The sequence below is a fragment of the Rhodoferax sp. XS2R6 genome (genome assembly GCF_056521365.1).
Map to the genome: position 1 here is coordinate 114468 of NZ_JBWMAY010000005.1, position 112002 is coordinate 226469.

Sequence of the window (112002 nt, forward strand, 5' to 3'; positions counted from 1 at the left end):
AACAGCTGCCACTTGTAGGTGCCTTTTTCAGGCACTTGAATCGTGTCTCGGTGCATAGTTGCCGCGCTAAGAGGATGAAATAGACGCCGGTGCGGCCCCTGTATGTCCAACGTGGGCTGCGGTTTGGCGTCCGCATGAGCCTTTCACGCACCAAGGGGGGGATTGGTTGACAGCAGGTTCAAATAATTACAAATGGGTTACCAAAACCGTGCATTTGCACCCTGGCACGCGGCTGGGCGGGCCCGCCCGCGCTTGTTTTAGTGCACAAACCCCATGGACCGGCGCTCGCGCACCTCGGGTTTGATTCGGTGTTCCGCCTCCAGCTGCTCCAAAAACTCTTCGGGCCCCAGCACGGTGCCCAGAATGTCGGCCTGGCGCCGCACCGCGGCCACATCGCCCAGGCACAACTGGTCCAACGCCGCCAAACGGCTGGCCCAAGCCGGCGGCAAGCTGTCTTGCCCCGGGCAGGCTTCGGCCAAAAACACCGACTCGCGCTGGGCCGGGCTTAGCGGCAAAAACTCGATCTTGAAGGTGAATCGGCGCAGCGCGGCCGGGTCCAGCCGGTCCATCAGGTTGGTGGTGCAGATAAAAACACCCCGGTAACGCTCCATGCCCTGCAGCATCTCGTTGACCTCGCTCACCTCGTAATTGCGCTGGGCGCCGCGGCGATCCTGCAAAAAGCTATCGGCTTCGTCCAGCAGCAACACCGCCCCTTCGGACTCGGCCTCGCGGAACATGGCGGCCATGGCCTGCTCGGTTTCACCAATGTATTTGCTCAGCAGGTCGCTGGCCTGGCGCACCAGCAGCGGGCGACCCAGCGCCAGGGCCATGTGTTCGGCCAGCGCAGTTTTGCCGCTGCCGGGCGGGCCATAAAAACACAGGGTGCCGTGGCCACGGGTTTTCAGGGCCTGCACCACACGGGCAATGTCGTAGCGACTTTGCAGGTGCAGCAGCTCCAGCCGGTAGGCGCTGAGGGCAGTGGGCGTGGCCAGCACCGGGGCGGCATTGCCCAGTGCCAAATCGGCGTTTTTTAGTTGCCGCTCAATCAGGGCCTCCAGGGCCGGGCCGGCCGTTAAGGTGTCCGCAGTGTCGGTGGCCAGCGTCGCAAAACGGGCGGCGGTGCGAATTTGCGCCGGTGTCAGGCCCTTGCGGCTGCTCAGGCGGGCCACAAAACCTTCGGACACCGGTACTTCTGCCAGGGTCTTGCGCACCAGACTTTCGCGGGCGCCCGGGGGCGGTGACTTGAGCTCCAAGTGGTAGGCAAACCGGCGGCGAAACGCGGGGTCGATCTGCTCGATGCGGTTGGTCACCCACAGCGTGGGCACGGCGTTGGACTCCAGAATTTGGTTCACCCAAGCCTTGCCACTTACGCTGCCGCTGGCGGGTGTGGGCGACGCGTCGGCACGTGCAATCAGGTGCGCCGCCTCGCTGGACAGGGGCGGGAACACATCCTCCACCTCGTCAAACAGCAGTGCCGCCTGGGCACTGCCCTTGAGAAAGACTTGGGCGATTTGCAGCGAACGGTAGCGGTCGCGTCCGCTGAGCGAGTTGCCGTCGCGGTCGGCGTACTCCACCTCAAACAGCTCTAGCCCCGCCTGCTGGGCCACCACCTTGGCGAGTTCGGTCTTGCCGGTGCCGGGCGGGCCGTAAAGCAACACGTTAATCCCAGCTTCCTTGCGGGCCACCGCATTGGCCAGCAGGCTGCACAACACGGCGGCGTCCTCCGCCACAAAACTGAAATCCTGCAGGCCCAGCTGGCTTTTGGTGGACAGGCGGGTGAACACCGCCATCAGCTCGGCCTGGTCGCGGTACTGGCGCATCAGCACTGGGGGCAGCTTCTCGCTGACCTTCATCAGGTCCGCCAGGTCGGTGATGTTGTGTTCGGAGATCAGGTTTTCCACCAGGCCAATACGCTCCAGGCGCGAACCCGCACGCAGCGCCTCGCCCAGCTCCTGCGGGCTCACACCGGCCACTTCGGCAATCGCGGCATACGCCTCGGGGGCGTTGTTGACCTTGAATTCCACCAGAATGCTGCGCATGTCGCGCTGGTACCGGGCCAGCGTGCCGTAAAGCAGCAGCGCGCGTTCGGCCTTGTTGAGCTGCAACAGGCCGGCCAGGGCGTTGATGTTTTTTTCTACCAGCGTGGACTGCTTTTTGAGTGCATGGCGCAACCACTCGCCGGTGACCGAGAGCACCGAAATCAGGTCTTTGGGCTGGTCTTTGGCGTATTCGTCCAGAAAGAAGAACAGGGTGGCTTCGTCGTAGGGGCCACACCACACACCGTAACGTGCCAAAAACTCGGTCGCCTCCAGCGCCTCATGGCCCCGCCAAAGCTCGTTGCCTTGGCAGCGGCGCGCCAGAAACTCGCGCAAGCGGCCCAGCACCGACACGGGCCAGACCAGATGCCGCCCGGCCAGGCCCACCACGCCATTGAAATCGCGGCGCACATTGAAGTTGGCCCCCTGGCGCGCAGCCAGGGTGAGCACAAAGTGGGAGCACATCAGGTCCAGCACCGGCGCCTCTTGCAGGCCCGGTGAGGGAATGAGATGCCCACCCAGAGGATGGAACAGCGTACGCTTGACCATTCAAACGCCTCCAGCACAGTGACGTGCTGAAATGACGATAGCGCAGTCTGGGCCAAGATGGAAGACATGGGCCCAGATTTCCATACCGGCGCGCCCAAGTGATCAAGTGACGGCCCAATCGCGGGTGGTGTGGGTAAAATTCGCGTTTTCCAATCGAAGAACCCAAGGATTCCGCCATGTCCGCACCTGACAACCACACCGACCACCATGCCGCAGACCCCGTGGACGACGTGGTGCCTTTGATGCCCATCGTGTTGCCTATCGTGGGCGGCGTGCTGATGTTCCTGCTGGCATTTATTGCAGTGTCCATGGCCTAAACCCCACCCGTCCGCACGCCCAGCCCTGCACCGGGGCGAGCATCCATTGCGGACGTGGTCGCGTCTGGCGCCACGGCGCGTCGGACGTCTGTATCTGGCCCCTGCCGCGCTGCAGGCTGCCGCTTTCTCCCCCTCTCCTATTTTTTGTCATGGCCCGGCCCATGTGCTGCGGCCCTGCGACGCACACAGCCCCATCATTCCGCATTACAACAAACAATGGTGTTTTGAGCATTTAGTGATGTTATTTATGCATAGTTATTCGATGTAATCGCTTCGTAACTTCGGTACCAGTTCTTAGAATTCGGGAGAAGCGCTTCAGTGGGCGTGCGCATCGCACTCCTTCCTGAGCCGTCTTCTCAAAGCTGCAGGCTGCTGGCCCCGTCGACCCTGGTTTTGAAAAGACGATTTTCAAACTTAGGAGCTTTTCATGAACTCACCGGTAATGCAGGGGTTGAACCTCAACACCCCCAGCTACGTTAAGAACGCCCGCCTAATCGCATGGGTCGCCGACATGGTGGCCCTGTGCAAACCCAATGATGTGGTCTGGTGCGATGGCTCCGAAGAGGAATACCAGCGTCTCTGCCAGCAACTGGTGGACGCCGGCACCTTCAAAAAGCTCAATCCTGCCAAGCGCCCCAACAGCTTTTTGGCCTGCTCCGACCCCAGCGATGTGGCCCGTGTGGAAGACCGCACCTACATCTGCTCCGAGAAAAAAGAAAACGCCGGCCCCACCAACAACTGGATGGCCCCCGCCGAGATGCGCACGCTGCTGCAAACCGGCAAAGCGGGCGAAAAAGCCCTGTTCGACGGCTGCATGAAAGGCCGCACCATGTACGTGGTGCCCTTCTCCATGGGCCCGCTGGGTTCGCACATTGCGCACATTGGCATCGAGCTGTCGGACAGTGCGTACGTGGCGGTGAACCAGCGCATCATGACGCGTATGGGCAAAGCCGTGTACGACGTGTTGGGTGTGGACGGCGCCTTTGTGCCCTGCGTGCACACCGTCGGGGCGCCGTTAGAGGCGGGCCAGGCCGATGTGAAATGGCCGTGCAGCAAAACCAAATACATCGTGCATTACCCCGAGACGCGCGAAATCTGGAGCTACGGCTCGGGTTACGGCGGCAACGCGCTGCTGGGCAAGAAGTGTTTTGCGCTGCGTATCGCCTCCAACATGGGCCGCGACCAAGGCTGGCTGGCCGAACACATGCTCATCTTGGGCGTGACAAATCCCGAAGGCAAGAAGTACCACGTGGCAGCCGCTTTCCCCAGCGCCTGTGGCAAGACCAACTTCTCCATGCTGGTGCCACCCACCGGTTTTGAAGGCTGGAAAGTCACCACGATTGGTGACGACATCGCCTGGATCAAGCCCGGCACCGACGGCAAGCTTTACGCCATCAACCCCGAAGCGGGTTATTTTGGCGTGGCGCCCGGCACCAACTTCCACACCAACCCCAACTGCATGGCCAGCCTGGACAAAAACGTGATCTTCACGAACGTCGCGCTGACCGATGATGGCGACGTGTGGTGGGAAGGCATGGAAAAAGACACCGGCGGCCTGCCCGCGCACCTGATTGACTGGCAAGGCAAGGACTGGACGCCCGCGATTGCCAAGGAAACCGGCGCCAAGGCCGCCCACCCCAACGCCCGCTTCACCGTGGCCGCCGGCAACAACCCCGCACTGGACGCCCAGTGGGACGACGCGAATGGCGTGCCGATTGACGCGTTCATCTTCGGCGGCCGCCGTTCCACCACCGTGCCGCTGGTGACCGAGGCGCGCAACTGGACCGAAGGCGTCTACATGGCCGCCACGATGGGCTCGGAGACGACTGCCGCTGCGACCGGCCAGGCTGGTGTGGTGCGCCGAGACCCCTTCGCCATGCTGCCCTTCATGGGCTACAACATGAGCGACTACTTCCAGCACTGGCTCAACATCGGAGCCAAGCTGGCCACGTCCGACGCCAAACAACCCAAGATTTTCACCACCAACTGGTTCCGCAAAGGTGAAGACGGCAAGTTCGTCTGGCCCGGCTACGGCGAAAACATGCGTGTGTTGAAGTGGATGATTGACCGCCTGGAAGGCAAGGCCACCGGCACCGAGACCGGTTTTGGCGTGGCACCGCAGTATTCCGAGATCAACTGGACCGGCCTGGACTTCAGCCAAGCCCAGTTTGATTCCGTAACCAGCCTGAACAAGGACGACTGGAAGGCAGAATTTGCCTTGCACACCGAGCTGTTCACCCAGCTGGCCTACCATTTGCCGAAGGAACTCGAAGAGACCCAAGCCCAACTGGCGCAGCGTTTGGCGGCCTGAGGGCATTCCAAGATCTGGCCCGGCGCATCCCGCCGAGGCTGGGCGTCGGATGGCACACCACCGATATGCCGCCGACACAATGCAAAAAGCCACCGAACCGGTGGCTTTTTTTTGCCCGTCTGAGGGGCTAACCTGCGCGATCCGCGGTTTAGGCTTCGTTGCGGCTGCGCATCACAGCGTGTTGCAGTTCGGCCATGATGCGGGGGTCGCGGTGGGCGTATTCCCACATTTTTTCTTCCATGCGGCGCTCTTGGGCAGCGTGCACCCAACCCATGATCACGGCAGATGCGGCAGCCGACATTTTGCGCAGGGGAGGTGCCAACAAGGCCAGGGCAGCAAAGGCCACGGTCCACAAAGCAACCCAACCCACCAACAAGTGGCCGTCCACCCAGGTATCGATCACCTGGTCTGCCACCACCAACAGGGCGGACAACACAGCAGCGAGCAACATGCCCGCCAGGGTGCGCGAACCCTCCGCCTTGGGGGCCGACAACACGGCGGGGGCAGAGGCGAAATACGAGGAAGAGAGTACTGTGGTCATGGTCAACTCCTTAAAAAGGTTGAAGCTCACTGGGTTAAATCTTTGAAGTGAGTGAATCATAGGGTTTTCCCTTATGCGATTCAACTTTTGGTTGGTGATGTTTGGTATTCACCATAGTTATGATTCACCATGGCCACCCCAGCACTCAACCTGCGCACCTTTGACCTGAACCTGCTCAAGGTGTTTGACACCGTGATGGCCGAGCGCAGCCTGACCAAGGCCGCCGAACAGCTGGCGCTGACCCAGCCTGCGGTCAGCAACGCCCTGCGCCGCCTGCGCGATGCGCTGGGTGACGAGCTGCTGGTGCGCAAGGGCCGCAGCCTGGAGCCCACGCCGCGTGGCCAGGAACTCTGGCCCGCCGTGCGCGAAACCCTGCAAAAACTGCAGGCCTCGCTGGCGCCCAGCGTGTTTGACCCTGCCACCGCCACCAACACCTTTGTGCTGACCATGGCCGACGCCACAGCGGCCGAACTCATGCCGCCGCTGGTGGAGGTGCTGGCGCGTGACGCACCCGGTGTCTCGCTGCGTGTGGTGCCTCTCACCACGCGCGACCCGCGCCGCGTGCTCGACGAGGGTGCGGCCGACCTGGCCATTGGCCACTTCCCGGCCGTGCTGACCGATCTGACCGCACGCGCCCAAGCTGGCGCGGGCGAGTCGTTTCGCCACCACCGGCTGTTTGTGGGTGACTATGTGTGTGTGATGCGCAAGGACCACGCGATGACCAAGGGCAAGTTCACACTGGACCGCTTTTGCGAGGCCAGCCACATGCTGGTCAGTTTTTCCGGCCGCGCCTTTGGCTTTATTGACGAGTCGCTGGTCAGCCTCAAGCGCACGCGGCGCGTGGTGTTGACCGTGAACCAGTTCTTCACTGCCGGGCGTGTGGTGGTGCACTCGGACCTGCTGACCGTCTTGCCACGCCACTTTGTGCACGTAACCGGTTACGCCGACCAGTTGGTAATACGCGAGTTGCCTTTTAGCGTGCCCCCCATCCAGGTGGACGCGCTGTGGCACCAGCGCCTGGACGCTGCAGCCCCGCACGCCTGGCTGCGCCAGCAAATTGCCCTGCTGGGTGACCGCCTGTTTTCCGCATGAAAATCCAGCTGTTGTCCGACCTCCACCTGGAGGCCCACCCGCACTTTGCCCCCACGCCCACGCCGGCCGCCGACCTGCTGGTGCTGGCCGGCGATGTGGGCTCGTACCAAACCGGCTCGCAGCTGACGGACGAGGACTTTGGCCTGGGCCGCTTTTCTCCGCTGCAGGGCTGGCCCACACCGGTGGTGTTTGTGCCCGGCAACCATGAGTACGACACGTTTGACTTTGACACCGCCCACGCCCGGCTGCGCGCCACCTGCGAGCGGCTGGGCATTGTCTGGCTGGAACGCGAAACGCTGGTGATACACGGCGTGCGCCTGGTGGGCACCACGCTGTGGACGGACTTTGACGCGCTGGCCATGCATGCCCCTGAAGCCCAGCAGCTCAATGCGCGCGACAAGGCCTACCGTGCCGCCAACTACTACCTGAAGAAGACGCTGACCACGCGCCATGGCGAACCCTGGTTGGCCGAGGGCCTGCGCGCCCAGGCGCTGGAATGCCAAGCCTGGCTGCGTGCCGCGCTGGCCACCCCGTTTGACGGACCGACGGTGGTCATCACCCACTTTGCGCCCAGCCTGCACAGCGCCGACCCGCGGTACGGCCTGGTACCCGGCACGGCAGGCTTTTGCAATGGCCTGGACGAACTGCTGCCCTACGCCCAGCTCTGGCTGCACGGCCACCTGCACGCGCCCAGCGACTACCGCGTGGGCCACTGCCGCGTGGTGGCCAACCCGCTGGGGTATGCGCGCAAAAACGAACAGCTGGGTTATCGGCCCGACTTTTTGATAGAAATAAGCCCCTAGCCCCCGTGGATATTGCGCAAGCAGCTATCTATTTAATAGCAGATCTCCGCCAACCGCCGGTTGTTGCCGCTTGTCAGAGGCCCGGCTCGGGCGCGACGCGCACAAAACTGGCAAAACGGGGCACACCTTTGTCGGTCAACCCGCGGTAGCGGTAAGTCACCCAGCTGCCCACGGGCGGCGGGGCCGCACGCTCAGCATCGCTGAACCCCGTGCCGAGCTTGAAGCGCTGCGCGGGCTGACCCACCTGCGCGGGTAGCTCCAACCACAACGCCCCCATGCGCCCGGCGTGTTTGCCCTGCCCCGGCACATGGGCCAGCACACGGGCTTCGGCGTCGGCATGGGGTTTGAGTTTGCGCAGCGCCTCACTGCGCTGCGGCGTGTAACGCGCGCTGCCTTGGTGCAGCATCAGGCCTTCACCACCGGCGCGCACGGTGTCGTCGAGCAAACGCTGCAGGGCCCGAGCGTCAGGGGCCGGAATTTGCGCCACCGCGTGCACCCAGGGCTGGGCAATCTGCTGCACGGTGGCTTGCAGGGCGGGCAGGCGTTCGTCAAAGGTACCTCCATGGGCCGGCAGGTCAAACACCATGTACCGCACGGCGCGCCAGGCCGCATCGTCGGGGCGCTGGTCGCGCACCGTGGCCACGGCCTGGGCAAACTGCCCGCGCCCGGCCCACAGCTCGCCGTCCATCGGCTGCGCGGGCCAGCCTGCGGTAAACCAGGGCGGCGCGGCAATGGCATGGCCGCCACGTGTGCGCAGTTGTTGGCCATCCCAGTAGCCGCGCACACCGTCATATTTTTCGCTCACCCACACACCGGCCAGTGGCTGGCCGGCGTCGTGCAGCCGGGCCAGCATCAGCGCAGGCGGCAGGGTTTGCGCGTCGCTGCGCCGCGAGGCGGCTCCCAGCGCCAGGCACACCACGCTGACTTTGAGCAGCACCCGGCGCGTGACATTTTTCTGCATGGGCATGCGTGTCTCCTCCCTGTTGTGCGCGGAGTTTGATATACCGCACGCACTTGCGCAATAGCACCACTACACTGGCGTTTTTACCGAGGAGCTCTCCATGAAAATTCTGTTGGCCGTTGACGGCAGTGCGTACAGCAAAAAAATGCTCGCTTACCTGAGCACCCACCCAGCCCTGCTGTCGGCCGACCACGACTACACCGTGTTCACCGCCCAGCCCGATTTGCCGCCACGCGCCAAAGCGGCGGTGGGCAAAGAGGTGGTCAAGAGTTACCAGTCGGAAGAGGCAGAAAAAGTGCTGGCCCCCGTCAGCAAGTTCCTGCTGCGCCACGGCATCAACGCCAAGACCGATTGGAAAATCGGCCATGCCGGCGCCCTGATTGCCAAGACCGCTGACAGCGGCAAGTTCGACCTGCTGGTGATGGGCAGCCACGGCCATGGCGCGCTGGCCAAACTGGTGATGGGCTCCGTCACCACGCAGGTGTTGGCACACTGCGGGGTGCCCGTACTGCTAGTCCGCTAAGGCTACGCGGCCCCCCCTGCGTTGGGTTTACCAGCGCTGGTGCACCAGCGGCTTGGCGTAACGGGCGTACACGTCGGCCAGGGCCTGCATGGTGGCGTCGCTCAGCGGCGGCAAGTCTGCCGCAGCCACGTTGTCGGCCACCTGGGCGGGGTTCTTGCCGCCGGGGATGGTGCAAGTCACGGCCGGGTGCATCTGGATCCAGCGCAGCGCCATTTGCGCCATGCTCTGGCCAGCCGGCACTAGGGGGCGCATGGCCTCCACCGCCCGCAGACCCACGTGGTAGTCCAGCCCCGAAAACGTCTCGCCCTTGTCAAACGCCGCACCTTCGCGGTTGAAACCACGGTGGTCGTCGGCGCCAAAGGTGCTCTGCGCGGTCATCTTGCCGCTGAGCAGCCCGCTGGACAGCGGCAGGCGCGCCAGAATGCCCACGCCGCGTTTTTGCGTTTGTTCAAACAGCAGCTCAGCCGGGCGCTGGCGGAACAGGTTGTAGATGATCTGCACGCTTTGCACGCCGGGGTACTCGATGGCCTTGAGCGCCTCTTCCACCTTCTCCACGCTCACCCCGTAGTGGCGCAGCTTGCCGGCTTGCACCAGGTCGTCCAGCACGCCAAACACCTCCGGCATGTAGAACACCTCGGTGGGTGGGCAGTGCAGCTGCAGCAGGTCGATGGCTTCGGTGTTGAGGTTCTGCAGGCTGCGCTCCACAAACGCGGTCAGGTTGGCGCGCGTGAAGCCTGCGGCCACATGCGGGTCGAGGCGGCGGCCGGCCTTGGTGGCCACGTAAAACGGTTCGCTGCGCTGCTTGCGCAGGCGAGCCAGCAGGCGCTCGCTGCGGCCGTCGCCATACACATCGGCCGTGTCAAAGAAGTTGACGCCCAGGTCCAGCGCGCGGTGCAGCGCGGCCATGGAGTCGGCATCGTCCACGGCGCCCCAGGTGCCGCCAATAGCCCAGGCGCCGAAGCTCACGGTCGAAATGTTCCAGCCAGTGCGGCCGAGGGGACGGTATTGCATGTGTTGCCTTCGTTTAAATTGCTATGGTTTCAGGAGCTGCTTGCGCAACATCCACGGGCGCTAGAGGCCTATTTGATCCCAAACTCTAAGCCCCTGGCTTGCGCCCGGCTTCAAACACCCGCTGCAACACGCAGAACACGAACAGCAGCGCGCCAATCACGATGCGTGTCCACCAGGAGCTTAAGGATCCGTCGAACATGATGAGCGTCTGGATCACGCCCAAGGTCAGTACCCCGAACAAGGTGCCTGCCACGTAACCCACACCACCACTGAGCAGGGTGCCGCCAATCACCACCGCGGCGATGGCGTCCAGCTCCAGCCCCACGGCATGCAGGCCATAACCCGACAGCATGTAGAAGGTGAACACCACGCCGCCCAGCGCCGCGCAGAACCCGCTCAGCGCATACACCGCCACATTGGTGCGCGCCACCGGCAAGCCCATCAGCACGGCCGAATGCTCGGACCCGCCAATGGCATACACCGTGCGGCCAAACTGGGTGCAGTGCGCAAGAAACACCGCAGCCGCCAGGACCAACAAAGCCAGCACCGCACTGATGGACACCATGGGGCCTTCGGGCCACAAATGGATGCGCGTCTGCGCCAGCACGGTATAGGCCTCGTCGGTGATGCTGATGGAGTCGATGCTGATGAGGTAACACAGGCCACGCGCCAGAAACATGCCTGCCAGCGTGACGATGAACGGCTGCAAGCGGAAGCGCTGAATCAGCCAGCCCATGAAGGCGCCAAACAGCGTGCCCATACACAGCACCAGCGGAATCGCCACCATCAGGTCCCAGTGCCAATGCTGCACCAGCTTGGCCAGCACAATCGTGCTGAGCGCCACCACCGAGCCCACCGACAGGTCAATGCCGCCAGACAGGATGACAAAGGTCATGCCCACCGCCACGATGACCAGGAAGGCGTTGTCGATCAGCAGGTTCAGAAACACCTGGGCCGAGAAAAACCCGGTGTACGACACCGAACCAAATACCGACATGGCGGCGAACAACGACACCGTGGCCGCCAAGGGAATAAATTTGCGTTGCAGCTTCATGCGTGGCTCCCTGCGTGGGGGCGCACCACCCAGCCGCGCACAGCGCGGCGGAATTCAGCTGACTGCATCAGCATCACCACGAACACCACCGCAGCCTTGACCACGAGGTTGATTTCCGGCGGCACACCAATGGAATAGATGGTGGAGGTCAGCGTCTGGATGATCAACGCACCAATCATGCTGCCGGCCAGGCTGAAACGCCCACCCGTCAGCAAGGTGCCGCCCAACGTGACCGCCAGAATCGCGTCCAGCTCCAGCAGGTTGCCGGCGTTGTTGCCGTCCGCACTCTTGACGTTGGAGCTGATGATCAGCCCCGCAATGCCCGCCGTGAGGCCGCAAAACGCGTAGACACAAATGCTGATCAGCCGCTCCCGCACACCGGCCACACGGGCCGCAGCGGGGTTGATACCAATGGCCTGGATAAACAGGCCCAGCGCCGTGCGGGTAACGGCCAGGTGCATCAGCAGGTAGACAAAGGCCGCAATAAACAGCGCAAACGGCAGACCCCACAGGTAACCGCTGCCAATGTAGAAATACGGCGGGTAATACACCGTGACGATTTGCCCGTCGGTGAGCAGCTGCGCCACACCCCGGCCCGCCACCATGAGGATCAGCGTGGCGATGATGGGCTGCAAACCGATTTTGGCGACCAGCACGCCGTTCCACAACCCACACGCCAGCGCGGTGAGCAGTGCGCACACAATCGCCAGCCACATGGGAAAACGGCTGATGTGTTGTGCCACACCGTCGGTGATGACCAGTTTGCCGCCCACCATCAGGGCCGCCACGGCCGCGCTGATGGCCACGGTGGCGCCGACCGAGATGTCAATGCCGCGGGTGGCAATCACCAGCGTCATGCCCAGCGACACCAGCATCAGCGGTGCCGCACGGTTCAGGATATCGATGACGCTGCCGTACAGGTGGCCATCGCGCCACTGCAGCATCCAGAAGCCGGGGTTCAGGCTGGCATTGACCATCAGGATCAGCACCAGCGTGACCACGGGCCACAACAAATGGTGCGTTTGCACCCGCGTCAGCAAAGAGGGCGTGTTGGGTGTGCTCATGCCTGCCCCGCAATCATGGCGTAGACCGCATGGTCATTCGTGCCGCCCGGCAGCTCGCCCACTTTGGCGCGGTCGCGCAGCACCACGATGCGGTCGGAGACACGCACCACTTCTTCCATTTCGGAGGAGATGAACAGCACCGCCATCCCCTGTTTGGCCAGAGCCAGTATCTCGTTCATGATTTCCTGCTTGGCGGCAATGTCGATGCCGCGGGTCGGTTCGTCCAATATCAGGAGGCTGGGCTGCGTGGCCAGCCAGCGCGCCAGCACGGCTTTCTGCTGGTTGCCGCCAGACAGTTGACCAATGGGAGTGTCCACATCGGCGGTCTTGATGCCCAAGGCTTTCACATAACCCTCGGCCAGCGTGGTTTGCTGCACCCGGCCAATGGCGGGCCACAGGCCTTGGCGGGCCTGCAGGGCCAGCACAATGTTTTCGCGCACCGAAAGCTCGGCAATGATGCCCTCGGCCTTGCGGTCCTCGGGGCACAGGGCCAGCCCCAGCTGGATGGCAGTGGCCGGAGAATCCATGCGCACGGTTTTGCCACCCAACACAATCTCGCCCGCATCGCTGCGGTCCAGGCCAAACAGCAGGCGCGCCAGCTCGGTACGGCCCGAGCCCAGCAGGCCGCCCAGCCCCACCACTTCGCCGCGGCGGATGCCGAGGTCTACCGCTTTCACATGGCCGCGGCGGTTTAGCGCCTTGGTTTGCAGCCATTCCGGTTCCGCCGCACGGGCCTCGCCATCGGCGGCCTGTGCACTGTGAGCGGCCACCAGCTCGCGGCCCACCATGGCGGCGATCAGGGCGTTATGACCCAGCTCGGCCGCGGGGTACTCACCCACCAGCTCGCCATTGCGCAGCACGGTGATGCGGTCGCACAAGGCATACACCTGGTCCAGAAAGTGGGTGACAAACAAAATCGCCATGCCCTGGTCACGCAGCTGGCGCAACACACCATAGAGGCGCTCCACCTCTTCGTCGTCCAGACTCGATGTGGGCTCGTCCAATATGAGCACCTGGGCCGAGATGCTCAGGCCGCGCGCAATCGCCACCATCTGCTGCACCGCCACCGAGTAGCTGGAGAGCGTCTGGGTGACGTCAATGTCCAGGTTCAGGCGCGCCAGCAGCTCGCGCGCCTCGCGGTGCATCCGGGTCCAGTCGATGGACCACAGGCCTGCCGCTCCTTTGCGCGGGTAGCGGCCGGCAAAAATGTTCTCGGCCACCGACAGGTTGGGGCAGAGATTGACCTCTTGGTAGACAGTGCTGATACCCAGGCGCTGCGCATCCAGCGTGGACGTGGCGCGGATGGACTGGCCGTTCAGGCGCATATCACCCTGGTCGGCTGGGTAGACGCCGGTCAGGACCTTGATGAGCGTGGACTTGCCCGCGCCGTTCTGGCCCATGAGGGCGTGGACTTCGCCAGCAAACAAGCGCAAGTTCACGCCCGAGAGGGCCCGCACGGCGCCGAACTGCTTGGCCACGCCGGAAAGCTCCAGCACGGGCGCAGCGGCATCGCGGGCCGGTGGTGTGTGTGTCATGGTGTCGTGTAAAAAAGGCCTGCAGCGCGAGCCGCAGGCCAAGACCTGGTAACTAAATGGAGAAGTCGTCGCGATCAGTACTGGCGGCTGGGGAACTCTTTGGCCGCAGTTTCCATGGGGTACACACCGTCTTTGCCGATGATGCGGCGAGGCACGGTTTTACCCGCGGCGATGTCTTTGGCGGTGGCCATGACCAGGGGTCCCAGCAGGGGGCTGCATTCCACGCTGACGTTCAGTTTGCCGGCGATCATGGCTTCAAACGCGCCCTTCACACCGTCCACCGAAATGACCAAGATGTCTTTAGCGGGCTTGAGACCGGCTTCCTCGATGGCCTGGATGGCACCAATCGCCATGTCGTCGTTGTGTGCGTAGAGCACATTGATCTTCTTGCCTTCCGCCTTCAGGAAGGCCTCCATGACTTCCTTGCCCTTGGCACGGGTGAAGTCACCAGTTTGCGAACGGATGATCTTGATGTTGGCATTGCCCTTGATGGCAGTTTCGAAACCCTTCTTGCGGTCGATGGCCGGTGCGGAGCCCACGGTGCCTTGCAACTCGACAACGTTGATGTCGCCCTTCATGGTCTTGGCTTTTTCCACCAACCACTGACCCGCCATTTCACCTTGTTTGACAAAGTCAAAACCGATGTGGGTGGCATACAAAGACGTGTCTTTGGAGTCCACCGAACGGTCCATCAGGATCAAAGGAATCTTGGCATCCTTGATTTCCTTCAGCACGGTGTCCCAGCCGGACTCGACCACGGGCGTCAGGGCAATCACGTCCACCTTTTGGGCGATGAAGGAACGCAGGGCCTTGATCTGGTTTTCCTGCTTTTGTTGCGCGTCAGAAAACTTCAGCTCAATGCCAGCTGCGGCAGCAGCAGACTTCATGGAGTTGGTGTTGGCCGTGCGCCATTCACTCTCGGCACCAATCTGGCTGAAGCCGACCACAATTTTCTTTTGTGCGAATGCGCTCAGGGGCATGGCCATGGCCAGGGATGCGGCGGCCGCAGTGGCCAGCAGGGTACGTCGGTTGTTTTTCATGTCTGTGTCTCCTCGTTTTGTAAGTGGATGCGGGCCCACGGATGTCAGAAGGGCCACCCGCGTCCGGCCTGCTTCTGTGCCTCTTGTGCCTCACCAGAAATTCCCTGAAATCGGTACCAAGAAGTGAGCGGATAGTAAGCAGCGAATTGATATTGATCTAATAGAGATTTGCGTATCTCACATACAGAACTTCGGATTCAGGTTAACCCTAGGCCCTTGTAATTCAACGTTTGTTTAGTCTGATTATGTGATTTAGTCTGCGCAGTGTCGTAAGCATCCATTGCAAAAGAGATAAGTCAGATGGCGAACTTTCTATTTCTCAAGCGCCTGCCACGTCCTTAGCATGCGAGACCTGCCGCCCTTTGTGGCTGCGTTTTTGACCTCCTGCACCGGACCCCCATGACACCCACTGCCCCCCCCACCATCCATTGGCTGCAACACGCCGGCCAACGCCTGGGCTTGCTGCCCACCCTGGGCGGCAGCGTCGCCAGCTGGCAACGCGACACGGCGCACGGCGCACTGGACCTGTGGCGCCCCTGGGGCGGCGTGGCCGACCTCTACACCACGGCCTCCTTCCCGCTGGTGCCCTGGTCCAACCGCATTGGCCACGGTGGCTTTACCCACCAGGGCGTGACGCACCCCATGCGCCCCAACCGCGAGGGCGAGCCTTATCCCATCCATGGCGACGGCTGGCTGCAGCCCTGGGCGATCCGCCAGCCGCGGCTGGACACGCTGGAGATGGCGCTCGAATCCAAAGGCTTTGACGGCAACCCCTACCACTACCGCGCGTTGCAGCGTTTTGTGCTGCGCGAAGACGGCATGGACCAGCTGCTGGAAGTCACCCACCTGGGCGCGGACAGCCTGCCCTACGGCCTGGGCCAGCACCCGGCGTTTTTGCGTACGCCGAATGCGCGTTTGCATGCGGCGGTACAGGGCGTGTGGCTCAGCGGGGCCGACCCCATGCCCACGGTCCACACCAGCGACTTTCCGCCCAGCTGGGACCCACGCCAAGGCATGGGCGTGAGTGGCAGCCTGATCGACAACGCCTACACGGGTTGGAGCGGCGAGTCCCACATCGACTGGCCTGAGCACGGCCTGCGCCTGCACATGCGCGACCCCGCCGTGGTGGCGCGCGGCAAGAACGATGGGTTTTGCCTGCTGTACCGCCCGCCGCAAGGCCAGCACTTTTGTTTTGAACCGGTGACCCACCCGATCGACGCCTTCCACGCCGAAGGTCAGCCGGGCTTGCAGGTACTGCAGACCGGGCAGACATTGGCACTGCAGGTGGAATGGCGGTTTGAAGTATTGACTTAAAACGCTATTAATTCAGGAGCTGCTTGCGCATCACCTATAAGATCTAGCGGGCGTTTAGACCATCAAAGCAGGTGGACAATACGAGCTCGATAATTTCATCGTCCGTCTGCAGTTCACCCATCTTGAGGAATTCCAGCACCGGGTCGCACGCGCGTGCGTACAAGGTGTAGAGCACCGCAATGGCCGGCAGCTTGGGGTTGATCAGGCCCTGCGCCTGCGCCGCCACAATCCAGGCGCCCAGGCGGTCGCTCACGTCCATCAGCCCATCCATATAGGCCTTGTGGCCCATGAGGGTGGCGCGCAGGGTGGAGTTTTGGCTCGGCAGCGACGGCATCTCGCCGCCCAGCTTCAGGCCCATGGTCCAGCGCACCACGGCGCGCAGCTTGTCCAGCGGCGGCTGTGTCTCTGGCAGGGTGTCCAGAAAGGCCTGGGCCTGGCCCATCAGGTGGGCCATGGCCGCGGCGGCCAAATCCTCTTTGCTGGGAAAGTGCTTGTACAGGCTGGCCTTGGCAATGCCCACGTTGGCGGCCACCTCGTCCACCGTCATCGCCTCAAAGCCCTTCTCGGCCAGCAGCAGGTTCACGGCGCGGATGATGGCGTCCTCCCGCGCCTGCAGCATCTGCTGTTTGAAAGAGATTTTGGCGGGGGCGGCGGTGTTCATGCGGCCATTCTATTCGGCGGCGTCAAATTGCAGAGAGGCCGCCCAGTTTGTGACTAAGCAGTCTTCTCCACCAGAATGCGCCCCGCCGCTTGCGACAACGCGGCCGTCAGCCGGTCGATCACCTCGGAATTCAGGTTCCAGCAGTGCCAGTACAGGTTCACCGGCAGCGTGACCGTGGGTACCAGGTTCACCAGTTGCCCGTTGTCGATCAGGCCGCGCACCAGCAGCTCAGGCACCACGCTGGCCCCCCAGCCGGCCAGCACGGCACGCACCATGCCTTCGGAACTGGGCACAAAACGTTGGCTCACCGACACGCGGCGCAGGTTGAGCGCCCGGCCCACAAATTCGGACGGCAAATCGTCCTTGCGGTTGAAGGCCACAAACGGGATGCTGCGGAAGTTGTGCGGCGTGAGGCCCTGCGGGCAATGTGCCTGCGCATAGGTCTGGCTCACCACCGCCACGTAGTGCATGGCGCCCAGCGGCAGCACCTTGCAGCCGCGCAGCGCCTGCTTGAGCGTGGTCACGCAGCCCAGCACCTGGCCCTCGCGCAGCCATTCGTGGGTGAAGTCCTGGTCGTCGGTGATGATTTCCAGCGGCAACCCGGCGTGCACCAGCGGGTCCAGCGCAGACAACGCCCAGGTGGCAATGCTGTCGGCGTTCACCGCAATCGAGATACGTTCGTCCTCGCGCGTGGCGCCGGTGTTGGGCGCCAGCTCCTGCAGGTCGCCTTCCAGGTCGGCTCGCAGCAGGCGCATCTGCATGGCGTGTTTGATCAGCAGGCGCCCTGCTGTGGTGGGCTTGACCGGGCGGCTGCGCACCAGCAGCACGGTGCCCACCTGCGCCTCCAGCGCACGCAGGCGCTGCGACACGGCAGACTGGGTAATAGACAGGCGCACAGCCGCGCGCTCAAAGCCGCCCTCTTCCACAATGGCGGCCAGGCATTCCAGGGCATCGGTATCAAACGTTCGCATGGCCCACATTATTAGCGCTGCTAATGTTTTCGCAAACGCTTTCATTTCGCTTTTGCAACACCAGGGCTTGCACGACACTGGCGCTATGAAAATCATTGTTCTCGGCGCCGGCACCATCGGCATTTGCACCGCCTGGCATTTGCTGGAGCTGGGCCACGAAGTCACCGTGGTGGAACGCCAGCCCGACGCAGCCATGGAAACCAGCTTTGCCAACGGCGCACAAATTTCGGTCAGCTACTGCGAACCCTGGGCGAACAAGGAGGCCCCGCTCAAAGCCCTGAAATGGATGCTGAGCAAGGAAGCCCCGCTGCTGTTCCGCCCGCAAAACCCGTTTGGCCCCGGCCTGCACCAGTACACCTGGGGCCTGCAGTTCCTGGCCAACTGCAATGACACGGCCTTCGAGCGCAATGTGCAGCAGCTGGTCGCCCTGGGCGCCTACAGCCACGCGGCCCTGAAAGACGTGGTGGCTGCCACCGGCATCGAATACAACCGGCTGGAGCGCGGCATTGCCCATTACTACTGTGACCAGAAGTCCTTTGACACGGCGGGCGACGCCGCCGCGCTGATGCGCAAATACGGCGTGAACCGCCAGGTCATCAGCAAAGAAGAGCTGCTGAAGATCGAGCCCGCCTTCACCTCGTTCAGCAGCAACATCGTGGGCGGCACCATCACCCCCAGCGACGAGTCGGGCGACTGCCGGGTGTTTACCCAAGAGCTGGCCAAACTCTGTGCCGCGCGTGGCGCCGAGTTTTTGTACGAACACAGTGTGGATGGTTTGAATGTCAGCCTGGGCGCTATTAAATCGGTAGCTGTTCGCGCACTATCCACGGGCCCCAAGGGCAAAAACGTGCCTGGATCGCTGCGCACCCTGCAAGCCGACCACATCGTGGTGGCGGCGGGTTCGTACACCGCGCCGCTTTTGCGCACCGTGGGGGTGGATCTGCCGATCTACCCCGGCAAGGGCTACAGCGCCACCTTCAAGATTCTGAAACCCGAACTGGCGCCCCTGGTCTCCACCATCGACGACTCCAAGAAAATCGCCATCAGCCGCCTGGGCGACCAGTTGCGCGTGGCCGGCACCATCGAGGTCGGCGGCTTCGACCTGTCACTGGACACCCCCGTGGCCCAGGCCCGCTGCAACATGCTGGCGCGCCGCATCGAGGAAGTACTGCCCGGCGTCTGCGATACCCGCAGCGAGGCCGAAGGCGGCCAACCCAACTACTGGACCGGCCTGCGCCCCGCCACCCCCACCAACATCCCCTACATCGGCCAAAGCCCCGTGCGCGGCTTGTGGGTCAACGCCGGCCATGGCACGCTTGGGTGGACGCATGGCGCGGGGTCGGGCAAGGCGATTGCCGAGCTGATCCATGGGGAGAAGCCGGCGATGGATTTCAGGTTCTACGGCACGTAAGCATTGGGGCCACGCTGGCCCGAATGTTTATGCCAGCCCCAACAGACGCACCGCATTGCCCTTGAGGATGCCAGGCATCACCTCGGGTTTAAACCCGGCTTCCTCAAAGTCTTTCATCCAGCGCTCGGGCGTGATCAGGGGGTAGTCGCTGCCGAATAACACGCGGTCTTTCAGCAGCGTATTGGCGTACTGCACCAGCTGCTTGGGAAAGTACTTGGGGCTCCAGCCTGACAAATCAATCCAGACATTGGGTTTATGTGTGGCCACGCTGAGCGCCTCGTCCTGCCAGGGGAAGCTGGGGTGGGCCATGACGATCTGCATGTCGGGGAAGGCTATCGCCACATCGTCCAGGTGCATGGGGTTGCTGTACTCCAGGCGCAGACCACCGCCGCAGCGCATGCCACTGCCGATGCCGCTGTGGCCGGTGTGGAAGATGGCCGGCAGCTTGTATTCAGCAATCACCTCGTAGATCGGCCAAGCCATCTTGTCGTACGGGTAGTAGCCCTGCACCGTGGGGTGGAACTTGAAACCCTTGATGCCGTGCTCCTCGATCAAACGGCGCGCCTCGCGTGCACCCATCTTGCCCTTGTGCGGATCGATGCTGGCGAAGGCCATCATCATGTCGCTGTTGGCCTTGGCCGCCTCGGCAATCTCTTCGTTCGGAATGCGGCGGCGCCCCAGCTGCGACTCGCTGTCCACCGTGAACATCACCAGACCTAATTTGCGCTCGCGGTAGTAAGCGATGGTCTCTGCAATGGTCGGGCGTTTGTTGGAGCGGAAGTACTTGTCAGCCGCGCGGTCGTACTCCTCGCCGTAGTTGTCGAACGGATTCCAGCAGCTGACTTCAGCGTGTGTGTGGATGTCGATCGCGATGAGGTTTGCATGGTCCATGACTGTCTCCAGATTGCAGATGCCGGTTCGGGCACCGTAGGGTAAACACCGACGCAAAGCCTGCTGCGCCTACTTGAATTGGTTATAAGACATAACCATAATTGTTTTCAGAAAGAAACACAACATGAAGAACCCCGACCTCCATTTCGAACGCCGCGGCGAGCAACAAGAAGTCGCCGTCATCCGCCTCACGCGTCCGGCCAAGCGCAATGCGCTCAACGACGGACTCATCCTCGCGCTGCGTGACCTGTTTGACAACCTGCCTGAGGGTGTGCGCGCCGCGGTCCTCACCGGAGACGGTGAACATTTCTGCTCCGGCCTCGATCTGAGCGAACTGAAAGAACGGGACGCCGGCCAGGGTCTGTACCACTCGCGTATGTGGCATGCCGCACTGGAGCGCGTGCAATACGGCCCGGTGCCGGTGATCGCCGCCTTGCATGGCGCGGTGGTGGGTGGCGGCCTGGAACTGGCCAGCGCCTGCCATATCCGCGTGGCCGATGAATCCACTTTTTATGCGTTGCCCGAAGGCTCACGCGGCATCTTTGTCGGCGGCGGTGGTGCGGTGCGCATCCCGCGCCTGATAGGCGCCGCACGCATGAGCGACATGATGTTGACCGGCCGCGTCTACAACGCAGTGGACGGTGAAAAAGTCGGTTTTGCACAGTACCTGGTCCCCCAAGGCACGGCCTTCGACAAGGCACTGGAGCTGGCCGTGCGGGTGGCGGAAAACGCACCGCTGACCAACTACGCATTGATCCACGCGCTGCCGCGTATTGCCGAGCAACCGGCCGACCAGGGCTTCCTCACCGAAGCCATGATGGCCGCCATCGCCCAGAGCGCACCCGAAGCCAAACAGCGCGTGCGCGAATTTCTAGACGGCAAGGCCGCCAAAGTTCGCAAGAGCTGATCACCACGCACGCCCGTCGTCTATGCAACCCACATCACCCTTCGCCCCGCGCTACCGTCCGGTTCGCTTCGGTGTGACCCGCATCCAGGTACGTACGGGCGAACCCGGCACGCACTATGTGCAGGCAGAACTACCGCTGGGTGCGTACGCCCGGCGCCTGAGTGACTTTCTGGTGCACTGGGCAGAGGTCGATCCGCAGCGCAGCTTCATGGCACGCCGTGCCCCGCTGGCAGAGGGCCGCACCGGTGACTGGCAGCACATCAGCTATGCCCAGGCATTGGCCAGTGCCCGCAGCATCGGCGAGGCCTTGTTGGACCGACGTCTCTCCGCCGAGCGCCCGGTGGTGATCCTGAGCGAGAACACGCTGGAGCACGCCTTGGTGGCATTGGGCTGCATTTATTCGGGTGTGCCCTTTTGCCCTGTGTCTCCGGCCTATGCCACGGTCAGTCATGACTACGACAAGCTGCGCCATGTGCTGGAGACGCTCACGCCAGGCCTGGTGTTCGCCGCCGACGGCATGCGCTATGGCCGAGCCATCCAGGCGACGGTGGATGCCGATGTGGAGGTGGTGCTGGCCCAGGGGGCTATCGAAGGGCGATCCACCACGCCACTGGAGGCACTGCGCCACTGCGCTGCCACGGTCGCAGTGGACGCCGCCATGCAGGCCATTCGACCAGACACCATTGCCAAGTTTCTGTTCACCTCGGGCTCCACCAAAATGCCCAAGCCGGTGATCAACACCCACCGCATGTGGTGCGCCAACCTGCAGCAGATCACGCAGTCGCTGCCGGTGTTGGCAGAAGCCCCGCCCATCTTCGTGGACTGGCTGCCCTGGAACCACACCTTCGGTGGCAACCACAACATCGGCCTGACACTGATGCATGGGGGCACGCTCTACATCGACGACGGCAAACCTACGACCGCCCTGATTGGCGAAACCCTGCGCAACCTGCGCGAGATTGCGCCCACGCTGTACTTCAATGTGCCCACCGGCTTTGAGATGATTGCCCAGGCCATGCAAACCGACGCGGCGCTGCGCAAGAACCTGTTCTCGCGCATACGCATGTTTTTCTACTCCGGCGCCGGGCTGGCACAACCCGTATGGGACAGCTTGCACGCGCTGGCAGAAGCCGAGGTGGGCGAGCGCATCGTCATGGCCACCGGGCTGGGCATGACCGAGTCCGCCCCATCCGCCATGTTCACCAACAGCCCGGATGTGAAGGCCGGCGACATCGGCACGCCGGTACCCGGCATGATCCTCAAGTTGGTGAACGTGGGGGACAAAACCGAGGTGCGCTACCGGGGCCCCAATGTGACACCAGGCTACTGGCGCTCCGAGCAGGCAACGCGCGACGCCTTCGACGAGGAAGGCTACCTCTGCACCGGCGATGCTGTGCGGTGGATTGACACCGACAACCCACACCGGGGCTTGCAATTCGATGGTCGCATTGCCGAGGACTTCAAGCTCTCCACAGGCACCTTTGTCAGCGTGGGACCCCTGCGGGCCAAGGCCATCGTCACTGGCGCACCCTTGGTGCAGGACGTGGTGCTCACGGGCCTGAACATGAAGGAGGTGGGTGCACTGATCTTCCCCTCGCCGGCCTGCCGCACAGCAAGCGGCCTGCGGGCAGACGCGCCCTGGGCCGACGTACTGGCCAGCCAACCCGTGCGTGACCGTTTCCAGTCCATCCTGGACGAACTGGCGCGCCAATCCACCGGCAGCGCCAACCGCATTGCACGGGCCCTGTTGTTGACAACGCCGCCCTCAGCCGACCAAGGCGAAATCACCGACAAGGGCTCCATCAACCAGCGCGCGGTGCTCAAGCACCGCGACACCCTGGTGCAGGCGCTTCATGACGGCAGCGCACCCGACATCCTCCAACCCCATCCCTGAGGACACATCCATGAAGATCGAAGGACAAACAGCACTGGTCACCGGAGGCGCCTCGGGTCTGGGGGAGGCCACTGCGCGTGAACTGGCCCGCCTGGGTGCCAAGGTGGCCATCCTGGATGTGAACGCAACGCTCGCGGAGAAAGTAGCCGCAGACATCGGTGGCATCGCATGCCCCTGCGACATCACCAACACCGACAGCGTCAACGCCGCACTGGCACAAGCTGCGGTAGCGCACGGCCCCGCGCGCATTCTGATGAACATCGCAGGCATCGGCAGCGCCAAACGCATCGTGGGCAAGGACGGCAATCCCGCACCGCTTGACGATTTCGTGCGCGTGATCAACATCAATCTGATTGGCAGCTACAACATCAGCCGCCTGTTTGCGGCGCAGTGCGTGAGGCTGCCCCCGTTGGACGGCGGCGAACGTGGCGTGATGGTGTTCACCGCATCGGTCGCTGCCTTTGACGGCCAAGTCGGTCAGCAAGCCTACAGCGCGTCCAAGGGGGGCCTGGTCGGCATGACACTGCCCATGGCACGCGACCTGGCCCAGCACGGCATCCGCGTTTGCACCGTGGCACCCGGCCTGTTTGCCACGCCGCTCATGCAAGAACTGCCTGAGGCCGTGCAGCAGTCGCTGGCCGCCTCCATCCCTTTCCCGCCACGCCTAGGCCATCCCGAAGAGTTCGCCCAACTGGCTTGCCACATCGTCACCAACGGCCACCTCAATGGAGAAGTGATTCGCCTCGATGGTGCGCTGCGCATGGCGCCGCGCTGACCCCATTCCCGCCCCACGATCGATTACAAGGAGACAAGCAACATGCAACGCCGTCAACTCATCCAAGCAGCCGCCCTCGGAGTCCTGGCCCCTTTTTCTGCCTTGGCCCAGGCGCTGGACCAGGTCAAAATCTTCTACGGCTTCCCGCCCGGCAGCGCCGGTGACAGCGTGGCGCGTCGCGTCGCCGAGAAGCTCGCGGGCACGCCCTACAGCAGACTCGCCGGTTTCGTGGAAAACAAGCCGGGCGCTGGCGGCCGCATTGCCATCGAGACGCTGAAAAACTCGCCCGCCGACGGCTCGGTCCTGGCCCTGGCGCCGGTATCAGCCCTGGCCGTCTACCCCTACATCTACCCCAACCTGGCCTACAAGCCGGAAGACGTGAGCCAGGTGTCCATCGGCGCCATCATGTTCCACGGCTTGGCCATCGGTCCGGCCGTGCCCGCTGAAGTCAAGACGCTGAAGGACTTCCTCGCCTGGGCCAAGGCCAACCCCACGCAGGCCAACTACGGCACACCGGGCGCCGGCTCCATGCCTCACCTGCTGGGTGCGCTGCTGGGCCTGCGTGCCGGCGTGGAACTCAAACAAGTGCCCTATCGCGGCACGGTGCCCAGCATCACCGACCTGGTCGGCGGCCAGATCTCCGCTGCGATGAACCCCAGCGGCGACTACCTGCAGCACATCAAGACCGGCAAGGTGCGCGTACTGGCCACCTCGGGCCGCAAGCGCTCGCCCTACCTGCCCGATGTGCCCACCTTCACGGAACTCGGCTACCCCGACGTAACCTCGGAAGAGTGGTTCGGCTTCTACGCACCCGCCAAGACGCCGGCCGCCACCATCGCCACGGCCAACGCCGCCATCACGGCGGCGCTGAAGGACAAGGCGGTGATCGATGCGCTCGCCATCGTCGGCCTGGTCGCGCGCGGCAGCACGCCGCAAGAAATGGCCGCAGACCAAAAGGCCGAGTACGAACGCTGGGGGCCCCTGGTCAAGCAGATCGGCTTCACCGCCGAATCCTGACGCAACCGAGGGCCGCAGATATGCGGCCCTTTATGATTGGCCATGGCCACCCGCAAGCCCCCTCCCGACACCAGCGTCGACCAAGTCGACACCCGTTTTCTTGACAGCCTGGTGGGTTACAACGCCCGGCGTGCAACGCTGGTCATCGTCGACGCCTTTCTGCGCAACATGGCGGTGTACGGCCTGCGGCCCGTCGACTTTTCCGTGCTCTCGCTGATCGGGCACAACCCAGGCATCACCTCGCGCCAGCTGTGTGCCACCCTGAACCTGCAGCCACCCAACCTGGTCGGCATGATCAACCAGCTGCAAGCGCGTGAACTGATCCTGCGCCGGCCGCACCCGCACGATGGCCGCGCCATGGGCCTGCACCTGACGCCCGAGGGGCGCAAGATGATGAAACAGGCAGAGATCACCGCGTTCGAGCTGGAGGAAGCGGCCACGGCGCGCCTGAGTGCAGCAGAGCGCAAAACGCTGATGCAATTGCTCCAGAAGATTTATCTCTGCGCGTGACACCCTTACCTGGCGTGGGTCGGATGGTCATGTGCCCGCGCCAAACACGCCTGAAACGCCCGCGTCGCACGGCTCGCCTGCGGTGATTTGCGCGTAATGGCAAAGAACTGGCAGGCGTAGTGCAGCAAATCCGGCCGCACCGCCTGCATGCGGCCGCTGCGCACAAAACTCTCCGCATAGTGGTCGGGCAGAAAACCGAGGAACTGGCCTGAGAGGATCAGCGTGGCGATGGACTCCTGGTCAAAACCCGTGGCGCGGCGCGGCAGGCGCATGCGCTGGCTCAGTTCCATATTGGGCGAGTGGTAGCCCAGCCCGGCGAACGCGTGCTTGGGCAGCGTGTCCCAGGCCAGGGTGCGGTGGTCGGCGTTCCACAGCGGGTGCTGCGCGCCACAGTACAGCAGCATGTGTTCGTCAAACAGCAAGGTGTAGTCCAGCACGTCGGAGGCTCGGTGGCCGGGGATGATGCCCACGTGAAACTGCCCGTCGAGCACGCCGCGCTCGATGGCGGTGAGCGTGGCTACGTGCAGGTTCAGGCCGACATCCGGGGCGTCCACATGGAAGCGAGCGATGGCTTCGGCAATGTGGCTGGCCGGGTTGCTGGCGGTTTTGTCGAACACCGCCACCTGCAGCTGCCCGCCCATGCGCTGGTGAATTTCGTCCACGCTGCTGCGAAAGGCATCGGTGGCGGCCAGCAGCTGGCTGGTCTGGGCGTAGATCTTTTCGCCCTCGGGCGTGAGCGCAAAGCCGGCCCGGCCGCGCCGGCACAGAGTCAGGCCCAGCCGGGTTTCCAGATCTTTGATGTGGCGGCTGACGGTAGAAGTGCCTATATTGAGTTCGAGCTCGGCCGCGGCCATGCCGCCGCAATCGACCACGGCCTTGAACACGCGCAGCAGGCGCAGGTCCATGTCGCCAATCTGGCCCAGGACCGCCTTGTTTTTTACTTTCATTATTTGGCAAGTAAATAGTGATATTTGTGACTTTATAAGAGTAACAGAGCTACCCACAATGCACCATCGCCCCTAAGGCTTAACAACCTCACCCACCGGAGTTCCCCATGAAGCTCAACGACACCAGCAGCCCCGCCATTGGCGAAGCCGTCACCAGCGCATCCCCCTTCCCCATGAGCCGCGAATGGATGGAATCGCACTGGATGGCCTTTACCGGCAACCGCGATTTCAAAGCCAATCCGCGCATGATGGTGAGCGCCCAGGGCGCCTACTTCACCGACTCCAACGGCAAGAAGATTTTTGACGGCCTCTCCGGCCTGTGGTGCGCGGGCCTGGGCCACGGCCGCCGTGAAATCACCGAGGCGGTGAGCAAGCAAATGGCGACCATGGACTACTCGCCCGCTTTCCAGTTTGGCCACCCGCTGTCGTTTGAGCTGGCCAACAAGATTGTGGAACTGACCCCCGAAGGCCTGGACTATGTGTTCTACACCGGCTCCGGCTCCGAGTCCGCGGACACCGCGCTCAAGATGGCCCGCGCTTACTGGCGCGCCAAGGGCATGGGCAGCAAGACCCGCCTGATTGGCCGCGAGAAGGGTTACCACGGCGTGAACTTTGGCGGCATCTCGGTGGGCGGCCTGCCCGCCAACCGCAAGACCTTTGGCCAAGGCATTGAAGCCGACCATTTGGCCCACACCCAGCTGGCATCCAACGCCTTCAGCAAGGGCCTGCCTGAAAAAGGCGGCGACATGGCGGACGAGCTGCTGCGCCTGATCGCGCTGCACGACGCCTCCAACATTGCCGCCGTCATCGTCGAGCCCATGTCCGGCTCGGCCGGCATTGTGGTGCCACCGGTGGGCTATCTGCAGCGCCTGCGCGAGATCTGCACCCAGAACAACATCCTGCTGATTTTTGACGAAGTGATCACCGGCTTTGGCCGCCTGGGTGCCTACACCGGCGCCGCCTACTTTGGCGTGGTGCCGGACATCCTGAATGCCGCCAAACAAATCACCAACGGCGCGCAGCCGCTGGGCGTGACGGTGGCCAAAAAAGAGATTTACGACACCTTCATGGCACAGGGTGGCCCGGACTACATGCTGGAATTCCCCCACGGCTACACCTACTCCGCCCACCCCGTGGCCTGCGCGGCCGGCATTGCGGCACTGGACCTGCTGGTGAAGGAAAACATGATCGAGCGCGTGAACGCCTTGGCACCCTACTTTGAGAAAGCGGTGCACAGCCTGCGCGGCACCAAACACATCACCGACATCCGCAACCTGGGCTTGTCGGCCGGCTTCACGCTGGCTGCCGTGCCCGGCGAACCCGCCAAACGCCCCTACGAGGTGGCCATGCGCTGCCTGGACAAAGGCTTTTACGTGCGCTACGCGGGCGACTGCATTGCGCTGGCGCCGCCCTTTATCAGCACCGAGGCCGAGATCGACAGCCTGGTCAACGCGCTGGGCGAGGCGATCAACGAGACGGCATAAGCCGATTGACGCTAGTTTCAAGCGCATCCATTTACTATTATTTTTATAGCTGCTTGCGCATACCCCATAAGCGCTAGCGGCATTTTTTGCACTTAAACCACTCCCATGTCCCAACTCCCCACCGTAGGCCACCTCATCGGCGGCAAGATCATCACCACCGGCGAACGCGCCCAGGAAGTCTTCAACCCCGCCACCGGCCGCGCCGAGAAACGTGTACTGCTGGCCCCCAAAGCCACCGTAGAAGACGCTATCGCCAATGCGCAGGCTGCCTTCCCCGCATGGCGCAACACGCCGCCGCTCAAGCGCGCCCGCGTGATGGGCAACCTGAAGGTGCTGCTGGAGAAACATGCCGAAGAACTCTGCGCTTTGATCACCGCCGAACACGGCAAGGTGCTGAGCGACGCGCTTGGCGAGTTGCAGCGCGGCATTGAAAACGTGGAGTACGCCAGCTACGCGCCTGAGCTGCTCAAAGGCGAGCACAGCAAAAACGTGGGCCCGGCCATCGACAGCTGGTCCGAATTCCAGGCGCTGGGAGTCACTGCCGGCATCACGCCCTTCAACTTCCCGGCCATGGTGCCGCTGTGGATGTGGCCCATGGCCGTAGCCTGTGGCAACACCTTCATTCTGAAGCCGTCCGAGCGCGACCCCAGCTCCACCCTGCGTATTGCCGAGTTGGCACTGGAAGCCGGCCTGCCACCTGGCGTGCTTAACGTGGTGAACGGCGACAAGGAAGCCGTGGACACGCTGCTGACCGACCCGCGCGTGAAGGCCGTGAGCTTTGTCGGCTCCACCCCCATTGCCGAATACATCTACGCAACCGGCTGCGCACACGGCAAGCGCGTGCAGGCCCTGGGCGGCGCCAAGAACCACGCCGTGGTCATGCCCGATGCGGACGTGGCCAACGCGGTGAGCGCACTCATGGGCGCGGCCTATGGCTCGTGCGGCGAACGCTGCATGGCGATTCCGCTGGTGGTGGCCGTGGGCGACGCCACGGCGGACGCCGTGATTGCCGGCCTGAAGGTTGAGATTGCCAAGATGAAGGTCGGCCCCGGCACCGCCCCCGGCATGGACATGGGCCCCCTGGTGACACGGCCTCACTTTGAGAAGGTAAAGGGTTATGTGGACCAGGGCGTGAAGGAAGGCGCCACGCTGGTGGTGGACGGCCGCGGCCTGACGGTGGCCGGCCACGAAGACGGCTACTACCTGGGCCCCTGCCTATTTGACAACGTGAAGCCCGGCATGGTGATCTACCAAGAAGAAATTTTTGGCCCGGTATTGGGCGTGGTGCGCGTCAAAACCTTGCAAGAGGCCATGGACATGATCGACGCGCATGAATACGGCAACGGCACCTGCATCTTCACGCGGGATGGTGAAGCGGCCCGCTACTTCAGCGACAACATCCTGGTCGGCATGGTGGGCGTGAACGTGCCCCTGCCCGTGCCCGTGGCCTACCATTCGTTTGGCGGCTGGAAGCGCAGCCTGTTTGGCGACCTGCACGCGTATGGCCCGGATGCCGTGCGCTTCTATACCAAGCGCAAGACCATTACGCAGCGCTGGCCCTCGGCTGGTGTGCGCGAAGGCGCGGTGTTCAGCTTCCCCAGCAGCCGCTAATCTTTAGCCGACCGCCAAAACAAAAGGGCTTGCCAACTGGCAAGCCCTTTTTGCTGGGATGAACCGGGAATCAGGCTTCGGCCGAGGCCTTCATGCGGCGGCGGGCGATGGTGCCCACCAGACCCAGACCCGCCAGCAACAGCGCGTAGGACTCGGGCTCTGGCACCGGGGTAACGGTGTAGTTGGCGGCTACCAAAGACACGCCGGGCAGCTGGCCGCCCGTGACGTAACCACTGGCTTTGACAATGTAATTGCCGATGGCCACGTTTTTGAACGAGAAACCGGCCGCACTGGCGTCTAGGTCAGTTCCCAGGGTGCCAACGGTGCCGCTGGTGAAAGTCACCGAACCCAGAGTCAGGGTAATGGGCCCATAAGCCACCGAGCTGGCGCCAAAAAAGCTGCCCACCAGGTCGGACAGGGTTGCAATGTAAATGCTCCCGACCTCCAGATCGGAGAACGACGCACCTGCAGGAGGTGCGTAAATGGTGCCCGTCGCCGCATTGGCGCCCAGGGATGCACCGGCCAACACGGCTGCGGTAGCGGCAGTGCCAAGAATGGACTTGAGTTTCATAAAACACCTCTAAAGGTTGGTAAGGTGAACTCAGTATTAACCCTGTGCTGCATTGCAACAATAGTTCTATCGGACTAGCGGGAGCAAGGTTTTAGGGTTCTTATGACAATTGCTTACATGAATGCTCTGAAAAACACCCGTTTGTCGCTGTTGGACCTGGTTGCCGTGCGCGAAGGCGGCACGGTGGCGGAAGCCCTGCAAATTGCCCTGCGCACCGCGCAACATGCTGAAAAGCTGGGCTTTAGCCGCTATTGGCTGGCCGAACACCACAACATGCCGGGCATCGCCAGCTCGGCCACGGCCGTGCTGGTGGGGCACATTGCGGGCGGCACCGAGCGCATCCGCGTGGGGTCGGGCGGCATCATGCTGCCCAACCATGCGCCGCTGGTGGTGGCCGAGGCCTTTGGCACGCTGGCCGAGCTGTACCCCGGCCGTATTGACCTGGGCCTGGGCCGCGCGCCTGGCACCGACCAGGCCACCATGCGCGCCCTGCGCCGCAGCAAGGTGGAGAACGAGGAAGACTTTCCGCGCGATGTGATGGAGCTGCAAACCCTGTTGGGCCCACTTCAGCCGGGGCAAAAGCTGGTGGCCATGCCGGGTGCGGACACCAACGTGCCTATCTGGTTGCTAGGCTCCAGCCTGTACTCAGCCCAGCTGGCCGCGCACATGGGACTGCCCTACGCGTTTGCCTCGCACTTTGCACCGCGCTTTTTGCACCAGGCCGTCGGCATGTACCGCAGCCTGTTCAAGCCATCGGCGACGCTGGCCAAGCCCTACGTGATGGTGGGCGTGCCACTGGTGGCGGCGCCTACGGATGACGAGGCCGAATTGCTGGCCAGCAGCATTTACCAGCGCGTGCTGGGCATCCTGACCGGCCAGCGCAAGGCCTTGCCAGCCCCGGTACCGAACTTTTTGGCCCAGTGCCCGGCGGACGCGCGTGCCGCCATTGGCGATTTTTTGGGTGAGGCCGTGATTGGCGGGCCCGACACGGTGCGCGACGGGCTGGCCGCCATGGCCGAGGCCACGCAGGCGGATGAACTGATGCTGGTCTGCGATGTGTATGACCCGACGCTGCGCCTGCGCTCGCTGGACATTGCCACCCAGGCCCTCCAAGACGCGCAAGCTGCTGTGGTGGCCTAAGGCGCCACCGACAGACTCCGTTCGCGGAACCAGCCCTCCAGAAACTCGACGCACACCCGCAGCTTGGCCGACTGTGCCAATCGCGAGGGGTAGACCGCGTGCACATGGGCCTCCTGTGCATAGGCCGGCAGCAGGTGCACCAGTTCGCCACGGGCAATGGACGGGCCGACATCCCAGATGGAGCGCAAGATGATGCCGTGGCCATCGAGCGCCCAGCGGTGAACGACTTCCCCATTGTTGGCAGACAGCGGCCCCTTGATGCGCACGGTCTCGGTCCCCTTCGGCCCGGCCAGGGTCCAACGTCCAAAGTCTTGGTCCCGCTCGCGGATCACGATGCAATGGTGTGCGGACAAGGCCTGCAAATCGGCAGGCGTGCCGTGGCGCTCCAGGTACGCAGGCGCAGCGCACAGAATGCGCTGGTTGGACGCAATGCGCCGGGAGATCAGGTCGGGCTCATGCACGGTGCCCACGCGAATGTCCAGCTGGAACCCTTCTCCCAACAGGTCCACCGGCCGGTCCAGCAGCTCGAACTGGATGTCCAGCTGCGTGTGGCGCAGGGCCAAGGCGGATAGCGCGGGCGCCAGGTGGTTGCGGCCAAAGCCGGTGCTGGCACACAGGCGCAGCAAACCGCGCGGCTCTGCCCGGTAGGTGCTAATGGCCTCCGCCATCTGGTCCACCTCGTCCAGCACCCGCAGGGCACGCTGGTGAACGATGTCACCCTGCTCGGTCAGGCCCAGCTTGCGCGTGGTCCGGTGCAGCAATCGCACCTGCAAGGCCTGCTCCAACAGGCCCAGCCGTTTGCTGACCAGGGCCTTGGACACCCCCTGCTCCCGGGCCACTGCCGCAAAGGACTGACAGCGCACTACCGCACAGAAAAGGCGCAAGTCTTCCAGAAGGGGTTGATTGTTCACGAATCATGTCCTTTGTAGTCACATTTCAGTGGATTGTAGAAACTACGTAGCCTTTCTAAGCTTGCGCATCCGGGTTGGGTCCCGGTTTCAACCGATGCAATGCAAGAAAGTGGGGCGACAAAATGCGGGTACACAAAATCGCGGTGTTGGCAGGTGACGGAATCGGCAATGAGGTGATGCCCGAGGGGCTGCGGGTGGTGGAGGCCGCCGCGCGCGCATTCGACATTGCCCTGGAGTTCACAACCTTTGACTGGGCCCACTGTGGCTACTACCGCCAGCATGGGCAGATGATGCCCACCGACTGGTTCGAGCAGCTGCAGGGCTTTGATGCCATCTACTTTGGCGCGGTGGGTGCGCCGGACGTGGTGCCGGACCACATCTCGCTCTGGGGCTCCCTGCTCAAGATTCGGCGCGAGTTCGACCAGTACGTCAATCTGCGGCCGGTACGCCTGATGCCGGGAGTCCCTTGCCCGCTGGCCAACCGGAGCGTCGGCGACATTGACTTCTATGTGGTGCGAGAAAACACCGAAGGCGAATACTCCGCCATCGGCGGGCGCCTGTTCGAAGGCACGGAGCGCGAAACGGTGCTGCAGGAATCCGTGTTCACCCGCAAAGGTGTGGACCGCATCCTGCACTACGCCTTCGAGCTGGCCCGCAAGCGCCCGAAGAAACACCTGACCTCCGCCACCAAGTCCAATGGCATGGCCATCAGCATGCCCTACTGGGATGAACGGGTGCAGGCCATGGCCATGGCCTATCCCGACGTGCGCTGGGACCAGTACCACATCGACATCCTGGCTGCACGCTTTGTGCTGAGCCCCGAGCGCTTTGACGTGGTGGTGGCCTCCAATCTGTTTGGCGACATCCTCTCGGACCTGGGCCCGGCCTGCGCGGGCACCATTGCGATTGCGCCCTCGGCCAACCTGAACCCGCAGCGCAACTTCCCATCCCTGTTCGAGCCGGTGCATGGTTCGGCACCCGACATCTACGGCAAGAACATTGCCAACCCCGTAGGCATGATCTGGTCCGGCGCCATGATGCTGGACTTTTTGGGTAATGGCACCCCCCGTTACACGCGGGCCCACGATGCCATCGTGCAGGCCATCGAAAGCACGCTGGCCAGCGGTCCACGCACACCCGACATGGGTGGCAACGCCAACACCAGCGATGTCGGCGAGGCGATTGCCGCCCTTCTCTGAGCGTCAGGCGGGGCGCCGTGCTGGCAGCGGAATAAATTCAGTCTCGCCCGGCACGGTGGGGAAGCGCTGGGCCTCCCAATCGTCCTGCGCCTGCACGATGCGCTCCTTGCGGCTGGAGACAAAGTTCCACACCATGTGGCGGTGCCCCAGCGGCGCGCCACCCACCAGCATCACGCGCGTGGTCTCGCGGGCGCACAGCGTGGGGGTGCTGCCCGCCTCCAGCACCAGCATCTCACCAGGCTCCAGCAGTTCTCCGTCTACTTCCAGCGGACCGTCCACGCTATAGATGCCGCGCTCCAGCGCCGCATCGGGGATGGTGACCAGTGCGCCAGCTTCGAGTTCCAGCGCCAAATACAGTGTGGGCGATAGCGTGGCTACGGGCGAGGTAGCGCCAAACGCGGTGCCGATAAGCACGCGCACGGTGGCACCAGGCAGTTGAATTTCGGGGATTGCGCTGGCCGGCGTGTGGGCGAATGACGGGGCATCTTCTTCATGCTCGGCCGGCAGGGCCGACCAGAGCTGAAAACCATGGCTGCGGCGCGTGATGCTGCGCAAATCATCGGGCGTGCGCTCGGAGTGCACGATGCCTCGGCCCGCGGTCATCCAGTTGATGGCGCCGGGCTCGATACGCTGCACGACGCCGGTGGAGTCGCGGTGCATCATCGCGCCCTCCAGCAAATAGGTCACCGTGGCTAGGCCGATATGGGGGTGCGGGCGCACATCGTGGTTGTCGGTGGGTTGCGCGGTCACCGGACCAAAGTGGTCAAAGAACACAAAGGGGCCGATGGCCTGGCGTTGCATGGCGGGCAGCACGCGCCGTACGGTGAAGCCGCCGCCCAGATCGTGGGCGCGGGGGGTGATGCGTTCGGGCATGGTCATCCTTGCTATTGGTGGGGTGCCGGCATCCTACCAACCCTGCGGGGTTGGACGCGGTTTTGTCACACCGTGGCTGCTACAGTCTTTGGTTCAGCCATGGACCAAATCTTCCTATATTCCCTGCGAAAGACGACTGCGCGCTGGCGCGCCGAAGATGCCCAGGTCGCAGACGACGCCACCGGCGTCAATCTGTTCCGGCTGCGCATGCTGTGGCCAGTGGCCGCCGGGTTCAACGGGCTGTTCCTGATCGGATTTTTGTGGCGCCTGCTGGACGCGTCGCTTCCCCCGGCCGTGGCGGCATGGAACCTGCGGCTCATTTGGGCCCATGTCTTCATTGTCAGTGCCGCACTGGCAATGGGCTGGCTGGTTCACCGGGCAGGGCAAATCCGCCACACGCGCACAGCCCGCTGGCTGGCCACGGCCAATGCCGCACTCATCATGGTCGACGGCCTGATTCTGGTGGCGGTAGACCAGCCCATCACGCCCAACATCACGGCTTACCTCATCGCCTGCCTGGTGGCGGGTGGTGCTGTGTACCTGCAACCCCGCATGGCAGCGGCGGTGTATGCCTTGTCTTATCTGGCCTTTTTCAAGCTCATGGGGTGGGCCCAGGTCCACCCCGAGCTGCTGCTGTCCAACCGCCTCAATGGTTTTCCGGCCTGTGTGCTGGGCTGCCTGTGTTCCTGCTTCATGTGGCGCCAGTTCTGTACCATCACCCTGCAACAACGGCAGCTGGAAAAAGCCAACGCCGAGCTCAGCCAAAAGCAGCGTGACTTGGAGCGCCTGACGCGGCAAGACGGCCTCACCGGCCTGTTCAACCGCAACACCTTTGTGGAGCTGAGCCACAGCGAGCTCAAGCGTGCCCAGCGCCAGGGCAGCTCCACCACCATCCTGCTGCTGGACCTGGACCACTTCAAGCGCATCAACGACACCTGGGGCCACCCCGCGGGTGACGCTGTGTTGCGCCATGTGGCCACGCTGGCCAGCACCACGGTGCGCAGCACCGACCTGGTGGGCCGTCTGGGAGGCGAAGAATTCATCGTGCTGCTGCCCAACACCTCGGCCGAGGCTGGGCGCAAGCTGGCCGAAAAGCTGCGTTTCCGGCTGGAAAGCACGCCCGTGCAATGGGAGACCACCACCATCGCCGTCACCGCCAGCTTTGGCCTGGCCAACACCACGGTGGAAGAAAAGCGAGACTTCGACACGCTTTACACCGAGGCGGACAAAGCCCTCTACCTGGCCAAGCAACGCGGCAGGAACAGAGTGGTCTGAACCTCCGGAGCGAAGGACAACCCGCCGTCGGGCCGCCCCAAGGTGGGTTAGCCCCTCTGGGGGGCAGCGACCCGCGCAGCGGCGGAGCGTGGGGGCAAACAGCCCACAAGGGATAATCGGGGGCTACACCGGATCCTTATGGCACTTATTACCCTTCTCGACGCCCAGCTGGCATTTGGGCACGTCCCCCTGCTCGACCACGCTGATTTTTCCCTCGAAACGCAGGAACGCGTGGGCCTGATCGGCCGCAACGGCGCGGGCAAATCCTCCATGCTCAAGATTTTGGGCGGTATGGAGAAGCCGGACGACGGCACGCTGCAAGTGCAGGGCGGCACCCGTATTTCTTACGTTGCGCAAGAGCCGCAGCTGGATGGAGATGCTACGGTTTTCATAGCTGTTCGCGCAGGACTGGAGCGGGTTATCGGACTGATTGAAGAGTATTGCCTAGGTCATGGCGACCTGGATGCGATGCAAAGCGAGATCGAAACCCTGGACGGCTGGAACTGGGAACAGCGCGTCAACGAGACGCTGCAGCGCTTGCACCTGAACCCCGATGCGATTGTGAGCACCCTGTCCGGCGGTACCAAAAAGCGTGTGGCATTGGCCCAGGCCCTGGTGGCCCAGCCCGATGTGCTGCTGCTCGACGAGCCGACCAACCACCTGGATTTGGACAGTATTGAATGGCTGGAAGGCCTGCTGGTCGATTTCAAAGGCTCCATCATCACCATCACCCACGACCGGTCCTTCCTTGATAACGTGGCCACGCGCATCGTCGAGCTGGACCGCGGCAAGCTGATGAGTTACCCCGGCAACTTTGCCGCCTACCTGCTGCAGAAAGAAGAACAGCTGGCGCAAGAGGCGGTCATCAACGCCAAGGCCGACAAACTGCTGGCGCAAGAAGAGGTGTGGATTCGCAAGGGCGTCGAAGCGCGCCGCACCCGTGCTACCGCGCGCATCGTGCGCCTGGACGAGCTGCGCAGCAAACGCGAAGCGCGCCGCGATGTGGTCGGCAGCGTGAATATGGACGTGAACACCGGCGACAAGAGCGGCAAGCTGGTGGCTGAACTCACGCACGTGTCCAAAACTTTTGGCGACCGCAAGATCGTGGACAACTTCACCGCCACCATCTTGCGTGGCGACAAGATTGGCCTGCTAGGCCCCAACGGCGCGGGCAAGACCACGCTGCTCAAGCTGATTCTGGGCGACCATAAGGCAGACCCGGCGCCCGCCAACTCCCCCAAGCCCGAACCCGGCCACAGCCCCTGGGGCACGGTGCGCCAGGGTGCGAACATCACCGTCGCCTACTTCGACCAGATGCGCAACGCGCTGGACCTGGACGCGACGCTGGAAGACTTCATCAGCCCCGGCTCCGAGTGGATCGAAATTGGCAACCAGAAGAAACACCGCAAGAGCTACTTGGGTGATTTTTTGTTCTCGCCAGCGCGCGCGACCTCCCCTGTTCGTTCACTCTCCGGTGGCGAGCGCAACCGCCTGCTGCTGGCCCGCCTGTTCGCCCGCCCCGCCAACGTGCTGGTGCTGGACGAGCCGACCAATGACCTGGACATCGACACACTGGAACTGCTGGAAGACCTGCTGCAAAACTACGACGGCACGGTGTTCCTGGTCAGCCACGACCGGACCTTCTTGGACAACGTCGTCACCAGCACCATTGCCTACGAAGGCGATGCCAAGTGGCGCGAGTACGAAGGTGGCGTGAGCGACTGGTTGATCCAGACCAAACGCGCCAACGCCATTAACGCGGCCCAAGGCAAAACAACGGCCAAGCCCTTTAACTACGAGCGCGAGCAGCTGCAAAAACAAGAGCAAGCCACCGCCCAGGTGAGTGCGGCTGCACCGGCGGCGCCCGCCCCCACGAAGGCCAAGAAACTCAGCTTCAAGGAACAGCGCGAGCTGGACGCCCTGCCCGAGCAGATTGCCGTGCTAGAAGCCGAGCAGAAGGACATCACCGAGGCCCTGGCCGACGGCAGCCTCTACGCCAGCGACAACGCACGCGCCATCGCCCTGTCCGAGCGCAATGCGCAGATCGACGAGGAACTGATGAACGCGCTGGAGCGTTGGGAAACGCTGGGCAAGGCCTGAAGCTGTTTCAGCGCCGGGGCTGCTTACACCACCTTGGCTGCGCGCAGCGCGGCAATCGCCGCGGCGTCCAGCCCCAGCCCCGCCAACACGTCGTCGGTGTGCTCGCCCAGCGCGGGCGGCGCATGGCGCAGCTGTACTGGTGCGTCGCCCAAGCGCAGCGGGCTGGCCACGGTTGCTATGCTTTCAATAGCTGTTTGCGCAGTAGCTACGGGCGTTAGGACCTGTTTTTGCACCAAACCACGGGCCTGCACCTGGGCGTCGGCAAAGGCCTGGTCCATGGTGTTGATGGGGCCGCAGGGCACGGCCTTGTCCTCCAGCAGCGCAATCCACTCGGCCGTGGTGCGCCAGCGCGTGACCTCCCGCAGGATCGGAATCAGCGTGGCGCGGTGGGCCACGCGTTCGGTGTTGGTGCCAAAGCGCGGGTCTTGCGCCCACTCGGGGTGGCCCGCCGCCGCGCTGAAACGGGCAAACTGCCCATCGTTGCCCACAGCCAGCAGCATGGCGCCGTCCGCCGTGGGAAAGTCCTGGTAGGGCACCAGGCTGGGGTGGGCGTTGCCCATGCGCTGCGGCACCTGGCCGGTATTCAAAAAGCCCGCGGCCTGGTTGGCCAAGATGGCCATGCCCACGTCTAACAGCGCCATGTCGATGTGCTGGCCCTGCCCCGTGCGGTGGCGCATTTCCACCGCGGCCAGGATGGCGCTGGTGGCGTAGATGCCGGTGAACACATCGGTAATGGCCACGCCCGCGCGCTGCGGGCCGCCACCGGGTTCACCATCGGGCCGGCCGGTGATGCTCATCATGCCGCTCATGGCCTGCACCATGAGGTCGTAACCCGCGCGCTCGGCGTAGGGGCCGGTCTGGCCAAAGCCGGTGATGGAGCAATAAATCAGGCGCGGGTTCACTTCCTTCAGACTGGCGTAATCCAACCCGTAGTGCGCCAAGCCCCCTACCTTGAAGTTCTCCACCAAGATGTCGCTCTGCAAAGCCATCTGGCGGATCAGCGCCTGGCCCTCCGCCTTGGCGATGTCGATGGTGATGGAGCGTTTGTTGCGGTTGCAAGCCGTGAAGTAACTGGCGTGCGCCGTGTCGTGGCCGCGCGCGTCCTGCAGGAAAGGTGGCCCCCAGTGGCGCGTGTCGTCGCCCACCTCGGGCCGCTCCACCTTCACCACATCGGCGCCCAGGTCGGCCAGCATTTGTGTGCACCAGGGGCCGGCCAGCACGCGGGACAGGTCCAGCACCTTGAGATGGCTCAGGGCACCGGTGGGCACAGGGCTTGGGGGGGAAGTGGCTTGCATGGTGAAGAACTCGCGAAAGGCGGAAAAGCCCATGTTACCCGCCCAAAACGCTCGGTGTTTTCCCTGAGTTTGGCAACCGGAAGCGGTTTTGGCGTTGACAGGTAACTGCATAAATTCTTTAATTTCTATCTTGAAAACGTTTTCAAGCGTTCTTTTTGCCGATTGGCAACGATTTCATGTGGTCCCGTGTTTTCGTACCCAACAACTTTTCAGGAGACAGCGATGCGCACTTTCAAACACAGCACCCTGGCCGTATTGGCCGCCAGCATGGGCCTGGCCGGTAGCGCCATGGCCCAAACTGCCGAAGTGATCCACTGGTGGACCTCGGGCGGCGAATCTGCCGCCGTACAAGAGCTGGCCGCCGCCTACAAGGCCGCTGGCGGCACCTGGGTAGACACCGCCATTGCCGGTGGCGACAACGCCCGCAACACCACGCTGAACCGTATTGCTGGCGGCAAGCCGCCCACCGTGGCCCAGTTCAACACCTCCAAGCAGTACCACGAGGTGGTGGCCGAAGGCCTGTTGAACGATATCGACGCCGTGGCTGTCAAAGAAGGCTGGGACAAGATCTTTCCCGAGCCATTGAAGAAGTTCGTCAAGATCAACGGCAAGTACTTCGCCATGCCGGTGAACATCCACAACCCCTCGTGGTTCTGGTATTCCAAGGCGGTGCTGGCCAAGGCCGGCGTGACCGCCGAGCCGCAGAGCATGGAGCAGTTTTTCGCCGCGCTGGACAAGATCAAGGCCTCGGGTGCTATTCCCCTGGCTCTGGGTGGCCAGACTTGGCAAGAAGGCATTCTGTTCAACGCCATCTTGCACACCGCTGGTGGCGCCGACCTGTACCGCAAGTTCTACGCTAGCACCGACGGTGCCGTGGCCACCTCGGCCGAGTTCAAGAAGATCCTGAGCGACTTCAAGCGCCTCAAGGGTTATGTGGATGCAGGCTCCCCCAACCGCGACTGGAACGTGGCCACCGCCATGGTGATCTCCAACAAGGCCGGTTTCCAAGTCATGGGTGACTGGGCCAAGGGCGAATTTGCCGTGGCCAAACAAACCGCCGGCAAGGACTTTGGCTGCTTCCCCGGCTGGGGTGCCAAGGCGCCCTACATGATTGAAGGCGATGTGTTTGTGTTCCCCAAGACCAAGGACGCCAACGCCATCAAAGCCCAGCAGCTGTTCGCCACCGTGGCCACATCGCCAGCCGTGCAAGTGGCCTTCAACGCCAAGAAGGGCTCCATCCCCATCCGTACCGATGTGGACATGGGCAAGCTCGACATCTGCAGCCAGCAGGGTGTAACCGCGCTGAAAGATCCCGCACGCCATCTCGCGTCGCCCAACCAGTCAGTAGCCCCCGAAAAGAAGGGCCAGATTGACGACGCCATCACCAAGTTCTGGAACACCGACCAGTCTGTGGACGACGCAGCCAAGGCCTTTGCGGCCATCCTGAAGGGCTAAACCCCTCACCTTCACCGCAGTGCGCTGCCCCGGTGGTGCACTGCGGTGTGTTTTGACTTTGACTCTGTAGGTTCTCTGTATATGCACAAGCTCAAGCGGGGGCGACCACCGAACTGGTGGCTCATAGTGGCCCTGCTGCCCATGGCCGTGACGGCCCTGGTTGGCTACCTGACCACCGTGGTGTGGTCCATCGGTATTTCGTTTACCAGTTCCCGGATGTTTCCCAAGGCCGAGTTCGTCGGCCTGCTGCAGTACAACAAGCTCTTTGCCAATGAGCGCTGGCTTATCTCGGTGAACAACCTGGTGGTGTACGGCGTGCTGGCCATTAGCCTGTGCATGGTGCTGGGCTTTTTGATGGCGGTCTTCATCGACCAGAAAATCCGGGCCGAGAGCCTGTTTCGCAGCATTTTTCTCTACCCCTACGCCATGTCTTTTGTGGTCACCGGCCTGGTCTGGCAGTGGATGCTCAACCCCACCATGGGCTTGCAGTCAGCCCTGCGCAGCCTGGGCTTTGCCGATGTCACGGTCGATTGGATCGTGAGCCAGGACAAGGTGATGTACTGCATCGTTATCGCCGCCGTGTGGCAGGCCTCGGGCCTGGTCATGGCCGTTTTGCTGGCCGGTCTGCGCGGGGTGGACAGCGAGATCTGGAAGGCCAGCCGCCTGGACGGCATTCCCACCTGGCGCGTCTACGTGAGCATCGTGCTGCCCATGATCCGCGGCGCCGTGGCCACCGCTTTCATCTTGCAAGCCATTGCGGCCATCAAGGTCTACGACACCGTCAACTCCATGACCGGTGGCGGCCCCGGCCTGGCCAGCGAGGTGCCGGCCAAGTTCATTCTGGACCACCTGTTCCAGCGCGGCGCCATTGGCCTGGCCTCGGCCGCCTCGGTGGTGATGCTGGCCACGGTGCTGGCGCTCTTGGTGCCCTACTACTTTGTGCGCAAGCACCAGGCCCAGGGAGGCAGGGCATGAATACTACAAAAACCATAGCACGTCGCGCACGTTCCACCTGGACTCCGGCCCGAATTGGCACCTATGCCTTCCTCTTGAGTGCGGCGGCTTTCTTTTTGCTGCCGCTGTATGTGATGCTGGTCACGTCCTTCAAGACAATGCCCGAAATCCGCGAAAGCTCCATCTTTGCGCTGCCCATGGCGCCCACGCTGGAGGCCTGGTTCACCGCCTGGTCCAGCGCCTGCACCGGACTGGAATGCAAAGGCCTGCGCGTGGGCTTCTGGAACTCGGTGCAGATCGTGGTGCCCAGCACCATCGTGTCGATCCTGATCGGCGCCATCAACGGCTACGCGCTCTCGTTCTGGAAATCACGCTATGCCAACGCGCTGTTTGCCATTCTGCTGATTGCGGTGTTTGTGCCTTACCAGGTCATCCTGTACCCGCTGGTGCGCATGCTGTCGGCGGTAGGCCTGTTTGGTTCCTTGCCCGCCATCGTGGTGATCCACACCATCTTTGGCATGCCGGTCATGACGCTGCTGTTCCGCAACTACTACAGCGCCATCCCGGACGAATTGTTCAAGGCCGCCCGCATTGATGGTGGTGGTTTCTGGCGCATCTTTCTGGAGCTGATGTTGCCCATGTCAGCCCCGATCGCCATCGTGGCCACCATCATGCAGGTCACCAACATCTGGAACGACTACCTGCTGGGCCTCACCTTCGGTGGCACCGAGTTTTCGCCCATGACGGTGCAGCTCAACAACATCGTCAACAGCACGTTTGGCGAGCGCGCCTACAACGTCAACATGGCCGCCACCATCCTCACCTCGGCGGTTCCTCTCCTCATTTACCTCGTCTCCGGGCGCTGGTTTGTTCGCGGCATTGCCTCCGGCGCCGTCAAAGGTTGATTTCTTCATGGCTTCCATTTCCATCCAATCCCTCGACATCACGCTGGGTAACAACCACGTCATCAGCCAGCTCAACCTGGAAGTGCAGGAAGGCGAGTTTCTGGTGCTGCTGGGCCCTTCAGGCTGCGGCAAGTCCACCCTGCTGCACAGCATTGCAGGGCTGATTGACGTGACCGACGGCAGCATTGCCATTGGTGGCCAGGACGTGACTTGGGCCGACCCCAAGGACCGTGGCATCGGCATGGTGTTCCAGAGTTACGCGCTCTACCCCACCATGACGGTGGAGAAAAACATGGCCTTCGGCCCCCGCATCAGTGGCGTGCCCAAGGCCGAGATTGCCAAGCGCGTGGAGCGCGCAGCCAGCATGCTGCACCTGACCGAGCTGCTGCAGCGCAAGCCCGCCAACCTCTCGGGCGGCCAGCGCCAGCGCGTGGCCATTGGCCGGGCCCTGGTGCGCGAGGCCGCGGTGTTTCTGTTTGACGAACCGCTCTCCAACCTGGACGCCAAACTGCGCTCAGAACTGCGCCGCGAGCTGAAAGAGCTGCACGCCAGCCTGGGCGCCACCATGGTCTATGTCACCCACGACCAGGTCGAGGCCATGACACTGGCCAGCCGCATTGCGGTGATGCGCGGCGGCAAGATCCAGCAGATCGACGCCCCCGCCGTGGTCTACGGCAAGCCGGCCAATATGTACGTGGCCGGCTTCCTGGGTTCGCCCAGCATGAACTTCATCGAAGGCCGCCTGCACACCGGTGGCCAGGGTGTGCGCTTTGTCAACGACACGGTGAGCCTGGATGTGTCGGCCTACGCCTTTGCGCAGGTCCCCCTGGACGGCCAGCCCGTGGTGCTGGGCATCCGCCCGGAGGACCTGAGCGCGGCCACGCAGCCCGGCAACCACCACCTACAGGCGCGCGTGCGCTTGGTCGAACCCATGGGCCCCAACCAGGTGTTGTGGCTGCAGGTCGGTGCACAGCAGCTGGGCCTGACCACCGACAGCACGCTGGCAGCGCCCGCTGGCGCCGAGGTGTACGTGACGCTGGCAGCGCACCGCGTCTCGCTGTTTGACCCCAGTACCCAGGACCGCCTGTGATGCCAGCACACACCCTGCCAGACCCACAGGCCTTCCCGAAGGAATTCCTCTTCGGCGCGGCCACCAGCGCCTACCAGATCGAGGGCGCTGTGCATGCCGACGGCCGTGGCTTGAGCATGTGGGACAGCTTTGCCCACAACAGCGGCCGCATTGCCGATGGCAGCACCGGCGACGTGGCCTGCGACCACTACCACCGCATGGAAAGTGATGTGGCGCTCATCCAGTCGCTGGGCCACACGGCCTACCGCTTCTCGGTAGCCTGGCCACGTGTGCTGCCCACCGGGCGCGGCACCGTCAACACCCCGGGCCTGGACTTTTACGACCGCCTGGTGGACCAACTGCTGGCACGTGGCATCACGCCCTACGCCACGCTGTACCACTGGGACCTGCCGTTGGCCCTGCATGCGCAGGGCGGCTGGCTGCGCCGTGATACCTGCCACGCCTTTGCCGAATTTGCCGAGGTGGTGGCGCGCCGCCTGGGCGACCGGGTGCACAGCTATGCCACGCTCAACGAGCCACGCTGCAGCGCCACCGTGGGTTACCAAGAGGGCCGCCACGCGCCCGGCCTGCAAGACCGCGGCATGGCCCTGCAGGCCGCCCACCACCTGCTGCTGGCGCACGGCCTGGCAGTGCCCGCCCTGCGCGCCCACACCCGCACGGCGCAGGTGGGGGTGGTGCTGGACGTGAAGCCCTACTACGCGGCTGACACCCGCACTGAGACCACCCACGCCGTGCAGATGGCCGATGGCGTGTTCAACCGCTGGTTTCTGGACCCGATCTTCCACGGCCACTACCCGCAGGACGTGTGGCAAGCCCATGGCGACCTGGTGCCCGTGGTGCACGCCGATGACCTGCAGACTATCTGCCAGCCGCTGGACGCACTGGGCATCAACTACTACACGCGTGGCCATGTCGTGCACGACGGCGCCCTGCCTTTCCCCCATGCGCGCGAGGTGTCGGTGGACGGTGCCACCTACACCACCATGGGTTGGGAGGTGTTTCCCGAAGGCCTGCGCCAGATGCTGGTGCGCATCCACCGCGAATACGCGCCTGCCAACCTGTACGTGGCCGAGAACGGTGCCGCGCTGGACGACCACGTGCACGCAGGCCGCGTGCACGATCCGGTGCGTGTGCGTTACCTGCAAGAACATCTGGAGGCTTGCGCCCAGGCTCTGGCCCAGGGTGTTCCGTTGCAGGCCTGGTTGGGCTGGAGCCTGATGGACAACTACGAATGGGGCAAGGGCTACACCCAACGCTTTGGCCTGTGCCATGTGGACTACGCCACCCAGACCCGAACCCCCAAAGACAGTGCCCTCTGGCTGCGTGAGTTCATTACGCGCCACCGGACGATCTGATACCTTTCAACTTCACCACTTGGTTTACCTATGAGCACACTGAACTTTCCCTCTACCTTCCACTGGGGCGTGGCCACCAGTGCCTACCAAATCGAGGGCGCCGCCAACGAAGGCGGCCGTGGCCCGTCGATCTGGGACACCTATTCGCACACCCCCGGCAAAGTGCTGAACGGCGACACCGGCGATGTGGCCTGCGACCACTACCACCGCCTGGAAGAAGACCTGAACCTGATCCAGAGCTTGGGCGTGGACAGCTACCGCTTCTCCATTGCCTGGCCACGCGTGCAGCCCCTGGGCTACGGCGCCTGGAACCCTGAAGGCCTGGCTTTTTACGACCGCCTGGTCGACGGCCTGCTGGCACGTGGCATTGCGCCCCACATCACGCTTTACCACTGGGACCTGCCCCAGGGCCTGCAAGACCGCGGTGGTTGGGAGTCGCGCGAAACAGCGCTGCACTTTGCCGAATACGCCCGCGTGATGGGCGAGCGCCTGGGCGACCGCGCCGCCAGCATCTGCACCCACAACGAACCCTGGTGCACCGCGGTGCTGGGCAACGAGTTGGGCCGCTTTGCACCAGGTATCCAAGACCAGAAGGTCATGCTGCGCGTGGCGCACCACCTGCTGCTTTCACACGGCCTGGCACTGCAGGCCATGCGCGGCGCGGGTGTGAAAGCGCCGCTGGGCATTGTGCTGAACCAGTCGCCCGCCATCCCAGCCACCGACAGTGCCGCCGACAAAGCCCTGGCCGCCAAGGAATACGCCATGTTTGTGCGCTGGTACATGGACCCGCTGTTCAAGAAGGCCTACCCCGAAGGCGCCGACCTGCCGGTATGCGACGTGGTGCAGGCCGGTGACATGGACACCATCGCGCAACCCATGGACTTCCTGGGCATCAACTACTACACCCGCATCTGGAGCTCTGCGGCCACGCCGCCCGTGCCCGCGCCCAACGCCCATGGCGTGTCTGACATGGGCTGGGAAAACTACGCCCAGGGCCTGCGCGATCTGCTCGTGCAAATCCACACCGACTACACCCTGCCCCCCATCTTCATCACCGAGAACGGCTTTGCATCCCCCGATGCGGTGGTAGACGGCAAAGTGGCTGACCCACGCCGCATTGACTACATGCGCACCCATTTGCAAGCGCTGTTGGACGCCATGGCTGCGGGTGTCAACGTGCAAGGCTTCTTCTACTGGAGCCTGATGGACAACTTCGAGTGGGATTCGGGTTACGACAAGCGTTTTGGCCTGTTTTATGTGGACTATGCCACCCAGGTGCGTACCGCCAAGGACAGCGCCCACTGGTACCGCGCCCTGATTGCGCAGCACCGCGCCGCATAAAGGTATTCGCACAGGGCCGCCCCACGCTGGGGGGCCTTTATGTGGTGGGCAGGGCCCGCGTGGTCTGGCGAACCATCAGCTCCAGTGGCGGCACCTGCACCGCCTCGCTGGGGTAACCCATCATCTCCAGCAGGGTGTGGGCCGCGTACAGGCCCACCTCGTACACCGGCTGGCGCACGCTGGTCAGCGGTGGCGTCATGTAGTTGCACATGGGCAGATCGTCAAACCCCACCAGCGATACGTCTTCGGGCACCCGGATGCCGCGCTGGTACAGCGCCAAGCGCGCGCCCAGGGCAGACTCGTCGTTGGCACAAAAAATGGCGGTAAAGGACTCCCCGCTGTCCAGCAGCTTTTGCGCGGCCAGGTAACCCCCCTTGTCGGTGAAGTTGCCACGCACCACACAGCGGGGGTTGGGCGTTACACCCGCTTCCTCGTGCGCCTGCAGGTAACCCAGGTAGCGTTGCTGGGCATCAGGCCGATCTTCTACGCCGGCCAGGTGGGCAATGCGGGTGTGGCCCAGGGCCAGCAGGTGCTGCGTCGCCAGGTAACCGCCACGCTGTTGGTCCAGGTTGATGGAGCGCACATTCGGGCCTTCCAGCTGCCGCTCGGTAATCACCACCGGCTGCTGCTGTGCCACCGCCAGCACCTCGCTGTCTGCAATGTTGCCGGTCAGGATGATCACACCGTCCACACGGCGCGAGGTCAGCAGCTTCAGACTGGCCACGTCGGCCTCGGCATTCCAGTGGCCGCTCACAATGATGGACGAATGGCCACTCTCGGCCAGCCCCATCTCGATACCCTTGAGCGCACGCGAGTAAAACTGGCTTTCGATGGCCTGGGTGAGCACACCCACCGTCATGGTGATGCCGGTCTTCAGGCTGCGTGCAAACAGATTGGGTTTGAAGTGGAGGCGGCGGATGGCCTCTTCCACCGCTTCACGCTTTGCTGGCGCCACTTTGGCCGTGCCATTGAGGATGCGCGACACCGTGCTGGCCGACACTCCCGCCGCGCGGGCCACATCCAGCAAGGTGACCGGCTCAGGAGCGATGGGAAACGTATCGGAAGGAGAGGCCATAACCCTGGCGAGTTTATGCGATGCGCCTGCCCATGCGCAGCCCCACCCTCTCAGTTGGCAAAGGCTGCAATCCCCGTCTGTGCCCGTCCCAAAATCAGCGCATGGATGTCGTGTGTGCCCTCGTAGGTGTTCACCACTTCCAGGTTCACCAAATGGCGCGCCACGCCAAACTCGTCGCTAATGCCATTGCCGCCCATCATGTCGCGCGCCAGGCGCGCAATGTCCAGCGCCTTGCCGCAGCTGTTGCGCTTGAGAATGGAGGTAATCTCCACCGACGCTGTGCCCTCGTCCTTCATGCGGCCCAGCCGCAGGCAGCCTTGCAGGCCCAGCGCGATTTCGGTTTGCATGTCGGCCAGCTTCTTCTGGATCAGCTGGTTGGCGGCCAGCGGGCGGCCAAACTGCTTGCGGTCCAGCGTGTACTGGCGGGAGCGAAACCAGCAGTCTTCTGCCGCGCCCAGTGCACCCCAGGCAATGCCGTAGCGCGCACTGTTCAGGCAGGTGAACGGACCTTTAAGGCCCTGCACTTCGGGGAAGGCGTTTTCTTCGGGGCAAAACACACCGTCCATCACGATCTCGCCGGTGATGCTGGCGCGCAGGCCCACCTTGCCGTGGATGGCGGGGGCGCTCAGCCCGACCATGCCTTTTTCGAGCACAAAGCCGCGGATGGGACCGACCTTGCCGCCCTCACTCACCTCTTTAGCCCAGACCACAAACACATCGGCAATCGGGCTGTTGCTGATCCACATCTTGCTGCCACTCAGCTTGTAGCCGCCCGCCACCTTGTGGGCACGCGTCGCCATGCTGCCGGGGTCCGAGCCATGGTCGGGCTCGGTCAGGCCGAAGCAGCCAATGTATTCACCGGTGGCCAGCTTGGGCAGGTACTTTTGTTTTTGCGCCTCGGTACCAAATTCAAAGATGGGCACCATCACCAGGCTGCTCTGCACGCTCATCATGCTGCGGTAGCCGCTGTCCACGCGCTCCACTTCGCGCGCAATCAGGCCGTAGGCCACGTAGTTGAGACCCGGGCCACCGTACTGTTCGGGAATCGTGGGGCCCAGCAAACCCAAGGCGCCCATCTCTCTAAAGATCGCGGGGTCGGTGCTGCCTTCACGGAAGGCCTGCGTCACACGTGGCAGCAACTTGTCCTGGCAATAGGCAGCGGCGGCGTCCCGCACCATCCGTTCGTCATCGCTGAGCTGGCTGTCCAGCAAAAAGGGGTCTTGCCAGTTGAAAGCGGCGTGCGGCATGAGGGGGCTCCAGTCGGTCATCGGGATGGCTATGGTAGCCCGTGGGCCCGGTTCACACAATCAAGGCTTTTGCACCCAGGTATGCGAGTTGTGCATTTTTAATCCCTTGGGACGCATTGCTCCAGCCATAACAACCAATCCGTTATCTTGCGATTCACGCATGCCTATGCCATAGTGTGTTTTTGTTTTGGGGCTTCTTGCCATGGGCAACACCACTCAGACCACTGCAGCCGAAAAACGCCCACCGGTCACTATTTTTGGACCGGATTTCCCTTTCGCATTTGACGACTGGATTGCCCACCCCGCGGGCTTGGGTCAGCTGCCCGCGTCGCGCCTGGGCGAAGAAGTAGCCATTGTGGGCGCGGGAATGGCGGGCATGGTGGCGGCCTACGAGCTCATGAAGCTAGGCCTCAAGCCCGTGGTCTACGAGGCGTCAAAAATGGGCGGCCGCCTGCGCTCGCAAGTCTTTGAGGGCACCAAGGACACCGTGGCCGAGCTGGGCGGCATGCGCTTCCCCGTGTCGGGCACGGCCTTCTACCACTACGTGAATCAACTGGGCCTGCAGACACGGCCCTTCCCCAACCCGCTGACACCCGCCTCCGGCAGCACCGTGATTGATCTAGAAGGCGAGACGCACTACGCACAGTCTCTGTCCGACCTGCCCGCCGTGTTCCGCGAGGTGGCCGAGGCCTGGGCCCAGGCGCTGGAAGACGATGCCCGCTTTTCGGACATGCAGGACGCCATCCGCACACGCAATGTGCCCACGCTTAAGCGCCTGTGGAACACGCTGGTGCCGCTGTGGGACGACCGCACGTTTTACGACTTCATTGCCAGCTCCCAGGCGTTTTCCAAGCTGTCGTTCCGCCACCGCGAGATTTTTGGCCAGGTGGGTTTTGGCACGGGGGGCTGGGATTCGGACTTTCCCAACTCGATGCTCGAAATCCTGCGTGTGGTGCTGACCAACTGCGACGACGAACAGCGCCTCATTGTGGGCGGGGCCGACCAGGTGCCCCACGGCCTGTGGCGCCATGCCCCTACGCAAATCACCCACTGGCCCGCCGGCACCACACTGCAAAGCCTGCACGCAGGCGCCACCCGTGCCGGGGTGGCCAGCATTGCCCGCGCCGCCGATGGCCGCCTGGCCGTGACCGATTGTTGGGGCGACACACGCCACTACAGCGCCGTGCTGACCACCTGCCAGAGCTGGCTGCTCACCACGCAAATTGCGGTGGAAGAGTCGCTGTTCTCGCAAAAGATGTGGATGGCGCTAGACCGCACGCGCTACATGCAGTCCAGCAAGACCTTTGTCATGGTGGACCGCCCGTTCTGGAAGGACAAAGACCCCGACACTGGCCGTGATGTGATGAGCATGACACTGACCGACCGGCTCACGCGCGGCACTTATCTGTTTGACAACGGGCCGGACCAACCTGCCGTCATCTGCCTGTCGTATGCGTGGATGGGTGATGCGCTCAAGATGCTACCCCAGTCGCCCGAGAAGCGCGTGAAGCTTGCCCTTCAGGCGCTGAAGAAGATCTACCCCAAGGTGGACATTGCGAGCCACATCATTGGTGACCCCATTTGTGTGTCGTGGGAGGCGGATCCGTTTTTTCTGGGTGCCTTCAAGGGTGCGCTGCCCGGCCATTACCGTTACAACCAGCGCATGTACGCGCACTTTATGCAAGACCCTTTCCCTGCCGAGCAAAAAGGCCTGTTCATCGCGGGCGACGATGTGTCGTGGACACCAGCCTGGGTAGAGGGCGCGGTACAGACCTCGCTGAACGCGGTATGGGGCATCGTCCACCACCTGGGTGGCCAGACGCATGCAAGCAACCCCGGCCCCGGTGATGTGTTTGCGGAGCTGGGTCCCATGGCCCTGCCGGACTGATGGCCATGCGCACGCCCCTCACCCTGGCCCTGCTGCAATGCGCACCTGCCCCGCTAGACGTGGCCGGCAACCTGCAACGCCTGGACCAAGCCGCGCAGCAAGCCGCCGCAGCCGGCGCCCAAGTGCTGGTATGCCCCGAGATGTTTATCAGCGGCTACGCCATTGGGGCCGCGGCGGTGCAACAGTTGGCCCAGCCGGCCGATGGCGCCTGGGCCCAGGCCGTGGCCGTCATCGCGCAGCGCCATCACGTGGCCGTGGTCTATGGCTACCCCGAACGGGACGCCAGCGGTGCGGTCTTCAACGCCGCGCAGTGGGTTAGCGCGCAGGGCCAACGCTGCCTGAACTACCGCAAAACCTATTTGTTTGGCGATCTGGACCGCCAGCAGTTTGCCGCCGGTGCACCCAGCGCTGCGACGTTCACCTTGCAGGGCTGGACCATTGGCCTGCTGATTTGCTACGACGTGGAGTTTCCTGAGGCTACGCGCCGCCTGGCGTTGGCCGGGGCCGACCTCATCGTGGTGCCCACAGCCAATATGCCGGAATACGACTTTGTGGCCCAGGCCCTGGTGCCCGTGCGCGCTTACGAGAACCAGCTGTATGTGGCCTACGCCAACTACATGGGCGCCGAAGGCGATGTGCACTACGGCGGCCTGAGCCTGCTGGCCGCACCGGATGGTCAGGCCGTGGCGCAGGCGGACCGGCAGCCTACGCTGCTGATCGCCACGCTGGACGATTCGCGCCTGAGCACCGCCCGCGCGGCAAACCGCCATGTGCGAGACGCCGCTGCACTGCCACCCCACACCCTCTGACACCAATACATGCGCCGCAAAATCCCCGCCACCCAGGCCCTGCTGTGTTTTGACGCCGCGGCCCGCCACGAAAGTTTTACCCGCGCCGCGCAAGAGCTGGCGCTGACGCAGAGCGCCGTCTCGCGCCAGATCACCGCGCTGGAAGAGCTGGTGGGCACACCGCTGTTTCGCCGCACGCGCCATGGCGTGGCGCTGACCACGGCCGGCGCGCGCTACGCCCAGCAAGTGGCGCTGCGCCTGCGCGGGCTGGAGCAGGACACGCTGGACCTGATGTCCACCCAAGGGCGCGGCGGCACCGTGCAGCTGGCCAGCGTGCCTACGTTTGCGGCGCGCTGGTTAATTCCCCGGCTACAGGCCTTCAACGCGCTGCATCCCGACACCACGGTACACATCGAAACCCGCACCCGCCCCTTCTTGTTTGCCGACACGCCGTTTGACGCGGCCGTCTTCGCCGGCACCGAAGCCCAAGTGCAGCACTGGGCCGGCACCCACGCCATGCCGCTGATGGCGGAGACCGTGGTGGCCGTGTGCAGCCCCACACTGCTGACAGGCCGCAAAAGCCTGAGCGCCAAAACCCTGGCCACCCTGCCCCTGCTGCAGCAAAGCACCCGGCCCGACAGCTGGCAGGCCTGGTTTGCCGCGCAAGAGGTGGAGGCGCCGCTGGCCCTGTCCGGCCCACGTTACGAACAGTTTTCCATGACCACGGCCGCCGCCGCCCAGGGCATGGGCGTGGCGCTGGTGCCGCGCTTGCTGATTGAGACCGAACTGGCACGGGGCGAACTGGTGCTGGCCCATCCTGCGCCGCTGCCCGGCGCGCGCCACTACTACCTGGTGCTGCCGGAAGGCAGCGACGATAAACCCGCCTTGCAACACTTCAGCACCTGGCTGCAACAGGCCAGCCAAGCTTAGTCAAGACGCTTTTTTTGGGTCAATTTGCAATTTCGCACAATTGTGCTAAATTTGCACTATGGACGCCAAAACCCATAAAAGTGAACTAACCCGCGCCGCCATCGTGGACGCGGCGCTGCACCTGGCTGCGGACGAAGGCCTGGAGGCCATCAACCTGCAGGTGGTGGCAGACCGCGCGGGTTTGTCCAAGAGCGGGGTGTTCTCCCGCGTGGGTTCACGCGAGGCACTGCAAAAGGCCGTCATCGAGGAGTACGGCCGCCGCTTCCTGGCCGATGTGTTTGTGCCCGCCATGCAAGCCCCCAAGGGCCTGCCGCGGCTGGACGGCATTGTGCAGCGCTGGATTGTGCGCATGCGCGATGTGGAAGTGCACACCGGCTGCCTGTACACCGCGGGCGCCTTTGAGTTGGACGACCGCGAAGGCGAGCTGCGCGACCTGTTGTTTCAGGAAGTGACCCGCTGGCGTGCCGCGCTGCGCCGCACCGTGCTGCAGGCCGTGGACGCCGGCCACCTGCGCCCCGACACCGACCCCGGCCAACTGGTGGCCGAACTCAGCGGCATGGCCATGGCCCTGCTGCACGATGCGCGCTTTCTGCGCGACACCCACGCCGCCCAGCACGCCCAAGCCACTTGGCAGCGCATGCTGGCCAGCTACCGCACCTGAGGTTTTGCCGTATGCCCACCTGTTCCCTTGGTTTGTTTTAATTTCGCACGACTGTGCGAAGAAAGGAAGTTCCATGCTGATCGTTGCCCTGCTTGCCGCCGTCACCGCCGCTGTGCTTTACCTGGGCTTGCGCCTGTGCCGGCTGTTGGACGGATTGCCCCGCAGCAATGCGGATTGGATTTACTACTGACACGAAACGGAGCCCGCCATGTCAACCACGACCACCGCCCTGCAAGCTACCTCTGACTTTTATTCCAGTAACCCCGCCACCCGCGTGTTGCGCCTGGCCCTGGGCACCTCCCAGCGGCTGTGGCCGGCGCTGGGCCTGCGCCTAGCCTACCGCCTGTTTGGCACGCCGCTGCCCCCACGCTGGTTGCGCCGCGACCGCCCCTGGCCCGGCCACTGGACCCAGGAACGCTGGGCCTTTGAAGACGCCAGCCTGACCCTGCACCACCCTTTGCGCCACCCCGCTGCACCCGCCAGCAGCGCACCAGCCGAGGGCGCGTGCGTGCTGTTGGTGCATGGCTGGGGTGGCCATGCGGGCCAGATGCTGCCGCTGGCCCAGGCACTCATCGTGCAGGGCCTGCGCCCGGTGTTGCTGGATTTGCCGGCCCATGGCAAAAATGCCGGCCGGGTGAGCAACCTGCCGCAATTTGCCCGCGCCATTGAATACACGCTGGCTAGGCTCGCCCAGCAGGGCCACACCGTGCAAGGCGTGGTGGCCCATTCGCTGGCGGCCAACGGCCTGGCTTTTGCCGCGGCGCGCGGCCTGCCAACCCAGCGCCTGGTGTTGCTGGCGCCCCCTGCCTCCCCAAGCGAATACACGCGCCTGTTTGCCCAGGTGTTTGGCCTGCACGAACCCATGCGCGCCGCTCTGCAGCGCCGCATCGAGGCGCGCGAGGGCATTGTGATGGCCCAGTTTGAGCCCGATGCCAGCGGCCCGCGCATCACCCAGCCCACGCTGGTGGTGCATGACCGGGGCGACCGCATCAACCCCTTTGCCGACGGCACCGCCTTTGCCGAGGCCATTCCCGGTGCGCAGCTGCTGGCCACCGACGGCCTGGGCCACACCCGCTTGTTGCGCGATGCCCTGGTGGCGCAGGTCGTGGTTAATTTTTTGGCCTGACCGGCCAACCGGCCGCAACCCCGGTGCCACGGGGTTGCGGGCAAACCCCTAGTTACAGCGTGGCACGTGGATTGCTAGCATGCACCTCATGACTTGACCAAACGGTCAGTTTTTAAAGGAGTTGCCAGCGTGTCCACCCCCTCACCCTCTCCCGCCGACGTTCGTGCAGGCCGCCTCGCCAGCGAGGAATACGCCAAAGCGTTTGCCGACGCCACCCCGCGTTTCACCAATACACAAGCCCTGCTGGAAGCCGAGCGCTGCCTATATTGCTACGACGCGCCCTGCGCCACAGCCTGCCCCACCAGCATTGATGTGCCGTCCTTCATCAAGCGCATTGCCGACGGCAACCTGCGCGGCTCGGCCAAGGCGATTCTGGAGAGTAACCCGCTGGGCGGCATGTGCGCCCGCGTCTGCCCCACCGAGAACCTGTGCGAGGCCGTCTGCGTGCGCAACACGCAGGAAGACCGCCCAGTGGCCATCGGCCGCCTGCAGCGCCACGCCGTGGACGCACTGATGGAGAGCGACAAGCCGCAGATCTTTACCCGCGCCCCATCCACCGGCAAAAAGGTAGCCGTGGTGGGCGCTGGCCCCGCCGGCCTGGCCTGTGCCTACACGCTGGCGCGTGAAGGGCACGACGTGGTGGTGTTTGACGCCAAGCCCAAGGCCGGTGGCCTGAACGAATACGGCCTGGCCAGCTACAAGACGCCGGGTGACTTTGCCCAGCGCGAAGTGCAGTGGCTGCTGGACATTGGTGGCATCACCATCCAGACCGGCTGGAAGCTGGAAACCGTGGCGCAGCTGGAAGCGCTGCGCAAGGACTTTGGCGCCGTATTTTTGGGCATGGGCCTGGCCACCACGCACCAGCTTGGCGTGCCCGGTGAAGACCTGGAGGGCGTGCAAGACGCGGTGGACTTTATTGCCACGCTGCGCCAGACCGAAGACAAGGCCACCCTGCCCGTAGGCCGCCGCGTGGTGGTGATTGGCGGCGGCATGACCGCAGTGGACGCCGCGGTGCAAAGCAAGCTGCTGGGCGCCAAGGTGGTGCACATGGTGTACCGCCGCGGGCGCGATGCCATGGGCGCATCGCAAGCTGAACAAGACTGGGCGCAGACCAATGGCGTGGTGCTGCACCAATGGCTCTCACCCGTAGAAATTGTGGGCCAGGGCGGAAGTAAGGGCCATGTGGCTGGCGTGCGCTTTGCCGACCAGGCACTGGTGGGCGGCAAGCTGCAGCCCACGGGCCGCGAGATTACTTTTGAGGCCGACACCGTGCTCAAGGCCATTGGCCAGAAGCTGGGCAACCCCGTGCTGCTGGACGCCGGCCTGACCTTGAGTGGCGGCAAGATTGCCACCGATGCCGAGGGCACCACCAACCTGAAGGGCGTGTGGGCCGGCGGCGACTGCCGTGCTGGCGGACTGGACCTGACCGTGGAAGCCGTGGAACACGGCAAGCAATCGGCCAAAGCCATCCACGCGTACCTCAAGGCCTGAGCGGCCATCCCCACAGAACATCGGAGTCACACCATGGCCAATCTGCAAACCACTTTCGCCGGCATCAAAAGCCCCAACCCCTTCTGGCTCGCATCCGCCCCGCCCACCGACAAGGCCTACAACGTCAACCGCGCCTTCGAAGCCGGCTGGGGCGGCGTAGTCTGGAAGACGCTGGGCGAGGCCGGCCCCCCGGTCGTCAACGTGAACGGCCCACGCTACGGAGCACTGCTGTCGCCGGACCGGCGCCTCATGGGCTTTAACAACATCGAGCTCATCACCGACCGCGACCTGGAGTTGAACCTGCGCGAGATCACCGAGGTGAAACGCAACTGGGCGGACCGCGCAATGATCGTCTCGCTGATGGTGCCCTGCGAAGAGAAAAGCTGGAAAGCCATCTTGCCGCGCGTGGAAGACACGGGTGCTGACGGCATTGAGCTGAACTTTGGCTGCCCGCACGGCATGAGCGAGCGCGGCATGGGTGCCGCCGTGGGCCAGGTGCCCGAGTACATCCAGATGGTGACCGAGTGGTGCAAGCAGTACAGCAAGCTGCCCGTCATCGTGAAGCTCACGCCCAACATCACCGACATCCGCAACCCCGCCCGCGCTGCCAAAAAAGGCGGAGCTGATGCAGTGTCGCTCATCAACACCATCAACTCCATCATGGGTGTGGACCCCTACACGCTGACCATGTCGCCCTCCACGGGTGGCAAGGGCAGCCACGGCGGCTACTGCGGCCCGGCCGTGAAGCCCATTGCGCTGAACATGGTGGCCGAGATTGCGCGTGACCCGCAGACCGCCGGAATCCCCATCAGCGGCATCGGCGGCATTGGCAACTGGCGCGATGCGTTGGACTTCATCGCCCTGGGCTCTGGCACCGTGCAGGTCTGCACCGCCGCCATGGTCTACGGCTTCAAGATCGTGCAGGAGATGAGCGACGGCCTCTCCAACTACATGGACGAGATGGGCTTCACCAGCGTCGACCAGATCGTGGGCAAGGCCGTGCCGACTGTGAGCGACTGGCGCTACCTGAACCTGAACCACATCAGCAAGGCCGTCATCAACCAGGACAGCTGCATCCAGTGCGGCCGCTGCCACATTGCCTGCGAAGACACCAGCCACCAGGCCATCACCTTCATGAAAGACGGCAAGCGCCACTTTGAGGTGAAGGAAGACGAATGCGTGGGCTGCAACCTGTGCGTGACTGTGTGCCCCGTGCCAGACACCATCACCCTGCGCGATGTGCCGGCCGGCGAAAAAGACTTGCGCACCGGCCTGCAAGTAAGCGATAAACATGCGGACTGGACCACCCACCCCAACAACCCCATGCGCCAGGCTGCCTGAGCCGGGGTTTATGCATCCAATCAGCCTCTAGCCCACGTATCCATTGCGCAAGCAGCTACATATTTAGGAGCATTTATGACGAGCATTCTGATCAAAGGCGGCACCGTGGTGAACGCCGACCGCTCTTTCCGGGCCGACGTGTTGACGCAGGACGGCAAGATTGTGGCCGTGGGCGAAAACCTGACCGCGCCCGCCGGTGCAACGACCGTGGACGCGGGCGGCCAGTACGTCATGCCCGGTGGCATTGACCCGCACACCCACATGCAGCTGCCGTTCATGGGCACCACCACCATGGACGACTTCTACACCGGCACGGCCGCCGGTCTGGCCGGGGGCAACACCACCATCATCGACTTCGTCATCCCCGACCCGCAAGAAAACATCCTGGACGCCTACAAGAAGTGGCGCGGCTGGGCCGAGAAGTCGGCCTCTGACTATTCCTTCCACGTCGCCATCACCTGGTGGAGCGAGCAGGTGCGCCAAGACATGGGCATGCTGGTGAAGGAAGAAGGCATCAACAGCTTCAAGCACTTCATGGCCTACAAGAACGCCATCATGTGCGACGACGAAACGCTGGTGAACAGCTTCAAGCGTTCGCTGGAACTGGGCGCCATGCCCACCGTGCACGCCGAGAACGGCGAGCTGGTCTACCTGCTGCAGAAGACGGTGGCCGAGATGGGCATCAAAGGGCCTGAGGGCCACCCGCTGTCGCGCCCGCCCATGGTGGAGGCCGAAGCCGCCAACCGCGCCATCGCCATTGCCGATGTGCTGAACGTGCCCATCTACGTGGTGCACGTGAGCTGTGTGGAAGCGGCCGAGGCCATTGCCCGCGCTCGCGCACGCGGCCAACGTGTGTATGGCGAAGTGCTGGCCGGCCACCTGGTGCTGGACGACAGCGTCTACCGCCACCCGGACTTTGCAACGGCGGCGGCCCACGTGATGAGCCCACCCTTCCGCCCCAAGGGCAACAGCGAATTCCTGTGGCGCGGCTTGCAAAGCGGCAACCTGCACACAACCGCCACCGACCACTGCACCTTCTGCGCCGCGCAAAAGGCCGCGGGCAAAGACGACTTCAGCAAGATCCCCAACGGCTGCGGCGGCGTGGAAGAGCGCCTGGCCGTGATTTGGGATGAAGGCGTCAACACCGGCCGCCTGACGCCCAGCGAGTTTGTGGCCGTGACCTCGGCCAACACCGCCAAGCTGTTCAACATCTACCCACAAAAGGGCAGCGTGTCCGTGGGCGCCGATGCCGACCTTGTGGTGTGGGACCCGGCCGGCACCAAGACGCTGTCGGTCAAGACGCAGCACAGCAAGGGCGACTTCAACATCTTTGAAGGCCGCCAGGTCAAGGGCATCCCCAGCCACACCATCAGCCAGGGTGAGCTGGTCTACGTGCAGGGCGACCTGCGCGCTGTGAAGGGCAAGGGCCGCTACATCAAGCGCCCCGCCTTCAGCGACAACTTTGCCGCCAACAAGCTGCGGGCCGACACGCTGGCCCCCACCGCCGTAAAGCGTTAAACCCAAAGCTAAGACCCAAGGACACCACCATGACCACCGCAACAGCCATCGACATCGACAAGGTCCGCATCAACGGCGAGCGCCTCTGGGCCTCGCTCATGGAGCTGGCGCAGATTGGCGCCACGCCCAAAGGTGGCGTGTGCCGCCTGACCCTAACCGACCTGGACAAGCAGGGCCGCGACCTGGTCTTGAAATGGGCCAAAGAGGCCGGCATGACCATCACCATCGACAAGATCGGCAACGGCTTCATGCGCCGCGCCGGGCGCAACAACAGCCTGCCGCCCATCATGACCGGCAGCCACATCGACACCCAGCCCACGGGCGGCAAGTTCGACGGCAACTACGGCGTGCTGGCCGGCATTGAGGTGGTGCGCACGCTGAATGACCTGGGCATTGAGACCGAAGCGCCTATCGAGGTGGCCTTCTGGACCAACGAGGAAGGCTCGCGTTTTGTGCCGGTGATGATGGGCTCGGGCGTGTTCGCCAAGGCCTTCACGCTGGAGCACGCGTATGCGGCCACCGACACCGAAGGCAAGAGCGTGAAGGGTGAGCTGGAACGCATTGGCTACATCGGCGACCAGGAGCCCGGCGACCACCCGATTGGCGCGTATTTTGAGACGCACATCGAACAAGGCCCGGTGCTGGAAGACAACGACGTGACCATTGGCGTAGTCAGCGGCGTGCTGGGCATCCGCTGGTTTGACTGCACCGTGACCGGCATGGAAGCCCACGCCGGCCCCACGCCCATGGCGCTGCGCAAAGACTCGCTCTTGGCCGCCACGCGCATCATGCAAGACGTGGTGGCCGCCGCCCACCGCCACCCGCCGCATGGCCGCGGCACGGTGGGCATGGTGCAGGTGTTCCCCAACAGCCGCAACGTGATCCCCGGCCGCGTGAAGTTCAGCATCGACCTGCGCAACGCCACCGACGCACTGGTGGACCAGATGGCCGACGAGGTGAAAGCCTTTGCCGCCAAGGTGGGCCAGGAGCACGGCGTGGACGTGAAGATTGAAATGGTGTCCAGCTACAACGCCATTAAGTTTCACGACGACTGCGTGGACGCCGTGGGCCGCGCCGCCAAGAAGCTGGGCTACTCCAACATGCCCGCCGTCTCAGGCGCCGGCCACGACGCCGTCTACATGGCGAAGCTGGCCCCCGCCGGCATGATCTTCATCCCCTGCAAAGACGGCATCAGCCACAACGAGATTGAGGACGCAAAGCCGGAGCACATCACGGCTGGATGCAATGTGTTGTTGCATGCGATGTTGGAGCGGGCTGGGGTGATTTGACTGACCACCCGGGGGAGATATATGAGGCTTATTGGCCTCTAGCTCCCGTATTCATTGCGCAAACAGCTCCTGATCTGGTAGCAGATCAGGAGCTGCTTTCCTAAAAAAACATCATCGAGGCGTATCAATTGACGTTGAAGGTAACTTCTTTCAGTGATATTGCAGGCCAGATTACCGCAAAGTCACATGACGCGGACAAGGTCACTGTCGGTAGTGTCTGTTTGCCCACAGGAGGATTGAAGTCAATTCGCAAAACGATCCCCAATGACTTCCCCAAGTGGCGCAATGCTCGCGATGCCAATGTCAAGTTCATGGTGGATCTCATTCTGAAGGAAGCCATGGGAGCTAGTGCAAGCTCAATAGATAAGAGTGCAGACCAATGGCAGAACTTTTGGCAGGACGCAAGCAATGCTCACAGTAAGACTGCGTCACTGGTTGGCGGTTCAATCGGTTTCATTAAAGGCCCCAACCTTGTCAAGTACTTACTCTTTAGTCAGTCGGGACGCTTTGCAGTGGCTCACGCGATAAAAGTAGGCTCGATTCCCAGAGTCCTCGACATGAAAGGTCTCCTAAAAATTCAAGAAGATGTTGTTGTCGACAACGACATCCAAGGGGACGAAAACGTTGACGCCTTTGCTGAGATTTTTCGTTCAGGGAATTCACATCAACCGCTCGTCAATTCTCTTGGAATTGAGATCGAAACGAAGTCTTTACGTATAACCACCGAGCAGGACGAGCCTCTGCTGCTATTGGCTGACTATGTAGCCGGCATATTTCAAGCGGCAAATAGTGAATCGAATACTTTGGCATCCAGCGACGTAACAGTTAGGGCGGCATCCCTCGCATATCAAAAGCTGTTGAAAGCGAGAAATTTCTATGAATTCAGTACCCCATTGACGATGGAGTACTCAGACATATTCCCAGACTTTAAGAAATATCTCGTTTGAAATAGCTACAGGAGTCCAGATGGCATTGCAACTCCCTTACCGACACCCGAACACCTTGTCTGAAGTACAGGCGATCGTCTTAGCAAAAGAGTCCGAGTCACTACATCTTGAATTCAAGGCCAGCGAGGCCCTCGTCAAAGGCAAAGTAGATGACATATCGAAGGACGTATCAGCTTTTGCAAATTCGGATGGTGGTCTCATCATCTACGGTATTGTCGAAAATGATCATTGCGCTGATCGCATCGACGAAGGCTTGTCAAACTCAAAACTCAAATACAAAGAGTGGATAGAGAACAAGCTACAGAGCAATGTCGCGCCAAGACTGCAGGGTGTCCGTATAACGGAGATCGCTATTGGCGGAGATAGGTTCATTTACGCCGTCTCGGTCCCTGCAAGTGATCGTGGACCGCATCAAGACAGGCACACCCATCGGTATTACAAGCGCCACAATTTCAAGTGCGATCCGATGGAAGACCACGAAATTCGTGACGTCGGCAATCGACAGAAATCGGTTCCACCATTGATATCGGTACGCGTCGATATTGCACAAGGCTCACTCCTCCAATTCTGTGTAGAGAACATAGGTGATTACCCCGCGACAGATGTGACGTTTCAATTCTCTAAGACGTTGAAATGGGAACATGGAGAACCGAGGCCACTGCTTGAAGGAGTTCGGACTTTTCCAGCCAAACGTCGTCTAGCTTTCTTTTATGGAGTTGGGCATTGGCTGGGCTCGGACAAAATTATCGAAGATTTCTCTGTTGACGTTTCCTATTTTCATCAAGGCAATGGCAAACGTTTTACCGAAACATTCGATATCGATTTGCGCAGCCTGGTTGGTAGCTTGCAGGAATTAACGGAACTAGAACGTCACGCGAGAAAAATCGAAGAAGCACTGGGCAAAAACACGAAAGCCTTAGAGCGCATAACAAGTCATCTTTCTCACCTTGAGAACATTGCCAATCCGTCTGGCTTGGTAATTTCTCATTCAACATTGCGGAGCATCGCCGCTATATGTAATCGTGCTGACGTGGATTGGCCTTTGCTTGATCCAACTGAGTGCTCTTGGGAAGTGTTTCAAGAGGTGCTTGAAATAGATTCCAGCGTCGCTATAGGACTGAATCGATTTTTCTCTTGGCCCAACGAAGGGCAAAAATTAACGGCGATAGAAGGGATGAACGAGCAGCTATTGGAGAGGTTGAGAAAGTCTTTCAGAATTTCATCCAATTTTTTGGAGTAATCGCGTTTGCTGGTCCGCGAAGACGAGAACTGTCGCAAGTTACAAGAACGACTGCTAGCGAGCGTTTAGATCTAGCGTCACATTTCACGGGGGCACATTTCGCACAAACCTTGAGTCTCGTCAGCGTCACCAATCCGTCAGCCCCGCCAACAACCCAGTCTTCACATCCCCACTCGCAAAACTAGCCTCAATCGAAGTCCGCGCCACCTCCCGAGTCACTTCATCCGTCCACCCAAACGCCTGCCGACACAGCGCGTACTCGCCCACCAAACTCGCACCCAGCAGCGCCGGGTCATCGGTGTTGAGCGAGACACGCACACCCGCCTGCCGCAACCGTTCGATGGGATGCGCCTCCATCGACGGATACACCCCCAGCACCAGATTTGACGTGGGACACACGCCCAGCGGGACCTGCCGGTCCGCCAGCATTTGCACCAACGCCGGGTCTTCGATGGCGCGCACGCCGTGGTCGATGCGGTCGGCGCCCAACAGGTCCACCGCGTCCCACACGCCTTCGGGGCCGCTGGATTCGCCCGCGTGCACGGTGCGGCGCAGACCGGCGCTGCCCGCTTTGCGAAAGGCCTCTGCAAAGCGGGGGCCGGTGCGGCCGGCGGTGGCTTCGTTGCCGTCTACCGACAGGGCCACCACGCGCGGGTGGCGCAGTGCGGTGAGCGTGTCCACCAGCTCAATGGCCTCGTTAGCCGACTGGGTGCGCAGCAGGCTGACGCACAGGCCCACGCCGGGCAAGCCGTCTTGCTCCGCCGCGCTAAAGCCCGCGTGGATGGCGTCGAGCATGGGGCCCAAGCGGCCGTGCCATGCGTGCCAGTGGGTGGGGTTGAAGATGACGTCGGCATAACCCGTGCCGTTGGCGGCCAGGCGCTGGCTCAGGCCGTAGCTCAGTTCCACCAGGCGGTCTTGCGTGCGGGCCAGGCCGCAGGCCAAGTCCAAGAAGCCCAAAAAGTCCGCCAGACCCGAGAACTTGAACAAGTCTTCTTGCGGGCGGGGCAAAGCCACGCCCTCGGTTTGGGCCCACTGCGCGATCAGCGCGGCTTCAAAGCAGCCTTCCAGGTGCAGGTGTACCTCGGCCTTGGGCAGCGCCTTCAGACGCGCCTCTTCTGCAGATGGCAAAGGCAGGCTCATGGTTTGGCCTGGGCCAGGCCGTGCGCCACCACCGCGTTGGCGTGGCCGTGGCCCATGCCGTGCTCGGCTTTGAGCCAAGCCACGATCTCCATGTGCTTTTGGCCCTGCTGCTGTTTCACCAAGTCAAACCAGTGGTCCATGGGGTGGCCGTAGGTCTTCTCGATGGAGGGGAAGTAGGACGCGGGGCCTTTGACTTTCTCGGGTGCTGCCATGGGGGTCTCCTTGTCGCAGCACGGAACAGGGGCTGCGGGTGCAGCCCCTCTTGTTATCGCTCACTGCGCCAGGTGCACGGCTCCTGCCACAGGCGCTGATGCTTTCTCTGCGGGCAGACAGCCCATGCCCACCAAGGCCGCCTGCACCGCTTCGTCCAGCGGCGTGTGTGGCTCGTGGCCCAGTGCGGCTACCAGCTTGGTGTTGTCCATGGTCAGCGGCGTGCGCCACAGGTAGCGCATCTCGCGGAGTTCGCGAATGGTGCGCACAAACGGTGCAATCAGGGCCATCAGCCACCAGGGGAAGGCGCTGACTTTGGGCTGGGCACCACCACGCTTGACGACCACGCGGCTTATGGCGGAGGCCATTTGCGTGCCATCGGCGTCCCAGTGGCCTTGCATGTGAAAGACGGCAAAGGGCTCTAGCACTTCGCGGCGCTGCACCAGTTCCACCATGGTGCGCGCCACATCGGGCAGGTAGGACCACTGGTGGCCCACCCCGGGTGCGCCGGGCAGGCTGACGGCCTTGATGGGCAGACCCGGTTTGATGAGCCCTTGCGAGAACCAGCTGTTGCCGGGCTTGGGGCCAAAAAAATCGCCCGCGCGCACCACGATGACCTTGCAGCCCTGGCGGCTGGCCGCTTGCAGGCGCTGCTCCATCTGCACACGGATGGCGCCCTTGCGGGTGAGCGGTTCCTGCGGTGACTCTTCCCGCAGCGTGGGGAAGGCGCTGGGGCCGAAGTTGTAGACCGTGCCCGGCAACACGATGGTGGCGCCAACGGCCTGTGCGGCGGCGATGGTGTTGTCCACCATGGGCAGCACCAGCTCGGCCCAGCGGCGGTAGCCCGGTGGGTTGACGGCGTGCACGATGACGGCGCAGCCCTGGGCGGCGGCCAGCACATCGGCACGGTTCATGGCGTCGCCCTGCACCCATTCGATGCCGCCCTGTTGATCGGTGGCTTGCACTGCGCCACGGCGCAGGGCGCGCACGGCCCAGCCCGCGGCCACCAGTTGCCGGGCCACTTCGCCCCCAATGCCGCCGGTGGCGCCCAGTACCAATGCCGTATGTGCCAATGCTGTGGTGTTGCTCATTGCATAACTCCTTCAAAACGTGTTGCGATGGGATGAAGTTTGGAAGGGCGGGGGTTATTAAGCAATTGACCAACATGTGCCAGCCGCCATACATTTCTGTATGACTACCGACAACCTCACCGAGATTGGATGGGAGCTGTACCGCTCGTATTTGGGCGTGCTGGAAGAGGGATCGCTCTCGGGCGCGGCGCGTGCCATGGGCATTGCCCAGCCCACTGTGGGCCGGCACATCGACGCGCTGGAAAAGGCGCTGGGCGTGGCGCTGTTCACCCGTTCCCAAACCGGGCTGCTGCCCACCGACGCGGCGCTGGCGCTGCAGCCGTTTGCCCAGGCCATGAGCACCTCGGCCGCCGCGCTCAAGCGTGCGGCCGAGAGCCAGGGCTCAGGCATCAAGGGCACGGTGCGCATTACCGCCAGCGAGGTGATGGGCGTGGAAGTGCTGCCACCCATCATTGCGCAGCTGCAAAGTGCCTACCCCGACCTGAAGGTGGAGCTGGTGCTGAGCAACCGCGTGCAAGACCTGCTGCAACGCGAGGCCGACATTGCCGTGCGCATGACGCAGCCCAAACAGGAGCAGCTGATTGCCCGCCGTGTGGGCCAGGTGGACCTGGGTTTTCATGCGCACCGCGCTTACCTGGAGCGGCGTGGCACACCCCAAACCCTGGACGAACTGGCGCAGCACGCGCTGATTGGGTTTGACGAAGAGACCGCGTTTGTGCGCGCGGCGCGCAAGGGGTTTACGCAGTGGCAGCGCGATAACTTTGCGCTGCGCACCGACAGCGATGTGGCGCAGCTGGCGCTGATTCGCGCGGGCTGCGGCATTGGCATTTGCCAAAACGCGCTGGCCGCCCGCGACCCGCAGCTGGTGCACCTGCTGCCCGACAGCTTGACGCTGGGTCTGGAAACCTGGCTCACCATGCACGAAGACCTGCGCAACACGCCGCGCTGCAAGGTGGCGTTTGACGCGCTGTTGCAGGGGCTGCAGGCCTACATGGGACATGAGGCAGCTGCAGCCCCGGCGGGCTGAAGGCCTTAGTACTTCTGCAACAGGTATTCGCTCACCTTGGGCGCATCTTTGTTGAGCAAGGTGTCCAGGCGCGAGTTCAGCACATAAACGTCTGCACCCACCTGCGCCGCGGTGGTGGGGAACGAGTAGGCGGTTTTGCGTGCGGGCTGCAGCGTGGCGGTTTTCCAGCCGTCTTTGGACACCAGCTCCACCACCTGGTCGTTGCCCGCGTTTTGCACCACCACCAAATGCGTCTTGTCGCGCAGCAGCATGCCGTCGGCCCCCTTCACGGCCTCGGGCAGGCTTACGCGCTGGATGTCCGCCCCGTTGCGGGTGCTGATGCGGAAGACCTCGCCGCTGTTGTATTTGTTGACCAGCAGGTAGCCGTCCGGATGGGCCACGATGCCGTTCAAATTAAAGCCCTCGCCCTTGAACAGATCGCTTTGCGCAAACACGCTGGCTTGGCCTTTGGCGTCCACGCGGTAGATGACGGGCGAGAAGCTGTCGGTGATGTAGACATTGCCTGCAGCGTCCACCGCCAGGTCGTTGGCCATGTGGCCACCCTGCACCAGCCCGCTCAGGTCGTGGTACGCGCGGCGCTCGCCGGTCGTGGCGTCATACGCGGCCACTGCCGCCAGCTTGTAAGCAGTGGTGGCGCTGCTGCGGGTGGAGGCGCCCAGGTCGGCCACTGCAACCCAGAGCAGGTTGCGTTTGGCATCCAGCGCCAGGCCCACGCTGGCAATCAGTTTGTCGTCTTGAATAAAGGGGGTGTACACGCCCTGGGGGCTGACCTTGCCGATGGTGCCCGTGTGCACCGAGCTGACAAAGAACACCTTTTGCGCAGGGTGCCAGGCAATGCCTTCGGGGTAGGCCTGTTCGGCGGTGAAGGTGATGCCTTGGGCGGACACGCCATCGGCGTGGGCCAGGCTCGCGCCCAGCATGGGGGTAGCCAGCAATGCAGCCAAAGTGAGGCTGCGAACGAGTTGGGAAGTTTTGAATGTAGTCATCGTGAGCTTTCGGTTTAAAAAGTTAGACAGTGGTTGGTTTGGTGTGCGGGTACATCGCGTCCATGGCGGCTTGGTCCATCTCGGCTTTGAAGGTGTGGGCGTCGGCCAAGGCCTCGGCACGTGCGGCGGCCGGACGAGCGCTGACCTGGTCCAGGAAACGTTTGACGTGCGGTAGCTCTGCCCAGGCTGTATCGCCCAGCACAAAAGGCACGGCGCGCGCCCAGGCCCACAGCGCCATGTCGACGATGGTGAATTCCTCACCCACCATCCAGGTGCGGGTGGCCAGGTGGTTGTTGACGATGCGCCAGTGGCGCCAGGCTTCAAAGTCGTAACGCTGCTGCGCATAGGCTTTGGGCTCGGGGGCAAAGTGCCGAAAGTGCACCGCCTGACCCGAGAACGGCCCAATGCCGGTGGCCACAAACATGAGCCAGGAATACATCTGCGCGCGCACCTCGGGCACATTGCGTGGCAAGAACTGCCCGGTTTTGACGGCCAGGTAAAGCAGGATGGCGTTGCTGTCAAAAACGACCGCATCGCCATCCACCAGCGCGGGGGTTTTGGCGTTGGGGTTGATGGCCAGGTACGCGGGCAGATGCTGCTCGCCTTTGCGCACATCCACCGGCACCAACGCGTAAGGCAGGCCGGACTCTTCCAGAAACAAAGCCACCTTGGCCGGGTTGGGCGAGGGGTGGTAGTAGAACTTCAACATGGGGTGTCGCTTTCGTAAGGGTGGGTGACGGGGTGGATTGTGTTTTTTAGCGACAATCACAACAATCACCCGAAAAGCTAACGTTCTTTGCGTTATTCGCTAACAACACGAGGCAGCCAAGCCATGCTCGACAACATCCAGGCCTTTCTCGACGTGCACAAGGCGGGCACGTTTTCCGCCGCGGCCAAGCTGCACAACGTGGCGGTGTCTTCCGTGTCGCGGCAGGTCGATGCGCTGGAGCAGTCGCTGGGCGTGGCGCTGTTTCAGCGCAGCTCGCGCCGCCTGCTGCTCACCGATGCAGGGGAGCAGTTTTTGCCACGTGCGCAGCTCATCGTGTCGGAAATGGTGGAGGCCAAGGCCGCGCTGCTGGACGCGCAGGCCGAGCCACGTGGCTTGCTGTCGGTGACTGCCACCTCGGTCTTCTGGCGCATGCACATCGCACCCACCGTGGCGTCGTTCATGCGGCAGTACCCGCTGATTGAGCTGGACTTGCAGCTCAGCGACCACTGGGTCGACCTGGCCGCGCAGCGGGCCGATGTGGCGATTCGCATTGGCACCCTGCCCGATAGCGACCTGTTGGCCACGCGCCTGGCGCCCATGCTGCGCGTGGCCTGCGCCAGCCCCGCGTACATCCGGGAGCACGGCCGCCCCGCCCGGCCCGAAGACCTGCTGCACCACCGCTGCCTGTGCCTGCCCACCGCCCCCACGGGTTTGTGGACGTTTCCGGGTGTAAACCAGGGCAAGCCTTTGGCGGTGCAGGGGCGTTTTCGCAGTGGCGATGTGGATTCGCTGCTGGACGCCGCCGCGGCCGGGTTGGGCGTTGCGCACCTGGCCAGTTGGCTGGTCTACAAAAAGGTAGCGGCGGGCGAGCTGGTCAACCTGTTCCCTGACTCGGTGGCGGCTACCGCGGCCGCGGTGGCCACGGCCAAGGGCCAGACGCCGGCCATCCATGCAGTGCGGCTCCAGGGGCGCTCCCACTCGGCCAAGGCGCAGCTGTTTATCCAGCACCTGAAGCAGGCCTTTGGCACACCGCCCTACTGGGACCGCGCGGTAGGCGCCGCACCCGATGCTGGGCCTGCGGCGTGATGAGCACCCCACGCCGCCGCCTTCTCTGCGCACAGTGCCTGCGCCCACAAGCCACCTGCATCTGCCGCTTTGTCACGCCCACACTGCCCGTGTGTGAGGTGCTGGTCCTGCAGCACCCGCTGGAAGCACAACACGCCAAGAACAGTGCACGCCTGCTGCACCTGAGCCTGCCCGGCAGCCGCTTGGTGGTGGGCGAGGCGTTTGACGATGCGGCGCTGCAAGTGCTGATGCCCGATGACAAGACCACCGTGCTGCTGTACCCACCCACCGACTACGCGGGCCATGCGGCGCCCGCGCCGCTGGACCCCGCGCAGCTTGCCGACCCACAAAAGCTAAGACTGGTAGTGCTGGACGCCACCTGGCGCAAGAGCCGCAAGATGCTGCACCAAAGCCCCGCGCTGCAGCGCCTGCCGCGCCTGGCCCTGGACGATGCGCCCGCAGGCCGCTACGCGATCCGCAAGGCACACGCGCCAGGGCAGCTGTCTACGCTGGAGGCCACCTGCGCCGCGCTGGCGCAGCTGGAGGGAGATGCCGCGCGCTGGCAGCCGCTGCTGGCGACGTTTGACGGCTTTGTGGCCCAGCAGCTCAGTTTGGTGCCAAATTAGCCTCTAGCCCAAGCGGTATATGCGCTAGCAGCTCCTGATTTAGGAGCAAAAGACGCTGCATTCAGGCCTTGCGGATGAATTTAAAAATCAAGATCCAGAAGCTCAGGATCAGCGAGGCCACCGGGAACTGCAGCGCGGTGGGCATGAAGTAGATGACCAGCACCCCGGGGCCCCACACGCACCACACGGCGATGATGACGGGCAGGTAGCGCCGGCTCCAAAAGTCGGCCGAGGCCAAGGTGCGCAGGGTGCTGGTGCGAAAACCCTCGTCCTTCCAGAGGAAGACGGCCACCATGACGAAGTTGGACACCGGCGAGTAGACGAACTGGTCGAACAGCATCTTCTTGACGATGGTGGCGGCGTCATTGCCACTGCCAAACAGGGCCACCTGCACCGAATACAACACGTCCACCGAAATGCCGATGAGCCCGAACACCACAATGGCAAAGGCCATGTCGCGGGCTATGGTGCGGGGTACCGGCTGGCGCAGCACCGCCCAGGCCAGCAGCTCGGGCACCAGCACGGCAAACGCGGCGTAGGTGACGAAGGAGCCCGGATAACCCCAGGCCTGCTTGAGCGTGCCCCACTGCGTGAGGCCGCTCTGCACGGCCGGGCTCCAAAGGTAGGCCAGCAAGAGCAACACCAGCCCACTCCACAGCACCAGCCCCGGCCGCATATTGGCCTGCACCGCCGTGCGGACCTGGTGCAGGGCCGTGGGTTTGGGGGTTGCCCGCATCAGGCGGCAGCGGCCATGCGGGCCGCCAGCGCCAGCTCGGCCATCTGCACCGCGCCCTCAAAGCTGCGCGCGCCGCCAATGAACAGGTTCAGGTGGCAAAACACGCTGTCCGCCACGCCGTTCACCGCGGCCAGCTCGCCATCGCGCAGGCCGGCCCAGGCATCGGGCAGGTCCATGCGCGCAGTGAAGGAACCTGACTCCACGGGCACGGTTTTGATCTGGTACTGGTTGCCATCGGAGTCGGGGTAGATGACAAACATCACCTCGGGCATCTCGTGCACCACCACATGCGTCCAGGGCATGCCGCCTTCTTGCAGGTGCAGCACGCGGCCGCCCAGCAGGCGTGGCGCGTGGCGCACGGTGTCCATGGCGCGCAGCTGCGCCACTTTTTTGCTGATGGCGTGGTCCAAAAACTTGCGCGTGATGGCAATGGCTTCGCGAAAGCGGGTTTCCAGCAAGGCGGCCTTGGCCGTGTGGTCTAGGCCCTGCTCTTCCAGCCAGTGGGTGTTGAGCTGGGCGATGAGGCTGGACAGGCCAAAGATGCCGGGCGACACATCGCCCTGGCCGGTGTCCACAATGTCCAGGTACTGCACCAGCGAGTGGTCGATGGAGTTGACCACGCTGGCCACGGCCGCGTCGTCAAGCGTGTGGCCGTGGGTGCCGGCCCAGGCCTGCACATAGGCCGTGCCAAAGGCCGACCACACCAGGCCCGCGCTGGCGTAGCCCACGCCGGGCACGGTGGTGCCGTCCACCTCGTGCGCGGGGCGCGCACCGTCAAAGCCGCGCTGGTGGTGATCGAACCGGCCGGTGGCCGCGTCCCAGGTGCCACCCACGTCGACCACAAAGTCGGCGGTCTCAATCAGCTCTTGTTTGCGGGTGCGAATGAGGGTGTGCGATGGGAACACGCCCATCAGGATGCCCACGCCAAATACGTCGTCGGCATGGAAGGTGCCACTGTGCGTGGCGATGGTGGTGGTAGCAAGGGTCATGGGTCGATTTTAGATGCCAAACAGGCCTCTAGCCCCCGATGAATATGCGCAAACAGCTACTGATTTGATAGCAAATTAACAACCGCGCGGCGCCCTAGCGCAGCTTGAACACCGACACCGCCTGCACCAGCTCACGTGCCTGGCCGCTCAGGCTGCTGGCGGCGGCGGCCATTTCTTCCACCAGTGCGGCGTTTTGCTGGGTGGCCTGGTCCATCTGGGTCACGGCTTCGCCCACCTGGCTGACCCCGGCACTTTGCTCGCTGCTGGCGGCGCTGATCTCGCCCATGATGTCGGTCACCCGGCGGATGCTGGTCACCACCTCGTTCATGGTGCTACCCGCCTTGTCCACCAAGGCCGTGCCCTGGTCCACACGGGTCACGCTGTCGTTGATCAGGGTTTTGATTTCTTTGGCGGCATCGGCACTGCGGCCGGCCAGGCTGCGCACCTCGCTGGCCACCACGGCAAAGCCACGGCCCTGCTCACCGGCCCGCGCGGCTTCTACCGCGGCGTTGAGCGCCAGGATGTTGGTCTGGAAAGCGATGCCGTCGATGACGTTGATGATGTCGGCAATACGTTTGGAGCTGTCGCTGATGCCCTTCATGGTGTCCACCACTTGCGACACCACGCTGCCACCTTCCATGGCCACGGTGGAGGCACTTTGCGCCAGCTGGTTGGCCTGGCGCGCGTTGTCGGCGTTTTGTTTCACGGTGGAAGACAACTCCTCCATGCTGGCGGCGGTTTCTTCCAGCGCGCTGGCCTGGCTTTCGGTGCGGGCGCTCAGGTCGTTATTGCCCTGCGCGATCTCTGCGCTGGCGGTGGCCACCGACTCGGACCCGGTGCGCACGGTGGACACCACCTTGACCAAGCCGTCCTGCATGGAGGACAGGGTTTGCAACAGCTGGGCGATTTCGTCTTTGCCTTGCGCGTGGATGGTGTGGGACAAGTCCCCCTCGGCCACCGCACGGGCGGTTTCCATGGCCATGCCCAGCGGCCGCGTGACACTGCGGCTGATGACCACGCCCAGCGTGATGCCGATCAGCACACACACCACAATCAAGCCCAGCGTGATGTTGCGGCTGCGCTCGTACAGCGTGGTGTTGTCGTCGGACACCCGCTGCGCCCCGGTTTCAAACACCTTGGTCAGGTCGGACATGGCCACCCCCACCTTGATGCTGGGTTGCACCACGCTGCCCCCCAGAAACTGCAGCACGGGGGAGTCGAGCTGCATCTCTGCGCTGGTCAACAATTTAAGGATGCCGTCCAGCGCCGCCTGGTCCGCCTTCCAGGCTTCGTCCACCTTGGCAAAACCTGCCAGGGCCTCGGGGTCGGTGACCTTGGCGCGCGCCTCGTTCAGCAGCTCCAGGCTCTTGGCGCGGCCCGCGTCAATGCGTTTGAGCGCACCGTTGCGGCCTTCCATATTGGTGGCAATGATGGCGTCGCGCAGCGCCACCACCGCCGCGTAGCGCTGCACATTGGCCTCTTTGACCAGCGAGAGGCCTACCGTTTGTTTTTCGTAGAGCTCGGTGTCGGCGTCGTTGAGCACGCCCATGTTGCGAATGGCAAACAGGCCCAGGGCCGCGCCAATCAGAGACACCAGAATGAAGGCCAAGACCAGCTTGGTCGAGATCTTGTAGTCAGACAGAGACATGCCGTCTCCTTTCGAAGGGATGGATTCCGGGCAGACTGCGCAACGACGCGAAAAGATTCTAGCCAGTAGCCGCCCAGAAAAGATAGCAATTTCTGCAGCCCCAGACGTGACCACGCCCCCAGGGCCGGGGTCGGCGCTGGGGGCGTGGGGCGGGTGGGGGTCAATTACTTGGGCAACAGCACCTTGTCGATGACGTGGATCACGCCGTTGGATTGGTACACATCGGCAATCGTCACCGTGGCGGTGCCGCCTTTTTCATCGGTCAGCATCACTTTGGCGCCGCTGGCCTTGGCGGTCAGGGTGCCACCGCTCACGGTCTTGATGGTGGCCATACCCTTGCCATCCATGATCATCTTGCTCAGTGCTGCAGCGTCCCACTTGCCGGCCACCACGTGGTAGGTCAGGACGGTGGTGAGCATGCCTTTGTTCTCGGGCTTCAGCAGCGTGTCCACGGTGCCGGCGGGCAGCGCAGCAAAGGCCGCATTCACCGGGGCGAACACGGTGAAGGGGCCAGGGCTCTTCAGCGTATCCACCAGGCCTGCCGCTTTCACCGCAGCCACCAGCGTGGTGTGGTCTTTGGAATTGACGGCGTTGTCGATGATGTCCTTGGACGCCAGCATGGGCGCTCCGCCCACCATGACGTCGGCCATGGCGGCCACGGACACGGCAGACATGGCGAGCGCCAGGCTGAAAGAGGCGAGCTTGCGGGTGGTGATAACAGATGCCATGGAAATACTCCTGTGGGTTGGTAAGTAACAAGCCGAAATGTCGCGGCTGTACTGAATACGCGGCCCTGCAGGTATTGGATTCAACCGCGTCACGGGTGGGGTGAAAAAAATGGACGCCGGGCCGCCAAGGCCCCGCAAAAGCTGGGGTAAAGCGGCCCCGGGATTCGTCAAAAACTGGCCCAGGCCCTACCATCGCCCGCCCAACGGAAGAAAAGGACCCGCCATGAAATGCCCCCAATGCACCGACGTGACTCTGGTGATGACCGAGCGCCAAGGTGTGGAAATTGACTACTGCCCCACCTGCCGCGGTGTGTGGCTGGACCGTGGTGAACTCGACAAGCTAATTGAACGTGGCGCCAGCGCGCCAGCGGTGGTACAACCCGCTTACCAGCCGCCCCCGCGCCGCCCCGACTTTGCCGACTCCGACTACCACCAGAACCAAAGTGGTTACGGCAAGCGCAAGCACAAGTCGTGGCTCAGCGAGATTTTTGACTGACCTTTTGAACTGAGAACCTGACCATGGAATTTTTGACCGACCCCAATGTGTGGATTGCCTTTGGGATGTTGACCGCCCTGGAAATCGTGCTGGGCATTGACAACATCATCTTCATCTCCATTCTGGTGGGCCGGCTGCCCCCCGAGCTGCGCGACAAGGCGCGCCGCCTGGGCCTGGGTTTTGCCATGGTCTCGCGCCTGTTGCTGCTGTTCTCGCTGAGCTGGGTCATGGGCCTCACCAACGACCTGTTCACGGTCGCCAACCACGGCTTCAGCGGCCGCGACCTGGTGCTGCTGCTGGGTGGCATCTTCCTGCTCTACAAGGCCTCGCACGAGATTTTTGTCGAAGTGGAAGCGCGTGAACAACACGCCCCTGCCGCCACCGACTCGGCCGCCGTCAAGGCCGCGGGCACCAAGCTGTTCTGGGCCATCATCGGCCAGATCGCCATCATCGACATCGTGTTCTCGCTGGACTCGGTCATCACCGCCGTGGGCATGGTGGACCAGATCAGCGTGATGGTGGCTGCCGTGGTGACCTCGGTGGGTGTGATGCTGGTGGCCGCCAAGCCGATTGGCGAGTTTGTGGACAAACACCCTTCCGTCAAGGTGCTGGCCCTGGCCTTCCTGGTGATGGTGGGCATGGCACTGACCGCCGAAGCCTTTGACCAGGAAATCCCCAAGGGTTACATCTACGCCGCCATGGCCTTCTCGCTGGGGGTGGAAGCCCTCAATATCCGCGCCCGCAGCAAACGCCAGGCGCTCAACAAATAAGCATCAAATCGGCCTTTGAGGCCGTGGATACTGCGCTAACAGCTCCTGATTTCATAGCGAATCAGGAGCTGTTTTTTTGTGCAGCGGCGCCAGCAGCTGCGTCACCCAGCTGCCCCCGCTGACCAGCAGAATGCCCAGCAACACGGGCACCGCCCCCAGCACAAAACTCAGCTCAATGGGTTCGTCCAGCAGCCAGGCGCCCAGCACGATGCCAAACAGCGGCGTCATGAACGAGAACACACCCAGGCGCGAGGCCAGGTAGTGGCGCAGCAGCCAGAACCAGACCAGAAAACTGGCAAACGACACCACCAGCGTGTGAAAGGCCAGGTTGGCCCAGAGCCAGGGCGTGGGGGTGAAGTGGGCCTGACCCGTGAGCAGCGCCGCCACCAAGAGCAACACAAAGGCACACACCAGTTGGTAGAGCAGGGTTTGGGTGGCCGGCGCGCTGGACAGGCGCGAGCAGCGCACCACCATGGTGGTGGCGCCCCAGGCCATGCCGGCCAGCAGGCCCAAAAAGTCGCCCCACAACATATTGCCGGGCACTGCTGCAGACGGCTGGCTGCGGCCAAAAAAAGCGATGGAAATACCGCAAAACGCCAGTGCAATGCCCAGCCACTGCACCGCACCCAGCCGCTCGGCCGGCAAGCGCCAGTGCAGGCCCAGCGCCGCGAAGATGGGCGCGGTGTACAAAAACACCACCATGTGTGAGGCACTGGTGTGGCGCAGCCCCTCGCCCACCAGCAAAAATTCCAACCCAAACAGGCCGCCCACCACCAGGCCCGGGCGCCAGCTGCCATCGCGCAGGCCCCAGCTCTCGCCACGCACCAGCATCACCAAGCCCACCAGCACCGCGGCGGCGCCAGAGCGCAGGGCAATCAGAAAGATAGGCGCAATGTCGGCGGCTGTGGCCTTGAGCGCAACCTGCTGCAAGGCCCACAGCACACACAGCACCAACATGCAGCCGATGGCTGGGGAATCGAGGGGTTTTCGGGTGTCCATGGCTGCATTATTGAAGTGACGGCTTTCATTGATATAGTGAAAACCAGACAAGCCATACGCCGAAGCCGCCAAACGTCACCCGCGCCACCGCCATGCCCATCCTCAAACCCAAACTGGAGGTCCCGCTCACCAGCCCCAACCTGCCTGCGCCCATCATGTTCCGCAGCGCAGTGGCGCCGGCCGAGGGCATTTACCCGCTGCACCAACACGCCTGGGGCGAGTTTGTGTATTCCTTTAGCGGCGTGATGGAAGTGAAGGTGGCAGACCACCACTACCTGGCGCCACCGCAGTACGGCGTGTGGCTGCCGCCCAAGCTCCAACACGTGGGGCTGAACCGCTACGAGGCTTACCACTGCTCCTTGTATGTAGGCCCGCAGCTGTGTAGTGCCATGCCCGCCACGCCCTGCGCGGTGACCGTGAGCCCGCTGGTGCGTGCGCTGCTGGAGCACCTGCGCCAACAGCCGCCCGGGCAAGACGCGACGCCCCAGCACCTGCGCCTGCTGCAGGTGCTGCTGGACCAGCTGGTGCTGGCGCCGCGCGCTGGCAGCTACCTGCCCAGCTCCGAAGACCCGCTGCTCAGCGCCGTGTTGCGCCTGCTGGAGGCCAACCCCGGCGATAACCGCTCCTTGCCCGCGCTGGCCCACGCCGCCCACACCACCGAGCGCACGCTCACACGGCGCTGCCAGCGCGACCTGGGCATGTCATTGGCGGAGTGGCGGCAGCGCCTGCGGGTGGTGCGCGCCATGCCGCTGCTGGAGGCGGGGCAGACGGTGGAGACGATTGCGCTGGACCTGGGCTATGGCAGTGCTTCGGCCTTTATCACCATGTTCAAGCGGCTCATGGGCAGCACGCCCGATGAGTACCGCCGAGCGGCGTTGGCCTAGGCTGCGACCTGCGTCGGCGCGCCGCCAAAGCGGCTTTCAGCCTGCTTGCGGAACTCCGAGGGCGTCATGCCCTTGAGCTCCAGAAAACGGCGGTTGAAGTTGGCCACGTTGTTAAAGCCCACGTCGTAACAGATGTTGGTCACATACCGGTCCGAACTCATGAGCAGCTGGCAGGCGCGGTTGATGCGCACGCGGTTCACAAAGTCCGTGTAGGTGTTGCCCGTCGCACGGCGGAAGAAACGCGAGAACCGGCTCTCGCTCATGGCCAGCTCGGCCGCCACCTCGGCCGCCGTTTGTGAATGGGAGGGGTTCTCGGTGATGCGGTTGACGATGGTGTTGATCTGGTCCAGCTCGGCATCGTTTTCCACACCGCGCATTTGCACGTTCGACAACAGGCGGTAGTCGGTGCAGCGTGCCAGGTCGGTCATGAATTCACAAAAGGCCGCCAGGCGCTTGAGGCCGCGCGAGGTCTTGACCGCATGCCAGTGCGCCTCGGCCTGCGCCGACAGGCCAAAAAACTCGATGCCGTGGCGCGCCCGCTCCAACAGCGGCAACACCTCAGCAAACTCGGGAATGCTCTGACAGGCCTGCTCCAACGGTTCGTGGCGGAACTGGATCACCAGGTCGCGCTTGTCCACGCCCTCTTCGGGCACATCGAGCGAGATCCAGTTGTGCGGCAGGCGCGGGCCACACAGGATCAATTGGCCGGGCTCAAACGGCCCAATCCAGTCGCCCACAAACACCTTGCCGGAGGTGGCGGTGATGAGGTGCAGCTCGTACTCGTCGTGGCAGTGCCAGCGCGCCAGCGGCGTGGGGTAACCATGCCCCAGGCAACGGATAAAGCCCACCTCGTCGGTGGGCTCGTAACCCAGCGACGGGTTGCGGTTGTAGTCCGCCTCCAGCTCGGGGGCACGGCGGCGGCTGACTGGACTGCCCAGCTGCGCAAGCGATTGGTGGGTAGCGACCATGGCAACCTCCATCAGAGTAACTTCAACACATCACATTACCAGTATTCGCCGCCCTGCTCAGCCCAGGTGGTTTTCCACAAAACGCAACACGCGTGCATGGGCCACCCGCAGCGCATCGACCAAGGGTGGGCGTGACGCCAGCGGTCCCCACAACACGGGGTCGGCGGCAAACGCGGCCACCGGGTCGGCAGACTCGCAGATGGCGTGTGCCGCGGCCGGATCCATGGCCTGGTCCTGGTAGGTGTAGGCAATCTGCCCCGCATGCCAGCGCTGCAGGTAGGCCAAAAAAAGGGCCGGCAACATGGCCACGCTCTGGATGGACTCGCCGCGCGCCAGGCGCTCGCGGATGGTGGGCGCAATAAAACCCGGAATCTTGGAATACCCGTCCATGGCCACGCGCTGGTTGGTGTCCTGGATGGCGGGGTTGCCAAAGCGGTCCAGCACCACGTCGCGGTACTGGCGCAGGTCCAGCGGGCTGGGGTTCTCGGGGGTGTCCAGCACGGGGATGGTGTCGTCCGTCACATAGTCGTAGGCCATGCGGCGGATGGCAGCGTCATGCGTGCCTTCGTGGATGTACTGGTAACCCACCAGTGTGCCGGCCCAGGCGATGCAGCTGTGGGTGGCGTTGAGCAGGCGGATCTTGGCCTCTTCATACGCGTCCACCGAAGCCACCATTTCCACGCCTACGGTTTCCCATGCGGGGCGGCCGGCAATGAAGTGGTCTTCGATCACCCACTGGATAAAACTCTCACCCATCAGCGCAGCACGGTCGTCCCAGCCGGTGGCCGCTTTCACGCGCTCGGCCACATCGGGCGTGGGGCGTGGGGTGATGCGGTCCACCATGGCGTTGGGGCTGCTGGTATTGGCTTCGACCCAGGCCTGGAGGGCCGTGTCGCCCAGCGCGGCTATGAACTGCAGCAGGCCGCTGCGCGAGCGTTCGCCGTTGTGGCGCAGGTTGTCGCAGTTCATCAGCGTCACCGCGCCAGCACCGGTTTGCATACGTGCGCGCAGGATGCTGACCAGACCACCGTAAATGGTGTGGCCGGCTTGGCCCGCCTTCACCGCCGCCAGGTCGGCGCGCAGGTCGGCAAAGGTGGCCCAGTCGAGCTGGTTTTTCGCATCCAGGTAATAGCCGGCTTCGGTCACCGTGAAAGAGATGATGCGGGTGGCCGGTTCTGCGCCCACCGCGATCAGCGGCGCCAGATCGTCCTGGTAGGGAATGACCTTCTGGATGGACTCGATGCGGGTGTAGCTGCGCTCGCCCTGGGGGGTGACGGTTTCCAGCGTGTAGGCACCGCCCTGGGCCTGCAAAGCGGCCATGGTTTCGGCCATGTCCGGGCGCAGGTTGCCACCGGCGATGGACCAGGTGGTGTCGCCCTGCTGGCGCAGTTCATGGATGTAAAGCGCTTGGTGTGCGCGGTGGAACGAACCCAGTCCGAGGTGAAGAATCGTGTGCATGGTCAGGCGTGAAAAAGGAAAAGGTCAGAGCTCGCGCAAAGGTCGCTCAGAGATCAAACTGGGTGGGCATCATCACGACGTCGCGGATGGTCATGCCACGGGGGCGGGTGAGCATGAACAACACCACATCGGCCACCTCAGACGCCTCCAGCAAACTGCCCTTGGCCTTGGCTTCTTCCAGCTTTTCGGCGGGCCAGTCGGCCAGCAGCGAGGTGATGACAGGCCCCGGCGAAATGGAGCCCACGCGGATGCCGTGTTTGAACACTTGGCGGCGCACGGTCTGCACAAAACAGTTGATGGCCCATTTGGAAGAGGCATAGACCGGCTCCCAGGGCGTGGGAAAGTGCGCGGCCAGCGAGCTGGTGACGATGATGTCGCCCACGCCGCGCTCAATCATGTGGGGCAACACGTTGTGCACGTTTTTCATCACCACATTCACATTCAGGTTGAGCATGCGGTCGATGGCATCGGGATCCGAATCCACCAAGTCGCCGCCCACATAGAGGCCGGCGTTGGCGTGGAACACATCGAGCCGGCCTGCCAGTTCCAACACCCGTGCGAGCAGCGTGGCGCATTGTTTGGCATCGAGCAGGTCCAGCACCAGCGGCAAGGCCTGGGGGCCCAGGGCTGCGCAGGCTTTGTCCAGCGCCGCCTGGTCACGGTCGACCAAGACGACGCGGGCGCCGGCTTCCACCATGGCACGGGCGCTGGCCAGGCCGATGCCAGAGGCGGCACCGGTGACGGCGGCCACTTGGCCTTGCAAGGGAAATGGGGTGTTCTGAGTCATGGTGTGGGGCAATGCGTTCGGGTCAGTGTTTGCCGGCCGCGACCACACGGCCGTTGGCGTCAAACAGGTGGGCGGAGTCACCGTCAATCTGCACGCCCACGGCCGAGCCCACCTGCAGGTCGGTGCGGGTGTTGAGGCGGGCCACGAGTTGGGCGCCCAGGTCGGTGCTCACGTAGATCAGGGTCTCGGCGCCCAGCGCCTCGATCAACTCGACCTTGGCCTGCGCCTGGCCCTGGCCGGGTGCCACGAGCGCAATACTCTCAGGGCGCAGGCCGATCGAACCTAGCGCAGGCACGGCCACACCGGCCACGGTGGTGAGCTGGGGCAGCTTGGCGGCTTCGACCACGTTCATCTGCGGTGTGCCAATGAACTGCGCCACAAACTGGTTGGCCGGGCGGTCGTACAGCTCCAGCGGGGTGCCCACCTGTTCGATGTTGCCGTCGCGCAGCACCACCACACGGTCAGCCAGGGTCATGGCTTCTACCTGGTCGTGTGTCACGTAGATGGTGGTGGCGCCCAGGTCGCGGTGCAGCTTGGCAATCTCGATACGGGTCTGGCCACGCAGCGCGGCGTCCAGGTTGGACAAAGGCTCGTCAAACAAAAATACCTTGGGGGCACGCACGATGGCGCGGCCAATGGCGACGCGCTGGCGCTGGCCACCCGACAGTTCTTTGGGTGTGCGCTGCAGGTAGTCGGTCAGGTTCAAGATCTTGGCGGCGCGGTCGACCTTGTCCTTGATGATGGCCGGATCCACGTTGGCGAGTTTGAGCGCGAAGCTCATGTTTTCGAACACGCTCATGTGGGGGTAGAGCGCATAACTCTGGAACACCATGGCCAGGTCGCGCTTGCTGGAAGGCAGGTGGGTGATGTCGCGGCCGTCGAGTTGCAGGCTGCCGCTGTCGATGGCTTCCAGGCCGGCGATGAGGCGCAACAGTGTGGACTTGCCGCAGCCGGATGGACCGACAAACACCACAAATTCGCCCTGCTGGATGGCTAGGTCAATGCCCTTGATGACACGGTGTTCGCCGAACAGTTTTTCAACGCCGCTGAGTTGGAGGTAAGACATGAAAGAGGTCTCCTGATCTGATCTTTATTAGTTACAAACGTTTGAGTGCCGAACACCCATACCAGGGGTGCCGCAGAACCGGCTTAGCCGGGCTGCTGGCACCGCCCCCTGCAAGGGGGAAAGCGGCCACACGAAGTGGGCAAGCCGGGGGGTGTGCATCACTTCACGGCGCCGAAGGTCAGGCCTTGCACCAATTGTTTTTGGCTGAACCAGCCGAACACCACGATGGGTGCAATGGCCATGAAAGAGGCGGCGGACAGCTTGGCCCAGAAGAGGCCTTCGGGGCTGGAGTAGGAGGCGATCAGTGTGGCCAGCGTGCCGGCCTTGGCGGCGCTCAGGTTGAGCGACCAGAAGGCTTCGTTCCAGCTCAGCACCAGGGTGAGCAAACCAGTGGAGGCCAGGCCGCCCATGGTGAGCGGCAGCAGCACGTAGCGGAACTCGTTCCACAGCGTGGCGCCGTCCATGCGCGAGGCTTCCAGAATCTCGGCCGGAATCTCCTTGAGGTAGGAGTACAACATCCACACCATGATGGGCAGGTTGGACAGCGTGAACACAATCACCAGGCCAGTACGCGTATCCAGCAGGCCGCTGGTTTGCGCCATCACATACACCGGCACCAGCGCGCCCACGGCGGGCATCATCTTGGTGGACAACATCCACATCAGGATGTCCTTGGTGTACTTGCCCTTGAAGAAGGCCATGGCGTACGCAGCTGGGAAAGCCAGCATCAAACCCAGAACGGTGGAGGCCACGCTGGTGATCAGCGAGTTGGTGGCGTAGAGCATGTAATCACTGCGCTCTTGCACGATCTCGAAGTTCTCCAGCGTGGGCGTGAAGAACACCAGCGGCGGCACCGAGATGGCTTGCAACTCGGTTTTGAAAGCCGTGAGCACCAGCCAGCCCAGGGGGAAGAACAGCATGAAGGTGACCACCCACGCCGTGAGCGTGCGCAGCCAGAACAGCCAGGAAAAAGTTTTGCGTTGTGTCATGGGAATGTGCTCACTTGTCCAGGTTTTTGCCAACCATGCGGATCAAAAAGACCGCGGCAATATTGGCCAGCACCACCGCAAACAGGGCACCGGCCGAAGCCACACCGGCGTCAAAGTTCAGCAGCGCCTGCTTGAAGATCAGGAAGGCCACGTTGGTGCTCGCGTCGCCCGGGCCGCCACCGGTGGTGGTGTAGATCTCGGCAAACACGCTGAGCAAAAAGATCATTTCAATCATCACCACGATGGCCACCGAACGTGCCAGGTGCGGCAGGTACAGGTAACGCAGCTGCTGCAGGTAGTTGGCGCCGTCCATGCGTGAGGCTTCGAGCTGCTCGCGGTTCATGCTTTGCAGCGAGGTGATGAAAATCAGCGTGGCAAATGGCAACCACTGCCAGGACACGATGATGATGACGCTGAACAGCGGGAAGTCGGTGAGCCAGTCCACCGGCGTGCCGCCAAAGAAGATCCACACCTGCGCCAACACGCCGTAGATGGGGTTCATCATCATGTGTTTCCACAGCAGCGCATTCACCGTGGGCATCACAAAGAAGGGCGAGATGAGCAGGATGCGCACCAGACCGCGGCCCGGAAAGGGCTCGTCGATCAGCAGCGCAATCAGCGTGCCCAGCACCACGGTGATGAGGATCACGCTGCCCAGCAGCAGCAAGGTGTTCATGACGGCCGTGCCAAAGGACGGGTCGGTCATGAAGTATTCGAAATTCTCCAGACCGATAAAGCCCGTCTGTTCCGGCTGCATCAGGTTGAAGCGAATGACCGAGAAATAAATGGTCATCACCAGAGGCACGATCATCCACAAGAAGAGTGAGATGACGGCCGGTGCCATGAGGGCACGGGGTATGAAGCGGTTCATGGGGAGCCTCGCGGGCAAATTTGCGGAAAAGGGCGCGCAGGTTGCCCCGCGCGCCTAAAGTCAAGCTACCGGAGAGAGATGCTTACTTGTAGTAGCCAGCCTTCTTCATTTCGCGGTCTGCCGCGACTTGAGAAGCCTTCAGGGCCGCGTCCACCGAGGTCTTGCCAGCCAGGGCTGCGCTCATTTGCTGACCCACGGTCGCGCCAATCGCCTGGAACTCGGGGATGGCAGCAAACTGCACACCGACGTACGGGCTCTTGGGCAAGGTGCTGTCATTGGGGTTGGCAGAGTCAATCGCGGCTTTTTCAGCAGCGGCAAACTTGGCAGCCTTCATGAACTCGGGGTTGGCGTAGGTGCTCTTGCGGGTACCGGTGGGCACGTGGGCCCAGCCATTGGTCTTGGCCACCAGCTCGATGTATTCCTTGGAGGTTGCCCAGGTCACAAACTTGGTGGCTGCGTCCACTTTCTTGGTGCCCGAAGGAATGGCCAGCGCCCAGGCCCACAACCAGTTGGCACCCTTGGGTGTCACGGCCGTTGGTGCTTGTGCAAATGCCACCTTGTCAGCCACCTTGGACTGCTTGGGGTCGGTGATGAAAGACGCTGCGATGGTCGCGTCGATCCACATGCCGCACTTGCCTTCGTTGTACAGCGCCAAAATTTCGTTGAAGCTGTTGGCAGAAGAGCCGGGAGGGCCGTAGTTCTTCAGCAGGTCCACGTAGAAGTTGATGGAATCCTTCCAGGGCTTGCTTTCCAGTTGGGGCTTCCAGCTGGTGTCAAACCACTGACCACCGTTGGTGTTCACCAGCGTGGTCAGGAAGGCCATGTTGTCACCCCAGCCTGGTTTGCCGCGCAGGCAGATGCCGTACACGCCGTTCTTGGGATCGTGGATCTTGGCGGCCAGGGCCTTGATGTCGGTCCAGGTGGGCTTGTCAGCCACTTTGATGCCAGCCTTGTCTGCCAAGTCCTTGCGGTACATCAGCATGGAGGATTCGCCGTAGAAAGGCACGGCAAACATCTTGCCGTCGACCGACAGGCCGTTGCGCATGGCGGGCAGGATGTCGTCTGCATCGTACTTGGCGTCGGTCTTCAGCTCTTGCAGCCAACCCTTTTTGCCCCAGATCGGGGTTTCGTACATGCCGATGGTCATCACATCGAACTGGCCGCCCTTGGTGGCGATGTCGGTGGTCACGCGCTGGCGCAGCACGCCTTCTTCCAGGGTCACCCACTTCAGTTTGATGTCGGGGTTGGCGGTTTCGAAGTTCTTGCTGAGCTTCTGCATTTCGATCATGTGGCCGTTGTTCACGGTGGCCACGACGAGTTCTGTCTGCGCAAAGGCGGCGCCAGCCACCAAACCAAAGGCCAAAGCGAGAGATGCTTTGAGTTTCATGAATCTGTCTCCTGTTGTTGAAAGTCCGGGGTCATCAGCCAATGCCTAGCGATGCATCGACAGGGCTGAATAGTAGAAGTCCCCCCCCCGGGGGGTTGATACTTTTGGCACGATTGCATGTATTTCCATGCGCCAACTAGCTAGGGTTTTCCCACATACACGCCAGAACGTATTGATATTGGGAAATTTTGGCGAAGTTCGGCCTGAGGGTTTTACCCCAGCCCACGGGCTGCAGCAAGCCGGCGCAGCCCCTCGTCAAAAGGGGCTTGGACACCCCATCTACAGATGTTTAGGTAATTAAGAACTGAGAAAACAGTAGTTCCTGTTTTAACGACGCACTTCCAGAATCCACCCCATCGCACTGTTGCGTTGCTTTTTTTGGAGTGTTGTTATGGCCCACCGCCGTCTTGTTTTGAACCTGGCCCTTGCCACCGGCCTGCTGGCCACTGCCGCCAGCAGCTTTGCCCAAAAGTCGGTCGAGCTGCTCAATGTGTCGTATGACCCGACGCGGGAGCTGTACGTGGAATTCAACGCCGCCTTTGCCAAACACTGGAAAGCCAAAACCGGCCAGGACGTGAGCATCAAACAAAGCCATGGCGGTTCGGGCAAACAGGCCCGCTCCATCATCGACGGCCTGGAGGCCGATGTGGCCACGCTGGCCCTGGCCGGCGACACCGACGCCGTGGCCAAAAACGGCGGCTGGATCAACAAGGACTGGCAAAAGCGCCTGCCGCACAACGCCTCGCCTTACACCTCCACCATCGTGCTGGCCGTGCGTGAAGGCAACCCCAAGGGCATCAAGGACTGGGACGACCTGATCCGCCCCGACGTGAAGGTGATCACGCCCAACCCCAAAACCAGCGGTGGCGCCCGCTGGAACTACCTGGCGGCCTGGGAATTTGCCAAGCGCAAGTTCGGCAGTGACGCCAAAGCCAAGGAATTTGTGACCAAGCTGTTTGCCAACGTGCCGATTCTGGACACCGGCGCGCGCGGCTCCACCATCACCTTTGCCCAGCGCAACCAGGGCGACGTGCTGATCGCCTGGGAGAACGAGGCCTATTTGCTGGAAAAGGAATTTGGCGCCAAGTTTGACGTCGTCGCCCCCAGCCTGAGCATCCTGGCCGAACCCGCTGTGGCCGTGGTGGACAAAAACGTGGACAAAAAGGGCACCCGCGCCGTGGCCACCGCCTACCTGGAGTACCTGTACACCGAAGAAGGCCAGGACATTGCGGGCAAAAACTTCTACCGCCCCGCCGTCTCGGCCAAGGCCCAGGCCAAGTACGCCAAGCAGTTCCCCAAGATCAACCTGTTCACCATCGACCAGGCCTTTGGCGGCTGGGACAAGGCGGACAAAGAACACTTTGCCGACGGCGGCAGCTTTGACCAGATCTACACCAAAAAGTAATCAAATTGGCCTCTGGCCCTTATGGAGTATGCGCAAGCAGCTCCTAATTAAATAGCAAAATCACCTCAGGGAGCGTTTTCATGTCGGTACTTTTGATTGCGGGCAGCCCTTCGGAGCGCTCGCGCACCGCCGCCCTGCTGGAGGCCACGGGCCAACGGCTGGAGGCGCGTGGTGTGCAGGTGGACCGGCTGCGCGTGCGGGACCTTTCACCCCAGGCCCTGCTGCTGGCCGACTTTGGCCACCCCTCCATCAGCCAGGCTGCGGGCCAGGTGGCGCGGGCGGACGTGGTCATCGTCGCCACGCCGGTCTACAAGGCGGCCTACAGCGGCGTGCTCAAGGTGTTTTTGGACCTGCTGCCGCAGGACGGTTTTAAAAACAAGGTGGTGTTGCCCCTGGCCACCGGCGGCAGCCCGCACCACATGCTGGCGCTGGACTACTCGCTGCGCCCAGTGCTGCAGTCGCTGGGGGCCAAACACATCCTGCCCGGCATCTACGCCACCGATGCGCAGGTTGCAGTGTCGGAAAGCGGCAGTTACCAGGTCGGCACCGACATCGGGCGCCGGCTGGACGACGCCGTGAACACCCTGGTGACCGAAACCCTGCAGCCCGGCCTGGCCATAGCCGCCCGGTTTGCGCCGGTGGCGTTTTCGCAGGTGCAGTACAGCTCCTGAGCCCTCCACCCTTCATTTACTTTTTTCAGGAATCCCCATGTCCATCCAAGCCATCAACGTCCGCAACCAGTTCAAGGGCAAAGTCCGCGAAATCATCCGTGGCGACGTCGTCTCCGAGATCGATGTCGAAACCCCCTGGGGCATCGTCACCTCGGTCATCACCACCCGCTCGGTCGACGACCTGCAACTGCAGATCGGCTCCGACGTCGTGGCCCTGGTCAAATCGACCGAGGTGTCCATCGCCAAGCTGTGATCTGAGGGGGGCGGCGCGAGCCGCTAAGCTAGGCCGGTTGTCAACCACCGCGCCCGCCCAGCATCGCCCCCCATGTCCAAGATCGGCTTTCTCGTCATCGCCTTCACCGCGCTGGTGCTCATGGTGTTATCGGTATGGCGCGAACGCCGCAGCGAGGGGTGGCGCAGCCGGGGCCTGTGCCACCAATGTGGTGCCCACCTGGGAGCGGACGCCAAGTCCGTTCCACTTCGCTTCATGAGCCGCGGCAATACGGTGCGTATCTGCGGCGGCTGCGCCAAAGAGCGACACATTCAGCGCTGGATGTTGGCCAGCTTCGCGCTGGTGGCGCTCATCGCACTGGCCATTTGGTGGTCGCTGCAACGCAGCTAATCCGTCTACACCACCGACTGGGGCCGTTCGATCATGTGTTGGTAGACCATGCTCTGCAGCAGCATCTGGTCGTTGGGGTCCAGCGCTACAAACTGCAGGCCAAAGTGGGCCAGCGAGGTGCCGCTTTGTTTGAGCGTCTCATCGTCAAACACCGTGCGCACCATAGCCGCCACAGACAGTTCGGCCTCTATGTTGTGGAGCTTGAGCTTGAAGCTGAGCCGCAGGGTGTCACCGGTCTCGGCCATGGTGCGCCGCCCGTCCAGCAAGGCGCCATTGGCACTTAAATTGGAAATCACGGCGGTGTGTTCGGTCGTGTCGCCCTGTTCGGCGCGAACCTTCACGATGATTTTGGTTTTGACACGGGCGGCCTTGCGGATCACGGTGCCCTGGATTTTTTTGGGAAAGGAAATGTGCAGGTAGCTGTAGGGCACCCGGCACACCCGCTGCACATCGCAGGCAAAACCAAACGCGTTCTGGCCTGAGAAGACCCGCATGATGAGCTGGTCGCCAGGCATTACCTGCATGGGCACACTGCCGCCCGTGGTGGGCGCCGTGATCAGCAAACTTTGGTCTTGCAGGTACCCAATCAGCTTGACCGGGCTGCGCTCGGTAGAAACCGTGGCGGGGGGCTGCACCTGCAGGCGGTCGCCCACCTTCAGGTTCATGGCGTCAAAAGGGAAGGTTTCCTGTGGCGTGCTGCCTGCGGCTTCTGCCGTGGTCTGGCCCTCATCGCGACTCTCAGACGGTGCGTCTGCCCCCCAATCGCGCGGCTCAACTTGCAAGCTATTCATCGTGTGTGGTGTGAAGTGGGTCTACACAACCACTGTACGCGAGGAATAGCCCCCGCGTTTACGCCGCCTTCTGTTTGCGCACGGTGAACTGGTTCACCGGTCGCTCCAGCCCCAGGTTTTCGCGCAGGGTGCTGCCTTCGTATTTCGTGCGGAACAGGCCGCGGCGCTGCAGCTCGGGGATGACCAGGTCGACAAAGTCGTCTAGCGACTCGGGCAGCACAGGCGGCATGACGTTGAATCCATCGGCTGCGCCGTTCTCAAACCAGCTTTGAATTTCGTCGGCAATCTTCTCGGGCGTGCCCACCACCACCCAGTGGCCACGCGCACCGGCCAAATACTCGTAGAGCTGGCGCACGGTGAGCTTGTCGCGGCGGGCCAGTTCCAGCACCACGTGGGCGCGGCTGTTGCGGCCCAGGGGCGGCTGCGGGATGTAGGGCGGCGGGGCATCCAGGTCCCAGGTACTGAGGTCTTCACCGGGCCAGAAGGGTGCGATGGTGCTCAGACCCACCGAGGGGTGGATGAGCTTTTGCAATGCTGCCCACTTGGCATCGGCCTCTTCCTGCGTGCGGCCCACCACGGGCGAGATGCCGGGCAGCACCAGCAGCTGTTCGGGCCGGCGGCCGTACTTGGCGAGGCGGCCTTTCACATCGGCATAAAACGCTTGCGCCTCGGCCAAGCTGGTCCAGGCGGTAAAGATGGCTTCGGCGGTGGCGGCAGCCAGTTCCTTGCCAGGCTCGGACGAGCCGGCCTGCACGATGACCGGGTAACCCTGGGGCGAACGTTCGATGTTGAGCGGGCCTTTGACCTTCAGGTGTTTGCCCACGTGGTTCAGTGTGTGCAGCTTGGCCGGGTCGAAGTACACACCGCTGGCCGGGTCGCGGCTGAAGGCGTCGTCTTCAAAACTGTCCCACAGGCCCTTCACCACATCGACAAACTCGTGGGAGCGTTCGTAGCGGGTTTCCGGGTCGGGGTGTTTGTCCAGGCCAAAGTTGCCATAGACGTTCTCGGCGCTGGTGGTCACCACGTTCCAGGCCGCACGGCCCTTGCTGATGTGGTCCAGCGAGGCAAACTTGCGTGCCAGCAAATACGGGTCTTCGTAGGTGGTGGAGGCGGTGGCCACAAAACCAATGTGTTTGGTCACCGCGGCCAGCGCGGCCCATAGCGTCACCGGCTCAAAGTGCGATACCCGGCCCTGGCGGCTGAAGGCTTCGTCATCGCCCTCAAACCAGAGGCCCGGGCTGTCGGCCACAAACACCTGGTCAAACAGGCCGCGCTCGGCGGTTTTGGCAACCTCGATGTAGTGGTCAATGTTGGTGCCCGAGTCGATTTGTGACCCGGGGTGGCGCCAGGCGGCGATGTGGTGGCCGGTGGCCATGATGAATGCGCCCAGGCGCAGTTGGCGTTGTGACATGACAGTTCCTTGTAGGTATGAAGATGTGAAAAGAAGGGGCCGGTGATGCCGGGGTCAGGTGTTGCTGGCGCCTGGCTTCCAGGCGGTCAGGCGGCGCTCGGTCACTTGCAGCAGCGCGTTAAAGACCACGCCAATCAGCGTGATGGCGATGATTCCGAAGTACATGTCGGCAATCAAAAAGCTGTATTGCGCGTAAATGATGAGGTAGCCCAGGCCCGACTTGGCGCCCACCATCTCGGCCGCCACCAGCACCAAAATAGAGGTGGCGCTGGCCAGGCGGATACCCACAAAAATGGTCGGTACCGAGGCCGGCAAGATGACCTTGAGGAACAGTTGCCGCGCACTCGCCCCCATGGTGCGAGCCGACTTGATGAGCAGCGGGTCCACCTGTTTGACGGCGGCAATGGTGTTGAGCAACAGCGGCCAGGAGCAGGCGTAGACCACCATGGCCACCTTGGATACCTCGCCAATGCCCAGCAACAAAATGAAGACGGGCAGCAGGGCCAAGGCAGCCGTATTGCGCAACAGCTCGATGAGCGGATTCAGGAAATGGCCCAGGCTCCGGTACCAGCCAATCGCCAGGCCCAGTGGCACGGCGTACACCACGGCAATGGCAAAACCACCCGCAGCACGCCCCACGCTGGCCGAGGTGTGCTGCCAGAGCTGGCCATTCAAGGCCAAGGCCCAGCCTGCGGCCAGCACTTCGCTCAGCGGCGGAAAGAAGGCCGGGTCGGTCAGCTCCAGCCGCGGGGCCAACTCCCACCATGCAGCCAGCGCAATGATCAGCGCGGAACGCCAACCCAGGTTCAGCACCTGGCGCAGCAAGCGCAGCCATGGCGCGGGTGGGGCCAATACCAGCGGGGCATTGCCCGCGGTCAACGAAACATCAGACATGGAAACTCTCCTTGCGGGCGGGTAGGGTTGCGATACGGGCACGGCGCTGCTGGCGTGCGGCGGCCACCTCGTCGTGCAACAGGGACCAGATTTGGTGGCGCAGCTCGCCAAACAGGGGCAGTGAGCGCACGTCGGGTGTGTCGGCGCGCAGGGTGTCGGGGATGTCCACAATCTCTTTGATACGCCCGGGGCGCGAGGTCATCACCGCCACGCGCTGGCCCAGCACCACCGCCTCGTCAATGCCATGGGTGATGAACACAATGGTCTTGCCGGTGCGGTGCCAGATGTCCACCAACTCCTCTTGCAGGGTCTCGCGGGTTTGGGCATCCAGCGCGGCAAAAGGCTCGTCCATCAGCAGCACCTCCGGCTCGTAGGCCAGGCTGCGCGCAATGGCCACGCGTTGTTTCATACCACCCGACATTTCGTGTGGGTAGTGGCGGGCAAAGGCGCTCAGGCCCACCAGGTCCAGATAAGCCGCGGCCTTGGCACGGCGCTCGCTGCGGCCCAGGCCTGCAATCTCCAGGCCAAAGGCCACGTTGTCCAGGGCCGTGAGCCAAGGAAACAGCGCGTACTGCTGGAACACCACACCGCGGTCCCGGGCCGGGCCGGTGATGGGTTTGCCATCAATGAGCACACGGCCACTGGTGGGCAGGGTCAGCCCGGCCAACAGGTCCAACAGCGTGGACTTGCCGCAACCACTGGGGCCCACCAGCACCAAAAATTCGCCTGCACGCACATCGAGGCTGACGTTGTCCAGCGCTACAAACCGTTGGGCGGCCCCGCCCTCTTCGGCGCGCACCGTGAACTCCTTGTGCACCTGCTCAAAACGGATCTTGGCGGTACTCATTTGGCAGCCACCTTGGCGCCATTGGCGTAGGGGTTGAAGGCGTTGGTGTACAGGTCGGTCGGTTTGATCTGGCCGGCCTTCACGATCTGTTCCTTCACCAGCCAGTCGATCCAGACCTGCAGGTCTTTGTCCAGCACCAGGCCGCCCGTGGAGGGAACGCCCGTGCTCTTCCAGTACTGGATGGCATCGGCGCTTTCGGCACGGCCACGCGCCTTGATGATTCCTTCGAACGTGCTGCGCACTTGGGGCGCCGGTGTGACACGCGCCCACTCGATGGCACGGGCAATCGCACTCACCAGATGTTTGGACGCCTTGGGGTTTTGCTCAATGAACTTGGTACGCAGCACATAAGAGCCTGCGGTGAAGTTGCCAAACAGGTCGCGGTCGGTGAACAGCGGGCGGATGCCGCCACGCTCCAGTGCCTTGTCGCGCAAGATGCCGCCCAGCGTGGTCACCTCCACCTGGTTTTGGCGCAGGGCCTGTTCACCCGTCACCGGTGGGGTGATGACGAAGGTGACCTGTTTGGCCTCTTCGTCCGTCACCTTGTTGCGCTCCAGGTACTCGCGCACGATGAAGTCGTGGTGCGCGCCCAGGGTGTTCATGGCCACTTTTTTGCCCAGCAGGTCGCGGGCGGTTTTGATGGGGCTGTCGTTCTTGACGTAGTAACCGCTCCAGGTGTTGTCGTCCACGCCGTAGTAACCAATCACCGCTTTCACCGGCGCACGCTTGGCAATCAGCTTGACCAGCGCGCCGTTGAAGGCGCCACCAATGTCAATGTCGTTGGTCACCACCGCCTGCACGTCTTGCGGGCCACTGATGGTGTTGCCCACCCACTTGGGCTTGAGGGGGGCCAGGTAGCCCAGGTGGTCAGCCAGTTCGATCCACACCACGGTGCCCACGCTGCCCTGGTAACGGATCTCCGAGACCTCCAGAGCCTCTTGGGCCCACGCGGTGGCGCTAAAGCCGAGTGCCACGGCGGTGGCAGTTAAAAGTTTGAAAAGTGGTCGCATGCAAAGTCCTTATCGGTTGGTGATGGGAGTGCAGCGTAAAGACGGCACATGCCAACAACAACGAAGAAAAACACGCTTGCTTATGCGGGCTTGCGCAGCGCATATCGACATGCGAATTGCGCGCTTCGCAAGGGCGCATTGGCTTCCTACGATGGCAGCGCCTTCTCGCTTTTCTTGTCTTTCAACGCTGTCTCACCAAGGAGTTTTCATGTCTGCTGTCTTGCAACATCCCCACATCACCACCGCCGCTGCCATCGAGGTGCGTCCCCTGGCTGGTCGCATTGGCGCGGTCATCCACGGCGTGCGCCTCTCGGGCCAGTTGCCCCCCGCCACCTTTGCCGCCATCCACCAGGCGCTGCTCAAACACAAAGTCATCTTTTTCCACGGCCAGCAGCACCTGGACGATGCCGAGCAGCAGGCCTTTGCCAGCCTGTGGGGCGATGTGGTGGCCCACCCCACGGTGCCCTCGCGCAGCGGCACCCATATCCTGGAGCTGGACTCCAACCATGGTGGGCGCGCCAACTCCTGGCACACCGACGTGACCTTTGATGCGGACTACCCCAAGGTGTCGGTGCTGCGCGGGGTGACCATTCCCGAATCGGGTGGCGACACGGTGTGGGCCAACACTGCTACGGCCTACGACGAGCTGCCCGAAGAACTCAAGGCCCTAGCCGACAAGTTGTGGGCCGTGCACAGCAACGACTACGACTACGCCGCCACGCGTGTGGAACCCGATGACGCTGGCGCGCAGCACTACCGCGAGGTTTTCCGCGCCCGCCTGATCGAAGCCCAGCACCCGCTGGTGCGCGTGCACCCAGAGACTGGTGAACGCACATTGGTGGCGGGCCACTTCATCAAACGCCTGGTGGGCTACAACACGCACGACTCGGACCGCCTGTTCGAGGTCTTCCAGCACCACATCACGCGCCTGGAGAACACCGTGCGCTGGCAATGGACCACGGGTGATGTGGCGATCTGGGACAACCGCGCTACCCAACACTACGCCATCAACGACTACGGCCAGCAGCACCGCGTGGTGCGCCGCGTGACCGTGCGCGGCGAGGTGCCGGTGTCGGTGGATGGCCGACGCAGCTTTGCGGTAGGCAGCAGCACACAGCCTGCGCAGACCGCCTGATGAGCGGTTTTCTGGAGCGCAACGCCTTTCTGCTGCGCTTTGCGCTGCTGTCCCTGTTCATGGGCATCAGCGTGGGCCTGGCCAAGTTCACCACCACGCTGTATGCGCTGGAGCTGGGTGCCCAGGGCTGGCTGCTGGCCGCCATGGCCGGTGCCCAGTCGGTGGGCATTGTGTTCACCAGCCTGCCGGTGGGCTTCTGGGTGGAGCGTTTTGGCCCGGCGCGCCTGTTTGTGGCGGGCAGCTGGGCCATGGGCGTGTTGTATGTGCTGATACCGGCAGTGCCAGACGCCCTTTACCTGTTACTGCTCACGGCGCTCATCAGCTTCTTGATGCCACTGCGTTTTGTCTCGCTCAACACCGTGTTTATGGTGGCGCTGGAGCGCCTGGGCCAGGGACGTGCGGGCTGGCAGCGCGGGGCGCATATGTCGGGCATGTTTTTGCTGGGGCCGGTGCTGGCGGCGGCCGCCATTCCGGCGCTGGGGCACGCGGGTAGCTACTGGCTCATTGGCGCCATGTTTTTTGCCACCGCCTTGCTGGCGGCACCGGTGCTGAACCACCACCCACAAACCGCCACCGGCAACGCACCGCGTATGCCCATGTTGCAGTCGGTGCGCGCCCTGTGGCAGGTGTCCGAGGTGCGGGCACTGGCCGCGCAAGAGTGTGCGGTGCAGGCCGCGCATATGTACTACGCCTTCTACATCGTGGTGATTGCGGTGCAGCAGCTGGGGCTGCCGGCCCTGGGCGCGGGCAGCTTGGTGGCCGTGCAAGGCGCCAGCTTTATTGCTGCGCTGTTGCTGCTGGGCCCGGCGGTCAGCCGCTTGGGCCCGCGCGCCACGGTGCTGGGCGGGGGCGCACTGGCCGTGCTGGCCCTGCTGCTGTTGGCGCTGGCGCAGCACATGGCCTGGCTGTGGGTGGGCGGCGCGCTGTTGGGTGTGGGCCTGGGGCTGCTGCAAATCCACACCCTCACGCAATTTGCCCAGGTGGGCGCACGGCTGGGGCGCGGCCGGGTGTCGGGCCTGAGCGCGCTGGCCGGGCCCAGTGGCGGCCTGGTGGGTGGACTGCTGGGCGGCACGCTGGGGGCCGTGGTGGGGCTGCAGACTGTGTTCTTGCTGTTTGTGCCCGTGTTTGCGGGCGTGGCCTGGCTGGCCTACCGGCAGCCAGCACGGGCTCAGATGATTTCGGCGTAAGGAATCAATTTCTTGTTCTTTTGAGTTTTGAGGGACTCCCCGTAGAGTCAGAGCCTCACCGGCCATCTAACCCTCATTTACAAGCCAAATTGGCCTGTAGCCCCCGCAGAATATGCGCGAGCAGCTTCTGTTTTGATAGCAATCACATGAACTTTCAGCAACTCCGATCCGTCCGCGAAGCCGTGCGCTGCGGCTACAACCTGACCGAGGTGGCCAGCATGCTGCACACCTCGCAGCCCGGCGTGAGCCGGCAGATCCGCGAACTGGAGGAAGAGCTGGGGGTGGAGATTTTTGGCCGTGCTGGCAAGCGGCTCACGGGGCTCACACCGCCGGGCAAAGACCTGCTGCCCATCGTCGAACGCTTGCTGCTGGACGCGGACAACCTCAAGCGCGCCGGGCAAGACTACAGCGCCCAACTGGAAGGCCAGCTGTCAGTGGCCGCCACGCACTCGCAAGCGCGCTACGCGCTGCCGCATGTGGTGAAGGATTTTCGCGACCAGTTTCCCAAGGTCACGCTGCACCTGCACCAGGGTTCGCCCAAGCAGGTGGCGGCCATGCTGCTCTCGGGCGAGGCCGACATTGGTGTGGCCACCGAGGCGCTGGCCGATTACCCGCAACTCGTCACCCTGCCTTGCTACCGCTGGACGCACAGCATCGTGGTGCCCCCCGGCCACCCCCTGCTGGCGCAAGACGGGCCGGTGACGCTGGAACAACTGGCGCGTTATCCCATCATCACCTACGAGCTGGGCTACACCGGCCGCGCACACATCGACAACGCCTTTGCCACCGCCGGCCTACGGCCCGAGGTGGTGCTGACCGCGATGGACGCCGACGTGATCAAGACCTATGTGGAGCTGGGCATGGGCGTAGGCATCGTCGCATCGGTGGCAGTGGACGAGGAACGCGATGCACACCTGCGCATCCTCGACGCGGGCCACCTGTTCCAGGTGAACGTGACGCGGCTGGGTCTGCGCCGAGGGGCTTGGCTGCGGGGGTATGCCTATCGCTTTATTGAGACGTTTGTGCCTACGCTTAGCAAGGATGTGGTGGCGAAGGCGTTGGTAAACGAGGCGCCGCTGGAAGTGTGAGTTAGCGCCAGTGCCGTAAGCACGGCGCTGGGTTTAAAGCGGGGAGCGGGCCAGATAGTGAGACTTTCGCTGATCGGGATTGATCCGCTTTGCTGCACTCTGGGCGGTCATGTGCGCAGCATCTGTCCACGTTTCCTGGGGCGCGACCTACGCCGGACCGGAGCTCTCGGGCTATCGCCGACCGGCATGCGTTTGTCCAAATCCAGCGTCATCTCCCGCGCTTGCGGCATATTGAACTCCAGCATGCGCTCAAATAGCATCGACCCAGCAGCTCGCTCCCTCGCTCCCATATCTTGAAGCTGCAAGGCGATATCTAGCAGCCACTCAGTACTCAAATACCACGACGTGGCGATGTTGCCCATCTGGTCGCCTGCGGTGTCAAGCAGTACATGGGCCACCCGACACACCCGCTCAGGCTCTGCGGCTACCAACTTGACTAACAATTCAGGGAGGCGCTCCGCGCGGCCGTTTTTCAGCACGTTGGGGTAAGCCGCAAACGCGTCTAGCAACTCTCGGGTTTCTGTGTCAGCGACAAAGCCATCGTTTAAAAAGACTGCCGACAAAGCATTTAGAACGGGTTCGTCGCTAGTGCAAAGCAGTTGCAACAGGAGAGGATGAACAACAGGCCTAGTAACTGGCGCATGCCAAAGATGGGCCACGCTATGTGCCAGGCCAATTGTGGTCAAAGGCGAACCGCCGGCTACAAGTGAGTAAGCAAGCTCACGCGGCCAGCTCTCCGCGGGGAATTGTGCGTGTCGCAAGCCGACCAATTCACCTGCACCTTGGCTGTTCTTTGCGTCACCCAAATTACGCATGACCCACCGCTGTACTGATGCAGCGGAAGCCCAACGGTAGGCATGAGCAACGAAGTGAACCCAGGCAGGCCCGCTCACTACGGCAGGTACTCCATCAACTAGCTTGTCGACCAGCAATTCAGCTCGCAAGCGTTCCGCCATCCCCAGACTTAATAATTCTCGTGGGAGTAGCGCCTCCCACACTTTTGGGGATTCAGTTCGTGTCGTATGTCGTTCGAGAATTTCGAGCCAGCGCTCAATGCGTGGTGGCTCTGAAGATAGGCATGATGCCGTAAGAGCACTAAGCACCGGATAGTTCCCACTCGGGAGTGCAGCTATCGATCCATGACCCCACAGTACCGAAGACTGGTTGTCCTCGGAGTCACTTCTACCATCTTGGTCAGATTCGGGCGTGATCGGATTCAGCCAGCGCTCCAAGCGATCAATCAAGGCGTCTGAAACTGGGGTTTCTTTGCTAGCGACGCTCGCCAATGCGTACGCGGCATCATGTCGAAAATCTGCACCAGTAAACCCTTTGTCTTCGAGCTCGGCCACTAAGGAATAAAACGCGGAGGCCGTCAGGCCGGCCGGCACCAGTTCGCGCAATACAGCAGCAACCGGAATCTCGTTGCGTCCCGGAGCGAGAGCCTGCACGATTCGAAGTGCCTTAGCTGGGTCCTTCTTTGCGAGGTTGGCCAGTTCGCGCGCCGCCTGGATCGCCCCCCCTTTCATGATGAACCGTGGATGGTCCCATGCAGACTCATCCGTCAATTCATTAAATAGGTTTAGGACATCGGCATCTGTAGCCTTCTCCATCTGTTCTGCGCTTACGGGGCTTCCAATCCACTGCATCCCCGTGTACTGGATGTCATGGTTCTTCAAGCTAGGGAATGCACGCTCCTCTTCGTCTACTAGCCGTTTCAGGTCGGAGCTGCGCTGGGCAACTGGCACTGCGCGCAATAGCTGCAAGCGATGCTGTCGTGCTGATTGGAGTCTTCGGTGTCGAACGCTGGCGTCAGCATCTGCTCGCGCCGAGTCTGTGTAATATTGCCAATCGATAAGCATCGCTTCAAGACATGCAAGGCAGGCATTGTCGAGAAAGGGGCTTATGCCTGCGATCAGAGCAATACTTTCCTTATGAACATCGGTGTAAGGGCCGAGTACCAGTCGCCTAGAGTCAGCGATCAAATACTCAAATACTCGTAACGCAAAGAGACTGCAAAGTCGGACTCGGCCGATGGACAACAGTCGATGTATGACTAATAGCTCTGAGTCTGCATGCAAATCGGCAAAGTCAAGATAGCCTGCAGGATCAGTCTCCGCCCATGCTTGCAAGGCCAATTGGACCGCACGCAATAGCGGACGCTCCTGGCGTGACTCTTCGTCGTCCAGTTCTTGAAAGGCCAATCCGCGACTTTGCCGATACCCAACCACAACACCCGGCGCATCGGATGTGCAGAGGCACAAGCCTTCGATTAGCAGTGGCCATATAGATAAAACGAAAGGCTTTGGGGAAGCCTCAGCGATTGCTTCCAGATCGTGGAACTGACGCGCCTCAAGAATTGCCTGAACACCCTGGGATACATCCGCGGCAATGGCCTCGTCGCTGGGGCCCCCATGTAATTGCGCCTTGGCGGAGTCAATTTGACGCTTGAACCATGCCTCCACGAGTCTTGGTGCTTCTTCTGGTACGGCCGCACTCACCACGCCTGCTAGGTGTCTTATGGCCCATTCGGAAATTGGCGTTCGTCCAGTAATCATGACGAGGCTGTCTAGCCATAGACCTATTCGCGGCACCACGTCTCCGACGCCCAGCACCTGCCAGCTCAACACGTCTCGGGTTTGGCTAGATAGCCAGTACCGGCATACTAGGTCAACGACGGCGTCTGCGTCAAAGTGCAAGGCCTGCCGAAGCAACGGCAACAACACCTGGGCTTGGTCGTCTGCCAGAGACATCAAAGCGGGGAGGTGTATTGGCGCTAGAACTGAAAACCATCCCGGGCTTCCGACTGCGGCCCCAATAAATCTAGGCAGAAACCACTTGTCCGCCATCGCTTGCTCTACCAGACGCTTCTCAGCGGGCAGCGGTGCCGTCTGTCGCCCCAAAAATTCGATCAGAAGCATCTTTAGATGCGGTCGCAGGTCAGCTGCCCACAGTCTGCCGATCTCTACCCCGTAGTCCTCAGGACTTGCAATGCGGAAGTATCCGAGGGCATGCCACAACTGCGGGCGGATGCGCAGGCTGCTTTGCTGGGTTCGCACGGTTTCGGTAAGGCTACCACTCTCCTCAAGAAAGCTGCGTGCTCGGACAAATTCGTACAGCGTTTGGTGCCGAAACTCCACCCGCCCAGGGCCATGATCCAGGCGCAGCAGTCCAATCGCCGCTAGCGCCTGAATCTCCGCGAAATAGTCCTCTACTACTGCCAATGGCAGCCCAAGCACCTCGCGGTCTGCCATCAGTTTCGCCAAATGCCGTAGCGTGGCCCTGCGCTTCCCAGTGGCATCGCTGAGCACCAGCGTCTCCCATTGCTTTTCCAGTAGTCCCTGGAAACTCTTCAGAGCCGCCGGCTCAGTTGCTCCTTCAAGCAACGATAGAAATATGTCCAAAGCGTGAGGAGAACGTAAGACCTGCTGAAGGTCTTGGTTCCACGCGTCCGCTTGGAGTCCTCGGGCAGACAAGACCGGCAATACGTCTGACCAGTCGGGCAACTCCAGCGTCAAAACCGTGGCATCCAGATTTCGAAGGGCTGGGTCGTGCTTTTGCTCAAAGCTACGACAAGAGATGACAGTATGCATGCCGGGTACCTCAGAGAGGTCCTGTACAAGATCAAGCAAAACACGCAACCGGGCGGACTGTTGCACGACTAAGTCAGCTAATGCATCAACTTGATCAATGACCAAAAGCACGGGGCCGCACTTTGCAACCCGTTGCAAGACCATCGCCGTATCTGCGTTGAGGTCTAAATGCCGTGCGAGTGCTTCTCGATCCAGTAGATCAGGAGGGAGACGGTCGGCTTTGATGGCCAAGACCATCCACCCAATGGCTTGCTTCTCCTGCGCCAACCGAACCAACAGCGACGACTTTCCGCATCCTGGATCGCCTAGCAAAAAGTGCGTGCTAGTTGCCTCAGTATCAATATTGGCAATTAACGCGTCTAGTTCTGGGCGTGGGAGCCATGTGCCGTCGGGTAACGTGCTTGGCCATCTCAGCAATGGTGATGATGCATTGCGCAAGCGTGCTGATAGTTCGTTGATCTCAGGCAAATTAGTGCCAGCAGACTCCACCACCATGAGGGCTGCGGAAGGGATGTCGGACACCTCAGTCAAAAATTCAACTAAGGCTTTGTGCGCGAGTTCTTGGCGTGACTTCGGCTTGGCGATCTCAATGTGATCACCTTCAATTCCAGTAGGTATGACACCGGCGATGCCCGGGTCGCTACTGTTGCGATCAACAATCAACTGTCGCCGGCCAAATGAGAAGCCAAAGATTTTTCGACCGAGAAATAGGCCTTTGGTCTCGAAGAACACACGAACATCAAAGCGGCGCTGATCTTGCAGGTTGCGAAACTGCCCATTCAGCAACTTAAGCCAAGCATCATCGCTCACCATATTGGTGACTTGAGGGTTTGTTCTAAGAAATAGGCGCAGCTGGTCTGCCACCGTGGCCAGACTTGAACCCTGGTGAGGAGTTCCGACGAAAACGACCCCAGTAATCGTGTCGAGTAATGCAATCCTCCGAGGATCGCCGAGTGACGCGGCTTGAGTCATTCCTGACTTGATAACCAATCCACCAAGACTGTGACCTATCAACACCAATCTGCTGCCCCGCAGTGTCGGTTCCGCTTGGAGGGCAGCGAACAAGGCCTCGCCAAGATCGGTCAAATGCATGGCCGCGTCAGTCCAGCCTGAAAGAGAAGCACCATACCCTGCGACCCAAACATTGCATCCGACGTCTTCACCTATCCAGCTGGGCCAAAGCGTCTGATGGTCCGTCGGGGTGCGCATCCAGGTAGATCGCGCTTCGCCACCAAGGCCGTGAATGAAGATGACGTGTAACGCCGTTGGTTCTTGAGCTGTATGTACTTGCGTCAGCGTTGCCATACGCTGCCCTCCATTGTTGTTCTACGGGTCATTCTGACAGGAGCAGCGCGCGCCATCCCAATGACATTGGAAATGTGTCAACACTGGAGCGATTAGTGTCAGGCTTCGATCATTCGGCAAGGCAGCTCAAGCGGAAGCAATGGGTCAGCTGCAACGACTCCCCTGATCGCCCAAACCATATATGTTTTCCGCATTTAGACGCTCCGTTTTATTCCTTCTCCTGGTAACCCCTGCTTCGCACAATGAAGCCATCTAAAACAACGATGCAAAGGAGGTGCTGCATGCAAGACTACGATATTGCCGATCTAAACCAGGAAGGCCCATTCAGCACGCGCGAGTTGCTGGTGTCGCTGGGTGCGGCGCTGCTGTGGGTGGCCGTGTCCATGGTCGCCATTCAGCTGTTGCTCTTGCCCGTGCAAAGGGTGTGAGGTGGCTGCGTTCACGCCGCAACAGCAGTGGCTGCGCATTCGCGAGGTGAGCTGGCGCCAGTGGAACGCAGACCAGTCCCCGCCCGCGCAGGTTCGCGTGCCGCGCCTGACGCTGGTGCCTAGGGGTGCTCTGCCGTGGCGTGCACCTGCTCGTGCCGCAGCACATACAAGCCACTGCCCACAATGATGGCGCCGCCCAGCAGGGTGAAGGCGTCGGGCAGCTGCTGCCACACCAGCCAGTCGATGCCCAAGCTCCACGCCAGGGCGGTGTATTCAAACGGGGCCACGGCACTGGCCTGGCCGTGGCGAAAGGCCTCGGTAATGGCCAGCTGCGCCAGAAAGCCCGACGCCGCCAGCCCCGACCACAGCGCCAGGTGATGCGACTGCAGCGGCAGCCACAGCGGTGCGGCCAGCGCACCGGCCACCACCGTCAAGATCACCATGACCCATAGCACCAGGCTGTCTTTGGAATCAGTGCGGCTGCATAGTCGCGTGACCACAGCCGACACCGCATAACAAACCGCCGCGCCCAGCACCGCCAGGCCCGCCCAGCTGGCAAAACCTTCGGCACTGGGGCGCAGCGCCACCAGCACACCCAGCAAGCCGCCGCCCACGGCCCACCAGTGCGCGCGCGGCACGCGCTCGCCCAACACAGGCCAGGCCAGCACCGTGATCAACAGCGGGGCAAAAAACATGAGGGTGTAGGCATTGGTGAGCGGCAGACCGCGCACGCCATAGGTGAACAGCACCAACATGGCAATGACCAAGCCGCCGCGCAGCAGGTGCAGCGGCCAGCGTGCCTGCCAGACGGCGGCCCAAGAACCGCGCCACTGGATCCACAGCGCAATCAGCGGCAGCGTGAGTGCGCCGCGCATGGCGGCAATCTGCAACGGCGGGTAGTGGGCGGACAGGGCCTTGATGATGGTGTCCATGGCTGAGAACAGCATCACGGCCAGCAGCATGGCGGTGATGCTGCGCGGGTTGCCCTCTTGCAGGCGGGAGAAGAAATGCGGCATGCGCCTGATGGTAGCGGTGCCACACGACACCACTATGGCGATGCTCGCCACATTTACTGCTTGCCCTTCCAGGGCACCAGCCAGCCCTCCAGCAGGCGCATGCTGAACGAGAACGCGAAGGCACACAGCGCAATGACGGCGATGCCGACAAACACCGCGTCGGTAGCCAGAAAGTGCGAAGCCGACATGATCATGTAGCCAATGCCACGCGTGGCCGCAATCAGTTCGGCCGCCACCAGCGTGCTCCAACCCACGCCCAACGCAATGCGGATGCCGGTGAGAATTTCAGGCAGTGCCGAGGGCAGCACGATGTCCTTGAACAATTGCCAGCGCGTGGCGCCCAGCGACAGGGCCGCGTTGACACGCTCTTGCGGCAGCGAGCGCACGCCAGCCTGGGCTGACAGCACCACGGGCGCAAACATGGCCAAGGCCAGCAGCACGATCTTGGAGGTCTCGCCAATGCCCAGCCAGATGATCATGAGCGGCAGGTAGGCCAGGGGCGGCAGCGGCCAGTAAAACTCGATGGGCGTGGAGAACACGCCCTTGGCCCAACGGCTCAGCCCCATGAGCAGGCCCACGGGAATGCCCAAGGACACCGCAATCACCGCGGCCGACAGAATGCGGCCCAGGCTGGCGGACACGTGTTCCCACAGTGTGGCGTTGGCATAACCTTCACGGAAAATTTCGACGCCCAGCGACAGCACTTCGGCCGGCGTTGGCAAAAACAGCTTGGGCACCAGCCCTGCCTGGGTGATGGCCCACCACAGCAGCAACAGGGCGGCACCGGTGGCCACGCTGATGGTGACCGTGGACTTTTCACCAATGCCGAAGTTGCGCATCTTCACCAGGCGTGGCCCGGCTTGCGGGGTGGGGGACTCGGCAGAGTGATGGAGAACGGTGGCGGTGACAGCGAGCTCGCTCATGCGGTGGCCTCTTGGTGTTCGTTCTGGTGGACGATGGCGCGAATCTCTTCGCGCAGGTGCGCAAACTTCGGCGCGGTCTTGATGGCGCGTGCATCGCCGTCACGGGCAAAGGTGTTGACAAAGTCCAGGTCAAAGCGCGACACGATGCGGCCGGGCCGCGGCGACATGACGATGAGCTGGGTGCCGAGGAACAACGCCTCTTCGATGGAATGGGTGATGAAGAACACCTGCTTGCCGGTGCGGTGCCAGACCGACACCAGCAGCTCCTGCATCTGCTCGCGCGTCATGCTGTCCAGCGCGCCAAAGGGTTCGTCCATGAGCAGGATGTCGGGGTTGGGTGCGAGCGCACGGGCCAGGCCCACACGCTGGCGCATGCCGCCCGACAGCTCATACGGCGCGGCGTTGGCAAAGTCTTGCAGCCCCACCAGCTGCAGCAGCTCCAACGCACGATCACGCTGTTCGGCGCGGCTGGCGCCGGCAAACTTCAGGCCCAGCGCCACGTTCTCGGCCACGGTCTTCCAGGGCAGCAGGCTGTCTTTCTGGAACACCACGCCACGGTCAGCACCGGGCTTCTCGATCGGACGGCCATTCAGCGTGATGCTGCCCTCGGACAGTGGCAAGAAGCCCGCCATGGCATTGAGCAAGGTGGACTTGCCGCAGCCCGAGGTGCCCAGTGCCACGACGAAGCCGCGGTCCGGAATATCGAGCGAGACCCGGTCCAGCGCCTGCACCGGGTGGCCGTTGCGCCCGGCAAAGTAGACGCTGGCGTTTTTGACACTGAGCATGGGCTTACTTGCTTGTCTTACTTTTGTGCGACCACAGGGCCGGTGATGGCCGAGGTGGTCACAAACGCGGCGTAACTGGGCAACACGTCAGAGATCTTCTTTTGCTCCTTCAGGAAGCTGGCGGTTTCTTTCAGGATGCGGGCCACGCCCGATTTCTCGCCACCACCCAGCCAGGCCTCAGACGCTTGCACGTGCAGCGGCACCAGGTTCAGGTTTTTCAGTGCGGCGGAGAAGTCGGCCGGTGTGCCACCCAGCAGCTTGGCCAGGGTCTTGGCGTTGTCGCTTTCAGGTCCCCAGGCGGCCTTGTCTTTGATAAAGGAGTTGGAGTACTTCTCGATCACACCCGCGTAGGCCTTCAGGAACGCTGGGTTCTCCTTGGCAAAGGCGCCGGTGGCGACCCAGGCGCTGAAGGTTGGCGCACCTTTTTCAGCCACTTCCTTGGAGGTGATCAGCACCTTGCCGGTTTTCTTCAGCTCGGTCAGCGCGGGGTCCCAGACAAAGCCACCGTCCAGGTCGCCACGGTTGTAGGCGGCCACGATCTCGGGCTGGGGAATGGCAAACACCTGCACGTCTTTTTCGGTCAGGCCTTGGCTCTTCAGCAGCGCCAGCAGTTGGTAGTGGTCGGTAGACACGGGCGCGGCGGCCAGCTTCTTGCCCTTGAGGTCCTTGAGCGAGTTGATACCGGAGCCGTTGCGCACCACCAGGGCTTCGTCGGTACCAGAGATGGAGGCCAGGTAGAAGGCTTTCACATCCAGACCGCGGGACGTGGCCGCGGCATAGGGGCTAGAGCCCACATAACCAATTTGCACATCACCCGAGGCAATGGCAGCAAACACATCAGCGCCGGAATTGAACTTGCGGAAGTCGATCTGGTAACCGGTGGCCTTGGCAAAGTCGCCGTTGGCAATGGCAACCGACGAGGGCAGCGCATCGGTCTGGTAGCCGATGACGACCTTTTTGTCGGCCGCAAAGCCCAGGTTGGCGCCAGCCAGCAGGGTGGTGGCTATGACGGCGGTGAAGAGTCTTTTGGTGAATTGCATGGTTCGATTCCTTGGTGACGTGTGACAAAAAGAGCACCCGGTTTGTGGGGCTTGGAATCGAGCTTAGGGATATGCGCCATGCGTGTCGTCGAATGAATTTGACATAGCTAATGCGAATAACGCGCAAGCGAAATGTGCAGCGCGCACTAGGCTTGCCCGCATCTATAGCTCCCGCATCACTGCTTCTTATGACACTCGACATTCGCCCTCTGGGCCCCGCCATTGGCGCCCTGGTCAGCAACATCGACCTGACCGAACCCCTGCGCACCCAAGACCGCAACGCGCTGCACAGTGCCCTGCTGCAACACCATGTGCTGTTCTTTGAAAACCAGCCGGTCACCCCCGTGCAGCAGCGCGACCTGGCGCGTGCCTTTGGCGAACTGCACATCCACCCGGTCTACCCCCAGCACCCCGAGGCGGCCGAGATCATCGTGCTGGACACGCACAACGACAACCCGCCCGACAACGACAACTGGCACACCGATGTGACCTTCATCACCACGCCGCCGCTGGGTGCCATCCTCTCGGCGCGCGTGCTGCCACCGCACGGGGGCGACACGCTGTGGGCCAGCGGCATTGCGGCGTACGAGGCGCTGTCCGAACCACTGCGCAGCTTTCTGGACCCGCTGCATGCCGAACATAGCTTTGTGCAGTCCTTCCCGGCCTGGCGCTATGCGCGCACGCCGGAAGAACGCAAGGTGTGGGAGGCGGCGGTGGCCAAGTCGCCCGAGGTGGTGCACCCCGTGGTGCGCACCCACCCGGTCAGTGGCAAGCGTGGTCTGTTCGTCAACGAAGGCTTTACCAGCCGCATCGTGGAGCTGACCAAGGCCGAGAGCGACGCGGTGCTGGCGTTTTTGCGCGCCCACTTGGCCAAGCCCGAATTCACCGTACGCTGGCGCTGGAAGCAGCACGACCTGGCCTTCTGGGACAACCGCCTGACCCAGCACTACGCCACGGCCGACTACCTGCCGCACCGCCGCGTGATGCACCGCGCGACCATCCTGGGCGATGCCCCTTACTGAGGCAATCAGCTATAGATATAGGAGCTACTTGCGCAATATCTACGGGCGCTAGGCATCAATTTCTTATAAAGCGTTGACCGGCACCTTGAGGTAAACCCGCCCGTCCGACTCGGCCGGTGGCATGGCGCCTGCGCGGATGTTGACCTGAACCGAGGGCAAGATCAAGGTGGGCATGGCCAGGCCGGCGTCGCGCTGGCTGCGCATGGCCACAAAGGCGTCTTCGCGCACGCCGTCGTGCACATGGATGTTGCTGGTGCGCTGCTGCGCCACGGTGCTGACCCATGCGGCGTCACGCCCCTCGGGCGGGTAGTCGTGGCACATATAGAGGCGCGTGTCGCCCGGCAGGGCCAGCAGCTTGCGGACGCTGGCATAGAGCTGGTGGGCGTTGCCACCGGGGAAGTCGCAGCGCGCGGTGCCTACGTCGGGCATGAACAGGGTGTCGCCCACAAACACCGCGCTGGGCCCCACCTCAGCCTCCACCTGGTAGGCCATGCAGGCGGGGGTGTGGCCGGGCACGGACAGCGCCTGGGCGCGCAGGTCGCCAATGGCAAACACCTCGTCGGGCTGAAACAGGTGGTCGAACTGGCGGCCGTCGGGGTGGAACTCGGGCTCCAGGTGAAACACGCCCTTGAACACGTTTTGCACGTCGGTAATGGCGGCACCAATGGCGATCTGGCCACCCAGCTGCTTGCGCAGGTAGTGGGCGGCAGACAGGTGGTCGGCATGGGCGTGGGTTTCCAGAATCCACTGCACGGTCAGCGCCTGTTCTTTCACAAACGCCACCAGCGCGTCGGCCGACCGGGTGCTGGTGCGGCCGGACTTGGCGTCGTAGTCCAGCACCGAATCGACCAGGGCGCAGTGGCCACCCGCGTGGTCGAACACCACGTAGCTCACGGTCCAGGTGGCGGGGTCAAAAAAGGCCTGCACCTGCGGTGCGGGGGTAGCGGCGACGGTGGGGGAGGCAGTGGCTGTCATGGAAAACTCCTTGTAAAGGTCGTTGTTTCAATTTCGATGAAGATAGTTTATTGACTTATAGATTGTTAGTCAATAAACTATCGACATTGCAAACGAATTGGAGCCCTGACCATGCTGGCCACCCCCGACACCCCGACCGCCCCCCCGCTGGACCTGGCCGTGCTGCGCCAGTCCGCCGATGCGGCCTGCCGCCTGATGAAAGCCCTGTCCAACCCCGACCGCCTGCTGCTGCTGTGCCAGCTGAGCCAGGGTGAGAAGAACGTCGGAGAGTTGGAGGCGCTGGTGGGCATTGCCCAGCCCACGTTGTCGCAGCAGCTCGGCGTGCTGCGCGAAGAGGGCCTGGTGAGCACCCGGCGCGAGGGCAAATCCATCTACTACTGCATCAACAGCCCGCAGGCACTGGCAGTGATGGGCGTTCTCTATGCAGAGTTCTGCGGCAAGTAAGCACTAACCTTGAGGAACACACCATGACGATTGACTGGAACCATTTCACGCCCTGGGCCTCGCTGGCCGGCGGCATTTTTCTGGGCCTGGCCTCGGCCCTGTTCATCTTGTTGAATGGCCGCATCCTGGGCATCAGCGGCATTGTGGGTGGCCTGCTGCGGCCCAAGGCGGGCGACACCGGTTGGCGCATCGCGTTTGTGCTGGGCATGCTGGTTGCGCCCACCTTCTACTGGTTGCTAACGGGTGCCGCAGTGCCCGCCACCATAGACGCCAGCTGGGGCGCGGTAGTACTGGCCGGCTTGCTGGTGGGTGTAGGCACGCGTTATGGCGCGGGCTGCACCAGTGGCCACGGCGTGTGCGGGCTGTCGCGCCTGTCGCCGCGCTCGCTGGTGGCCACGCTGGCCTTTATGGCGGCGGGCTTTGTCACCGTGTTCTTTCTGCGCCACTTGCTGGCTTGAATCTGAAGGAGTTTTTGATGCAACACCGTATTTCTGAATTTGCCGTGGGCCTGTTGTTTGGCCTGGGCCTCATCGTGGCGGGCATGACCGACCCGAGCAAGGTGATTGGTTTTCTGGACCTGGCAGGCGCCTGGGACCCGTCACTGGCCTTTGTCATGGGCGGCGCCATCTTGGTGGGCCTGGGCGCATTTGCGATTGCCAAAAAGCGCACCACCAGTTTTCTGGGCGGTGCCATGCAGTTGCCCAGCTCCACCGTGATCGACCGCCGCCTGGTGCTGGGCAGCCTGTTGTTTGGCGCCGGCTGGGGTGTGGCAGGTTTTTGCCCGGGGCCGGCGATTGTGTCGCTGGGGGCAGGACAATCCAAGGCAGCGGTGTTTGTGCTGGCCATGGTGGCTGGCATGGCCATCTTTGAATGGGCCGAGCGCCGCAAAGCCCGCATCGCCACAGGAGACCAATGACATGACCCTTCGCACCCAAGCCCTCACCCCCCACTTTGCCGTGGCCGCCCAGATGGACGCCAGCATGGTGGCCGACGCCGTGGCCCAAGGCTTCAAGACGCTGGTGAACAACCGCCCCGATGGCGAAGGCGGCCCCGACCAGCCCCTGAGCAGCAGCGTGGAAGCCGCGGCCCGCGCGGCTGGCCTGCACTATGTCTACCTGCCCGTGGTGGGCGGCGCCATCACCCCCGCGCAGGTGCAAGCCATGCGTGAGGCGATGCAAGACGCGCCCCAACCGGTGCTGGCATTTTGCCGCTCGGGCGCCCGCTCGGCCCAGCTCTACGCGCTGACGCAAGCCGAATAAGCACCCCACGCCATGCAGCCCACCACCGCCACCCGTTTCGCCTGGCTGCCGCACTGGCTGCGCCACTACCAGCGCGCCTGGCTGGGCGGTGATGTGTCGGCCGGGCTCATCGTGGCGGTGCTGGTAATTCCGCAAAGCCTGGCTTACACCCTGCTGGCGGGCCTGCCGCCCGAGATGGGGCTGTACGCCAGCATCTTGCCGGTGGTGGCCTATGCGCTGGTGGGCTCCAGCATGACGCTGGCCGTGGGGCCGGTGGCGATTGCCGCGCTGATGACGGCCAGCGCCCTGCAGCCGCTGGCGATTGCCGGCACCACCGAATACGTGCAGCTGGCCATGCACCTGGCGCTGATCTCGGGCGTGATGTTTTTGGCCTTTGGCGCACTGCGCCTGGGTTGGCTGGCCTATTTTTTAAGCCACCCGGTGGTGAGCGGGTTTGTCACCGGCTCGGCCATCGTGATTGCGCTGGGCCAAGTCAAACACATCCTGGGTGTGCCCGCACCCAGCAGCTCCAGCTGGGCCACACTGCAAGGACTGTGGCGCGCCTTGCCCCAGACCAACCTCACCAGCCTGGCGCTGGGCATGGGCAGCATGGTGTTTTTGTTCTGGAGCAAACGTTACCTGGCCAACACCCTGCGCCGCTTGGGCGTGGCCAGCCAAGCTGCCGACCTGCTGGCGCGCATGGCGCCGATTGCGGCCGTGGTGGTAAGCACCAGCCTGGTGGCAGCGGGTGGGTGGGACGTGGCCCGCGGTGTGGCCGTAGTGGGCACGGTGCCGGCCGGGTTGCCCGCGCTCAGCCTGTCGCTACCGGGCAGCACCGAGCTGGGCCAGCTCTGGCTGCCGGCGCTGCTGATTTCACTGGTGGGGTTTGTGGGCAGTGTGTCGGTGGCGCAATCGTTTGCCATGCAACGCCAGCAGCGCATCACACCCGACCGCGAGTTGTGGGGCCTGGGCGCGGCCAATGTGGCGGCCGCGCTGTCGGGCGCCTACCCGGTGCATGGCGGGCTGTCGCGTTCGGTCATCAACTTTGCCGCCGGTGCACAAACGCCGCTGGCCTCCCTCATCACCGCGGCCTTCATGGCGGTCATCATCTATTTCTTCACGGGTCTCTTCTATTACCTGCCGCTGGCGGTGTTGGCGGCCAGCATTCTGGTGGCGGTCACTTCGCTGGTGGACGTGCCCACCCTCAAAGCCAGCTGGGCTTACGACCGGGCCGATGCGCTGTCGCTACTGGCCACGGCCGTGGGGGTGATGGTGCTGGGCGTGGAAACCGGCATTGTGCTGGGTGTGGCCATGTCGCTGGCGGCGCTGGTCTGGCGCAGCAGCCACCCGCACATGGCGGTGGTAGGGCGTGTGCCGGGCACCGAGCACTTCCGCAACGTGGAGCGCCATGCGGTGCAAACGGTGCCGGGCCTGCTGGCACTGCGCGTGGACGAGAGCCTGTTTTTTGCCAACGCCACGGCGCTGGAAGAACGCATGGAAGCACTGGTGCGGGCGGACCCCAGCATCCGGCGCCTGCTGCTGGTGTGTTCGGCGGTCAACCAGATTGACGCCACCGCGCTGGGCATGCTCACCGCGCTGGAGCAAAGCCTGGCGGAACGCGGCATTCGCCTGGAGCTGGCCGAAGTCAAAGGCCCGGTGATGGACCGGCTGCAAGCCACGGCCCTGGGGCAGCGCCTGCAAGGCCGGGTGTTCCAGAGCGTGCACGACGCCTTTGTGGCGAGCTGACGGCCAAACCGGCCCACGGGCGCAGCCCCTCTAAGGCTCTATTCGCTATAAACAAATGGAAAATAAGTAGTTTGGGTTTTAAAGCGGGCTTCTGACAATGCGGCTCTGTTCCGCATTTGGCGTTCGCGCACAACACCCATGGTCACCCTTGTCATCGTTCCCGGCTGGCGCGACTCCGGCCCCGGCCACTGGCAAACGCTGTGGGCCGAGCAGATTCCTGGCGCGGTGCGCGTGCACCAGGACGACTGGATCACCCCGGTGCGCAAGGCCTGGATTGCCTCTATTGGCCAAACCATCCTGAATGCGCCCGGCCCGGTGGTGATTGCCGCCCACAGCCTGGGCTGCATTGCCACCACCCACCTGCCACCGGAGGTGGCGGCCAAAATCCAGGGCGCCTTGTTGGTGGCCCCGGCCGACCCCGAGCGGCGCGGCATTCTGGCCGACTTTGCCCCGGTGCCCTACCAGCGCCTGCCCTACCGCAGCGTGCTGGTGGCCAGCAGCAACGACCCGTTTTGCCCGGTGCGCACCGCGGGCGCCTATGCACGCGCCTGGGGCAGCGAGTTTGTGCGCCTGCAGGATGCCGGCCACATCAATGTGGAAGCCGGTTTTGGCCCCTGGCCGCTGGGCCTGGCGCTGCTGCAGTCACTGGGTGTGGACCATACGGCGCTTGCCAACGCCCCCGAATCACTATCGATTTAGGAGCTGCTTGCGCAATAACTGCGGGGGCTAGAGGTCTTTTTGGCTTAAAAACTAGCCGCGCAAAGCCATCGAGCTGGCCAGTGCAAACACGGAATTAGGGGCGTTGGTGCGCACTGGCGCCAGCGGCTTGATCTTTTGCAGCACGCCTTTTTTGGCGGGCTTGCGCTCTTCCACCTGGAAGCCCTTGGCGCGCTGGTCTTGCGCCAAGCTTTTCAGCGTAATGGTCTTCATGTGCGCCACGATGGTGGTCTGCAATGCGGCCCACAGGTCTTGCGTCATGTCCTGCACACCATCGCGTGGGGCGCTGGCTTCGGCGGTTTCTTCAATCGCACCAATGATGTCGGCCACGGTGATGCTGTCGCCCCGGAAACCCAGGGTGTAGCCGCCGCCGGGGCCACGGGTGCTTTCCACCAAGCCGTGCTGGCGCAGTTTGGCAAACACCTGCTCCAGGTACGACAGAGAAATGCGGTGCCGCAGCGCGATGTCTTGCAATGGCACGGGCTGCGCGCTTTCGCGCAGGGCCAGGTCAATCATGGCGGTGATGGCAAAACGGCCTCGGGTACTGAGTCGCATACGTTTACTCCTTTGAGTAAGAGACTAGGAAGACTCGAACTGTAGGTTCTTGTATGCTTCGCGTAAATTCGTATTTTGTATTTTTTTACTTCGATTATTTCGCAGTGTTTCAGTTTGTTTCAGAGGGGACGCCATGAACTTCAAGCACCTTCACTATTTTTGGGTCACCGCCAAGGCGGGCGGCGTCATGCGTGCGGGCGAGCAGCTGCACACCACGCCCCAAACGCTGTCGGGCCAGATCAAGCTGCTGGAGGACTGGCTGGGGCGCAAGCTGTTCCAGAAAAACGGGCGCAACCTGGAGCTGACCGAGGACGGCCGCCTGGCGCTGGGGTATGCGGACCAGATCTTCACGCTGGGCGCCGAGCTGGAAAACGCGGTGCGCCAGGCCAGCGGCCAGCGCCGCGTGCTGGACTTCAAGGTGGGCGTGGCCGACTCGGTGACCAAATCATTGGCCTACCGGCTGCTCGAGCCGGCGCTGGAAGTGGAGGCTCCGGTGCGCATGATTTGTAGCGAGGGCAAGTTCCCCGACCTGCTGGCCAAGCTGGCGCTAAACCAGCTGGACCTGGTGATTGCGGATGAGCCGATGTCCAAGCGCATCAGCGTGAAGGCCTTTAACCACCCGCTGGGGCGCAGCCCCATGAGCTTTTTTTGCACCCCGGCCCTGAAGGCGCAACTGAAGGGGGCGTTTCCGGCCTGCCTGAATGGCGCCCCCATGCTGTTGCAGGGTGCCCAGGCCTCGGTGCGCCAGCAGTGGGAAGGCTGGCTCAGCCACCACCAGATCCACCCCACCACGATTGGCGAGTTTGACGACGGCGCGCTCATGAACGCCTTTGGCCGCAAGGGCCGCGGCGTGTTTATGGCGCCGTCGGTCATGGAGGCCGACATCGTGGAGCAGTTTGGTGTGGAGGTGATTGGCCGCAGCGACGAGCTGGTGGAAGAGTTCTTTGCCGTGTCGGTGGAGCGGCGCATTACCCACCCGTGTGTGGTGGCCATTACCACAGCGGCGCGCGACCAGCTGTTTACCTGAAGGGAAGCACTGCGACTTGAACAGATTTCTGTACATGACTAAAATTCTGTACATGTCAGACCATCCCAACCCGATCGGAACCCAGCTGCGTGCATTGCGTGTGGAACAGGGAAAGTCGCAACTGGAGTTAGCCGGGGCCATAGGCATCAGTCGCACCACACTGGTCCAGATTGAAAAAGGGCTGGGCGGGCAAATGTCCAGCTATCAGGCGGTCGCGCGGGCCTTGGGCACCTTCCTGGGCTTGGGCGGAGGGTCGCCAGAACTGGCGCTGCGCCGCCAAGCACGCCAGGACAACCAGGCCAAGCTGGCCGCCTCACGCGAAAAACATCTTCGCATTGCGGCACTCATGGCCCTGGACGGCCCACCGGCGCGCGAGCTGAAGGCGCAGGCGCTACAGATGGTGGCGCTGTGGAAGGAGAAGGATTTGTGCAGCCCGGTGTACATCGAGCGCTGGACACAGATTCTGGAAGCCGCGCCCCCAGAGATTGCGCAAAAAATTCTGTCCATGGACGAGGAATGGGGACCCGCCTTGCGTCAGAACACCCCGTTTGCGCTGGCACCGTCATGAAGCTGGAAGACGTTGACAAGGTGCTGAGCCAGATCCGCGATGCCAGCGGGCTGGACGAGTTCGTCATCGTCGGCAGCCTGGCGGCACTCGGCGTCGCAGGCGCCGCCCGGCCCGCGCGCATGACCATGTCCATGGAGGTGGATGCCTACCCCGCCCAAGACCCGGGACGTGCACCGGAGTTCTCAAAAGCCTTTGGCGAGGACAGCGCCTTTCACCGGGACAATGGCTATTACTTCGACGCCATCAGCCCCGCACTGCCCACGCTGCCGGAAGGTTGGCAGAGCCGGCTGATCCACCAGGTCTTGCCCTCCGGGGTCAAAGTGCAGTTCTTGGACCCCAACGACTGCGCCATCTCCAAACTGGCCCGCTCCGAGCCCAAAGATCGAGAGTGGGTGAGTGCAGGTCTGCGAAGCGGCATACTGTCTTTGCCGACGATCGAGTACCGAATGCGTGAGACCCAGTTTCTGGATGCCGAGGAGCAACACAAAGCGCTCCGGTCACTGGCAGAAGACCGCACCTGGCTTGAAACACAAGGCCCCCACCCAACCCCCAAGCCCTGACCACGGCTTCCCCTCCCCGGTTACCTCAGCGGAAATTCACCATGTACAACGCCCTCGTTTTTGTTCACCTCGCCTGCGCCATCGTCTGGATGGGCGGCATGGCCTTCATGCTGCTGGCCTTGCGACCAGCCACGCTG

Annotated in this window: 108 protein-coding genes (2 of these 108 running past the window's edge); 60 read left to right on the top strand and 48 right to left on the bottom strand. The window is 62.9% G+C overall.

Going from position 1 to position 112002, the window contains the following annotated elements; all coding sequences use genetic code 11:
• Both AC097A_RS16555 and AC097A_RS16560 read right to left on the bottom strand, forming a co-directional pair.
• On the bottom strand, positions 1-35 hold the beginning of the coding sequence (locus tag AC097A_RS16555) for a hypothetical protein (RefSeq protein WP_479621678.1). It extends 238 nt beyond the left edge of the window; the window shows 35 of its 273 coding nt (coding positions 1-35); the start codon lies at positions 33-35; its stop codon lies off the left edge, out of view.
• A 222-nt stretch (positions 36-257) separates the two neighbouring features.
• A complete protein-coding gene (locus AC097A_RS16560; RefSeq protein WP_479621679.1) occupies positions 258-2585 on the bottom strand; it encodes an ATP-binding protein in 2328 nt (775 codons plus the stop codon).
• 176 nt (positions 2586-2761) lie between these two features.
• On the opposite strand from AC097A_RS16560, the gene AC097A_RS16565 reads away from it, so the two are divergent.
• A complete protein-coding gene (locus AC097A_RS16565; protein WP_201740847.1) occupies positions 2762-2902 on the top strand; it encodes a hypothetical protein in 141 nt (46 codons plus the stop codon).
• A 427-nt stretch (positions 2903-3329) separates the two neighbouring features.
• The gene (locus AC097A_RS16570; protein ID WP_479621680.1) at positions 3330-5213 is read left to right on the top strand and encodes a phosphoenolpyruvate carboxykinase (GTP); all 1884 of its coding nucleotides are present in this window, start codon (positions 3330-3332) and stop codon (positions 5211-5213) included.
• Between the two features lie 148 nt (positions 5214-5361).
• Here the strand turns inward: AC097A_RS16570 and AC097A_RS16575 are convergent, their stop codons facing one another.
• Complete coding sequence (locus AC097A_RS16575; protein WP_479621681.1) at positions 5362-5754, bottom strand: hypothetical protein; 393 nt, start codon at positions 5752-5754, stop codon at positions 5362-5364.
• Positions 5755-5883: 129 nt separating this feature from the next.
• Between AC097A_RS16575 and AC097A_RS16580 the strand changes: the two genes are divergently transcribed.
• On the top strand, positions 5884-6846 hold the full coding sequence (locus tag AC097A_RS16580; protein ID WP_479621682.1) for a LysR family transcriptional regulator: 963 nt from the start codon (positions 5884-5886) through the stop codon (positions 6844-6846).
• Positions 6843-7649: a metallophosphoesterase gene (locus AC097A_RS16585; RefSeq protein ID WP_479621683.1), complete on the top strand. Its 807-nt coding sequence runs from the start codon at positions 6843-6845 to the stop codon at positions 7647-7649. The genes AC097A_RS16580 and AC097A_RS16585 overlap by 4 nt, the downstream gene beginning before the upstream one ends.
• Positions 7650-7722: 73 nt before the next feature.
• On the opposite strand, the gene AC097A_RS16590 is transcribed toward AC097A_RS16585, so the two are convergent.
• Positions 7723-8616: a DNA ligase gene (locus AC097A_RS16590; RefSeq protein WP_479621684.1), complete on the bottom strand. Its 894-nt coding sequence runs from the start codon at positions 8614-8616 to the stop codon at positions 7723-7725.
• A gap of 94 nt (positions 8617-8710) precedes the next feature.
• On the opposite strand from AC097A_RS16590, the gene AC097A_RS16595 reads away from it, so the two are divergent.
• The gene (locus AC097A_RS16595; RefSeq protein WP_105261807.1) at positions 8711-9133 is read left to right on the top strand and encodes a universal stress protein; all 423 of its coding nucleotides are present in this window, start codon (positions 8711-8713) and stop codon (positions 9131-9133) included.
• Positions 9134-9160: 27 nt separating this feature from the next.
• On the opposite strand, the gene AC097A_RS16600 is transcribed toward AC097A_RS16595, so the two are convergent.
• The 5 genes from AC097A_RS16600 to AC097A_RS16620 form a co-directional block, all read right to left on the bottom strand.
• Positions 9161-10144 (bottom strand): aldo/keto reductase, encoded by a 984-nt coding sequence (locus AC097A_RS16600; RefSeq protein WP_479621685.1) that lies wholly within the window; start codon positions 10142-10144, stop codon positions 9161-9163.
• Positions 10145-10229: 85 nt separating this feature from the next.
• Positions 10230-11198, bottom strand: coding sequence for a galactofuranose ABC transporter, permease protein YjfF (gene yjfF, locus AC097A_RS16605; RefSeq protein WP_479621686.1), 969 nt, complete (start codon positions 11196-11198; stop codon positions 10230-10232).
• Positions 11195-12262, bottom strand: coding sequence for an ABC transporter permease (locus AC097A_RS16610; RefSeq protein WP_479621687.1), 1068 nt, complete (start codon positions 12260-12262; stop codon positions 11195-11197). Before AC097A_RS16610 ends, yjfF begins: the two co-directional genes overlap by 4 nt.
• On the bottom strand, positions 12259-13797 hold the full coding sequence (locus tag AC097A_RS16615; protein ID WP_479621688.1) for a sugar ABC transporter ATP-binding protein: 1539 nt from the start codon (positions 13795-13797) through the stop codon (positions 12259-12261). The genes AC097A_RS16610 and AC097A_RS16615 overlap by 4 nt, the downstream gene beginning before the upstream one ends.
• Positions 13798-13871: 74 nt before the next feature.
• Positions 13872-14837: an ABC transporter substrate-binding protein gene (locus AC097A_RS16620; RefSeq protein WP_105261812.1), complete on the bottom strand. Its 966-nt coding sequence runs from the start codon at positions 14835-14837 to the stop codon at positions 13872-13874.
• A 399-nt stretch (positions 14838-15236) separates the two neighbouring features.
• On the opposite strand from AC097A_RS16620, the gene AC097A_RS16625 reads away from it, so the two are divergent.
• Entirely contained in the window at positions 15237-16151 is a 915-nt protein-coding gene (locus AC097A_RS16625) for an aldose 1-epimerase (protein WP_479621689.1), read from the top strand.
• 43 nt (positions 16152-16194) lie between these two features.
• Here the strand turns inward: AC097A_RS16625 and AC097A_RS16630 are convergent, their stop codons facing one another.
• Together AC097A_RS16630 and AC097A_RS16635 are read right to left on the bottom strand one after the other, a co-directional pair.
• Positions 16195-16812: a TetR family transcriptional regulator gene (locus AC097A_RS16630; RefSeq protein WP_315480454.1), complete on the bottom strand. Its 618-nt coding sequence runs from the start codon at positions 16810-16812 to the stop codon at positions 16195-16197.
• A gap of 53 nt (positions 16813-16865) precedes the next feature.
• Positions 16866-17783 carry a LysR family transcriptional regulator ArgP gene (locus AC097A_RS16635; RefSeq protein WP_479621690.1) on the bottom strand — a complete coding sequence of 306 codons (918 nt, stop codon included), beginning with the start codon at positions 17781-17783 and terminating at the stop codon, positions 16866-16868.
• 85 nt (positions 17784-17868) lie between these two features.
• Between AC097A_RS16635 and AC097A_RS16640 the strand changes: the two genes are divergently transcribed.
• Entirely contained in the window at positions 17869-19194 is a 1326-nt protein-coding gene (locus AC097A_RS16640; protein WP_479621691.1) for a D-amino acid dehydrogenase, read from the top strand.
• A gap of 27 nt (positions 19195-19221) precedes the next feature.
• Here AC097A_RS16640 and AC097A_RS16645 read toward each other — a convergent pair whose 3' ends face one another.
• Positions 19222-20085, bottom strand: coding sequence for an amidohydrolase family protein (locus AC097A_RS16645; RefSeq protein WP_479621692.1), 864 nt, complete (start codon positions 20083-20085; stop codon positions 19222-19224).
• Positions 20086-20209: 124 nt separating this feature from the next.
• Between AC097A_RS16645 and AC097A_RS16650 the strand changes: the two genes are divergently transcribed.
• From AC097A_RS16650 to AC097A_RS16670, 5 genes are read left to right on the top strand one after another with little or no spacing between them, the layout of a single operon-like run.
• Positions 20210-20992, top strand: coding sequence for a crotonase/enoyl-CoA hydratase family protein (locus tag AC097A_RS16650; protein WP_479621693.1), 783 nt, complete (start codon positions 20210-20212; stop codon positions 20990-20992).
• 22 nt (positions 20993-21014) lie between these two features.
• On the top strand, positions 21015-22886 hold the full coding sequence (locus tag AC097A_RS16655; RefSeq protein ID WP_479621694.1) for a feruloyl-CoA synthase: 1872 nt from the start codon (positions 21015-21017) through the stop codon (positions 22884-22886).
• A gap of 10 nt (positions 22887-22896) precedes the next feature.
• Positions 22897-23661: an SDR family NAD(P)-dependent oxidoreductase gene (locus AC097A_RS16660; RefSeq protein WP_479621695.1), complete on the top strand. Its 765-nt coding sequence runs from the start codon at positions 22897-22899 to the stop codon at positions 23659-23661.
• Positions 23662-23703: 42 nt separating this feature from the next.
• A complete protein-coding gene (locus AC097A_RS16665) occupies positions 23704-24678 on the top strand; it encodes a tripartite tricarboxylate transporter substrate-binding protein (protein WP_479621696.1) in 975 nt (324 codons plus the stop codon).
• 42 nt (positions 24679-24720) lie between these two features.
• Positions 24721-25188, top strand: coding sequence for a MarR family winged helix-turn-helix transcriptional regulator (locus AC097A_RS16670; protein WP_479621697.1), 468 nt, complete (start codon positions 24721-24723; stop codon positions 25186-25188).
• Between the two features lie 5 nt (positions 25189-25193).
• Here AC097A_RS16670 and AC097A_RS16675 read toward each other — a convergent pair whose 3' ends face one another.
• On the bottom strand, positions 25194-26135 hold the full coding sequence (locus AC097A_RS16675; protein WP_479621698.1) for a LysR family transcriptional regulator: 942 nt from the start codon (positions 26133-26135) through the stop codon (positions 25194-25196).
• A gap of 107 nt (positions 26136-26242) precedes the next feature.
• Between AC097A_RS16675 and aptA the strand changes: the two genes are divergently transcribed.
• Both aptA and AC097A_RS16685 read left to right on the top strand, forming a co-directional pair.
• The gene (aptA, locus tag AC097A_RS16680) at positions 26243-27619 is read left to right on the top strand and encodes an omega-aminotransferase AptA (RefSeq protein WP_479621699.1); all 1377 of its coding nucleotides are present in this window, start codon (positions 26243-26245) and stop codon (positions 27617-27619) included.
• 105 nt (positions 27620-27724) lie between these two features.
• Positions 27725-29230, top strand: coding sequence for a CoA-acylating methylmalonate-semialdehyde dehydrogenase (locus AC097A_RS16685; protein ID WP_479621700.1), 1506 nt, complete (start codon positions 27725-27727; stop codon positions 29228-29230).
• Between the two features lie 70 nt (positions 29231-29300).
• Here AC097A_RS16685 and AC097A_RS16690 read toward each other — a convergent pair whose 3' ends face one another.
• On the bottom strand, positions 29301-29801 hold the full coding sequence (locus AC097A_RS16690) for an FxDxF family PEP-CTERM protein (protein WP_105261820.1): 501 nt from the start codon (positions 29799-29801) through the stop codon (positions 29301-29303).
• A gap of 117 nt (positions 29802-29918) precedes the next feature.
• Between AC097A_RS16690 and AC097A_RS16695 the strand changes: the two genes are divergently transcribed.
• Positions 29919-30941, top strand: coding sequence for an LLM class flavin-dependent oxidoreductase (locus AC097A_RS16695; RefSeq protein WP_479621701.1), 1023 nt, complete (start codon positions 29919-29921; stop codon positions 30939-30941).
• Here AC097A_RS16695 and AC097A_RS16700 read toward each other — a convergent pair.
• Positions 30938-31852 carry a LysR family transcriptional regulator gene (locus AC097A_RS16700; RefSeq protein WP_479621702.1) on the bottom strand — a complete coding sequence of 305 codons (915 nt, stop codon included), beginning with the start codon at positions 31850-31852 and terminating at the stop codon, positions 30938-30940. The two genes, AC097A_RS16695 and AC097A_RS16700, sit on opposite strands and share 4 nt — an antisense overlap.
• A 122-nt stretch (positions 31853-31974) precedes the next feature.
• On the opposite strand from AC097A_RS16700, the gene AC097A_RS16705 reads away from it, so the two are divergent.
• The gene (locus AC097A_RS16705) at positions 31975-33051 is read left to right on the top strand and encodes a tartrate dehydrogenase (RefSeq protein WP_479621703.1); all 1077 of its coding nucleotides are present in this window, start codon (positions 31975-31977) and stop codon (positions 33049-33051) included.
• 3 nt (positions 33052-33054) lie between these two features.
• On the opposite strand, the gene AC097A_RS16710 is transcribed toward AC097A_RS16705, so the two are convergent.
• Positions 33055-33930 (bottom strand): pirin family protein, encoded by an 876-nt coding sequence (locus AC097A_RS16710; protein ID WP_479621704.1) that lies wholly within the window; start codon positions 33928-33930, stop codon positions 33055-33057.
• A gap of 93 nt (positions 33931-34023) precedes the next feature.
• Here AC097A_RS16710 and AC097A_RS16715 point away from each other — a divergent pair, with 93 nt between their 5' ends.
• Positions 34024-35199: a GGDEF domain-containing protein gene (locus tag AC097A_RS16715; RefSeq protein WP_479621705.1), complete on the top strand. Its 1176-nt coding sequence runs from the start codon at positions 34024-34026 to the stop codon at positions 35197-35199.
• A 138-nt stretch (positions 35200-35337) separates the two neighbouring features.
• Positions 35338-37299: an ATP-binding cassette domain-containing protein gene (locus AC097A_RS16720; protein WP_479621706.1), complete on the top strand. Its 1962-nt coding sequence runs from the start codon at positions 35338-35340 to the stop codon at positions 37297-37299.
• A gap of 23 nt (positions 37300-37322) precedes the next feature.
• Here AC097A_RS16720 and AC097A_RS16725 read toward each other — a convergent pair whose 3' ends face one another.
• A complete protein-coding gene (locus AC097A_RS16725; protein WP_479621707.1) occupies positions 37323-38594 on the bottom strand; it encodes a CaiB/BaiF CoA transferase family protein in 1272 nt (423 codons plus the stop codon).
• 222 nt (positions 38595-38816) lie between these two features.
• On the opposite strand from AC097A_RS16725, the gene AC097A_RS16730 reads away from it, so the two are divergent.
• From AC097A_RS16730 to AC097A_RS16755, 6 genes are all read left to right on the top strand, one after another.
• The gene (locus AC097A_RS16730) at positions 38817-40049 is read left to right on the top strand and encodes an ABC transporter substrate-binding protein (protein WP_105261825.1); all 1233 of its coding nucleotides are present in this window, start codon (positions 38817-38819) and stop codon (positions 40047-40049) included.
• 81 nt (positions 40050-40130) lie between these two features.
• A complete protein-coding gene (locus tag AC097A_RS16735) occupies positions 40131-41024 on the top strand; it encodes a carbohydrate ABC transporter permease (RefSeq protein WP_479621708.1) in 894 nt (297 codons plus the stop codon).
• Positions 41021-41908, top strand: coding sequence for a carbohydrate ABC transporter permease (locus tag AC097A_RS16740; protein ID WP_479621709.1), 888 nt, complete (start codon positions 41021-41023; stop codon positions 41906-41908). The genes AC097A_RS16735 and AC097A_RS16740 overlap by 4 nt, the downstream gene beginning before the upstream one ends.
• Before the next feature lie 7 nt (positions 41909-41915).
• Positions 41916-42998: an ABC transporter ATP-binding protein gene (locus tag AC097A_RS16745; RefSeq protein WP_479621710.1), complete on the top strand. Its 1083-nt coding sequence runs from the start codon at positions 41916-41918 to the stop codon at positions 42996-42998.
• Positions 42998-44353 (top strand): GH1 family beta-glucosidase, encoded by a 1356-nt coding sequence (locus AC097A_RS16750; RefSeq protein WP_479621711.1) that lies wholly within the window; start codon positions 42998-43000, stop codon positions 44351-44353. The genes AC097A_RS16745 and AC097A_RS16750 overlap by 1 nt, the downstream gene beginning before the upstream one ends.
• A 30-nt stretch (positions 44354-44383) precedes the next feature.
• The gene (locus tag AC097A_RS16755) at positions 44384-45694 is read left to right on the top strand and encodes a GH1 family beta-glucosidase (protein ID WP_479621712.1); all 1311 of its coding nucleotides are present in this window, start codon (positions 44384-44386) and stop codon (positions 45692-45694) included.
• A 37-nt stretch (positions 45695-45731) separates the two neighbouring features.
• Here AC097A_RS16755 and AC097A_RS16760 read toward each other — a convergent pair whose 3' ends face one another.
• The gene (locus AC097A_RS16760; protein WP_105261831.1) at positions 45732-46769 is read right to left on the bottom strand and encodes a LacI family DNA-binding transcriptional regulator; all 1038 of its coding nucleotides are present in this window, start codon (positions 46767-46769) and stop codon (positions 45732-45734) included.
• Between the two features lie 50 nt (positions 46770-46819).
• Positions 46820-48016 carry an acyl-CoA dehydrogenase gene (locus tag AC097A_RS16765; RefSeq protein WP_479621778.1) on the bottom strand — a complete coding sequence of 399 codons (1197 nt, stop codon included), beginning with the start codon at positions 48014-48016 and terminating at the stop codon, positions 46820-46822.
• A 202-nt stretch (positions 48017-48218) separates the two neighbouring features.
• Here AC097A_RS16765 and AC097A_RS16770 point away from each other — a divergent pair, with 202 nt between their 5' ends.
• From AC097A_RS16770 to AC097A_RS16820, 11 genes are all read left to right on the top strand, one after another.
• On the top strand, positions 48219-49904 hold the full coding sequence (locus tag AC097A_RS16770) for a flavin monoamine oxidase family protein (RefSeq protein WP_479621713.1): 1686 nt from the start codon (positions 48219-48221) through the stop codon (positions 49902-49904).
• Positions 49905-49909: 5 nt separating this feature from the next.
• Positions 49910-50713 carry a carbon-nitrogen hydrolase family protein gene (locus AC097A_RS16775; RefSeq protein ID WP_479621714.1) on the top strand — a complete coding sequence of 268 codons (804 nt, stop codon included), beginning with the start codon at positions 49910-49912 and terminating at the stop codon, positions 50711-50713.
• Between the two features lie 9 nt (positions 50714-50722).
• Positions 50723-51622 (top strand): LysR substrate-binding domain-containing protein, encoded by a 900-nt coding sequence (locus AC097A_RS16780; RefSeq protein ID WP_479621715.1) that lies wholly within the window; start codon positions 50723-50725, stop codon positions 51620-51622.
• 58 nt (positions 51623-51680) lie between these two features.
• Positions 51681-52283, top strand: coding sequence for a TetR/AcrR family transcriptional regulator (locus AC097A_RS16785; protein ID WP_479621716.1), 603 nt, complete (start codon positions 51681-51683; stop codon positions 52281-52283).
• 208 nt (positions 52284-52491) lie between these two features.
• Complete coding sequence (locus AC097A_RS16790) at positions 52492-53409, top strand: alpha/beta hydrolase (RefSeq protein ID WP_479621717.1); 918 nt, start codon at positions 52492-52494, stop codon at positions 53407-53409.
• A 129-nt stretch (positions 53410-53538) separates the two neighbouring features.
• A complete protein-coding gene (locus tag AC097A_RS16795; RefSeq protein ID WP_479621718.1) occupies positions 53539-54900 on the top strand; it encodes an NAD(P)-dependent oxidoreductase in 1362 nt (453 codons plus the stop codon).
• 33 nt (positions 54901-54933) lie between these two features.
• Positions 54934-56241 carry an NAD-dependent dihydropyrimidine dehydrogenase subunit PreA gene (preA, locus tag AC097A_RS16800; protein WP_105261838.1) on the top strand — a complete coding sequence of 436 codons (1308 nt, stop codon included), beginning with the start codon at positions 54934-54936 and terminating at the stop codon, positions 56239-56241.
• A gap of 75 nt (positions 56242-56316) precedes the next feature.
• The gene (gene hydA, locus AC097A_RS16805; protein ID WP_479621719.1) at positions 56317-57759 is read left to right on the top strand and encodes a dihydropyrimidinase; all 1443 of its coding nucleotides are present in this window, start codon (positions 56317-56319) and stop codon (positions 57757-57759) included.
• A gap of 29 nt (positions 57760-57788) precedes the next feature.
• A complete protein-coding gene (locus tag AC097A_RS16810) occupies positions 57789-59048 on the top strand; it encodes a Zn-dependent hydrolase (protein WP_479621720.1) in 1260 nt (419 codons plus the stop codon).
• A 128-nt stretch (positions 59049-59176) separates the two neighbouring features.
• On the top strand, positions 59177-59995 hold the full coding sequence (locus AC097A_RS16815; protein ID WP_479621721.1) for a hypothetical protein: 819 nt from the start codon (positions 59177-59179) through the stop codon (positions 59993-59995).
• A 19-nt stretch (positions 59996-60014) separates the two neighbouring features.
• On the top strand, positions 60015-61235 hold the full coding sequence (locus tag AC097A_RS16820; RefSeq protein ID WP_479621722.1) for an AlbA family DNA-binding domain-containing protein: 1221 nt from the start codon (positions 60015-60017) through the stop codon (positions 61233-61235).
• Positions 61236-61361: 126 nt separating this feature from the next.
• On the opposite strand, the gene add is transcribed toward AC097A_RS16820, so the two are convergent.
• From add to AC097A_RS16835, 3 genes are read right to left on the bottom strand one after another with little or no spacing between them, the layout of a single operon-like run.
• The gene (gene add, locus AC097A_RS16825; RefSeq protein WP_479621723.1) at positions 61362-62375 is read right to left on the bottom strand and encodes an adenosine deaminase; all 1014 of its coding nucleotides are present in this window, start codon (positions 62373-62375) and stop codon (positions 61362-61364) included.
• The gene (locus AC097A_RS16830; RefSeq protein ID WP_479621724.1) at positions 62372-62587 is read right to left on the bottom strand and encodes a DUF4287 domain-containing protein; all 216 of its coding nucleotides are present in this window, start codon (positions 62585-62587) and stop codon (positions 62372-62374) included. Before AC097A_RS16830 ends, add begins: the two co-directional genes overlap by 4 nt.
• Positions 62588-62647: 60 nt before the next feature.
• Positions 62648-63676, bottom strand: coding sequence for an NAD(P)H-binding protein (locus tag AC097A_RS16835; RefSeq protein ID WP_479621725.1), 1029 nt, complete (start codon positions 63674-63676; stop codon positions 62648-62650).
• A gap of 100 nt (positions 63677-63776) precedes the next feature.
• Between AC097A_RS16835 and AC097A_RS16840 the strand changes: the two genes are divergently transcribed.
• A complete protein-coding gene (locus AC097A_RS16840; protein ID WP_479621726.1) occupies positions 63777-64703 on the top strand; it encodes a LysR family transcriptional regulator in 927 nt (308 codons plus the stop codon).
• A gap of 5 nt (positions 64704-64708) precedes the next feature.
• On the opposite strand, the gene AC097A_RS16845 is transcribed toward AC097A_RS16840, so the two are convergent.
• On the bottom strand, positions 64709-65689 hold the full coding sequence (locus AC097A_RS16845; RefSeq protein WP_479621727.1) for a hypothetical protein: 981 nt from the start codon (positions 65687-65689) through the stop codon (positions 64709-64711).
• Positions 65690-65711: 22 nt separating this feature from the next.
• On the bottom strand, positions 65712-66398 hold the full coding sequence (locus AC097A_RS16850; RefSeq protein ID WP_479621728.1) for a glutathione S-transferase family protein: 687 nt from the start codon (positions 66396-66398) through the stop codon (positions 65712-65714).
• Between the two features lie 123 nt (positions 66399-66521).
• Between AC097A_RS16850 and AC097A_RS16855 the strand changes: the two genes are divergently transcribed.
• Together AC097A_RS16855 and AC097A_RS16860 are read left to right on the top strand one after the other, a co-directional pair.
• Positions 66522-67484 carry a LysR family transcriptional regulator gene (locus AC097A_RS16855; RefSeq protein ID WP_479621729.1) on the top strand — a complete coding sequence of 321 codons (963 nt, stop codon included), beginning with the start codon at positions 66522-66524 and terminating at the stop codon, positions 67482-67484.
• Positions 67484-68089 (top strand): tRNA-uridine aminocarboxypropyltransferase, encoded by a 606-nt coding sequence (locus AC097A_RS16860; protein ID WP_479621730.1) that lies wholly within the window; start codon positions 67484-67486, stop codon positions 68087-68089. Before AC097A_RS16855 ends, AC097A_RS16860 begins: the two co-directional genes overlap by 1 nt.
• Positions 68090-68150: 61 nt before the next feature.
• Here the strand turns inward: AC097A_RS16860 and AC097A_RS16865 are convergent, their stop codons facing one another.
• The 4 genes from AC097A_RS16865 to AC097A_RS16880 form a co-directional block, all read right to left on the bottom strand.
• Positions 68151-68825 carry a hypothetical protein gene (locus tag AC097A_RS16865; RefSeq protein ID WP_479621731.1) on the bottom strand — a complete coding sequence of 225 codons (675 nt, stop codon included), beginning with the start codon at positions 68823-68825 and terminating at the stop codon, positions 68151-68153.
• On the bottom strand, positions 68825-69814 hold the full coding sequence (locus tag AC097A_RS16870) for an MYG1 family protein (RefSeq protein ID WP_479621732.1): 990 nt from the start codon (positions 69812-69814) through the stop codon (positions 68825-68827). Before AC097A_RS16870 ends, AC097A_RS16865 begins: the two co-directional genes overlap by 1 nt.
• 94 nt (positions 69815-69908) lie before the next feature.
• Complete coding sequence (locus AC097A_RS16875; protein WP_315494119.1) at positions 69909-71462, bottom strand: methyl-accepting chemotaxis protein; 1554 nt, start codon at positions 71460-71462, stop codon at positions 69909-69911.
• Between the two features lie 164 nt (positions 71463-71626).
• A complete protein-coding gene (locus tag AC097A_RS16880) occupies positions 71627-72190 on the bottom strand; it encodes a fasciclin domain-containing protein (RefSeq protein ID WP_105261858.1) in 564 nt (187 codons plus the stop codon).
• A gap of 223 nt (positions 72191-72413) precedes the next feature.
• Between AC097A_RS16880 and AC097A_RS16885 the strand changes: the two genes are divergently transcribed.
• The gene (locus AC097A_RS16885) at positions 72414-72686 is read left to right on the top strand and encodes a TFIIB-type zinc ribbon-containing protein (protein ID WP_315494118.1); all 273 of its coding nucleotides are present in this window, start codon (positions 72414-72416) and stop codon (positions 72684-72686) included.
• Between the two features lie 23 nt (positions 72687-72709).
• Positions 72710-73456, top strand: coding sequence for a TerC family protein (locus AC097A_RS16890; RefSeq protein WP_105261860.1), 747 nt, complete (start codon positions 72710-72712; stop codon positions 73454-73456).
• Positions 73457-73507: 51 nt separating this feature from the next.
• On the opposite strand, the gene AC097A_RS16895 is transcribed toward AC097A_RS16890, so the two are convergent.
• A complete protein-coding gene (locus AC097A_RS16895) occupies positions 73508-74455 on the bottom strand; it encodes a DMT family transporter (RefSeq protein WP_479621733.1) in 948 nt (315 codons plus the stop codon).
• A gap of 92 nt (positions 74456-74547) precedes the next feature.
• Between AC097A_RS16895 and AC097A_RS16900 the strand changes: the two genes are divergently transcribed.
• Positions 74548-75339 carry an AraC family ligand binding domain-containing protein gene (locus tag AC097A_RS16900; protein ID WP_479621734.1) on the top strand — a complete coding sequence of 264 codons (792 nt, stop codon included), beginning with the start codon at positions 74548-74550 and terminating at the stop codon, positions 75337-75339.
• On the opposite strand, the gene AC097A_RS16905 is transcribed toward AC097A_RS16900, so the two are convergent.
• The 7 genes from AC097A_RS16905 to AC097A_RS16935 all read right to left on the bottom strand — a co-directional run bounded on the left by AC097A_RS16905 (position 75336) and on the right by AC097A_RS16935 (position 82865).
• Positions 75336-76307, bottom strand: a complete 972-nt coding sequence (locus AC097A_RS16905) for an AraC family transcriptional regulator (protein WP_479621735.1) — start codon at positions 76305-76307, stop codon at positions 75336-75338. The genes AC097A_RS16900 and AC097A_RS16905 overlap by 4 nt on opposite strands.
• Before the next feature lie 57 nt (positions 76308-76364).
• A complete protein-coding gene (gene dalD, locus AC097A_RS16910) occupies positions 76365-77765 on the bottom strand; it encodes a D-arabinitol 4-dehydrogenase (protein ID WP_479621736.1) in 1401 nt (466 codons plus the stop codon).
• A gap of 46 nt (positions 77766-77811) precedes the next feature.
• Positions 77812-78552: an SDR family NAD(P)-dependent oxidoreductase gene (locus tag AC097A_RS16915; protein ID WP_315849294.1), complete on the bottom strand. Its 741-nt coding sequence runs from the start codon at positions 78550-78552 to the stop codon at positions 77812-77814.
• Positions 78553-78574: 22 nt separating this feature from the next.
• Positions 78575-79618 carry a sn-glycerol-3-phosphate ABC transporter ATP-binding protein UgpC gene (locus AC097A_RS16920; protein WP_315496857.1) on the bottom strand — a complete coding sequence of 348 codons (1044 nt, stop codon included), beginning with the start codon at positions 79616-79618 and terminating at the stop codon, positions 78575-78577.
• A gap of 158 nt (positions 79619-79776) precedes the next feature.
• Entirely contained in the window at positions 79777-80607 is an 831-nt protein-coding gene (locus AC097A_RS16925) for a carbohydrate ABC transporter permease (RefSeq protein WP_479621737.1), read from the bottom strand.
• 10 nt (positions 80608-80617) lie between these two features.
• On the bottom strand, positions 80618-81478 hold the full coding sequence (locus AC097A_RS16930) for a carbohydrate ABC transporter permease (RefSeq protein WP_105261868.1): 861 nt from the start codon (positions 81476-81478) through the stop codon (positions 80618-80620).
• Between the two features lie 82 nt (positions 81479-81560).
• Positions 81561-82865, bottom strand: a complete 1305-nt coding sequence (locus tag AC097A_RS16935) for an ABC transporter substrate-binding protein (RefSeq protein ID WP_105261869.1) — start codon at positions 82863-82865, stop codon at positions 81561-81563.
• Positions 82866-83256: 391 nt separating this feature from the next.
• Between AC097A_RS16935 and AC097A_RS16940 the strand changes: the two genes are divergently transcribed.
• The 4 genes from AC097A_RS16940 to AC097A_RS16955 all read left to right on the top strand — a co-directional run bounded on the left by AC097A_RS16940 (position 83257) and on the right by AC097A_RS16955 (position 85563).
• Positions 83257-84270, top strand: coding sequence for a sulfate ABC transporter substrate-binding protein (locus AC097A_RS16940; RefSeq protein WP_315480403.1), 1014 nt, complete (start codon positions 83257-83259; stop codon positions 84268-84270).
• Positions 84271-84350: 80 nt separating this feature from the next.
• Positions 84351-84941, top strand: coding sequence for an NADPH-dependent FMN reductase (gene ssuE, locus AC097A_RS16945; RefSeq protein WP_315480402.1), 591 nt, complete (start codon positions 84351-84353; stop codon positions 84939-84941).
• 37 nt (positions 84942-84978) lie between these two features.
• Positions 84979-85194, top strand: a complete 216-nt coding sequence (locus AC097A_RS16950) for a TOBE domain-containing protein (protein WP_105261872.1) — start codon at positions 84979-84981, stop codon at positions 85192-85194.
• 72 nt (positions 85195-85266) lie between these two features.
• Complete coding sequence (locus AC097A_RS16955) at positions 85267-85563, top strand: hypothetical protein (RefSeq protein WP_315849297.1); 297 nt, start codon at positions 85267-85269, stop codon at positions 85561-85563.
• A gap of 5 nt (positions 85564-85568) precedes the next feature.
• On the opposite strand, the gene AC097A_RS16960 is transcribed toward AC097A_RS16955, so the two are convergent.
• Genes AC097A_RS16960 through AC097A_RS16980 form a run of 5 tightly spaced genes read right to left on the bottom strand, consistent with a single transcriptional unit; the run spans position 85569 to position 90516 of the window.
• Positions 85569-86354: a flagellar brake protein gene (locus tag AC097A_RS16960; protein WP_105261874.1), complete on the bottom strand. Its 786-nt coding sequence runs from the start codon at positions 86352-86354 to the stop codon at positions 85569-85571.
• A gap of 58 nt (positions 86355-86412) precedes the next feature.
• Complete coding sequence (locus tag AC097A_RS16965) at positions 86413-87765, bottom strand: LLM class flavin-dependent oxidoreductase (protein WP_479621738.1); 1353 nt, start codon at positions 87763-87765, stop codon at positions 86413-86415.
• A gap of 54 nt (positions 87766-87819) precedes the next feature.
• Complete coding sequence (locus tag AC097A_RS16970; protein WP_479621739.1) at positions 87820-88659, bottom strand: ABC transporter permease; 840 nt, start codon at positions 88657-88659, stop codon at positions 87820-87822.
• Positions 88652-89506, bottom strand: a complete 855-nt coding sequence (locus AC097A_RS16975) for an ABC transporter ATP-binding protein (protein WP_105261877.1) — start codon at positions 89504-89506, stop codon at positions 88652-88654. Before AC097A_RS16975 ends, AC097A_RS16970 begins: the two co-directional genes overlap by 8 nt.
• Positions 89503-90516 carry an ABC transporter substrate-binding protein gene (locus tag AC097A_RS16980; RefSeq protein WP_479621740.1) on the bottom strand — a complete coding sequence of 338 codons (1014 nt, stop codon included), beginning with the start codon at positions 90514-90516 and terminating at the stop codon, positions 89503-89505. Before AC097A_RS16980 ends, AC097A_RS16975 begins: the two co-directional genes overlap by 4 nt.
• A 208-nt stretch (positions 90517-90724) precedes the next feature.
• Between AC097A_RS16980 and AC097A_RS16985 the strand changes: the two genes are divergently transcribed.
• The 3 genes from AC097A_RS16985 to AC097A_RS16995 all read left to right on the top strand — a co-directional run bounded on the left by AC097A_RS16985 (position 90725) and on the right by AC097A_RS16995 (position 93926).
• On the top strand, positions 90725-91651 hold the full coding sequence (locus AC097A_RS16985) for a TauD/TfdA dioxygenase family protein (protein ID WP_479621741.1): 927 nt from the start codon (positions 90725-90727) through the stop codon (positions 91649-91651).
• Positions 91651-92838 (top strand): MFS transporter, encoded by a 1188-nt coding sequence (locus tag AC097A_RS16990; RefSeq protein WP_479621742.1) that lies wholly within the window; start codon positions 91651-91653, stop codon positions 92836-92838. The genes AC097A_RS16985 and AC097A_RS16990 overlap by 1 nt, the downstream gene beginning before the upstream one ends.
• 146 nt (positions 92839-92984) lie before the next feature.
• A complete protein-coding gene (locus tag AC097A_RS16995; protein ID WP_479621743.1) occupies positions 92985-93926 on the top strand; it encodes a CysB family HTH-type transcriptional regulator in 942 nt (313 codons plus the stop codon).
• A gap of 107 nt (positions 93927-94033) precedes the next feature.
• On the opposite strand, the gene AC097A_RS17000 is transcribed toward AC097A_RS16995, so the two are convergent.
• A complete protein-coding gene (locus AC097A_RS17000) occupies positions 94034-98821 on the bottom strand; it encodes a hypothetical protein (protein WP_479621744.1) in 4788 nt (1595 codons plus the stop codon).
• Between the two features lie 281 nt (positions 98822-99102).
• On the opposite strand from AC097A_RS17000, the gene AC097A_RS17005 reads away from it, so the two are divergent.
• The gene (locus AC097A_RS17005; RefSeq protein ID WP_479621745.1) at positions 99103-99249 is read left to right on the top strand and encodes a hypothetical protein; all 147 of its coding nucleotides are present in this window, start codon (positions 99103-99105) and stop codon (positions 99247-99249) included.
• A gap of 119 nt (positions 99250-99368) precedes the next feature.
• Here AC097A_RS17005 and AC097A_RS17010 read toward each other — a convergent pair whose 3' ends face one another.
• From AC097A_RS17010 to tauA, 4 genes are all read right to left on the bottom strand, one after another.
• Entirely contained in the window at positions 99369-100265 is an 897-nt protein-coding gene (locus AC097A_RS17010) for a DMT family transporter (RefSeq protein ID WP_479621746.1), read from the bottom strand.
• A gap of 53 nt (positions 100266-100318) precedes the next feature.
• Positions 100319-101104 (bottom strand): ABC transporter permease subunit, encoded by a 786-nt coding sequence (locus AC097A_RS17015; RefSeq protein WP_479621779.1) that lies wholly within the window; start codon positions 101102-101104, stop codon positions 100319-100321.
• 80 nt (positions 101105-101184) lie between these two features.
• Entirely contained in the window at positions 101185-101973 is a 789-nt protein-coding gene (locus AC097A_RS17020; protein WP_479621747.1) for a taurine ABC transporter ATP-binding protein, read from the bottom strand.
• Positions 101974-101990: 17 nt separating this feature from the next.
• On the bottom strand, positions 101991-103013 hold the full coding sequence (gene tauA / locus AC097A_RS17025) for a taurine ABC transporter substrate-binding protein (RefSeq protein ID WP_479621748.1): 1023 nt from the start codon (positions 103011-103013) through the stop codon (positions 101991-101993).
• A gap of 188 nt (positions 103014-103201) precedes the next feature.
• Here tauA and tauD point away from each other — a divergent pair, with 188 nt between their 5' ends.
• Complete coding sequence (tauD, locus tag AC097A_RS17030; RefSeq protein ID WP_479621749.1) at positions 103202-104035, top strand: taurine dioxygenase; 834 nt, start codon at positions 103202-103204, stop codon at positions 104033-104035.
• A 63-nt stretch (positions 104036-104098) separates the two neighbouring features.
• Here tauD and AC097A_RS17035 read toward each other — a convergent pair whose 3' ends face one another.
• On the bottom strand, positions 104099-105010 hold the full coding sequence (locus tag AC097A_RS17035) for an MBL fold metallo-hydrolase (RefSeq protein ID WP_479621750.1): 912 nt from the start codon (positions 105008-105010) through the stop codon (positions 104099-104101).
• Positions 105011-105121: 111 nt separating this feature from the next.
• On the opposite strand from AC097A_RS17035, the gene AC097A_RS17040 reads away from it, so the two are divergent.
• The 6 genes from AC097A_RS17040 to AC097A_RS17065 all read left to right on the top strand — a co-directional run bounded on the left by AC097A_RS17040 (position 105122) and on the right by AC097A_RS17065 (position 109137).
• Positions 105122-105454, top strand: coding sequence for an ArsR/SmtB family transcription factor (locus AC097A_RS17040; RefSeq protein ID WP_479621751.1), 333 nt, complete (start codon positions 105122-105124; stop codon positions 105452-105454).
• A gap of 23 nt (positions 105455-105477) precedes the next feature.
• Positions 105478-105912, top strand: coding sequence for a YeeE/YedE family protein (locus AC097A_RS17045; RefSeq protein WP_479621752.1), 435 nt, complete (start codon positions 105478-105480; stop codon positions 105910-105912).
• Between the two features lie 17 nt (positions 105913-105929).
• On the top strand, positions 105930-106370 hold the full coding sequence (locus AC097A_RS17050) for a YeeE/YedE family protein (protein ID WP_479621753.1): 441 nt from the start codon (positions 105930-105932) through the stop codon (positions 106368-106370).
• A gap of 1 nt (position 106371) precedes the next feature.
• Complete coding sequence (locus AC097A_RS17055; protein ID WP_479621754.1) at positions 106372-106713, top strand: protein tyrosine phosphatase family protein; 342 nt, start codon at positions 106372-106374, stop codon at positions 106711-106713.
• Between the two features lie 12 nt (positions 106714-106725).
• On the top strand, positions 106726-108438 hold the full coding sequence (locus tag AC097A_RS17060) for a SulP family inorganic anion transporter (protein ID WP_479621755.1): 1713 nt from the start codon (positions 106726-106728) through the stop codon (positions 108436-108438).
• 138 nt (positions 108439-108576) lie between these two features.
• Positions 108577-109137, top strand: coding sequence for an RBBP9/YdeN family alpha/beta hydrolase (locus AC097A_RS17065; protein ID WP_479621756.1), 561 nt, complete (start codon positions 108577-108579; stop codon positions 109135-109137).
• 51 nt (positions 109138-109188) lie between these two features.
• Here AC097A_RS17065 and AC097A_RS17070 read toward each other — a convergent pair whose 3' ends face one another.
• On the bottom strand, positions 109189-109710 hold the full coding sequence (locus AC097A_RS17070; RefSeq protein WP_479621757.1) for an Rrf2 family transcriptional regulator: 522 nt from the start codon (positions 109708-109710) through the stop codon (positions 109189-109191).
• Between the two features lie 133 nt (positions 109711-109843).
• Here AC097A_RS17070 and nhaR point away from each other — a divergent pair, with 133 nt between their 5' ends.
• The 4 genes in view from nhaR to AC097A_RS17090 are tightly spaced (at most 52 nt apart) and all read left to right on the top strand, a layout consistent with a single transcriptional unit that may run on beyond the window.
• On the top strand, positions 109844-110737 hold the full coding sequence (nhaR, locus tag AC097A_RS17075; protein WP_479621758.1) for a transcriptional activator NhaR: 894 nt from the start codon (positions 109844-109846) through the stop codon (positions 110735-110737).
• A gap of 52 nt (positions 110738-110789) precedes the next feature.
• On the top strand, positions 110790-111305 hold the full coding sequence (locus AC097A_RS17080; RefSeq protein WP_479621759.1) for a helix-turn-helix domain-containing protein: 516 nt from the start codon (positions 110790-110792) through the stop codon (positions 111303-111305).
• Positions 111302-111865, top strand: coding sequence for a DUF6036 family nucleotidyltransferase (locus AC097A_RS17085; protein WP_479621760.1), 564 nt, complete (start codon positions 111302-111304; stop codon positions 111863-111865). Before AC097A_RS17080 ends, AC097A_RS17085 begins: the two co-directional genes overlap by 4 nt.
• Before the next feature lie 41 nt (positions 111866-111906).
• Positions 111907-112002: the 5' portion of a hypothetical protein gene (locus tag AC097A_RS17090; protein ID WP_479621761.1), read on the top strand. 375 nt of this gene lie beyond the right edge of the window; 96 of the gene's 471 nt are visible here — the first part of the coding sequence; it begins with the start codon at positions 111907-111909; the stop codon falls past the right edge of the window.

What these genes read in the sequence shown, in the direction of transcription:
- AC097A_RS16560 (WP_479621679.1), bottom strand. Translation starts at nt 2,585, where the DNA reads ATGGTCAAGCGTACGCTGTTCCATCCTCTGGGTGGGCATCTCATTCCC.
- AC097A_RS16565 (WP_201740847.1), top strand. Translation starts at nt 2,762, where the DNA reads ATGTCCGCACCTGACAACCACACCGACCACCATGCCGCAGACCCCGTG.
- AC097A_RS16570 (WP_479621680.1), top strand. Translation starts at nt 3,330, where the DNA reads ATGAACTCACCGGTAATGCAGGGGTTGAACCTCAACACCCCCAGCTAC.
- AC097A_RS16575 (WP_479621681.1), bottom strand. Translation starts at nt 5,754, where the DNA reads ATGACCACAGTACTCTCTTCCTCGTATTTCGCCTCTGCCCCCGCCGTG.
- AC097A_RS16580 (WP_479621682.1), top strand. Translation starts at nt 5,884, where the DNA reads ATGGCCACCCCAGCACTCAACCTGCGCACCTTTGACCTGAACCTGCTC.
- AC097A_RS16585 (WP_479621683.1), top strand. Translation starts at nt 6,843, where the DNA reads ATGAAAATCCAGCTGTTGTCCGACCTCCACCTGGAGGCCCACCCGCAC.
- AC097A_RS16590 (WP_479621684.1), bottom strand. Translation starts at nt 8,616, where the DNA reads ATGCCCATGCAGAAAAATGTCACGCGCCGGGTGCTGCTCAAAGTCAGC.
- AC097A_RS16595 (WP_105261807.1), top strand. Translation starts at nt 8,711, where the DNA reads ATGAAAATTCTGTTGGCCGTTGACGGCAGTGCGTACAGCAAAAAAATG.
- AC097A_RS16600 (WP_479621685.1), bottom strand. Translation starts at nt 10,144, where the DNA reads ATGCAATACCGTCCCCTCGGCCGCACTGGCTGGAACATTTCGACCGTG.
- yjfF (WP_479621686.1), bottom strand. Translation starts at nt 11,198, where the DNA reads ATGAAGCTGCAACGCAAATTTATTCCCTTGGCGGCCACGGTGTCGTTG.
- AC097A_RS16610 (WP_479621687.1), bottom strand. Translation starts at nt 12,262, where the DNA reads ATGAGCACACCCAACACGCCCTCTTTGCTGACGCGGGTGCAAACGCAC.
- AC097A_RS16615 (WP_479621688.1), bottom strand. Translation starts at nt 13,797, where the DNA reads ATGACACACACACCACCGGCCCGCGATGCCGCTGCGCCCGTGCTGGAG.
- AC097A_RS16620 (WP_105261812.1), bottom strand. Translation starts at nt 14,837, where the DNA reads ATGAAAAACAACCGACGTACCCTGCTGGCCACTGCGGCCGCCGCATCC.
- AC097A_RS16625 (WP_479621689.1), top strand. Translation starts at nt 15,237, where the DNA reads ATGACACCCACTGCCCCCCCCACCATCCATTGGCTGCAACACGCCGGC.
- AC097A_RS16630 (WP_315480454.1), bottom strand. Translation starts at nt 16,812, where the DNA reads ATGAACACCGCCGCCCCCGCCAAAATCTCTTTCAAACAGCAGATGCTG.
- AC097A_RS16635 (WP_479621690.1), bottom strand. Translation starts at nt 17,783, where the DNA reads ATGCGAACGTTTGATACCGATGCCCTGGAATGCCTGGCCGCCATTGTG.
- AC097A_RS16640 (WP_479621691.1), top strand. Translation starts at nt 17,869, where the DNA reads ATGAAAATCATTGTTCTCGGCGCCGGCACCATCGGCATTTGCACCGCC.
- AC097A_RS16645 (WP_479621692.1), bottom strand. Translation starts at nt 20,085, where the DNA reads ATGGACCATGCAAACCTCATCGCGATCGACATCCACACACACGCTGAA.
- AC097A_RS16650 (WP_479621693.1), top strand. Translation starts at nt 20,210, where the DNA reads ATGAAGAACCCCGACCTCCATTTCGAACGCCGCGGCGAGCAACAAGAA.
- AC097A_RS16655 (WP_479621694.1), top strand. Translation starts at nt 21,015, where the DNA reads ATGCAACCCACATCACCCTTCGCCCCGCGCTACCGTCCGGTTCGCTTC.
- AC097A_RS16660 (WP_479621695.1), top strand. Translation starts at nt 22,897, where the DNA reads ATGAAGATCGAAGGACAAACAGCACTGGTCACCGGAGGCGCCTCGGGT.
- AC097A_RS16665 (WP_479621696.1), top strand. Translation starts at nt 23,704, where the DNA reads ATGCAACGCCGTCAACTCATCCAAGCAGCCGCCCTCGGAGTCCTGGCC.
- AC097A_RS16670 (WP_479621697.1), top strand. Translation starts at nt 24,721, where the DNA reads ATGGCCACCCGCAAGCCCCCTCCCGACACCAGCGTCGACCAAGTCGAC.
- AC097A_RS16675 (WP_479621698.1), bottom strand. Translation starts at nt 26,135, where the DNA reads ATGAAAGTAAAAAACAAGGCGGTCCTGGGCCAGATTGGCGACATGGAC.
- aptA (WP_479621699.1), top strand. Translation starts at nt 26,243, where the DNA reads ATGAAGCTCAACGACACCAGCAGCCCCGCCATTGGCGAAGCCGTCACC.
- AC097A_RS16685 (WP_479621700.1), top strand. Translation starts at nt 27,725, where the DNA reads ATGTCCCAACTCCCCACCGTAGGCCACCTCATCGGCGGCAAGATCATC.
- AC097A_RS16690 (WP_105261820.1), bottom strand. Translation starts at nt 29,801, where the DNA reads ATGAAACTCAAGTCCATTCTTGGCACTGCCGCTACCGCAGCCGTGTTG.
- AC097A_RS16695 (WP_479621701.1), top strand. Translation starts at nt 29,919, where the DNA reads ATGAATGCTCTGAAAAACACCCGTTTGTCGCTGTTGGACCTGGTTGCC.
- AC097A_RS16705 (WP_479621703.1), top strand. Translation starts at nt 31,975, where the DNA reads ATGCGGGTACACAAAATCGCGGTGTTGGCAGGTGACGGAATCGGCAAT.
- AC097A_RS16710 (WP_479621704.1), bottom strand. Translation starts at nt 33,930, where the DNA reads ATGACCATGCCCGAACGCATCACCCCCCGCGCCCACGATCTGGGCGGC.
- AC097A_RS16715 (WP_479621705.1), top strand. Translation starts at nt 34,024, where the DNA reads ATGGACCAAATCTTCCTATATTCCCTGCGAAAGACGACTGCGCGCTGG.
- AC097A_RS16720 (WP_479621706.1), top strand. Translation starts at nt 35,338, where the DNA reads ATGGCACTTATTACCCTTCTCGACGCCCAGCTGGCATTTGGGCACGTC.
- AC097A_RS16725 (WP_479621707.1), bottom strand. Translation starts at nt 38,594, where the DNA reads ATGCAAGCCACTTCCCCCCCAAGCCCTGTGCCCACCGGTGCCCTGAGC.
- AC097A_RS16730 (WP_105261825.1), top strand. Translation starts at nt 38,817, where the DNA reads ATGCGCACTTTCAAACACAGCACCCTGGCCGTATTGGCCGCCAGCATG.
- AC097A_RS16735 (WP_479621708.1), top strand. Translation starts at nt 40,131, where the DNA reads ATGCACAAGCTCAAGCGGGGGCGACCACCGAACTGGTGGCTCATAGTG.
- AC097A_RS16740 (WP_479621709.1), top strand. Translation starts at nt 41,021, where the DNA reads ATGAATACTACAAAAACCATAGCACGTCGCGCACGTTCCACCTGGACT.
- AC097A_RS16745 (WP_479621710.1), top strand. Translation starts at nt 41,916, where the DNA reads ATGGCTTCCATTTCCATCCAATCCCTCGACATCACGCTGGGTAACAAC.
- AC097A_RS16750 (WP_479621711.1), top strand. Translation starts at nt 42,998, where the DNA reads ATGCCAGCACACACCCTGCCAGACCCACAGGCCTTCCCGAAGGAATTC.
- AC097A_RS16755 (WP_479621712.1), top strand. Translation starts at nt 44,384, where the DNA reads ATGAGCACACTGAACTTTCCCTCTACCTTCCACTGGGGCGTGGCCACC.
- AC097A_RS16760 (WP_105261831.1), bottom strand. Translation starts at nt 46,769, where the DNA reads ATGGCCTCTCCTTCCGATACGTTTCCCATCGCTCCTGAGCCGGTCACC.
- AC097A_RS16765 (WP_479621778.1), bottom strand. Translation starts at nt 48,016, where the DNA reads ATGCCGCACGCCGCTTTCAACTGGCAAGACCCCTTTTTGCTGGACAGC.
- AC097A_RS16770 (WP_479621713.1), top strand. Translation starts at nt 48,219, where the DNA reads ATGGGCAACACCACTCAGACCACTGCAGCCGAAAAACGCCCACCGGTC.
- AC097A_RS16775 (WP_479621714.1), top strand. Translation starts at nt 49,910, where the DNA reads ATGCGCACGCCCCTCACCCTGGCCCTGCTGCAATGCGCACCTGCCCCG.
- AC097A_RS16780 (WP_479621715.1), top strand. Translation starts at nt 50,723, where the DNA reads ATGCGCCGCAAAATCCCCGCCACCCAGGCCCTGCTGTGTTTTGACGCC.
- AC097A_RS16785 (WP_479621716.1), top strand. Translation starts at nt 51,681, where the DNA reads ATGGACGCCAAAACCCATAAAAGTGAACTAACCCGCGCCGCCATCGTG.
- AC097A_RS16790 (WP_479621717.1), top strand. Translation starts at nt 52,492, where the DNA reads ATGTCAACCACGACCACCGCCCTGCAAGCTACCTCTGACTTTTATTCC.
- preA (WP_105261838.1), top strand. Translation starts at nt 54,934, where the DNA reads ATGGCCAATCTGCAAACCACTTTCGCCGGCATCAAAAGCCCCAACCCC.
- hydA (WP_479621719.1), top strand. Translation starts at nt 56,317, where the DNA reads ATGACGAGCATTCTGATCAAAGGCGGCACCGTGGTGAACGCCGACCGC.
- AC097A_RS16810 (WP_479621720.1), top strand. Translation starts at nt 57,789, where the DNA reads ATGACCACCGCAACAGCCATCGACATCGACAAGGTCCGCATCAACGGC.
- AC097A_RS16820 (WP_479621722.1), top strand. Translation starts at nt 60,015, where the DNA reads ATGGCATTGCAACTCCCTTACCGACACCCGAACACCTTGTCTGAAGTA.
- add (WP_479621723.1), bottom strand. Translation starts at nt 62,375, where the DNA reads ATGAGCCTGCCTTTGCCATCTGCAGAAGAGGCGCGTCTGAAGGCGCTG.
- AC097A_RS16830 (WP_479621724.1), bottom strand. Translation starts at nt 62,587, where the DNA reads ATGGCAGCACCCGAGAAAGTCAAAGGCCCCGCGTCCTACTTCCCCTCC.
- AC097A_RS16835 (WP_479621725.1), bottom strand. Translation starts at nt 63,676, where the DNA reads ATGAGCAACACCACAGCATTGGCACATACGGCATTGGTACTGGGCGCC.
- AC097A_RS16840 (WP_479621726.1), top strand. Translation starts at nt 63,777, where the DNA reads ATGACTACCGACAACCTCACCGAGATTGGATGGGAGCTGTACCGCTCG.
- AC097A_RS16845 (WP_479621727.1), bottom strand. Translation starts at nt 65,689, where the DNA reads ATGACTACATTCAAAACTTCCCAACTCGTTCGCAGCCTCACTTTGGCT.
- AC097A_RS16850 (WP_479621728.1), bottom strand. Translation starts at nt 66,398, where the DNA reads ATGTTGAAGTTCTACTACCACCCCTCGCCCAACCCGGCCAAGGTGGCT.
- AC097A_RS16855 (WP_479621729.1), top strand. Translation starts at nt 66,522, where the DNA reads ATGCTCGACAACATCCAGGCCTTTCTCGACGTGCACAAGGCGGGCACG.
- AC097A_RS16860 (WP_479621730.1), top strand. Translation starts at nt 67,484, where the DNA reads ATGAGCACCCCACGCCGCCGCCTTCTCTGCGCACAGTGCCTGCGCCCA.
- AC097A_RS16865 (WP_479621731.1), bottom strand. Translation starts at nt 68,825, where the DNA reads ATGCGGGCAACCCCCAAACCCACGGCCCTGCACCAGGTCCGCACGGCG.
- AC097A_RS16870 (WP_479621732.1), bottom strand. Translation starts at nt 69,814, where the DNA reads ATGACCCTTGCTACCACCACCATCGCCACGCACAGTGGCACCTTCCAT.
- AC097A_RS16875 (WP_315494119.1), bottom strand. Translation starts at nt 71,462, where the DNA reads ATGTCTCTGTCTGACTACAAGATCTCGACCAAGCTGGTCTTGGCCTTC.
- AC097A_RS16880 (WP_105261858.1), bottom strand. Translation starts at nt 72,190, where the DNA reads ATGGCATCTGTTATCACCACCCGCAAGCTCGCCTCTTTCAGCCTGGCG.
- AC097A_RS16885 (WP_315494118.1), top strand. Translation starts at nt 72,414, where the DNA reads ATGAAATGCCCCCAATGCACCGACGTGACTCTGGTGATGACCGAGCGC.
- AC097A_RS16890 (WP_105261860.1), top strand. Translation starts at nt 72,710, where the DNA reads ATGGAATTTTTGACCGACCCCAATGTGTGGATTGCCTTTGGGATGTTG.
- AC097A_RS16895 (WP_479621733.1), bottom strand. Translation starts at nt 74,455, where the DNA reads ATGGACACCCGAAAACCCCTCGATTCCCCAGCCATCGGCTGCATGTTG.
- AC097A_RS16900 (WP_479621734.1), top strand. Translation starts at nt 74,548, where the DNA reads ATGCCCATCCTCAAACCCAAACTGGAGGTCCCGCTCACCAGCCCCAAC.
- AC097A_RS16905 (WP_479621735.1), bottom strand. Translation starts at nt 76,307, where the DNA reads ATGGTCGCTACCCACCAATCGCTTGCGCAGCTGGGCAGTCCAGTCAGC.
- dalD (WP_479621736.1), bottom strand. Translation starts at nt 77,765, where the DNA reads ATGCACACGATTCTTCACCTCGGACTGGGTTCGTTCCACCGCGCACAC.
- AC097A_RS16915 (WP_315849294.1), bottom strand. Translation starts at nt 78,552, where the DNA reads ATGACTCAGAACACCCCATTTCCCTTGCAAGGCCAAGTGGCCGCCGTC.
- AC097A_RS16920 (WP_315496857.1), bottom strand. Translation starts at nt 79,618, where the DNA reads ATGTCTTACCTCCAACTCAGCGGCGTTGAAAAACTGTTCGGCGAACAC.
- AC097A_RS16925 (WP_479621737.1), bottom strand. Translation starts at nt 80,607, where the DNA reads ATGACACAACGCAAAACTTTTTCCTGGCTGTTCTGGCTGCGCACGCTC.
- AC097A_RS16930 (WP_105261868.1), bottom strand. Translation starts at nt 81,478, where the DNA reads ATGAACCGCTTCATACCCCGTGCCCTCATGGCACCGGCCGTCATCTCA.
- AC097A_RS16935 (WP_105261869.1), bottom strand. Translation starts at nt 82,865, where the DNA reads ATGAAACTCAAAGCATCTCTCGCTTTGGCCTTTGGTTTGGTGGCTGGC.
- AC097A_RS16940 (WP_315480403.1), top strand. Translation starts at nt 83,257, where the DNA reads ATGGCCCACCGCCGTCTTGTTTTGAACCTGGCCCTTGCCACCGGCCTG.
- ssuE (WP_315480402.1), top strand. Translation starts at nt 84,351, where the DNA reads ATGTCGGTACTTTTGATTGCGGGCAGCCCTTCGGAGCGCTCGCGCACC.
- AC097A_RS16950 (WP_105261872.1), top strand. Translation starts at nt 84,979, where the DNA reads ATGTCCATCCAAGCCATCAACGTCCGCAACCAGTTCAAGGGCAAAGTC.
- AC097A_RS16955 (WP_315849297.1), top strand. Translation starts at nt 85,267, where the DNA reads ATGTCCAAGATCGGCTTTCTCGTCATCGCCTTCACCGCGCTGGTGCTC.
- AC097A_RS16960 (WP_105261874.1), bottom strand. Translation starts at nt 86,354, where the DNA reads ATGAATAGCTTGCAAGTTGAGCCGCGCGATTGGGGGGCAGACGCACCG.
- AC097A_RS16965 (WP_479621738.1), bottom strand. Translation starts at nt 87,765, where the DNA reads ATGTCACAACGCCAACTGCGCCTGGGCGCATTCATCATGGCCACCGGC.
- AC097A_RS16970 (WP_479621739.1), bottom strand. Translation starts at nt 88,659, where the DNA reads ATGTCTGATGTTTCGTTGACCGCGGGCAATGCCCCGCTGGTATTGGCC.
- AC097A_RS16975 (WP_105261877.1), bottom strand. Translation starts at nt 89,506, where the DNA reads ATGAGTACCGCCAAGATCCGTTTTGAGCAGGTGCACAAGGAGTTCACG.
- AC097A_RS16980 (WP_479621740.1), bottom strand. Translation starts at nt 90,516, where the DNA reads ATGCGACCACTTTTCAAACTTTTAACTGCCACCGCCGTGGCACTCGGC.
- AC097A_RS16985 (WP_479621741.1), top strand. Translation starts at nt 90,725, where the DNA reads ATGTCTGCTGTCTTGCAACATCCCCACATCACCACCGCCGCTGCCATC.
- AC097A_RS16990 (WP_479621742.1), top strand. Translation starts at nt 91,651, where the DNA reads ATGAGCGGTTTTCTGGAGCGCAACGCCTTTCTGCTGCGCTTTGCGCTG.
- AC097A_RS16995 (WP_479621743.1), top strand. Translation starts at nt 92,985, where the DNA reads ATGAACTTTCAGCAACTCCGATCCGTCCGCGAAGCCGTGCGCTGCGGC.
- AC097A_RS17000 (WP_479621744.1), bottom strand. Translation starts at nt 98,821, where the DNA reads ATGGCAACGCTGACGCAAGTACATACAGCTCAAGAACCAACGGCGTTA.
- AC097A_RS17005 (WP_479621745.1), top strand. Translation starts at nt 99,103, where the DNA reads ATGCAAGACTACGATATTGCCGATCTAAACCAGGAAGGCCCATTCAGC.
- AC097A_RS17010 (WP_479621746.1), bottom strand. Translation starts at nt 100,265, where the DNA reads ATGCCGCATTTCTTCTCCCGCCTGCAAGAGGGCAACCCGCGCAGCATC.
- AC097A_RS17015 (WP_479621779.1), bottom strand. Translation starts at nt 101,104, where the DNA reads ATGCGCAACTTCGGCATTGGTGAAAAGTCCACGGTCACCATCAGCGTG.
- AC097A_RS17020 (WP_479621747.1), bottom strand. Translation starts at nt 101,973, where the DNA reads ATGCTCAGTGTCAAAAACGCCAGCGTCTACTTTGCCGGGCGCAACGGC.
- tauA (WP_479621748.1), bottom strand. Translation starts at nt 103,013, where the DNA reads ATGCAATTCACCAAAAGACTCTTCACCGCCGTCATAGCCACCACCCTG.
- tauD (WP_479621749.1), top strand. Translation starts at nt 103,202, where the DNA reads ATGACACTCGACATTCGCCCTCTGGGCCCCGCCATTGGCGCCCTGGTC.
- AC097A_RS17035 (WP_479621750.1), bottom strand. Translation starts at nt 105,010, where the DNA reads ATGACAGCCACTGCCTCCCCCACCGTCGCCGCTACCCCCGCACCGCAG.
- AC097A_RS17040 (WP_479621751.1), top strand. Translation starts at nt 105,122, where the DNA reads ATGCTGGCCACCCCCGACACCCCGACCGCCCCCCCGCTGGACCTGGCC.
- AC097A_RS17045 (WP_479621752.1), top strand. Translation starts at nt 105,478, where the DNA reads ATGACGATTGACTGGAACCATTTCACGCCCTGGGCCTCGCTGGCCGGC.
- AC097A_RS17050 (WP_479621753.1), top strand. Translation starts at nt 105,930, where the DNA reads ATGCAACACCGTATTTCTGAATTTGCCGTGGGCCTGTTGTTTGGCCTG.
- AC097A_RS17055 (WP_479621754.1), top strand. Translation starts at nt 106,372, where the DNA reads ATGACCCTTCGCACCCAAGCCCTCACCCCCCACTTTGCCGTGGCCGCC.
- AC097A_RS17060 (WP_479621755.1), top strand. Translation starts at nt 106,726, where the DNA reads ATGCAGCCCACCACCGCCACCCGTTTCGCCTGGCTGCCGCACTGGCTG.
- AC097A_RS17065 (WP_479621756.1), top strand. Translation starts at nt 108,577, where the DNA reads ATGGTCACCCTTGTCATCGTTCCCGGCTGGCGCGACTCCGGCCCCGGC.
- AC097A_RS17070 (WP_479621757.1), bottom strand. Translation starts at nt 109,710, where the DNA reads ATGCGACTCAGTACCCGAGGCCGTTTTGCCATCACCGCCATGATTGAC.
- nhaR (WP_479621758.1), top strand. Translation starts at nt 109,844, where the DNA reads ATGAACTTCAAGCACCTTCACTATTTTTGGGTCACCGCCAAGGCGGGC.
- AC097A_RS17080 (WP_479621759.1), top strand. Translation starts at nt 110,790, where the DNA reads ATGTCAGACCATCCCAACCCGATCGGAACCCAGCTGCGTGCATTGCGT.
- AC097A_RS17085 (WP_479621760.1), top strand. Translation starts at nt 111,302, where the DNA reads ATGAAGCTGGAAGACGTTGACAAGGTGCTGAGCCAGATCCGCGATGCC.